Raw genomic sequence first — 115,343 nt, 5'->3', positions numbered from 1 at the left:
AGCGGGATATCCATCCAATCATTTGAGAGCAATTCAAGTAGTAAGAAAACGGCAAATCACAAAATTAGGAGAGTTGAAATCATGCTGAATATCGGAGATAGCGTACTACATAAGAAAACCGGACGCTCAGGCAAGGTTTTTGGCTATGGCTATCAGATGGTTAATAGCACATACTTACCAACACTTATTGTCAGAGTAGTTGAAGCTGCAAGTTTAAGCCAGAAGAGTTTTGTAGAAGATTTGTCTTCGTCATGGATTCTGAAGGAAGAAGCTTCTCGGCTCTCGGCAAAGACTGCACGATAGAGCCTAGCACTGCTGCATTTGTGCTTTGAGCGATCGCTCAAAACAAAACTCGGTCAGTTTCTGACCGAGTTTTGTATTTTTGTCAAATATTTAGTTGTGAAAAAACCACTAATCCCATTTAACGTTATTCGGCAAAATCGCGTTGTCGAGAGCCGCATCCTTCAAGTTAGCATTTATCAAGTTAGCCTCTCTCAAATTGGCACTACTTAAGTCTGCTTTCTGGAGATCGGCGCTATTTGCAAATACACCCGTTAAATTAGCTTTTTCCAGATTAGCCTGCGTTAGATCGGCACCTTCTAAGTTGGCATTCGCTAGGTTAGCTCCCTGCAAGTTTGCCCCTCTCAAATCAGCCCCAGTGAGATGGGCACTTACAAGATTGGCTCCTTTCAAGTCGCAGTTCTGACATTGCTTAGTTTCGATTAATCGTCTGACATGAGCGGGATTTTCGGCTCGGACGGGAGCAACTAAGCCTAAGGGAAGCAGAATCGCTGCGGCTGCTAAAAATTTTAGTTTCATATTTACTCCAATAATTTAAGTTTTTTATTTACGTTCTGGTATAATTTTAAACCTATGTTTTTTTGAGAAACATCCTACGATAGGGGGGAATCTTTCGGGTAAATACCCACCTAAAGTAATAAAAAGATTTTTGAAGTGAGTAGCGGCTAAGAGCAGCATCCCCAGAGCGATCGCTCCTGCGGATCGAGTGTTGGCGTGCAAGGATTGCGGGGTGAAATTATCGCGTCGCTTGACATTTGCGCTTTTAGCGACCAGAAAGTGTAAATGCGATCGCCTTTAAAGCAGGGGTTCCCCCGCCGTACTAAACTGGAGGTTACAGTTTTTAGCATTCTGAACTTGACTGAGTTAGCTGTGCGGAAAATAGTTATTGCCGGTAATTGGAAAATGTACAAAACTCAGACCGAGAGTCTGGAGTTTTTGCAAGGATTCATGTCTCACCTAGAAGAAACCCCAGACGAGCGGGAAGTAGTCCTAGCGGCTCCTTTCACTGCTTTAAGCATCATGTCTAAAAATCTGCACGGTAGCCGCGTGCAGCTGGGTGCCCAAAACATCCACTGGGAAGAAATGGGAGCCTACACAGGTGAAATTGCCGGACCCATGCTGACAGAAATTGGGGTGCGTTTCGTAATTGTGGGTCATAGCGAACGGCGTCAATACTTTGGCGAAACCGATGAAACTGTGAACTTACGGCTGAAAGCAGCGCAACGCTATGGTTTAACGCCCATCCTCTGCGTCGGCGAAACCAAGCAACAACGCGATGCAGGTGAAACAGAATCCCTGATTTCTACCCAACTGAAAAAAGGCTTGGTTGACGTTGATCAAGAGAACCTGGTTATTGCCTACGAACCTATTTGGGCAATTGGTACTGGCGACACCTGCGAGTCAAAAGAAGCAAATCGGGTGATTGGCTTGATTCGCACTCAATTGACAAATCCAAATGTCTCGATTCAGTACGGTGGCTCGGTCAAGCCCAATAATATTGATGAAATCATGGCGCAGCCAGAAATCGATGGGGCTTTGGTCGGGGGAGCCAGTCTGGAGGCTGCCAGTTTTGCCCGAATTGTCAACTTTCAATAAAGGATAAGGATGTTAGCGAAGCGGCGCTTTCTTCGCCGGATGACGGATGAATCAATCCAAAATCCAAAATAGCTTGACCCTGCGGGGTCAAACTTTTGACTGGGGACAGCGCACTTATTTAATGGGTGTGTTGAATGTGACGCCTGATAGTTTTAGTGACGGCGGAGACTTTAACACGCTAGGAGACGCCTTGGCTCAGGCTAAGCATCTTGTGGCAGCCGGAGCCAATATCCTCGATGTGGGGGGACAATCAACCCGCCCCGGAGCCGCCCAAATCTCTCTGGAAGAGGAATTGGCTCGGGTGCTACCAGTCGTGCAAGCCCTCCGAAAGGGTGCAGAAGGAAGGATCGAGGATGACTCCGATTCTGCGGGGGGAGTCATAGAATCTGCTCAGCACAGCAATCCCTTATCCCACCCTCCGGGATACATCCCTCATCCTTCTGAGGTTCCGATTTCCGTGGATACAACGCGGGCATCTGTAGCACGGGCAGCAATTGCGGCGGGGGCTGATATCGTCAATGATATTTCCGGCGGTACTTTCGACCCGGAGATGTTTGCTGTGGTGGCAGAGTTGGGAGTCCCCATTGTGTTGATGCACATCCGAGGGACGCCAGCTACCATGCAGCAGATGACGAATTATCAGGACTTGATGGGGGAAATCTCCGAGTTTTTGTCAAGTCAAATTGAGCAAGCGATCGCAACTGGCATCGATCGCTCGAAGATTATCATCGATCCCGGCATTGGCTTTGCCAAAACTTACGAGCAAAGCTTGGAAATTTTGCAACGCCTACCGATGTTGCATTCTTTGGGCGTTCCTTTGTTAGTGGGACCATCCCGGAAAAGTTTTATCGGGCGGATTTTAAATCAACCCGATCCCAAAGCCAGAGTGTGGGGAACGGCGGCGGCTTGTTGCGGAGCGATCGCGGGAGGTGCTGATATCCTCCGAGTTCACGATGTCCAACCTATGCACGACGTTTGTCGCGTCGCGGATGCCATTTTCAGAAAACAAAAATAGAAAAGCTAAGAGCGATCGCTGTCTTGAAATGCCTTAAAAAGTGATGTTTTTAATTTCAAATCAGATCGACTCTTAAAACTCTTTTCATTTTTGTTTTTAACTTTTTACCTTTTAAGTTCCCGATCCATTGCCATTAGAGCCATTGGGAGGTTCAGGAGTAGACATTAAATCAGTCATGGCTTCTGATAAAGCTTTCGGGTCCATAAATACCACTTTGGAGTTAGGACTGGCACTCAATTTCTGATTGGCATCGACATATCTTTGAGCAACAAGAAACTGCAATACTTCTCTACTTAAAGGTTGTGACTGCAAAGCTTGGCTCAGAATTTCTATCGACTTCACAGTTCCCTCCGCTTCCAAGATGGAAGCGCGTTTCTTACTTTCCGCTGCCCGTTCCAGCTCCAGAGACTCCAAGACAGTTTTTGCGGGCGTAATGTCTCGTACCTCGACGCGAGTCACCTTAACTCCCCACGCAGCCGTCGCTTCATCCAACTGCTGTAACAAAGTCTGATTAATTTCGGTTCTGGAAGAATACGTTTGCTCCAGTTCCATTTGACCAATCGCAGAGCGTAGCGTCGTTAAAACTAAGTTTTCGATTGCCTGCTCAATATCTTCAACGGCGTAGTAGGCTTTTTCCAAATCCAGAATCTGCCAGTACACCACTGCATCAACTTTCAGCGAAACGTTGTCTTTGGTAATTGCCTGTTGAGGGTCAATGTTCAAAAACTTCTCGCGGCTGGTTTCCTCCACCACAATTGAGTCAACAAAGGGAACGATAAAGTTGAGACCGGGCGCGAGTCTTCGATTGTACTGACCCAAGCGCTCTACTAAAGCTTGATTTCCTTCGTTGATAATTTTCACAGAACCCACTGTATAGCCGATAATCACTAAGGCGAGGGGGGCAAGAATCGTGATGGGGTCCATAAGGCGCTCTCTCCTGAAGAGGCTACTGTCAAAAGTAGCGATTAGCTTAATGCTAACTTTTAATTAGTCACAGCTTGACTTTGATTAAATCAGGATTTTTATCCAAAACTCGGAGCCTTGCCTTAGTTTTGAGAAACATTTCATTGGGATGCCCGCCTTTCTAGGGCAGTGGTGGCAAAGCCAGCCACGAAGTAACGCTTGGGGGTAGTTGCGTATTCAGGCGCAGCGCCAGTTCTGGGGTAGAGAGAGATTGGGCGTAGGCGGGTGTTAAAAAGGGTTCGTAAGTTGAGGCGGCTGGAGTCAGCTGTTTGACAAATGCCAAGGTGACGCCTTTAAGCAACTGACGCAGGGGAGCCGCTACTTCACCAGTGCGTTCGTTGACGAGGGTTGTTTGAGTGAGCTGTTCGCCTTGGCTACCAGGAGCAAAATCGCTAATGCTTAAGTGAGTTCCGCCAATTGCTGTGAGGAGATATTTAGGGCTGGGTAGCTGGCTAAAAGGTCGTAGTTGATGGTTCAGCGATGGAGTGAGGGGATCGCTGGTGCCAGTCAAGATTAAGGTGGGAGTGCTAACTTTGCCAAGACCTTTTTTGCCAAATAAGTCTCCCACGACGGGGTTAAGAGCGATCGCTTGCACCACGCGCCGATCCCGCAAGCTCAAACGTTGATTGGGCAGATCCGCTGCTGCACACTGCAACCAATCGCCCCCCGATTTCCCTAGAGGATTGCGATTTTTGCAAAATTGTCGCAACTCATCCAGATTCAGTTCGCCTCCTGCTAACGCTAAAGCCGTGTAGCCACCCAAGGAATGACCAATCACGCTCACTTTCTCAGTATTCAGTTTCCCCTGAAGGGAACCTGGTAGCTGGTTTAGCCGAGCTAGCTCATCAAGCAAAAAGCTAATATCTTTGGGCATGGCGACAAATTCGGACGCCGGTAACAAAGGCACTAAACCGGGTACTCCCACAGAGTTGCTGCCAAAATGCCCGCCAAAGATTTGGTTGGCATTGCTGCCCGGATGTTCGATGGCGGCGACGGTGATGCCGTGAGAAGCTAGGTGACGGGCTACATAAGCCAGGAAGGAGCGATCGGCTCCAAAGCCGTGGGAGAGGACGACGAGGGGATTTTGAGAATTTTGGTAAGCGGGCTTCTCGTTTGTGTTTGCCCAGTAAAGATCGACGACGATCTTGCGATCGCTGGTGTATGTCCCCAGAATCGGCTCTTGGCGTCGCCAGTCGTGAAAAGTCAGGGTCTGCTGCTGTACTGTTTCGGAACCCGCTTGGGCGGGGTTAAAAGCGGGACGGAATTTTCCTTTGGTGACGGTCAGTTCCCGCTCCAGTAGAGGGCTTAAAGCTCCGCTTTGCCAGTAGGGGGCGTTGAATTCTAGGGCGATCGCGATCGCTGAAGAGGCGTCTATGGTAATTGTGTCGGCTGGATAGGACTGCAAAAAGCTGATAACGCTTAAGCCGTTGGCTTGCCGCAAGGCTAGAGTTAGACCTGCTTGCAGTTGTTCTACCGTACTATTCGGGAGCGCCAATCCCAGCTTCTTGATTAATTCTTCTCCAACGGGCGATCGCAACACGTCTTTCACCACTTTGTCTCCCAAATTCGGATCTAGGTGCAAGCGACGGTTGAGGATGTCTCGAAATTCTGAGCTGAGCAATGCCTTGTAAGGCTTGAGACTTGCAGGAACTTCCCCCGTTTTGGCAAAATCCTCTAAATCTTCGATCGCGACCGATTGCTGAAACGGTCCCAAGCGCAGCGTTACCCGTTCTGCTGCTAAGACGGGTGCCCCAATTGACAAAAGTGCGATCGCGTTGCTTAAAGAAGTTAGCGTAACGCCCCATAATAAGCTTTGAGCAAGTAAGCGCGTCCGTCTGATCTGCCTTGCCGTTTCTGAAAATGACGGCGTTTGCGTTCTTGAAAGGGACTTTCGGAAACCCTTGCCCCGAAACCAGTCCAGCTTTAACTTCATCATTTCCATTCACCCCGTTTGAGTGCAGCAGCGCCGTAATGTAGAAGCAATTCGATTGTGGTTGTTCCCATTCTTAAAAAGCTCTGCACTTGTGCGATCGCTTTTATAGAAACTGGATAGTCAGTGCTGTTAGCACAGCAAAGCCAAGCACGGACTCAGCGAACATAAGAATGCGCCCCTGCCCCGAAGCTCGCTTAATTGCGACTATAGGTGCGGCTATAGGAAGGATACGCGGGAGAAGTATACCCTTTAATGCCATTGGCGACGATACCCAAGACTGTGCCACCAGAAATTTTTAGTCCATCTAATGCTTTCATCAGCATGGAACGGTCTGTTTGATCGATCCCCACAACTAAAATAGTGCCATCTGTATTCGCTGCCAAGATGTTGCTGTCTGCTAAACCAACTAGGGGTGGTGAGTCGTAGATCACTAAGTCGAAACGGGCTTGAAATTGCTCGATCAGATACTGCATTTTATCTGACGAAAGCAGTTTGATCGGGTCTGAAGAGTTGTGACCCGATGTTAAGACAAACAGGTTGTTGTCTTCTGGCGATCGCTGAATGGCATCATTCAGACTCAAATCCGTAGCGATGATATCGCTGAGTCCGCGCACGTTCGGTAAGCTTAAGCGAGTATGCAGACTCGGACGCCGCAAATCGGCGTCTATCAATAATACCCGCTGACCAATTGCCGCTGCGGCTTTCGCCAAGTGAATGGCAACCGTTGATTTTCCATCTCCCGGTGTTGCGGAACTGATTGCCAAAGAGGTAATCGGCGTCCCGGAACTGAGCAAGCGAATATTGGTATAGAGAGAACGGAAGGCTTCCAAAAATGGCGAATCGGTGTATACATTTAGCTTCTTGCGACCATTGCCATTTGCTTTATTGTCACCCAGCAGTTGATTTAAACCGGCAACATCCGCTGCGGTAGAGAGTTTGCTGGGTTTCTTGGGTGGTTTCTTGAGTTCCTTGGCAAAAGGAATCACTCCCAAAATCGGCAGTTTCGTTTCCCCTTTGACATCTTCGGGGGTGTGGAAGACTGTATTGAGAGCCTCGATAAGAAAACCCAATCCGATACCCAAAAGCGCACTCAAAACGATCGCGATCGCTAACTGTTTTTTCGTTTGTTTCGTCGCTACTGATATCAGGTTGCCATCTTCATCGCGCCGTAGCTGAGGCTCTTCAATCAGTTCCCAAGGCACTTCCTGCTGGGCAGCATCTAAGTTCAAGGCTTCTCGTTTGCCTAAAAATTGCTTGAGGTTATCGGTTGCAACTAATAATTTTCGCTGTATATCGGCGTGCTGGCGGGCTACCGCAGGTAATTCTTGCAGTTGTGCTTTGATTTTCCTTTCAGTTTTCAGAATTGTTTGGTAGCGCTCCTGTATTCCTTGGATTCTTCCCTCCAATTTTTTGAGAAGCCCTTGGGCTTGTTCGCTCAGCAACCGTTGCAAATTTTCCCGCTTTTCCTTAAGAACCAGAATCGGTGGGCTATCGTCCCGAAATTGGGGGGATTGTGCCGCAATAGTACTATCTAGAGTTTGAATCTGCGCTAGCAAGGTTTCGTAGGTTTTTGCATCAGTAGACAAAATTGCGGTAGAGTTCCCTTCTTGCAACTGTTTTTGCATACTGGCATATTGCGCTTGCGCGTCAGCGAGTTCCGCTTGGGTATCCGATCTTTGTCTTTCAAGCGTCAAAGCCTGCTCGTATAGCAAGGAATCTGCTTGTTCCGGATCGCTGACATTATACTGCTGCCGCAGTTTTTGGAGTTGTGCTTGCAGCGTATCAACTTGCCCCTGTAACTGAGGTAGCTGCTGATTGATAAAGTCAATTCCCTGCTTGAGGCTTGACAGGCGCTCTTGGCGGCTGTAGTTCAGATAATTTTTATAAAGACTATTCAATACAAACTGAATTTTTTGCTGGTCTTCATCCCGGTAACTAACTTCTAAAATTTTGGTGCCGTATTGAACTCCATCTTTTTCATAATTGACTCGAAAAATTAAGAGTTTCGTCATCAAGGAGTTATATGTTATCTCCGGATATTTTTTTTGCAATTCCTTGATGACTGGCAACATCAATTTCGTACTTTGCAAAACTCGAATTTGCGTCTCGTAATCCAATAAACTAGATTTTTCTACTTCGATTTTTTGGATATCTGCATTGTTCGTTTGAGACGATAAAAATTGCTTCGCCAATCTATCTTCAGCAGTCACGGGTTCCACCAAAAGCCGAAAAGCTCCTTCGTATTCTGGAGCAATCTGCTTTGAGGTAAAGACAATCATGCTTCCTGACATGACAGTTAATATAATTGTTACCCCTGCCATAACTGGGAGTCGGCGGCGCACAACCCCTAATAGCCATGCCAAGTCCAGCTTCTGTTCATCACTGTCGTCAGAGGGTCGAGTCAGGTGCCCTGGCAAGGACTGAGTCAACTTGCTATTGCTAGTGCGCTTATTAAAGAACGGCTGTGAATTGTGTTCGGTATCCATTTACCTATTAGATAGAAGTAGATAGAACAAAAAAAGCTAACTACGGTTTAAGAAAACGTTTATAGATACACCCTGAATATATGCTTACCTAGTCATCGTCTCCCAAAATTCCAAATAAATTAAAAATGTTGAAGAATGTGAAAACCTTTTCGATCGGTTCTAAGAATGTTCGCACACTGTCAGAAGTTTTGGCGCTTCCAGAACGGCTGACGACAATAATGTCGTTATTGCGGACGAGTGGATTATTTGTCTCATTGATTCCTTGGGTTAAATCAATATTGACTTTACTCTTTGACACTGTACCGTCAGGGTTGAGGCGAATTAAATCAACCGCCTTTCGATTCGCTCTAGCATCATTGAATCCTCCCGCAGTCAGCAATGCTTGATTCAAGGTTGTGTTTGGCGCAACCTGCACCACTCCTGGACTTTTCACTTCTCCGACCACACTTACCTTAATAGTACCGGGAGAAAAGCTAGTGGTCGCTAATTCAGAAATTTCTGCCGGGTTAACTGCTGATGCAGTGGGAATGAAAATGGTATCTCCATCTTGCAAAAGCGTATCTTGACTGAAATCCCCAGCCTGCAAGAGTTGCCAAAGATTCAGATCGATGATTTGTTCTGTCCCTGCTTTGGTGAGTCGCCGCAGCTGGATACGGCGAATATCTGCCAAGGGCTTAATCCCCCCAGCCAAATCGATTGCCCGCGTTACAGTTGGCAGCCCCAGGGTTCTTTGCTCTAGTGTTGTCTTTCCTCCAATCACAACATAAGTACCAGGACGGTTGACTTCTCCTACGACTGCAACACTGCGGGGTTCCTCTAAAGGAGGTGAAAAACGAGTCGTGGCAATTTGGCGTACTTCGTCTAAGTTAATGGTGCTGGTTGTGGGAATAAAGACAGTGTCTCCATCCCGCAAATTTAAATCTTGCCTGCTGTCGCCGGTTTGTATCAGATCCCAAAGATTCAGATTGATTACTTGCTCGGAACCGGATGCTAGCTTGCGACGCACCTGAACCTTACGAATATCAGCCGTCAGCGTAATTCCCTGTGCCAGCTCAATTGCCTGGGTTACGGTGGGATATTGGAACCCAGGCACGCTCCCGACTCCAGCTATCAGGGGAATTGTGAAGCCCCCTGGGCGAGTCACCTCTCCTCCCACCCGAACATTGATAGGGCGAGGAGACAGAACGCTAATAGTGATGATGGGTCGTTTGAGGAAGCGAAAGTATGCAGATGAAATGGCATTCGTCGCTTGTGGCACGGTTAGCCCCTGAACCGATAGGGTTCCAATCAAGGGTAGGGATAAGGAGCCATCTGCGAGAACTTGGTACTCGCCGCTATATTGGGGAACCTCGAAGATATCAAGGCGGATGCGATCGCCTCCACCCAATGTATAGGCTATATCCGGTCGAGCAGGATTAGTATTCGCTTGTGCAAGAATTGTAGGTTTCTGAAAACGCGGTACAGTCCCCTGCGTAGGATTGGGGCAAGCAAAGGCAAATGTTGCCACTAAGGTTATCCCGGCAGAAGTTCGAGTGAGTTGTCTATAAAAACCTAGATCGACCATACATAACCTACTTGTTTTATATTTTTAAATTTAAGCTGTGTGAGTAGAAACCTGCCACTCTAAATAGTATTTATTTATCCTCATTTTATAGGTAAATCTCTTAAACCTATTTATAGTAAGCTTTTTGAAGTTACTAGTTTTTAGTTTGTATCTTTAAAAAAATTAAATACTCGTAAATATACGGAAATTCATTATTCTTCTCTGGTTTAATCAGTCGCTATACTCATATAGGGTCAGCTTCGCGTTATTTCTTGTCTAAGAATATTAAACATGAGTACTCTCGCTTCAAACCCTCTATTGTTAATAATCGCTGCCACCAGTGCGATTATTTATATCTTATTATTGTTTAACTTTGCTGGTAGAAGTCAAGCAACCTCTAAAACATTAGAAAAGATTTTTATTGGTTTAATAATCTTTGCGATCGCAGGAGTTACTTTAACCGGATTTGATAAAATCCATCCTAGAGCTTTATATCTACAGGGAAAAAAGCTTTATTCGACGATTTTTCAAATCGGCATTTACGCCACCTTTATATTTATTATTTACTCGCGATTCTTGCAAAACATTAAAGATTCAGTTTTTGTTATTTCTAGGCTTCTCATTAATAATGTTTATTTTTGCGGATTACTCTTTTTATTAATTCTATCTGCGGCTTGGTCAGGAACTCCAACTTATACACTCAAAGCTAGTATAGTTTTTTTAGGCACAACTGCTTTTTGTGTTTACGTTGGTAAGCAGTATAAATGGAAAGAACTATTTGATTTATTGCTTACTATCAACAAAATCATACTTTTACTAAGTGTATTTTATGCTTTGTTCAGACCGTCAATTGGAGTAACGTCTAAAGGCTGGCAAGGAATTTTACCCCACGGAAATGCTTTTGGATTCTTGATGGGTCTAACAGCTGTCATGTGTTATATACAGTCAGTTCGCAAACCAAAAACTAAATGGCAATCTCTGGGTTTTGCTGCTTTATCTATTTTTGCTTTACAACGCTCAAACAGCGGAATGGGGAAAGTTCTGTTGGTTCTACTGATAAGCGTGTTAATCGTTATCCGCTTTATCAAAAACTTGCCTCCACGATTAGCTTTTGCCTGCATAATCTTTTTTATGGCTATCGCCATGTGTTTGTGTATTGTAATTACCCAAAATGCCGAATTTATTATTGTAGATACACTGAATAAAGATTTGACATTAACCGGACGCACAGACTTCTGGCCTTTAGTAATCAACCACATTAAACAACATCCATTGCTGGGATATGGATACCAAGGATTTTGGCAGTCTTGGCGAGGAGCAGCCGATCCAGCGGCTGACATCATCGTGGTAAAAACCCAATTTAAGCCAGAGCATTCTCATAATGGTTTTTTAGACCTAGCTGTAGACTTGGGATTCGTAGGATTAGGGTTCTTTTGCCTTTCTTTCTTAACAAATATTGCTTTAGCAGTTCAGTATATGAAGCGTACCCAAGAACCTGAATTAGTCATGCCCCTGCTACTGATTACCTGGGCAGTTCTGACAAATATTACTGAAACTGGATTGATATCAATTACCTATGCTTGGCTGTTTTATGTTATAGCAACAGTTCGATTATGCCTGGACGCTACAGGAAACAGTTCTCAAGAGAATTCCAGCGCTTAAGAACTGGTTTGCCGGTCTTGAGGGGTGCCTAACCAAGCAGGCGATCGCTAGAAGGGTTAGAGGCTCGGTAAGCGATCGCTTTAATTAAGGATGAGTTTCAGCCAAATATGTTAAGCCGTGTTGCAATAACATTCAACACTTTTTCGGGATATTTACCTAGGAAAACTTTCTCGCTATCTAATTTCCGGATATTTACGTAGGAAAATTTTCTCGATATCTAATAATATACGTTTAAAAGTGAACTAAAACAATCAGTTCCTAAAGGATTTAATTTATGGACACCCCTAAAGATTATTACGAAACTAACGGATACTATGTCTTTAGAAATCTCATTCCTGAAAATTTGATTAATAATATTTTAAAAGAGTATAACTCCAATATCCTTTCATCTAACTCTCCTTTCTTTAGACAATCAACGAATAAATGGGAAACCAATACAATTACTCCCAATGGATATTCTGAAGAATCTTTTAGAGATGTTCACGATTACCCAGATTATCCAGGATTTACTGAGGCAGCTAAAGAAATTTTCTGTTTACAGCAGGTTAGGGAAGCACTGACTGAACTGACGGGTAGTAAGGAGCATAACCTCATGCAAACTATGTTCTTTGATATGAACACGGCTACCCCTGCCCATCAAGATTGGTACTATTTAGATTCCATGCCAAATGGTCATTTGCTGGCTGGATGGTTTGCTCTGGAGGACATCCACGAAGAAGCGGGTCGATTTTATGTTTTACCAACATCCCATCTCGTTGACTTTGAGTTAACAGATGATGAAAAACTATCTAATCGGTTTTACTTGGAAAAGTTGAAGGAGTACATCAATGCTCACAAGAGTAATATCCAAGCTCCTGCCTTGAAAAAAGGAGATGTCTTGTTCTGGAATTCTAGAACGATTCACGGTTCCTTGGAAACACTTAATCCTCAATATTCTCGCAAATCTCTCACCGCTCATTATTTACCAGCAATATATGAATTCGGTAGCCGCAATGCAGAATCTCCGACTGCTGTAGATTATGCCACGTACAAAGGAATGAAGTATCGTTTGATTCCTGCAATGTACAAAAACTATTCAGCGGCAGCAAAACTGAAAACAGATTTATTGCAGTATTTGTGGGAGCAACCGAAACTAATGCGAACCGCAAAATTTGTGAGAAAAGTTTTGCAAGGTGCTAAAGGTAAATAATCGATTCCGTTCTGTTCATCGCAAAAACAAATAGGGTTCTGTAGGACGACCTAGTTCTCGAACCCTATCTTTATCCCTTCATAAATTGCCCAATTCTGATGTTAGACAAGCTGAGTCTGGTCAATCAAAAGCTTAGCCCTGGTCTACGCAAGGTGTTCAGCAACATCGCGTGGCTGTTCGCTGACAAAATCCTCCAAATGGGCTTAAGCCTAATTGTAGGGATATGGGTGGCTCGCTATCTAGGGCCGGAACAGTTTGGCTTATTTAATTATGCGATCGCATTTGTAGCCCTGTTAGGGCCAATTGCCAACCTGGGGCTTGATAGCATCGTAGTACGCGACATTGTGCGCGATCTATCTACCAAGAATGAAACCCTTGGAACTTCCCTCGCACTAAAACTTATTGGCGGTGCTGTAACAACTTTGTTAGCGGTTGGCGCAATTTCCTTACTACAGCCTCAGGACTCTTTAACTCATTGGCTGGTAGGAATTATCGCTGCTGGAACCATTTTTCAAGCTTTCGAGACGATCGATCTTTGGTTCCGCTCGCAAGTTAAATCTAAATATACAGTTGTTGTTAAAAATTGCGCCTATTTGCTTGTCTGTGCTGTCAGAATTGTCTTAATTCAAATTAAAGCTCCTCTCATTGCATTCGCCTGGGCAAGATGTGGAGAGCTTGCCTTAGCTGCTGTGGGCTTGGTAATAATTTATCAAAATAGTGGGGAGGATATAAAAGCATGGCGTAGCAGTCTCCCTCAGGCAAAGAACTTAATCAAAGAAAGTTGGCCCTTGATTGTGTCGGGAATCGCCATTTATATTTATTCCACTATCGATCAGGTCATGCTGGGTTCCTTCTCTGCCCAAGAACTGAAGTTCGATCCTAAATATGAATTAGGCATTTATGCTGCTGCTGTGAAGATATCGCAGATATTTGATTTCATTCCCTCTATCATGCAAATATCTTTTTTCCCAAAACTCACTGAAGCGAAGGCTCAAGGAGAGATTGAATATTTCAAAAAATTTCAGGCTTACTTTGATTTAACCTTAATTTTGTGGTTGATAATCGCAATTCCAGTTTCACTGCTTTCCACTTACATTGTTCATTTCTTGTACGGAGATAAGTATGCAGCTTCAGCAATAATATTATCAATCTATGTTTGGTCACAGTTTGGTAGCGGTTTTGGTCTTGCGAGAAATGCGTTTATTATGATTGAAGGAAAAGCCAAAAATGAATTACTTTTAACCTTTATAGGGGCAGTCGTAAATATAGTTCTAAATTTACATCTAATTCCTAAATATGGGGCGGTTGGAGCCACTATAGCAACTTTGATTACTTATTTCATTGTCACTGTAGTTCTCAACTTTATAATTCCCGATTTAAAGCCAATCAGTAAGTTTATTTTACGTTCTTGCAATTTATATAAGGCTGCTACAAGAATTAAAGGAATCGTGCAATGATTGAAATAAAACCAAGCATTCAGCACAAATCCACCTGTCCCCACAGCGGTACACTGCTGAAGCCTCAAGGTATTCTTTGGCAGGGAATGCATATTTGCGTAAAATCTAAGTGCGACTCCTGTAATATAGAAATTATTGAAGATTTAGAAGTTGGTCATGCTGTCACTTTTCCTTATCAAATTGATTTAGCAAAAAGCGACGTTTTTGGAAATGAATCCTGTAAGTATTGGTTAGGTGAAAAACTTCTTTACTCTCTGCAAAACCCCCAATCTGAAGAGATTGCGATATCTAAGGAGGTTTTTAAGCAGCATCAACGTGTCATTATCTTAAACTGTATTGATTATCTTTATGGGCATAGTTTGTTAAAGCTGCTTAATGTCCAAAGATATTTAAATAATTACCCAGATTGCGGCTTAATTGTCATCGTCCCAAAGTTCTTGAGATGGATGGTTCCAGAGGGCGTTACAGAAATTTGGACGGTAAATATCCCTTTACAGCAAGGGCAATGCTACTATCCGAAGTTTGACCAATTTATCTCTGAGGAATCCAAGCGTTTTGATAAAATTTACGTAAGTAAGGCATATTCTCATCCGAGTCAGTTTGATATTAGTAAATTTACGCGGGTTCCCACTCATAGCTTTGATAAAGATTCAAACCAAATAACCTTTATTTGGCGCGACGATCGGATTTGGTGTAATCCGCTTCTCTTCAAAACTTTGAGGAAATTAAAGATGGTTGATATTGCCCTCAAGCTTCAGAATGAAAGGGTGCAAAAACTATTTTTAAAGATTCGCTCTAAAGTTCCTTTAGCAAAGTTTGCGATCGCTGGTTTGGGGAGGAAAACTCAGTTTCCCGACTGGATTGAAGATTTGCGGGTAAACAAGTTTAATTCAGACACTGAGAGGCAAATGTGCCAAGTTTATTCCCAAAGCCGCTTGGTCATTGGTGTACATGGTTCTAATATGCTGTTACCTTCTGGTCATGCTGGCATGACTCTCGATCTGATGCCAGAGGATCGGTGGGGAAACGTGGCGCAAGATATCCTCTATCAAGAGACAGAGCCTCGATTGGCTGCTTTTCGATATCGCTATGTTTCGCTTCAGACTCCTTTAGATGAAATAGGAGCGATCGCTTCCAGTATGCTCCTACATTACTCCGAATATAAACAGAATATGACTGCTGATAAGTGACCATGAAAACTCCCGTTGCTTTGTTAATCTTTAAACGACCTGAGACTACAGCCAAGGTTTTTGAGGTAATTCGTCAGGCAAAACCGCCGAAGCTTTTAGTAGTTGCTGATGGCCCTCGTAGCGATCAACCAGGTGAAGCAGAAAAGTGCGCTGCTGCTCGTGCAATTATTGACACTGTAGATTGGGATTGCGAAATTCTAAAAAATTATTCAGATGTAAATTTAGGCTGCGGTTTACGTCCAGCGACAGGTATTAATTGGATATTTGAACAAGTAGAAGAAGCCATCCTTTTCGAGGATGATTGTTTACCTCACCCAACTTTCTTTCAGTTTTGCGAGGAGTTATTAGAAAAATATCGCGATGATGAAAGGGTAATGAGTATCGCCGGAACCAATCTTTTAGGCGAACGGAAGTTACCTGGACAAAGTTATTATTTTTCTTGTTTTGGTGGAAATTGGGGTTGGGCATCTTGGCGCAGAGCCTGGAAATATTTTGATTACGACATTAAGCAATGGCCTGAAATTTTAGAGAATCGGTTCCTAGAAAATTACTTAAGAGTACCAAAATATTATTTGTTTTGGCAAAAAATATTTCAGGATGTCTACCAAAACAAAAATCGATCCTGCTGGGATTATCAATGGCTGCTAGCTTGTTGGCTTCAACATGGATTAAAGATAGTGCCTGAAGTTAATTTGATTACAAATATTGGTTTCGGAGCTAATGCAACTCACACTTTTTCTACTGAAAATCCATTAGGTAAAATGGGAATACAAGAAATTAGCTTTCCTTTAAAACACCCTCCTTTTATGATTCGGGATGTAGAAGCGGACTCCTTGTTTCAAGAAAACTTTTTTGACAATAGAAGCCTGTTTACTAAAATTAAAAATAAATTCCAAAAAAGTTTTGTTTAAGGAGTAATTACTAGATGAACCCTTTCTCCAAAATTAAATCTAAAATCAATGCTAACTTAACCAAAAAAAAGTGTGTAATTGGCAAGAATTCAAGTGTTTTAGACCACAATTCACTGATAAGCCACGATCGCAATAAAAATAGTATTATTCTGGGCGAAAATACTCACATTGAAGGTCAATTAATGACTTTTCCCGGAGGAAAAATAAAAATAGGCAATTTCTGTTATTTAGCCCAAGGCTCTAGAATTTGGTCAGACACTTTAATTGAAATAAAAGATAGAACAATTATTGCTCATAATGTAAATATATTCGACAATCAAACTCATCCACTCGCTCCGGTAGCGCGTCATCAACAATTTGTTCACATTATCCAAAAAGGTTTTCCTAAAGACTTAAACCTAAATGGAAAACCAGTCATTATTGAAGAGGATGTTTGGATTGCTTGTAACTCAATTATTTTAAGAGGGGTGACGATTGGAAAATGCTCAATTATCGGTGCTGGCTCAGTCGTTACTAAAGATGTCCCTGCTTGGACGATTGTTGCGGGGAATCCAGCCCAGATTATTGGCAAAGTTCCTGAAGGTGAACGGAAGATTTTAAATAGCAAAGAAGTAGTAAGCGATCGCGGGTAAAAATCAATGAAGCGCTTTATAGTATCTAAACTAACAGACGCTCAAATAGACAGGATTAAATGGCTAGGAGGTAACTTAAAAGCCCATTTTAGTAAAAGGCAAAATGTAGGTAAAAACTCTTATATCGATCCATCGGTTCATGTACTAGGGTGGGGTAATGTAAAAATTGGTCAAAATTCAGTTATCGGTTCGGAAACAGTAATTGTCATTAACAAACGAGAAAAAGAAAAAATTTCTGTCATTGTTGGTGATAACTGTTTTATCGGTCGCAGAAACTTTTATAGTGCTGGAGCTTTAATAAAAGTCGGTGACTACAGTTTAATTGGTAATGACTGTAAACTGTTAGGAAGTGGGCACGAATACACTTCCCCATTTATTCCTTATCACACTGCTTTAACAACTACTGATGGAGTAATAGACATCGGCACAAATTGCTGGCTAGGTGTAGACGTGACTATTTTGAAAGGCGTCCAAGTAGGATACGGCTCAGTCATTGGGGCTTGCACCGTAGTAAATTGTAATATTCCTCCATTCAGCGTGGTGGTAGGAAATCCATGTCGAATCATTAAAAGATTTGATATGCGATCGCAAGAGTGGGTAAGAGCTAAAGATTATTCTGAAGATTGCGATCAATATCTTCCTGGTGAAGATGAATATTTAGCAATATTAAAAAAAGATTTTCCCGCTACTAGAATGCCAACAATCGCCGTTAGCAAATTGTTCGGAGATTTAGACTGACAAAGTAGAGAGATGAGATAAATAGATAATTTTACAAACAAATCAAAAATCTTTATATGAAAACTGTTCTAATTACAGGTGTAACAGGGTTTATTGGACGATATGTTGCTCGTCAGTTTACAGAAAATGGATGGAGCGTTATAGGGGTGGGAAATCGTCCTCCAGAAAATGCGCCTAGACAAGATTTGTTTCGCTATGAACAATTAAATTTGCCTTCTACCGAGCTAGCAAAAATTGTTCAAGAGTTGCAACCGGAAGTTTGTATTCACTGTGCTGGAAGAGCCTCAGTAGAGCTTTCAATTAGCGACCCTTCAGCAGATTTCAGCAACAGTGTCGCCGTCACTTTCAACCTTTTAGATACATTACGTCTATATGCTCCGAACTGTCGTTTAATTTATCTTTCTAGTGCTGCTGTCTACGGAAATCCCGAAGCCTTACCCATTCGGGAAAATCAAAGCTTGAAGCCAATTTCTCCCTATGGCTTTCATAAGCTGATGTCTGAGCAACTTTGCGCTGAGTTTTTTCAAGTTTATAACTTACCCACTGCTATAGTACGTATTTTTTCGGGTTATGGCCCAGGACTGAGGCGACAAGTTCTTTGGGATATGTGCCAAAAAGCGTTGACACACTCCACGCTGAAGTTACGAGGTACTGGCAACGAAAGCCGTGATTTTATTCATGGTAGAGACGTAGCAAGGGCACTTCATATTCTTGTTGAAAAAGCTAATTTTAAAGCCGAGGTTTATAATCTTGCGAATGGTATCGAAACAACAATCAAAGAATTAGCAGCATTAGTGTTAACCAAACTAGGGGAAGATATTCCAGTTGAATTTGATAATAGTACTCCTGTCGGAACTCCGATAAACTGGCAAGCCGATATGAGCAAACTTGCCCATATTGGATTTACCCCTGAAGTAACGATAGAAAGGGGTGTAAACGTCTATGTTCAATGGTGTCGAGCTGAGATTTTAGGATGGTAAAAAATTTACATATTTGTCTCAACATGGTGGGTGGCTCTGGCTGGCTAGGGGGCGTGCTATATATTCAGAATTTAGCCCGCGCGATCGCTACTTTACCAGAAACAGAAAAAGCGAATATCAAGCTAACAATCGCTGTTCACGATAAAGATATAAATTTAATAGAACCAGCCCGGGGTTACGTTAACCAAATTTATGCTACTTCCAAGTGGCAGCGTGCCTATCTAAAAATGTGTAATTTTTTAGCTGAGCGTATCTCTTTCATTCCTCTGGAACTACTAAATCCTCAAAAAATAAATTTTCTTTACCCGGCGATAGCAGGAACCCGCTCACCTTATCAGTGGGGAGGTTGGATTCCTGACTTTCAACACTATCACTTACCCAACCTTTTCTCTCCGGAAGAAATCGCTCAACGTAATCGAGATCAGCAACAAATTGCTCACGCTGCTCCTATTATTGTCCTCAGTAGCAATATGGCACAAGAAGACTTTAAACATCTTTATCCGGAAGCAGCTTCTCGAAGTGTTGTAATGAATTTTGTAAGCTGTCCCGCACCTGAATGGTTTGAGTTAGATCCCAAACTAACGCAAGAAAGTTATCAACTTCCAGATAAATTTTTCCTGATCAGCAATCAATTTTGGAAACATAAAGATCATGCTGTGGTAATTGAAGCTTTGGGGCTACTGAAACAACAGGGGCTTACACCTACCGTTGTTTGTACTGGAAGTGCTACTGATTATCGTAATCCTGATTATTACAATTACCTCTTAACAAGAATTGAGGAATTAGGAATTAGCGAACAAGTACGTCTTTTAGGATTAATTCCTCGTGTAGACCAAATTCAGCTCATGAGGAGGTCTTTAGCTGTAATTCAGCCTTCTTTATTTGAAGGTTGGAGTACGGTTGTAGAGGACGCACGTTCTCTTGGTAAACCCATGTTACTTTCTGACTTTCCTGTTCACCTGGAGCAGAATCCTCCTGATTCTTACTTTTTTGAGCGTAGTAATGCGGAACAACTAGCAGCACTGATTGATAAAAGTTTCACTACATTAACACCAGGACCAGATGTAGAAAAAGAAAGTTTAGCTAAACAGGATAATGTTGAACAAATCAAAGGATACGGTAGGCGTTTTTTAGAGATAGTACGCAGTGTTGTATAACCAACAAAATTTTATCTAGGGATTTTTTAGATGTTGAAACGCTCAGAGAAATACTTACATTACGTACTCTTTGATACGCTCAAAGAAAAGAATGTTATTCCTCCAGCCTTTTTCTGGATAGCTGTAGCTACTTTGTATGCAGTAGCGAATGCGCCGAAGAATAGGATAATCATGGCGTTTCAAGCAATTTTCAATCGCCTGCCTCAAGATTGGGTTTCTACAACTGTTCAAGCAATCGAAAGTCGTTTCAGCCAAGGGGTAATTTCTCCAGAAATCCTAGCCAAAACTGCTCCGCAGCAACTAGCTGAGATTACTACTAATTACGGCATAATCCCTATCAAAGGATTTCTCTTTTTTATCGCAACTTTAGTTATTGCATACCCAATTTTAATATCGGTTATTAAGCCGCGCCATTCACTATTTCAGTTTGGGTTTAAAAGAAGAGCGATCGCGTCTCTAACCATCTTTGCAATTATATCTTTACTCATCGTCCCTTTTCGCTATCCTTTAGGTCCAGGGGTGATGGGTTTAGAGTATGCCATTAGGAGTTTAGAGCCTTTTAGTCAAAATGCTGACTGGTATTATCGACGCTTGTTTATGCTAGCGATCGCTAACTTTATCCATATGAGTGGACCATTCCTATATTACATTTTTTCTCTGGCTTGTACCTATCTTTTAATCTTCTTGACTTTAACCTTTATCGAGTCCAAAATCTTCGGTTCAAAGGAGACTGATGAGGGGCAACAAGAAATTGAATCCAAATCGATAAATTATCAAAAACTTGGTTTATATTACCTTTCAATTGCAACCAGTAGTTATTTAATTTTTAATTGTCAATTTCCGGGCTATGTCGATCAGTTATTTTTTAGCCTGCTATTACTTCCAGCTTGTATCCCTATGACTCGGCAGGGAAGACTCGCAACCCTTGCTTTTGCCTTAGCCACACATGAAGCCAGTGCTTTTGTCTTTATCCCAATTGTTATTTTCTGTTTTCCCAGAAGAGAAGTATTAACCGCTTTATCCTTAGTCCCCATTTATTGTTTTATTTGGTTTGCTGGCAGTGGATTTTCTCTGGATAGTCCAGTAAAGGCACACTTGATACTGGAGAATAAGACGGCATTGCAGTACTTAGCTGAAAATCCAATGTTGGGGTTAGCAGGGTTCTTTTTCTCCTACAAGCTATTGTGGATTATTATCCTGTATATCTTGTGGATACTTTGGCGTCAGGGCGAGACACTTTTGGTAAGTGCGATCGCTAGTATAATTGCATTCCCTATTTCTACAATGTTTTTGATTGTGGATACTAGCAGAAATGTAGGCTATGGTTTTTTTGGAATGTTAATCGCTTTTGCTATCCTGATCCGGGAAGAAAAAGTCTTTACGGGGCATTTTATATTATTTTATCTGGTCATTGTAAATATTATTATTCCTTCATACTATGTAGGTTTAAACACGGGTTTTCAGACTTATATGGGTCTGTATCATCTTATCCCTCTTTTCCCCTCCACTTATGTTCCATAAACATAAAATTTTAGGGTGAGCATTGCCCACCCTACTAATTCAACTATTATTTAATACATTCCATAAATAGGGATTCTGGGCGTTCTTCTCGTTCTGCAATCCCTGGTATTTTACTGTCTCGGTAGTGGCCTCTAACCACTTCCCGAAATCCAGTATCCAAGAGAATTTTTCGCAACGAATTTTCGTTATAGTGCCAGTGGTGGCGATTTTTTTCTAACGTCTGCGTTGCTTCTAAAAATTCTGTCAAAAATACTTCAGGACAGCTAGGATTGTAGCTCTTTATTAATTGATCGAGGTCTGGAACTGCAACCCGAAATATTCCACCTGGCTTCAGAACTCGATAAACTTCAGAGATACAATTTAAAGCGCCTTCCAAGTATAAATGCTCAAGTACATGAGATGTATATGCTGCATCAACACTATTATCAGACCAGGGAAATTTTTTAGTCAGATCCAGATATGTAAGCTGACGAAAAATTCCTTTTTGATGCTCGTCATATCGTTCTCGATCGAGCTTCCCTACTTTATACATGAGATCAGGTAAAAAGGGGATTTTTGAAACCCAGATATGAGGAGTAATATCTGTATTGATCCAGCCAGAAAAAATGCGGTCGAAAGAGCCTAAATTTAATTTCATTGCCTCAGACATATTGTTAACCTCAGAAAGTGAATTAAGCCGCTATAAACTAGCTTAATAAAAACCAATATCAAGAATATTGAAAATATTCTTTAATTTTAGAAAAGGTAAGCTTAGGGCTTGCTAAATTGTAGAATATAGGTTGACCAAAAAAAGTAATTACGTTGATACATTGTTCATGCTTCTAATTTTAGTATTCCCAAGTTCAGGAATAATATAGCTATTATGACAACTAACATTTATTTTAATAATGTGAGGCGCTGATGGAAAATACTAGCATAGCTGTTCTTATCACTTGCTATAACCGCAAGCAAAAGACTTTAGCAAGTCTAGAGGCACTTTTCAACCAGGTACTCCCAACTAACGTTAATCTTTGGGTCTATCTTGTAGATGACGGCAGTACTGACGGTACAGCAGCAGCCGTCAACCAACATTATCCTCAAGTAAAGATTATCCAGGGAGATGGAAATTTATTCTGGAATGGAGGAATGCGAGTGGCATTTTCTGAAGCCATTAAGCACCCTCATGATTATCATCTCTGGCTGAATGATGACACGCTAATTTACCCAGAAGCTTTAAGTAATTTGCTGACAACCTCTCATTTTTTAGCCTCGCAAGGAAATGCAGCAGCCATTGTAACCGGGGCGACTTGCGATCCGGAGACGAATACGGTTTCTTATGGCGGCGTTGTGAAAAGTACGTGGTGGCATCCCTTCAAATTTCGCTGGCTAGAACCGAGCCAAAAAGCTATACGATGTGACACCATGCATGGAAATTGTGTATTGATTCCTAAAGAGATATTCCAAGCAATCGGAAACTTAGATCCTGACTTTAAGCATTATGCGGGAGACTTCGATTATGGGTTACGCGCGAGACGAAAAGGATATACGGTTTGGCTAGCTCCAGGCTACATCGGAACCTGTTCCGGAAACCCTCTGTACGCAAACTGGATGGATTCTAATTTGCCGATTCGCGAACGATGGCAAAAGGCAGAACAACCTAAAAATTTTACATTTCAAGAAAGGAAGTTATTTGCTCAGCGCCATGCTGGAATTTTATGGCCTATTTATTGGTTGCTGCCCTACAGAAAATTGCTTTTCTCAAGCTTTAGCAAACGGGGACAGGTGGGAACATGAAAATTAGAAATTCTGACGATACAGAATTAAAAGTAGACGATCTCCGCATTGCTATTGCGATCCCCTCAGTCGAATTTGGCTCTTACTGGCGACCTGTTTTGTACGAACTTACGAAAATCTGTAAGAATACAATTTTTTATACTGGCTGTCTTTGGCCGAAATTCGATGCTGATGCTCCAGGAGCTTCCGCGGTTAAACTTGTAGGAAAATTTAAATTTGTAGAGGCAACTCAAGTATCGGGTGGCTATGGTCGCGGTTTTATGGTAGCTTCCCCAAAGATTGTGAATGAGTTACTTGAGTTTAAACCTCATGTTGTTTTTGTCAGCGCTTTTTCTATATGGACTGTTTTAGCACTGCTTTTCAAACCCTTGGGAGGTTGGAAAGTTGTAATCATTTATGATGGCAGTTCGCCGAATACAAATTTTGAAGATTCTAAACTTCGTACCTTTTCGCGTCGTTTAATGGTTAAATTTACAGATGCTTTTATTGCTAATAGTAACGATGGCAAAAAGTATCTTTATAAGGTAATTGGAGCTGAGGAAAGGAGAATTTTTACAAAAACTTATCTGGTGCCTGAACCCCAAGCTTTGCGGGAACGTCTTGAAGCTGCAAAACCTAGTGAACTAAAGCTAAAGCGTCCGGTTTTTCTATTTGTCGGGCAAGTGATTTCTAGAAAAGGAATAAAGTCGTTGTTGGAGGCATGTTCTCTTCTTACAAGTCAGGGATATTCTGATTATTCGCTGGTAATTATTGGGGATGGAGCGCAACGTGAGGAATTGGAAGTTTTTGTTAAAAACAATAATCTAACAGAGCGTGTGACCTGGACAGGATGGTTAGATTACGGGCAACTAGGGGCATATTTTCAGGATGCCGATGTCTTTGTTTTTCCTACCTTTGAAGATGTATGGGGAATGGTGGTGCTAGAGGCGATGGTATTTGGCAAACCCATATTGTGTTCTAAAGGTGCAGGCGCTTATGAAATGGTGATAGAAGGAGAAAATGGGTATTTGTTTGAATCGCAAAACCCAGAAGAAATTGCTGAAGGAATGCGCCGTTTTATAGATAATCCAGAGCTTGCTGCCTCAATGGGAGAAAAATCAAAGCAGTTGATCGGGCAGTACACTCCAGAGGCAGCAGCCAAATCGATGGCAGAAGTAGCAATGAATGTTTTACAAAAAATTCAAATAAATGCCGAATGATATTGAATTGAGACAGCACTTCTAAAATTGCGTTTCTCAGCTTAGGCTGGAAACCATAAAAATAATTTTGGGTAAATGGGTAATTTTGAAAGTGGGTGGGAACTATAGATAGAGAAAACGGCTAATTTTATAAAAGGTAAAAGCCTATGAAAATCCTTCTATCTGCATACGCTTGTGAGCCTGGGTGTGGCTCTGAGGAAGGGGTAGGCTGGAATACAGTTCGGCAAGTAGCAAATCATCACGAAGTTTGGGTGTTAACTCGAATTGGTTATCGTGCAGCAATTGAAGCCGAGCTAGCTTGTCACCCGGTTCCCAATTTACACTTTATTTATTTCGATCCATTTAATTGGACGGAAGATTGGCGGAATAAACAAGGGTTAGTGCAACTTCATTACTACCTTTGGCAAATACAAGCTTATTTTCTGGCAAGGCGGCTGCATCGGGAGATTGGCTTTGACTTGGTGCGTCATGTCACTTATGTGAAACACTGGTCTCCTAGCTTTTTAGCCCTATTGCCAGTCCCCTTCATTTGGGGGCCTGTCGGAGGCGCTGAATCGGCTCCAAAAGCTTTCTGGAAAGATTTTAGTCGGCGTGGCAAGGTTTACGAATTGCTGCGAAACTTCGCTCAATCGGTGGGTGAGCAAGATCCGTTTGTGCGACTGACGGCAAAGCGAAGTTGTGTAGGATTAGCAACCACTGAGGAGACAGCAGAACGCTTGCGATCGCTTGGAGTAAAAAATGTCCAAATCGCTTCGCAAGTGGGTTTATCTAAGGAAGAAATTAGTCAATTGGCGCACCATATTGTGCCTGATGATAGTCCCATACGGTTTACTACCGTGGGTCGGCTCATCCACTGGAAAGGAGTCCATCTGGGGATTCGAGCTTTTGCTTTGGCTCAAATTCCCCAAGCAGAATACTGGATTGTGGGAGATGGACGGGAACGGCAACAATTGGAAGCGATCGCTCACTCACTGGGAGTGGCGGATAAAGTTCGCTTCTGGGGCGCTTTACCGCGCCAGGAAACCCTATCTAAAATCGGGCATTGCCACGTCCTCGTTCATCCCAGCCTGCACGAATCTGGGGGATTTGTCTGCGCGGAAATGATGGCGGCGGGGCGTCCAGTCATTTGCTTGGATCTGGGAGGGCCAGCGGTACAGGTAACGGAGGAAACTGGGATTAAAGTGGCTGCGATAAATCCCGAACAAGTCGCACGCGACGTAGCTGCTGCGATGACTCGTTTAGCGGAAGATCCAGCGTTACGGGTGCGAATGGGACAAGCGGGACAAAAGCGGGTGAAGGAAGTCTTTGATTGGGATCTCAAGGAAAGGCTTTTGCTCGATTTGTATGAAAAAAGGCTATCTCAGTCCGCTATCGTCCCTTCACTTGCTAAAGGCTTGACGGATCAAGGGTGAATGCAGGCGTCGATGAGTTCTTCGATGCCATTGATAGGCAAGATGGGTGAACCCAACTCAGTGGCGAGTTGTTCCACAGTCATGTCATCCAGGAAGCAAGAATCGCCATGTTTTAGCATGACTGAGGGGAGGAGAATGCGATCGCCCAAATCTCTTCCCTTTAGTTTCAGCAAATCTTGACCCGTTAACAAGCCAGTGACGCTAATCTCTTGTCCCCAGTATTCGCTACGCAACGCCGCCAGATTTACTTGCAGTCCTTGCACTTGATTCAGACGTTGCAAGATAGGCTCAAAGGCTTTTTCCACTGCATTCCCCACCACCCAAGTTAATTTTTGGGATGTTTTTAAACGTCGCGGCAATTTTTTCGCGGCAACCTGCTGAAATTCCTTGAGAAATTGGCGAATCGAACCAACCCCATTGCCAATTTGAGGATAGTCTTCGTAGTCTGATTCTGGCGGTAATTCTTGCCCAGCAATTAAAAACCACTCGTCGGCTAACCAGGCAAAAGTCGATCCCATCTGGTTGCGGAATTTCTCCTGGAGTGCCTGGACTTGCAAAATCACTTCAGCGGCTTTCTGGGGCGTCACTGGGGTTAGTTCGTCTTCGGTTGGACGGAAACGTGTCAAACCAACCGGAACCACTGCCACAGAGGCGACAGCCGGGATATCTCCCTGGTGAAAAGAGGCTAAATCCCTCAGGGTAGTCTCTAGGCGATCGCCATCGTTAATGCCAGGACAGAGAACAACCTGGGCATGGATTTGCAGACGCCGTTCTTGAAACCACCGCAGTTGCTGCAAAATCTCAGCGGCGCGGGGATTTTTTAACAGGCGGCTGCGGACTTCTGGTTCGGTAGCATGGATGGAAACATAGAGGGGAGAGAGGCGCATCTGCTCAATCCTGTCCCATTCCCTCTGGGTGAGATTGGTCAGGGTTAAGTATGAGCCATAGAGAAAGCTGAGGCGGTAGTCGTCATCTTTGAGATAAAGCGATCGCCTTTTACCGGGAGGCTGTTGATCGATGAAGCAAAAAGGACAGCGGTTATTACACTGAATTAAGCCATCAAATAGGGCAGTTTCAAATTCCAACCCCAAGTCATCGTCGTAGTCTTTCTCAATTTCCACCGAGTGGCTTTTGCCAGCAGTATCTAAAACTTCCAGTTCCAGCACTTCATCCGCACACAAAAACTGGTAGTCGATGAGGTCGCGAGGGCGCATCCCGTTGATGGAAACAATTGCATCTCCCGGTTCAAACCCGACTTCGGCGGCAATGGAGTCGGGGAGGACTTGGGTAATTAAGGCTGGACGAATAGAAATCTCGCTCATAAAACTAGGAGGAAACGAACCGCTTCAGGCACGGAGGGAGGAGAAGAAAAAGTAATTAAATATTAGGGATTAGTTTGACGAAGATCGCGCCCAAGATAGCTATTCCAAATGCTAACCGATACCAAATAAATACCCACGTACTCTGGGTTTGCAGGAAGCGCAGCAGCCACGCGATCGCGAGATAGGAAAATACTCCAGCTGAGATGACTCCTGCCAGCAAAGGCAGCAGTCCACCATCTCCTAGTCCTGTTTCTAAAACACCTTTTAATTCCACTAACCCTGCCAGGGTAATTGCTGGGATTCCTAATAAAAAAGAAAACCGGGCAGCGGTTGCCCGTTCTAAATTCATAAATAGTCCAGCAGTCAGGGTGGATCCGGAGCGAGAAACGCCGGGAATTAACGCCAAAGCCTGAGCCAATCCCATCAAAATGCCATCTTGAAGTGTTAATTGCTCAAAGTTACGCTTTTTCTTGCCAATGCGCTCGGCAATTCCCAATAATAAAGCCATGAAAATAGAGGCAATGGCGATCGCTGCCATACTCCGTAACGGGGAGTTGTCAAAGTCGGGAATAAACTTTTTGATCAGCAGTCCAAAAAAGAGGATGGGTAAGGTTCCCAAAACGATTCCCAGTGCCATACGGAAGTCGTTGGATTCGTAATTCTTGTGAGCGATCGCCTTGAATGCACCCGTTGTAATTTGCGTCAAATCCCCCCAGAAATACCACAGCACTGCGGCAATACTGCCCAGCTGAATCACGGCGGTAAAGGCGACTCCTGGATCGCCCCATCCTAGCGCCACCGGCACCACCTTCAAATGCGCCGTACTGCTAATGGGCAGAAACTCAGTCAACCCTTGCACCATGCCTAGAACCACCGCTTGAAAGATATTCATCTGAGGTGTGGTTGCGGCAACGGGTGCCACGTCTTGCGCCCTTACCATCGCTTCTAAGGGGAAGGTCAACACAGTGCTGGCAGCACCGACACGAAGAATCGCCAATTTTTTACGTTTTGATACAGCCATGAAATCCTCTAATAAGCAGCATTCCAGACAAGTCAGCCTTTCTTCTTTCTTCTTTGCGAGTCACCGGCAGAGGCATCTTGCGCCACTACACATAACACAGGCATTACATAAGACGAGCAATTTTTAGAAAATCTCCGACTCTCAACGCCGAGTTTCTCCCAACTTCCCATTCATTTTCTGCCACCCTACTCCGAAAAGCCACTTGTATTGCTCAATAAAACTCAGCTAAGATTTCTATATCCCCCCCTAGGGCATTTTTCCTGTGATATCGTAAAAGATGTAAACTAAAGTAAAGAATATTAACAAAATCTTGTTTAACGATACCTGGTTTTCTAACTCATCTTCTTCTGTTCCTGGTAATCTCCCCCAGCCAAGTAAAACTCTGTTGGGGTTTTTTGATTGGGGAATCGGCACCCGCCAAGCTTGGTTAGTTTTCGCAGCTGCGTCTTTTCTGGTATCCGTGCCAGTGTTTGTGCAAGCCCCTTTAGTGCGGCTGCTACCAGAACTGAGTTTAGTAATGACAGCGGGATGGGTTTGGCTGAGCGTGGTTCTCAGACGGCGTCCTGCGACTCATGTGTGGGGAGATTTGCTGCTGGGATTTAGCTGGAGTTGGTTGGCAGGGTCGATTTATTGGGGCTGGCTGCGCTGGGAACCCACGATCCACTTGCCGGTGGAAGCAATTGGTTTACCGTTTGCCTTATGGTGTTTGACCCGCCGTTGGGGTCTTGTCGGCAACCTATTTTATCTTGGCTCCCTGTTTGGCACGGCAGTAACAGATATATACTTCTACTTAGCTGGTTTGATTCCACACTGGCGAACCGTCATGCAAGTTGCACCAAGCGAGGCATCACTGGTTTTTCAAAGTGCGATCGCTCAAGTCAGCACCCCCTGGGGAACCAGTTGGGCACTCGTGCTTCTCGGAATCCTATTAGGTGTTGGTCTGGTACCATTGCGATCGCGCCAGCTGCATTGGTGGGCGTTTGGTGGAGCCGTTTTGAGTACAATCTTGGTAGACGGTCTGTTTTGGCTGGCTGCTACTATGGCTTAAAAATATCTTGAAAGTGTCCCCTGAAAAATTTATTCATGTCGGGACATCTAGTTACAAAGGTTCCCAAATTACCCATCAAGCTCCAGAAGAAAGCTAAAATTTAACCACTCCATACGATGCGTCGTTGCTTCTCTAGCCTGTGGTGACTTTGCGACCCACTCCTTACTTACTCCTTCGTACCGAGTCCGGCAATCGCTATCTCCCCTTGGTAAGTAGTAACTGCTGGACAGTTGGTCGCAGTGACGACAACAATTTTGTGTTGCCGGATCGTTGGATTTCTCGCAACCATGCAATGTTGCAATGTACTGAAACCGGCGAGTTCTACCTAATTGACCTAGGAAGTCGCAACGGCTCCTTTGTCAATGGCAGACGAGTCAGTATTCCGGTTACTTTACGCAATGGCGATCGCCTTACCTTTGGTCAGACGGATCTAGAGTTTCACTGTCCTACCGCCAACCGCAACAATGAGCCATTACCAAGCGGGGACAAGGATACGCTCACTTCGACTTTGCACGTACGCCGTCTGATGTCAGTCATGGTGGTAGACATCCGCGACTTCACAGTTCTCACCCGGCAACTAGATGAAAAAATATTATCGGCGGTGATTGGTACTTGGTTCCGTCATGCAGGAAATATCATCCGAGAGTATGGCAGCTGGGTTGATAAATATATTGGCGATGCGGTCATGGCGATTTGGTTTCATGGCCCCCAAGGAGTGACCGATGAGGATATGCTCAACATTTGTCAAGCAGTGAGCGCCCTCCATAAAATCACAATGGATTTGAGTAATAAATATCCCGTGCCCTTTCCGCTGCGAATTGGGGCAGGAATTAATACGGGTTTTGCAATGGTTGGGAACACGGGTAGTGGCGATCGCCCCGATTACACCGCGATTGGGGATACGGTGAATGCGGCATTTCGTCTGGAATCTGCCACCAAGCAACTGGGTCTGGATATTGCTGTGGGAGAAACTACTCACGAGTATCTCATCTCTTTGGCAAAACAAGAGACTGGTTTTAAGCAATATATCGTCAATCTCAAGGGCTATGAAGTGCCCACCGTGACCTACGCAGGCTCTTATGCTGACTTAGATAGTTTTTTGCAGGTCAACACGATCAATAAAGACTAAACAGCAATAAACAATTAGCAATTTTGCACAATTAGCTGAACGTGGAAAACTTCCGCAAAGGCTTTCGCTACTTCTTGGCGCACTTGGTGCAAGTCAATTCCGGGTACGAATTGGGCAAGACTGCCAACCGACTTATCGGCAATACCGCAGGGGACAATGCGCTCAAATCCGGTAAGGTCGGGACAAACATTTAAGGCAAAGCCGTGCATAGTAATCCACTTGCTGACCTTAATGCCAATCGCTGCTACCTTACAGCCTTCCAGCCAAACGCCAGTCATTCCAGCAACGCGATCGCCCTTTAACCCGTAAACATCCAGCACCCGAATCAATACCTCTTCTAACTGCCGCAAGTACCAGTGCAAATCTTGCTGGTAATAGCGCAGATTCAGGATTGGGTAACCCACCAGCTGACCCGGACAGTGGTATGTTACCTCACCCCCTCGTTCCACTCGGAAAACCTCCCAGTCGGTCGCTGCGGGATCAAACTTAAGAAATTCTAGACTGGCTCCCTGCCCAAGCGTGTAAACCGGCGGATGCTCTAGCAAAATCAAGGCATCCGCCAAACTAGGATCGTTGATGCGTTCGGAAACCAGCGATCGCTGCCAGTCCCAAGCTGCCGAATAGGGCATCTGCCCCCGATTGTATAACCGGAGTTGGCGCAGTTGCTCCGAGGCTTTCCCAGCAGACCCTTCAGACTTACTTAAAATCATGGCAAAAATCAACAGTAATTTGACTTATATTTTTTGCATAATTAATCTGCTGGAATCAAGAAATGTCAAAAGATGCAAAGGATTCTGAAGAGAAGTCAAAGGCATAAGTTCTCTAGAATACAAAGTGCTAGTGTTGAAGTTATAACCTCAAGTGTTGAGGGAGGATACCTCTTCAAAATAACCCCAAAGATAGACTTGGAGATCGCAACCAAGCTGGGGAATGTACATTAGTTAAATAGCACCTTAGGAAACCTAAACAAGAACATCGGCAGTTGCTTATTTGCGATAGGGCTGCTGACAACCCCTCTAGCTGAGGGACTGCCAGCAAGAACATCCTAGCAACAGTGTGAAATCGGGAAAAATTTGCTACTGCTCAAAGTTTTGGCTCCGTTCAACGTTTGCTAACACCAAAAAACGGGAACGCGATCGCTACTGAGAAAGCCGCAATTCTGCTGAGCTTTCTAAATTATCACAACGGTACAGCATGGAGTATCCGGTATGAAGCTTGTTATCCACGGCAAAAACATTGAAATTACCGACGCGATTCGTGAGTACGTAAATCAAAAAATTGACAAGGCAGTCAGCCACTTTCAGAGTTTGACGAGCGAAGTAAACGTGCATCTTAGTGTGGCTCGCAATCCCCGGATAAATCCAAAACAAGCCGCTGAGGTGACTATCTTTGCCAACGGTACAGTAATCCGTGCTGAAGAGAGTAGCGAGAGTCTCTACGCGAGCATCGACCTAGTTGCCGATAAAATTGCCCGCAAACTCCGGAAATATAAAGAAAAGCGTCTGGATAAGAAGACCCAGACTCAAATGAAGACTGGCATTGTGGTAGAACAAGAGCCAGTGCCAGAGGATCTCATTGGTTCTCGCACCCCCGAACTCCCCTCAGAAGTGGTGCGTACCAAGTACTTCGCAATGCCGCCAATGACGATGGACGAAGCCTTGGAACAGTTGCAACTGGTGGATCATGACTTCTATATGTTCCGCAATGCCGAAAGCGGTGAGATTAACGTTATTTATGAGCGCAACCACGGTGGTTATGGAGTGATTTTGCCGCGTAATGGGAATGGACATACCCATCACAAAAATGGCAAAACTGACAACCACAGCAGTGGAACGCCAGAAAAGTCAAGCTCTGCAAAGGCATAAACAGAACTGAAGAGCATCTAGATTCTCGTTCCCAGACTCTTAGTGGACTCTAACTTGATCGGGTAGGAGCATTCTTTGTGGATGCCCCTACCTTCCTGATTTCACAGGATCGCCCCACAGGTTGTAGAGAAACTTTTTCTTGCAAATCGCACTCGCCACTACTGTGCTGGTATTGATTCCAATTTAGGTTGCGATCGCTTTCCCAGCCTCATTACGAAACTGAGCGATCGCACCTTGCATTGCTCGTAGTTCATCTTCTGAAATTCTTAAACAATTTGTCTACATAACACTTTGTTGAAACCCTAATTTCTAACGATCAACACAAACAAGAAATTAGATAAACTTAGCGCCGCAGTAGTTTTATCCCTGGGTTTTCTTCGGCAGCCACTTGCAGGTATCTTTCAACTAAGTGCTGCTATCGTTCCCTTCAAAATCAACCAGATGCAGTTGAAACTTCAAAACAACTTCTTTCTCAACTTTTAAAGGAGCTAGTTGGCAATAAGTAGGATCGTCGTTGCGATGAGTGGGTCAACATGACCAAACCTATATTAAGCCAGAGGATGAGAAGGATAAACAAGTATTAACCTGAGACAAGCGGGTTGTACAAAAAACAGGTTGGTAGAGAAAAAGGAAGGTAAAGTCATTATGCATGAGGTATCAGAGGAACACGCGAAGGCCGCAGAGGAACACGCGAAGGTCTCAGAGGGACATGGGAAGTTAATCGAGGAGGTAGGAAAGACTCTAAAGGAGCGTGGAAAGAGCGCCCAAGAGCATGGAAAGTTGATAGAAGAGTACGGAAAGGCCACACAGCAGCATGCGAAGGCATCGCAGCAGCACGCGAAGGCATCGCAGCAGCATGATGGAAACTCAACAGAGGAATTCGTGAAAGCTGCACAGGAACACTCCAAGGCAACAGAAAAACATACCAAAGCAGTCAAGGAGTTCCTCCAGGTAGCACAGGAGTTCGTCCAGGTAGCACAGGAGCAGGTAGAGACATCCAAGAAATTGTTGGACAAACGATAACTTGATTTGGATATCTATATGCCTTACGAGCGCGATCGCATCAGCTGTTTCAACTCTCGCCAAACTGGCGAGAGTTGTCCAAAATCCGATTGTTTATTCGTGAAGATTCCGTAGCTAGGGCTGAATAATAAAGCTAAAACAAATAATCCTGATGCAACTAATACAATCGCTGGGCCGGAAGGCAAATTTTGGTAATAACTGAGGTACATCCCGCTGATGCTGGAAATAATGCCAATCCCCGCCCCAACTATCATCACATTGTGCAGCCGCTTCACTAATAGATAGGCGGTTGCTCCTGGTGTAATTAACAGCGATAGCACTAGGATGACACCCACAGCTTTCATGCTGGCAACAATGGTTAAGGCAATCAGCAGCATTAAGCCAAAATTGAGCAAGTTAGTAGGCAATCCCGCTGCCTGCGCTCCCAATGGATCGAAGGTATAAAATAATAATTCTTTGTACAGTAGGACGACCACCAATAGGACAATTGCGGCAATGATCGCAGTGTCGCGGACTTCTTCAACGGTAACACCCAAGATATTGCCAAATAAGAAGTGATTGAGGTCAATTTTGTTATCTTTTTGGATCGTGGTAATTAAGGTGACGCCGAGGGCAAAAAAGGCAGAGAAAACAATACCCATTGCGGCATCTTCTTTAATTGGCGATCGCGTTCTGATCCAAGCGATCGCCATCGTACTCAAAACCCCGGCAATAAATGCCCCGACAAAGATATTGGCACCTACCATAAACGCGATCGCTAACCCTGGCAAAACCGAGTGGCTGATGGCATCTCCCAACAATGCCAGCCGTTGCACCATCAGATAGCTACCGACAACAGCGCACAGCAAGCCGACGAGAATGGCAATAATCAGCGATCGCTGCATGAAGCCGTACTGCAACGGCTCAATCAACGCTTCTAACATAAAAATTTAGAGGATTCTAACCGCTCCAAGGACACAAAGTTTAAGAGGGAGTGAGAAGTGATTTCTTTAATTTAAAACTCACTCCGGGCGGATTGATGAAATATATTTCTGGGCGGATAGATAATGAGATAAAGACCGCCTCTACGCAGCTGCTTCTGTAAAGAACATCACCTGCCCGCCATAGGCACGATACAGGTTTTCCTGACTCAGCACCTCGTGGCGCGAACCAGAGGCAATTAACTCAGTATTCAATAAAATTAAGTCATCAAAGTGGGTGATAGATGCCCCTAAGTCGTGATTGACAACGAGAACCGTTTTTCCAGCGTCGGCAAGGTCGCGGAAAATGTCAAAAATAATTGCTTGGGTTTTCTGATCGATCCCGGCAAACGGTTCATCAAAGCAGAAAACCTCTGCTTCTTGGGCTAAAGCCCGCGCTAAAAATACCCGCTGCTGCTGTCCTCCGGAGAGTTGTCCAATCGGGCGATCGCGATAATTGCTCATTCCCACCCGATCCAAAGCCTCTGCTGCCACCCGTCGGCTTACCGTAGAGAAGCGACGAAACCAGCCAGTTTTCTTGACACGCCCCATCATTACAGCATCCCAAACAGTCGCCGGATAAGTCCAGTCAATTTGCGATCGCTGCGGCACATACGCCACCCTTTCCCGTTGCTCCATCAAAGGTCTATCGCCATACAGCACCGTGCCACCCGTCACGGGAATCAATCCCAACATCGCCTTCATCAAGGTACTTTTTCCCGCACCATTGGGGCCAATAATCCCTGTCAAACGTCCCGGTGCCACTACACAACTGACATTCCGTAGCGCCTCTACCGTGCGGTACTGCACTCCCACCTGACTGATTTTAATTGCTGTAGAGGCCTCTAGTGAGGCGGCTGGCAGATGGCAAACCATTTTTGCCCAATCGGTATCAGGGGAGAAGGTGGCAGTATTCATAGGGTGGTTTTATCTTGCTTTCTTTTTAGATTACTCTAATAATGAAAAGAATATGAAAACATCTATAAAGAGAAATAATCTAAAAGATAGGTGAAATTGATGGTACAGCGCTCTAGGCTCTCCCAAAAGGTAAAAGAAAGTAATTTTTGCCTTTCCCAGGCAAAATCGGGGAATCCTCTGACTCTGGTTTCTAGCCTTTGCCTAGGAATTCTCTTGCCTTTTGCCTTATCCAGCTGTAGCCAGCCTTCCTCAAATCGTGCAAATCCAATTGCAAATGGCAAACCTAATGTAGTTGCCACTAGCACTATCATTGAAGACTTGGCTGCGGAGGTTGCAGGAGACGAAATTCAGATCCAAGGCATTCTTAAACCGGGAACCGATCCCCACGTTTATGAACCTGTGCCTCAAGATAGTCAGGCTTTAGAGAAAGCTAACCTGATTCTATATAACGGCTATAACCTAGAACCAGGGCTGATTAAACTGATGAACGCAACCGGCGGCAAGATTCGCAAAGTTGCTGTAGGGGAAGTTGTGAAGTCTTTGCAACTGGATAAAGGCAGAGGAGAAGTGGTGCCAGATCCTCATGTTTGGGGCGATGTTGATAACGTCATTCCAATGGTTGATGCCATTCGTGACGCCTTGATTGAGCTATCACCCGAAGACAGGGAGAAATTTACTCAGAATGCGGCGCAGCTAACGGGTGAATTAAAACAACTTGATAGTTGGATTACCCAGGAAATTAAAACGATTCCAGAAAATAAGCGCAAATTAGTAACAAGCCACGACGCTTTTCAATATTATGCTCGTGCCTATAGCATTCCCGTTGCTGGCACTTTGATTGGCATCAGTACGGAAGAACAACCTAGTGCCCAAACAGTAAAGCGATTAGTAGAATCTGTGAAGGCGGCAACTGTACCGGCGATTTTTGCAGAAACCACCATTAACCCAGCTTTGATTAAGACTGTAGCAGAGGAATCTAGGGTGAAATTAGCTCCGCGCCAACTCTATTCTGACTCGATTGGTGCTGCTGGTAGCGATGGAGATTCTTACATTAAGATGATGGTTGCGAATACCCGCACTATTGTGGAAGCTTTAGGTGGGAAATTTACACCATTTGAGGCAGCAAAGACCCCGAAAAAATAAGCTGTTTAGATGAACGACCGTTAATTAAGATAAAGAGCGATTCGCTTTCCTATCTCCACCTGCATTAAACTGAAGCTAGAGTAGGTTACACAAAGCGATCGCTCTAAAACTTAGAATTAAAACTTAACTGTCTGATATCGGAAAAAAATTTTGGAATTTTTTTAACTGAGCTAAATATTACTAGATATATTCTTTGTACACCAAAATTCACTCCTAATTTATCAAAGATTCTTCATCAGCAAAATTCCCTGTAGTTTGAGATTTTTTGATAGGGAAAGAGTTAACAAGCATATTTAAACCTATTCCGGCAAAAAGACCACCCATCCCTAATAAAAAAATAGCTGCAAACCAAAGCGACCAAAAAGAGTTTATCTCTGCTTCGTTCGGACTATTAGGATTATAAATGATTGGAACAGATTGCCCAACTTGATATCCGGGTGGATTACTTCCCATATTGGATTCAACCTTTACGATCTCTCCATTTGGTGTCTGAAATTGGAATAAAGGGAAATAAATATGTGATTTTCTAGATGCTTGAAGTTTCAAATCAATGACAGTACCTGTAGTGGAGGACGAGTTTTTAATAAAATCTTGCGTTTGATGGTAATTTACAAAACTACCAAGTAGCATACCCGCTCCAACTACAAAAAATATGCTACCCATTGCCATTAATCCTTGCTTATCAGACATTTTAAACTTATTCTCCTTTTCCTAAAAATTTTTGAACTAAGTTTGCGACAGCTTAACTATCTAATTGCTCTCACTATCTTCTGGCTGGGAGTGTCAACCCCTCATCAGGTAAGGAAAGAACAACTGTCTATTTGGATGACCTGTACGATTAAAGCTACAGACTAGCCTGTGAAGATTCCGCGATCTTTTGTTTAATTTTTCTTAAATATCTGATAAAACTTAACAATAGGTGAGGTGAGCGAGAGGAGAAGCAATGGCTGTTACTCAGCCAAATATTGATATTGCTCCATTGATCGATCATGCGCTGCTAAATCCAACGGCTACTCCAGAGCAGGTTAAGCAGTGGTGTGAAGAAGCTGAAAGGTTTCAGTTCGCGGCAGTGTGCGTCTATCCGGCATACGTGCGGCAAGCGGCTGAGCTTCTCAAAGGCAGGCGGCCCAAAGTCTGTACAGTCATCGGTTTTCCCTCTGGAGCGACGACATCGGCGGTTAAGCTCTACGAAGCCCAAGAAGCCGTCGAAAATGGGGCGGTGGAATTGGATGTTGTCATCAACCAGGGTTGGCTGAAAATTGGGAAGACTGAGGAACTACACCGGGAAATTGCAGAAATTTGTGAAACGGGTCAAACTGTCAAGGCAATTTTGGAAACCACCCGCCTGACAGATGCAGAGAAACGACTGGCAGCGGAAATATGTATGGATGCAGGAGTGGCATTTTTAAAAACCAGCACTGGTTTGTTTGGGGGTGCCACAGTAGCGGATATCCAACTTTTGAAAGAAGTCGCACGAGAACGGGTCGGAATTAAAGCATCGGGGGGAATCCGTACCCCGGAGCAAGCCTTGGAGTTAATCATGGCAGGAGCGACGCGGTTAGGCACGTCGCACGGCCCCGATCTGATTCGTCAGCGCGATACGCTGGAGAAGGAGGGAAAGGGGAATTGGTAATGAGTAATCGGGAATGAGTCTGCTAACTCTTGACCCATTACCTCTTGATCAATTACCCATCACCTCTTGACCAATTACCCCACGTCATGAGTCGAACTTACAAAGCAACCGGAATCAATCTAAAGAGTATGGCGCTGGGCGAGTCTGACCGGCTGCTAACGATTTTGACGCCTGAATTTGGTTTGATTCGGGCTGTAGCACCGGGGGCACGCAAGCACCACTCGAAGCTAGGCGGTAGGAGTGCTTTGTTTGTAGTGAATGAGCTACTGATTGCCAAAGGGCGATCGCTCGATAAAATTACTCAGGCAGAAACGCTAGAATCTTTCCCCGGCTTAAGTCAGGATCTCCAAAAACTGACAGCCAGCCAATACTTGGCGGAAGTGGTTCTTTGTCAAGCGTTGAGAGATCAGCCGCAAATGGAATTGTATGAGCTGCTCAACGAACATCTGCATCGGTTAGAGCGGTTGCCTGCCAACAGCGCGGCTCTGGTTTTAGCTCACTTAGCCCACGGAGTGTTTCACCTGATGGCTTTGGCTGGCGTTGCGCCGCAGGTTCAACATTGTTGTGTCTCGCGGCATCCCCTGATGCCGGAATTTACCGATCCAGACTGGCGAGTTGGGTTTAGTACTGCTGCCGGTGGAACGGTGAGCTTACCAGCATTAGAACGGTTGCAAGCCGAAGCACGATCGCGCACGTCTGGTAGTACAGCAAAAGGCATGGCAGTAAAGGAGAAATTCTCGCCTACAGCCATCGGCTTTTCATCTCAAGGTCAAAGCACAATGCCAGAGGAAGCCAGTGGGAACTACCAAACAGTTGTTCATCCACAAACGCCCTTGATGCTGAACACCAAACTGAACGCCATCGAGCTGGCGCTGCTACAGCAGCTGGCTCAGCCAGAGCTACCCCAGAACGGAAAAAGCAATGAAAAATTAACTCATCCGACATCCCTAACCCCTCATCCTTCCGAAGACTCCGCTTGGGTTTCAGTAGAGCAACTGTTACGTCAGTACGTCCAGTATCACTTTGGTCGGTCAATTCGCTCTGCTGCTTTGATGGATGCTTGTTTCTCGTCCCAGCTGAATTTATCCTGAACCATGATGCAACGGTATGATTCCGATCTACAAGCTCGAATGTCCCTAAGTCAGTCTAGACAGAGGATTGAGGACGGCGAACGGTGGACTGAGGAAGGAAAATTTCCTCGCTCTTCCGGACTCAGCGTTCCCGCTTCCGAGCGCCCCCACCCTGCTTTTACTGGATCGTCAACACCTACCACATCACGCCCCTTGTCTGACGAGCGCTTAACACCCCCTGAAACTTCTGAATGGGAAGAGGTTCGCCCTGCGATTTCTTTTCCCCACTCCCCGGTGGACGATGCTGTAACCCCAGAGATAGATACAGAAACGGACGCTCCCTCAAATGGAGGGTTGAACCACAGCGCCTCACCGTCCAATCTGGTTGTCAATGAGGAAGTAAAGAATGAGGAAGTAGAGGAGGACGCACAAGGATTTTTGCCGGTTCTAAAAAACCGGAATTTCCTGGCGCTATGGGGGGGACAAGTTTTCTCACAGATAGCGGACAAAGTGTATCTGGTGCTGGTGATTGCATTGATTGCCACTCACTTTCAAGCACCCGATCAGACAATCAGCGTGTGGGTATCGGCGATCATGATGGCTTTTACGATTCCCGCCATACTGTTTGGTTCCGTGGCGGGTGTGTATGTCGATCGGTGGCCTAAGAAGGCAGTGCTAGTGGCAACGAACCTGCTGCGGGGTGTACTGGTTTTAGCAGTGCCACCGCTGCTGTGGATCTCGCATGGCTGGTTAACTCTTGGAGGGTTGCCGGTGGGATTCTGCATCCTGCTGGGATTAACGTTTCTGATTTCTACACTGACGCAGTTTTTTGCTCCTGCCGAGCAGTCAGTGATTCCGCTAGTTGTGGGACGCCATCATCTGCTTTCAGCGAACTCGCTGTACACGATGACAATGATGGCTTCAGTGATCGTGGGATTTGCCGTGGGAGAGCCGTTACTCGGAATTGCCGACACCTTGGTGGGACGCTTGGGTGGGGGAGCGGACATTGGCAAAGAATTGGTGGTGGGTGGCAGTTATGCGATCGCGGGATTGCTGTTGATGATCCTCCGCACAGGGGAAAAAACGAACGCTCCCGAACACGAATCACCCCATGTTTGGGAAGACCTGCGCGACGGACTGCGTTACCTAAACGAACAAAGCCGCGTTCGCAATGCCCTGATCCAACTGGTAATTTTATTTTCAGTTTTTGCGGCGCTGTCGGTTCTAGCTGTGCGGATGGCAGAAGTTATTCCTGGTTTGAAATCCTCTCAGTTCGGTTTTTTACTCGCAGCTGGTGGGGTTGGCATGGTTGGGGGGGCAACGGTGCTAGGACACTTTGGGCAGCGGTTCTCCCATACTCGGCTCAGCCTCTATGGTTCTATCGGAACGGCAGCCTCTTTGGTTGGTCTGGGATTGTTTACGAAGCAGCTATTGCTGGCATTCCTGTTGACAACGCTTTTGGGCTTTTTTGGGTCGCTGGTGGCTATCCCGATGCAGACAACCATCCAAGCCGAAACTCCCGACCAAATGCGAGGGAAAGTCTTTGGGCTACAAAACAACGTCATTAATATTGCTCTCAGCTTGCCTTTAGCCTTAGCAGGCGTTGCAGAGACGATTTTAGGGTTACAGGCAGTATTTCTCGGTTTAGCAGCGATCGCGATCGCAGGAGGACTCTTAACCTGGTATATTTCCGGTACAGGAAAAGAAAAGTGATGAGTTTTGAATGACGAGTTTTGAATGATTAACTCATAACTCAAAACTCAAAACTAAAAACTCAAAACTCTTAGAAAATGCACATAGCCTGGCTCGGAAAAAAATCACCCTTTTGCGGCAATGTCACCTACAGTCGAGAAGTTACGAATGCGTTGTTAGACCAGGGCCATCGAGTTAGCTTTCTCCACTTTGCCCAAGACGAAGAATCTGACCTCCAGGCTTGGCCTGGATGTGAAGAAGTGTCTCTACCTTTCCTGTACAAGTCCCAGGTTTATACGATTCCCACCCTGAGATCGAGAAAGGTTTTGACGCAATCGCTTGAAGAGCTAAAGCCAGACCTGGTGCATGCCTCGCTCACTTTATCACCCCTAGATTTCCTACTGCCGGAAATCTGCGAAGAACTGAATTTACCCCTGGTTTCCACCTTCCATACCCCTTTTGACGGGAAGCGACGAAATCTCAAATCAGGGACTCAGCTTTTGACTTATCAGCTGTATGCACCTTTCCTGGCGTATTACGACCGAACGGTTATCTTTTCTCAAGTTCAGCGGGATTTACTCGCACGATTGGGAGTGGCAGCATCAAAGGTAGCTGTGATTCCGAATGGCGTTGATGTCCAGAAGTATTGTCCAGGGCCTTCTAACATCAAATCTGAATTAAACGCTAAGCGCCTCTTTGTCTACCAGGGTCGAATTGCTACCGAAAAAAATGTGGAAGCAATGCTCCGAGCCTGGAAAGAGTCAGAAATGGGGCCAGAGTGTAAATTATTAATTGTCGGCGACGGGCCGATGAAGCCCTCTTTAGAGCCTTTTTACGACTCAGAATACGGAATCATCTGGTGGGGAACCGAACCGGATGAGCAACGGCGAATCGAAATTTTGCGGGGAGCTGATGTGTTTATTCTGCCTTCTCTGGTGGAAGGACTTTCACTTTCCCTACTAGAAGCAATGGCTTGTGGCGTCGCCTGTGTAGCAACTGATGCTGGTGCTGATGGTGAAGTTTTGGAGGGGAATCCCTTAGAGGGAGACGCTGGGATAATTCTCAGAACTCAAGGGGTTGCGGGGCAGTTGCGAACTCTACTGCCTGTGTTACGAGGCAACCCGGAGTTTACGCAGCGACTGGGACAAAAAGCGATCGCAAGGGTTTTAGAGCGATATACCCTCAGCCGCAACATCGAGCAACTAGTAAAACTTTATACTGAGTTGCTACAGGAACGCCGAGTCCAGTTGAGTGATTGGCGTTATCCAGGGAGAACGAAAATCAGCTAGTCATCCTCCTCAAGGAGTAATCGCGTATTGTTTTATTCGCCAATACTCTACGCTTAAGCTGGCTTTGGGTGGCATTGGGCAAAGGCCATCCCAGTCGCGTTGGCTGCTGGTAGATCCGCTTGAGGGTGTTGATGTCTCTCGAAGAAATTTGGGGAGGATTACGCACCTGAGAAAAATACAGGGCATCTGTTTCTAAAGGACTGTGCCCCCAGATACCTAGTGCGTGCCCTAGTTCGTGACGGGCAGCGGATTGAATATAGTCGCTGGTTTGAGTTGGACTCAGTTGGATCGTAAATCGATGGGATAGTACAGATGGCGTGCCCGTCGCTGGGTTGAGGTAGAATTCATAGCGGGTTTCAGCAGAACGAGCGCGAGGCAGGTGAAATTCCCCGGTGCGGCGGTTAAAGGATGGCTTGAGGGGAGGAAGCGATCGCACGATCTTGATATCAGCTATCTCTGACTGCTCGACCACTTGGATGGGCAAATAAACGCGCCATTCCTGCACAGCTTTTAACACAGCACTTGCCCACTGTTGGCTGGCGGTGGAAGTTTCTGGCATCTCTACGAACACCTTAACCGGAAACTGCGACCAAACCAGATAGCCAACGGGGGTAGGCTTCACTTGAGAGAAGTAATCACCACTGTTGCTGGTATCTTGCCATTGCAACAGTGTCGGTGGTAAGACGTGCGCTTGGAGTGTCGGTAAGGAGGTTGCTGATAGCTGGCGTGACACTTCAGATGCCCAACCATCACCCGCATCCACCACCCGAAAATGGGCTAAAACCGCCAATAAGCAAGTAGCGATCGCGATCCCCACCCGAATGAATCGTTTTGAGTTTTGAAAAGAGTTTGGATACCACAGGCGGTTCTGTAGGCTTCGCTTAAGAGTTTGAAAGTTTGAAGGTTTCGCCTTTTCAACTTTCCCAGTTTTCTCCTTTTTCCACTCAAAAATCATCATTTATCGTACATCACGATTTGATGCTATTGCCATAACCGATCCATACTCAAAATTACCGACAAACCCAGAAAGATGACAGTGAATATCCAGGTTACTCGGTTCAGCGCTGTTTCTGCACTTCTAGTGCTGGTAAACAATTGAGCCTGTCCGCCAATCCCCCCAATTCCGTCTCCTTTAGGACTATGTAGCAGCACTAAAACAATCAGAATTGCGGAAGAAACCGCCCATATAATTTGCAGGATGCTATATAGATTCATAGTTGGTTGTTCGGTGTCAGTTTTTAAGAATCGTGAATTGCGGATCGTTAAGAGCTAACCGCTAAGCATCAGCAAGATGCAATGATTCATTAGCTATTAGCTCCTAGAACTTTACAGAGAAACTCGCACGGGTGTGCGATTGGCGCGGACATCAAATTCCAGAGGAACCAGCATCGAACGACCTGTCATCTCTACTGGCTGTGGCAGCTTTAAGATTTCCAGAATCGTCGGTGCAATGTCCGACAAACGTCCATCACTTCGCAAAGTCACTTCAGTCCCATAGCCGGGAATTTTTAACCCTTCCCCTTCCACCAGGATAAAGGGCACAGGGTTCGTTGTGTGAGCCGTCCAAGGGTTGCCTTCTTTATCCTGCATATATTCAGCGTTCCCGTGGTCGGCAATGATGATCGCCGTGCCACCCGCCTTATTGATGCTTTCTAGAAGGCGTCCCAAACATCGGTCTACCGTTTCCAGGGCTTGAATTGTTGGTTCCATCTGACCTGTATGCCCCACCATGTCTGGGTTGGCGTAGTTGATGACCATGAAGGAGTAAATGCGTTTTTCAACGGCAGCGATCGCTACATCCGTCGCCGCTGCTGCTGACATCTCCGGTGCTTGGTCATAGGTTGGAACCATTGGACTCGGTACCAGTTCCCGATCCTCCCCTTCAAAAGGCTGTTCCCGACCGCCGTTGAAGAAATAAGTAACGTGGGCGTATTTCTCGGTTTCAGCAGTCCGAAACTGGCGCAGTCCCCGATTGGCAATCACTTCTCCCAGGATGTTACTCAAGTTCTGGGGTTCAAAAGCCACCAAAACTGGTAAATTCGGTTCGTACTGAGTAAAAGTAACAAAGCTCAGCGGCTCGATATGCTGTCGTTCAAACCTCTTAAAGCCGGGAGACACGAAGGCTTGGGTAAGTTGTCTGGATCTATCGGGTCGGAAGTTAAAGAAAATCACACCATCCCCCGCTTCTATAGCTCCAGGAGCAATTCGGGTTGGGATAATAAATTCATCTGTGACATTTTCAGCATAGGAAGCCTGCAAAACTTCTTGCGCCGAGCGACCATCTCCCAAGCCATCCTGAGTCATCACATCGTAGGCGCGTTTCACCCGATCCCACCGCTGGTCTCGATCCATTGCGTAGTAGCGACCGCTGAGGGTGACAATGCGCCCGACCCCAATCTGGTCAATGTGGTCTTGAATCTTCTGAATTGCCTCTATCCCCTCGTGGGGATAGGTATCGCGTCCATCTGCGATCGCGTGGATACAAACTGAGGGAATCTCTTGCGCTTTCGCTAAATCCAGTAATCCTAGAAGATGCGCCAGATGAGAATGCACCCCACCTTCGGAACAAAGCCCAACTAGGTGAAGCTTACCACCCCGGCTCTTGACTTCCTGACAGACTTGCACCAGTGCAGGATTGCTCAGTAAACTACCGTCTTCCACGGCGTCTGAGATCCGAACTAATTCTTGCGGTACAACCCGACCAGCACCAATGTTGAGATGGCCTACTTCTGAGTTACCCATCTGACCTTCTGGCAACCCTACAGCCTTGCCGGAGGTGTAAATGAGTGTGTGGGGATAGACTGCCCAGAGGCTATCCATCACAGGTGTGTTAGCGGCGGCTATGGCGTTTCCATCGGTTTCTTCGCGGTAGCCCCAGCCGTCTAGAATGACTAGCACCACGGGAGAGACAGGTGCTTGCGCCATACTCAATTGCCCTTTGTTTTCAGTAATTTCTCCGTCATGATATCATCGCCCTTTGTACTCGCAGTGTTATTTTTAGCAGCTTGTGTTAGCTTTTTTAGTTTTTTTTGCCAGAGACAGCACAGCAATTCTCTCTAGATCGGATGACTATTTTATTACAGGGTTCTGAAGACAGTCCTGGTAGGAAGCGATCGCTAAAAGTATGTAAGGGAGCGCTACTCCCTTGATGACAACCGCTTGACGCACCTGCAAGATCAGTAGGCGTCAAGCTTACACATCGCCTAGTCTGCCACGATGCGTTGGTCTTCCCCGGTTGTTGTGTCTGTTAAACCATCTAACCCGCACTAGCAAACAAGTCTAATAAGGTACAGGCTTTGCAAGCAGGCTTTTTGGCTTTAAGAACAGATCGACCGTGATATGTCAAGAAAACGAAACAATTCCCGATTCTTGCTGGAGCGCAGAGTGGTTTCTAACTCAGCGGGATCTGCCAAGAGCGATCGCATTGAGAAACCAGCGATACAGTTCTGCGGTAACTTGGATGCCTAGCTCGTCGGTGCCTTGAGCCGCCATAGTTACAGCCAGCAGCAGATGCACAGGCGGTTCGTAATTGAGATGACAAGGAAAGTCTGCATAAAGCGGCTTCCAAGGCTCCGAGATTTCTAAGGCTTGTTGCTAGTTGTTCGCCAGCTCGAGGAAAGTGGGCACGATTTCCTCCCGCGATGGAAACTTAGTCTTTTTATTATAACTTGCATCTACCTAAAGTAAGACTTTTGGAAACTTGGAAAGCCCACCCTAAGCGCCGTACCTTTTTAGCTCTCAAGAACGCAATAAGCAAGGGTTGAAACCTATCTTTATTGCCAAAGGAACGTCAGCAGTGGTGAGACTACTGCTGACGTTCCTTTGCGACGATTCTTTACGTTCTCTGCATTTAAAAAACGACTTCTAGACTTTATTTACGTTTGCTAGATTCCTTAGCAGCTTTTGCAGCTTTCTTAGCAGCTTTATCAGCAGCGATCGCCTCTAATCTTGCCTGCTCTTTTTCTTCAGCAATTTTGTCTAGATAGTAATGGTAATCTCCTCGATATAGGCGGAATTCGCCGTCACGGATCTCGACAATTTTATTGGCAACTTTGGAAATAAAATATCGGTCGTGGGAGACTAAAATTACCGTACCTTCGTAGTTTTGGATTGCCTCTTCCAACATTTCTTTAGCCGGAATATCCAAGTGGTTAGTAGGCTCGTCCAAAATCATTAAATTAACTGGGCGCAAAAGCATTTTTGCTAACGCCAGACGAGCTTTTTCACCTCCGCTCAGAGCCTCAACTTTTTTAAATACGGTGTCACCGCTGAACAAGAAGCGTCCTAGAAGTGTGCGAACCTCCTCATTTTTCCACTCAGGAACTTCATCATGGATAGTTTCCATGACAGTTCTAGACAGATCCAATGCTTCCGCCTGATTTTGCTCAAAGTAGCCAGGAATCACGTTGTGAGCGCCTAATTGAACTGAACCTTCAGTAGGTTGTTCCATGCCCATAATTAGACGCAACAAGGTTGATTTTCCAGCCCCGTTCGGACCGAGAAAGGCAATGCGATCGCCTCGTTCCATTAGTAGATTCGCATCTAAAAATAGAATTTTTTCGTCGTAAGTATGTACCAAATTCTGAATTTCTACCACCTCGCGACCACTGCGGGGAGCGTCAGGAAAGCGGAAGCGCAGGGTTCTTAATCCCCCAGTCGGCGCTTCAATCCGTTCGATTTTTTCTAGTTGTTTCTCACGGCTTTTCGCTTGGGTGCTGCGGGTAGCACTAGCACGGAAACGATCAACAAAGACTTGCTGCTTTTCTAGTTCTTTTTGCTGGCGTTCGTAGGCGCTGAGTTGGGCTTCTTGGTTTTCTGCTTTTTGTTGTAAATAAGCCGAGTAGTTGCCTAAGTAGGTGGTAGAAACGCCGCGTTCTGTTTCTACAATTTGGGTGCAAAGACGGTCGAGAAATTCTCGGTCGTGCGATACTATCACGATTGGAGTCTTCAGCCCTTTGAGATAGGTTTCCAACCACTCAATGGTTTCTAGATCCAGGTGGTTCGTTGGTTCATCCAGTAGTAATAAATCTGGTTTTTGGAGTAAGATTTTGCCCAAACTCATCCGCATTTGCCAGCCACCGCTGAAAGCACTAACGAGGCGATCGCCATCTTCTGGCGCAAACCCCATTTCTGGCAACATCTTCTCAATCCGCGCGTCTAACCCGTAGCCATCCAACGCTTCAAACTGCCGCTGTAGCCGATCCAATTTGTGGATCAGGCGGTCTAATTCCTCTGGATTCGCAGTTTCCATTTCTCTCGGCACCTGCGCCAGAGCGTGCTGTACTTCGTTGGCTTCTTTGAAAACTGTCCAAAGTTCTTCTCGCACAGTGCGCGTCGGATCTACCTCAAATTCTTGAGTCAGATAGGCAATGTGCAAATTTGCAGGACGAATCACTTCCCCAGCAGTGGGTTCCATCTCCCCCGCAATAATTTTGAGCTGAGTCGATTTTCCTGCACCGTTAACGCCGACTAAGCCAATGCGATCGCCCGGTTTGACTTCCCAGTTGACATCCTTGAGAACTTCGCCGGTGGGATAAATTTTACTGATATGTTCAAGTCGTAACATCAAGAGTCTCCAAGGATGCTGGGGGAATGAGCGAATTAGTTGACGGATGTCCGTTGGTATTGCCAGTAAGTCCGTCAGGCGATCGCGAGAGTCCAGTTTATCTTAACAAAATTTAATTCTAAAATCGGAGTTTGCAACTGTTGGGAGGCAAGTTGAAAATCCAACAACGCGATCGCCTTTCTCTAGGTGTACTGAGTGGAAAGCTGATTTTAGATTACATAAGTCCTTCTTCTCGTCTATGACTTCAGGCGCTTTTGTTATCAGCCGTTCACAGCAAATAACAACTACTGGTATTCCTTGATTCAGGAAAGTAATTAAAGATTGGTAAATCTTCTCCAGCCTCAAATTTCCCAAATAATCAGTTGTATTTAATTTTTCCCGCACGCTTACTCACATTAGCGATCGCCTCTGGGAGGTGGCCCATCCCGCACTTCAATCAGCTCTTCAATAGATTTCCCTACGATTCGTGCAATTGGCCCTAGCTGATTATCGTTAATTTCTTTTCCTAGAAAAATTTCTTTCAGCTCTTTCCAAGACAATCGATAAGAGTCGCAGAATCGGGCAAATTCTTTATCACTAATATCAAGTTCATCTTGTCTATCCCTTAACAGCAAAGCGACCGCCGCCGATCCATATTTAGGACGCTCGGTACTTACAATATATCTTTTCATTAAAAGATCGACTCTACTCGTATCGCCCCCTGCCTCAGTTATCAAGTCAAAACAAGCCATTTTGAGAGCTTTGCGTAGCCGTTCATCTTCATTGAGAAAGTCAACGATTCGGAGTGCATATTCTGGTTTTATAAATCCAACGACTGCTCCCTTATAGTAGATTGGAGAATAGGGATCGTTTGGATCGTAATTCCAATCCGAAGCTTGATTATTGTTTGGCATCTCGGCACCTCTGGTCAACGCTATTTATACAAGCCTTTAGAACGGTTTTTTTAAGGAATTTACAAGAGTCTATTTTTACATTGATTTACTTAAACATAGAGTTAGAGAACCTTGACTTAATAGTGTTATTAATAATACATGAGGAATTATTGATATCTCTCTAATAAGAATAAAATACAAGAAAAAAAGGCATTTGGACAGTTTGATTTATCCTAGTCTCACTTCCAATCCACAGAGATAGAGGAAAAGTTAGCTCTTTTTTAGGTAAGGGCGATCGCTATTCCAATTTTCGAGCAACACAGCAGGGTCTAACCGTTCCTTAGCTAATTTTGCCAGAATTTCAGCCTGCGGATAGTGATATAGGAGGCAAAACCGCTGATGTTGAAGCGATCGCGTCTAAGAGCAGGTTTGTTAATTTTCCAGTATTCGCTGGCAGGCTGAGTTTCCCTGATTTTGGGCAATTTACTAGAGATGATCTGGATAAAAATAAAAACCCAGCCGTTTATACGTCGGCTGGGTTCAGGATGGCAAAAACGCGATTAATCGCGTCTGTCGATACATTTAGCGCTCATCTTAATTAAGCGACTCAGCGTTGGTAGTGGAAGCGGCTAATTCTGCCAAGCGTTCTTGCTGATCTTGAGAAATACAAGCCTGAATAATATGTTCTAGGTCGCCTTGCAGAACTGGGTTAAGGCTGTAATTCTGACCCAGGCGATGGTCGGTGACGCGGTTATCTTTGTAATTGTAAGTACGAATTTTTTCCGAACGGGAGCCAGTACCTACCTGAGAACGCCGCATGGAGGTCACAGCTTCCTGCTGTTCGCGCAGCTTCATTTCGTAAAGCTTGGCACGGAGGATTTGCATCGCGCGTTCTTTGTTTTGCAACTGCGATCGCTCTTCCGTACAGAAAATCCGAATCCCCGTCGGCTTGTGGAACAAGTCGGCAGCAGTTTCTACCTTGTTCACATTTTGACCGCCAGCACCGCCAGAGCGAGCTGTACTCATTTCAATATCCTTCGGGTCAATGTGTATCTCTACATCATCCACCTCTGGCATCACCGCCACTGTTGCCGTTGAGGTGTGAACCCTCCCTCCAGCTTCCGTCACTGGCACTCGTTGTACCCGATGAACGCCTGCTTCAAATTTCAGTTGGCTGTAAACGTTGTCGCCTTGGATTTCCAAGATGGCTTCTTTAAAACCACCCGACTCTGCCCGCGACTCGCTGAGTAACTTAATCTTCCAGTTTTGAGTTTGGGCATAGTACGAGTACATCCGCACCAAATCTCCAGCCCAGATACTCGCCTCATCTCCACCTGTACCCGCGCGAATTTCCAACATGATGTTTTTGTCATCATTAGGATCGCGGGGCAAAAGTAAAATCTTGAGGCGTGTTTCCAAATGCTCAAGCTTGCTTTCCAGTTCTTCCACTTCCAAGGCTGCCATTTCCTGCAACTCAGGATCGCTGGCAGATTCCTTCTGTACCAGTTTTGCTCCTACCAAGTTTTGCTGAGTGGTTTTCCAGCTTTCATAGGTATTAACAACGTCCTCCAATGAGGAACGAGCTTTTGCCACCCGTTGATACTCATCTGGATTGGAGGCGGTATCTGGATCTGCCAGTCGGCGAGTTAACTCATTAAAGGTTTGCTCAACGGAATTTAATTTTTCCAGCAGGTATGTTTCAGCCATAGGAAATGCGATCGCTCCACAAAAACAGCAGGAAAGCTTATCATCAATAACTTCGACCCAACAGGCGGGTCTCGCTACGAGCAAGCCGACCCGCTACTTTTTGCCTTGGGAACCCGAATCATCACCTTGGGGTTGGGTAGTTTCCAACATTCCATATTTCCGCATGAAGCGCTCTACCCGACCTTCGGTGTCAATAATTTTCTGGGTTCCAGTGTAAAAGGGGTGGTTCCCCGACCAAACATCAACGTGAAGTTCTGGCTGTGTTGAGCCAACGGTCATTACCACTTCTCCGTTGCAGTAAACTTTTGCTTCTGGATACCACTCTGGATGAATTCCTTGTCTTGCCATGATTACTCCTCGACTGGGTAATGTCCCTATATAATTCTAGCTTTCCAGCATCAGCGAGTGCGAGGCAGACCTCGCACCTACCATCGATAACCAACTCAAATGCGATCGCTTTTTTATCGCTTCGAGTACTGCGGAGCCTTCCGGGCTTTGTGCAAGCCGTATTTCTTCCGCTCTTTCGCTCTGGGATCGCGGGTTAAGTAGCCTTCGCTTTTCAGCGGTTGGCGATTGTCCGGGTCGAGTTGGCACAAGGCTCTCGCTACTCCCAAACGAATCGAATCAGCTTGCCCCGTTAATCCACCACCGTGGGCTTTCACCAGAATGTCATACTCATTTTCCAGACCCAGAGTTTCCAGGGGGGCTTTTGCCGCTGACATATAAGCCGGTTGGTAATTGAAATAATTGTCGCCCGGTCGGTCATTGACAATCATTTGACCGCTTCCGGGAACCAGGCGAACTCTTGCTACGGACGACTTCCGGCGACCTGTTCCCCAATAAACGACTCGACCACTTTGTTCTACTGCTTGCATTAATTTTCTCCTCCTGGAATTGTTTGAATTTTGAGTTCCTGGGGCTGTTGAGATTCATGGGGATGGGATGGTCCCGGATAAACTTTCAGCTTGGTGAACAGTTGTTTCCCTAGAGAACTCTTGGGCAACATCCCGCGCACGGCGTGTTCGATAATCCGCTCTGGGATACGGCCCTGTAGCTTAGCAAAGGTTTCCGTCTTCATTCCGCCCGGACGTCCAGAATGTTTCCGGTAGAGCTTTTGAGTGCGTTTTTTTCCGGTGACTACCACTTTTTCGGCATTGACGACGATCACGAAATCGCCGGTATCCAGATGGGGAGTAAAGGTAGGCTTGTTTTTGCCTCTGAGAATCATGGCAATTTCACTCGCCAGACGACCCAGCCGCTGCTCTGCGGCATCAACGACGTACCAATTGCGTTCGATGGAATCTTGAGATGGGATGGGGGTTTTGTTCATGGTTCTTTTTATACGCTTCAAGGGGTGAGTCAAAAGTTGGTAAGTTGGAGCTTTGAATGTTGAAGAACCTTGTAACCTTCAACCTTCTCATCTTCAAGCTTTCAACTTAGGCAATATTCGGCGGTGACAGTCGGCAAGACCAACTTAGGCTGGGTGTCAAACCAGACTTCCGGGGGAAAGGGAAACTCTGGGTAGCCAACTCGCAACAGGCACAAGCCTTTAGCGGGCGCAGAGTACTTTACTTCGTGACGACGCTGGTTTACCCACAACTCGGTGAAGCTTTCTGGCGATCGCTCTCCCTTTCCTACCTGCACCAGTAATCCCACCAGCAGCCGCACCATGCCATACAAAAATCCGTTGGCTTGAATCTCAATATGAATAAATGAGCCGTCTCGGTAGCACTCTGCCGCCTGCACATCCACCCAGGAATGCGATCGCGCCGAATTTGCCCTGTGAAAAGCAGCCAAATGATGGCTACCTATCAAAGGGGTTAAAGCTGCCTGGATGAGAGATTCATCTAGCGGTGCATAATAATAATGCCAACTGAAGGGCTGCACAAACAAGTTTGGCTTGGGATCTGTATAGAGCGTGTATCGATACCGACGCCAGCTCGCAGAAAACCGAGCGTGCCAATTTGAACCTACAGCCGCTGAGGCTCGAATCAGAATATCATCGGGCAGATGAGAATTAAGAATCGCAGCCCATTTCTCAGCCGGAATGGGACCCGTAGCCTCAAAGTGTGCCACTTGTGCTGCTGCATGCACACCGCTATCAGTGCGCCCCGCACCGTGTAGAGTAACAGGTCGTTCCTGCACCTTAGACAGAACTGTTTCAATCTCTTCCTGCACGGTGCGCCCATTAGGTTGTCGCTGCCAGCCATGAAAATGAGTGCCCAGGTATTGGATTACCAGGGCAACTCGCTGGGTTGATAATGGCATGGCTTGTAACATGATGAGCTTTGAGTAGTGAGTAGTGAGTTTTGAATTCTCTCAGTCCTCAGTCCTCACGTTAAACCAGCTCGATGATTGCCATTTCAGCATTATCACCCCGACGTGGCACAGTTCGCAGGATACGGGTGTATCCCCCGTTGCGTTCGCCGTAACGGCTAGCGGCTTGCTCAAACAGGGCATGAACCAACTGTTTGTCATAAATGTAGCCCATGGCTTGCCTGCGGGCTGCCAGAGAGCCGTCCTTTGCCAGAGTAATCATTTTTTCCACTTCCGGGCGCAGCGCCTTAGCACGCGTCTTTGTGGTTGTGATTCGGCCCTGACGGATCAATTCGGTTGTCAGCGCCCTTAACAGCGCTCGACGCTGGTCGGCAGGCTTACCTAGTTTTGGAATACGACGACAGTGACGCATAACGATTTTGAATTGCTAATTGGGAATTGGTAACTGCTAATGGGTACTCGGTGAAGAAGTAATGGGTAATCGGTAATTAATTCTACCTATTACCATTACTCTTTACTTCAAGTTGTTTTCGCAGCCTTTTCGTGAGGCAGGGTAATTCCTAGTCGCCGCTGTAAGGCTTCGATGACTTCTTCTGCCGACTTTTGACCAAAGTTTTTAATCTCTAGTAGATCCTCTTGGCTGTAATCCAGCAAGTCAGCTACAGAGTTAATTTGCGCTCGCTTGAGACAGTTGTATGCCCTCACCGAAAGCTGCAATTCTTCGATTGGGATCTGGCTGGTAGGATCTTCATCATCGGCATAGTCTACCGTCATCGGATCGAGGGTGATATCTTTCAGGGGATTGAACAAATCCACCAGAATACTTGCCGCTTGAGAAAGTGCCTCTTGGGGACTGAGGCTGCCATTCGTCCAGATTTCAAGGATTAGTCGGTCTCTTTCCAGAGAACCGTCAATCCGGGCATCTTCAATGCTGTAGTTAACTTTATGCACGGGCATAAACACAGCGTCAATCTGGAGGAAGTCTAAAGCAGCAGTGTCATCTCGTCCCCGGTCTACGGCGCGATATCCCTTTCCTCGTTCGATGCGGAATTCCATTTCCAACCTAGCGTCGTCTGCTAGGGTAGCAACGTATTGATTAGGATCGACCACCTCAACTTCAGAGGGTAAATCAAATCGTCCGGCTGTCACCGTTGCTGGGCCTGTGACAGTTAATCGAGCAATTTGGGGATGGGAGGAGTGACTTTTGAGTACAATGTCCTTCATGTTCAGCAGAATTTCTAGGACATCCTCCCGAACTCCCTCAACTGTGGCAAACTCATGATTAACCCCAGCAATCCGAACAGCTGTCACGGCTGTCCCTTCTAAATTAGACAGTAGAACCCGCCTCAGTGCATTGCCGACGGTGGTACCTTGACCCCGTTCTAGAGGCTCCAGGACAAATTTGCTATATTGGCTCCGATTATTCTCAGTTTTGGACTCTACACACTCAATTTGAAACTGCGCCACGGAGTGACCTCCCTTCTTCATAAAACCCCTGGAAAGAACGCTAGAAGCTCTTCCCTAGCATTGCCCCTACTGTCTCAATGCCAATTTAGCAGTTAGCTGTTTGCCACTTGCTGCTAATTACGAATTGCTTTGACAGCGATCGCTGTCAAAGCAATTCTAGACTCGACGTCGCTTGGGCGGACGGCAGCCATTGTGGGGGATTGGCGTCACATCTCGAATTAAGGTAATTTCTAGCCCCGCCCCTTGCAGCGCTCGAATCGCGGTTTCTCGACCAGCTCCTGGACCGCTAACCATGACTTCAATCTGACGCATCCCCTGATCGGTCGCCCGGCGAGCCGCGCTTTCAGCTGCGGTTTGCGCTGCAAAAGGAGTTCCTTTTTTTGCTCCTTTAAAGCCACTTGAGCCAGCTGAAGCCCAGGAGAGGACGTCCCCATTCGTGTCAGAAATCGTGACAATCGTGTTGTTAAAAGTAGACTGGATGAAGGCTACGCCATTAGGTACGTTGCGTTTTTGTTTTTTCGGACCTGTTTTTTTTGTTGGTTGTCGCGCCATGTGGATCTAGTTGACAGTAGTTATAATGGGTTGGCTGAATTGGTTGGTCAATTTTGCTTTTAGCAAACGAACGAAATCCAAGCCTCTGCTTTTAGCTTTTCAGCTAGCAGAAGAAGGTTATTTCGGCCCTGGTGCCTTTCTCTTGCCTGCGACTGTGAGACGTCTACCGCGACGGGTTCGCGCATTTGTACGGGTTCGTTGACCCCGAACTGGCAAGCCCATTCGATGACGCCGACCCCGGTAGGTGCCAATGTCAATCAGGCGCTTGATGTTCATCGCCTCCCAGCGTCTGAGATCCCCTTCAATTTGATAGTTGCTTTCCACTGCTTCGCGCAGAGCAGCAACGTCGGAATCACTTAAGTCTTTTACTCTTGTGTCTGGATTAACTTTGGATGCTGCCAAAATTTCTTTGGAGCGCGAGAGTCCAATTCCATAAATGTAAGTCAGACCAATTTCTACGCGTTTATCGCGAGGAAGGTCTACCCCAGCAATCCGTGCCACGCTTGTTGTCTCCCTAGTCTTGCTTTTAGTGCTATAAACTTGTCCTGAGGATCGGGTTGAGTTAACCTTGGCGTTGCTTGTGTTTTGGGTTAGAACAAATCACCATGACTCGACCGCGCCGCCGAATGACGCGGCATTTTTCACAAATTTTTCGGACTGATGCTCGAACTTTCATGCCTATTTTGGCTACATTGCAAGCTCTACATTATATCACTTTTTAAGTGTATTTAAAAGTTCATCTAATTGATGAAGTTTTTCATAACACAAGCTTTTAAAAACGAGCGAGTCGCTTTTTTTGGCAACTACTTTTTGTTGCGTAGCCGGTAAGTTATTCTGCCTTTGGTTAGGTCGTATGGGGTGAGTTCCACTTTGACGCGATCGCCCGGTAGAATTTTGATGTAATTCCGGCGGATTTTCCCAGAAATATGGGCTAATACATTAAACCCATTGTCTAAATCGACGCGAAACATTGCATTAGGCAGGGATTCTGTTACCGTGCCTTCCATTTCAATTAAATCTTGTTTAGCCAAGTTATCCTTTTCCTCAATTCTTCAGCTTGCCTACTGTCATTCACAGCTCATTCCCCTGACTGACAGTCAAGGTCTTATTAACATATTTTATCAAAAATTTACTTCATCAGGTTGGGGGTCAGTCCCAGCCGCCAGTCGGAAAGTAGATTGGCAACGAACTGACCCCTGACATTGGGAGATCGCACCCGCTCCTGTCAAGAATGAACAACTTGTTTGAGTGCGGAAGTAACTTCCTCTAGAGAGCGATCGCCATCAATTGAAACCAACTGTTGGCGCTGCTTGTAGAAATCAATTAGCGGAGCCGTTTGGTTGCGATAAACTTCCAAACGATGACGAATGACTTCTTCTGTATCATCCGTTCGTCCTTGCTTGCGACCTCGTTCCAGCATCCGATCTACCAAAACTTCGTCCGCAACTTCCAGATTGAGAACGTAATCGGAGACTTGGTCTAATTTTTGCAACAATTCATCCAGAAAAGTCGCCTGAGAGACGTTACGGGGGAAACCATCTAAAATCCAACCGGATTGGGCATCTGTTTGGGTCAAGCGATCGCGCACCAAATCCAATATCAAAGCATCGGGAACCAACTCACCTCGATCCATATAGGACTTCGCCTTCAAACCGAGTTCAGTTCCAGCCGCCTTGGCATTTCTCAAGATATCACCCGTGGAAACATGAGGAATTTCCAGCTCTTGAGCGAGGATATGTGCCTGAGTTCCCTTCCCCGCTCCTGGCGGCCCCAAAAAAATCAATCGCGTCACTACTGCTTCACCATTCCTTCATAGCGCTGGGAAATGACATAGGTTTGGATTTGCTTTGCTGTATCAATTGCCACGCCCACCAAAATCAGCAAAGAAGTAGCTCCCAGCCCTTGAAAAGTTGTAATGCCGGTGGCTCTTTCTACAATTGTGGGCACAATTGCCACTAATCCCAAAAAGATAGCGCCTAAGAAAGTTAGCCGATTCAAAACTCCTTCCACGTAATCGCTAGTAGCCCGACCTGGACGGATGCCAGGTATGCTGGCTCCCATCTTTTTCAAGTTCTGTGATAAATCCACAGGATTTACAATCAAAGATGCGTAAAAGTAGCTGAAAAACAGAATCAAGATCAGATAAACAACCTCATAAACTCCGGGCGTCTGACTATTGGGATTTAGAGCATTCGCAACTTGATTGAGAACTTGATGTATTTGACTCAAGACCGGATTATTGCCCGTATTTTGAGTCATCTGAGCTAGGAAACCTGGGAAAATTAGAACGGAAGAGGCAAAAATGATCGGCATAACTCCACCCTGGTTCAGCCGCAAAGGCAGGTAGCTCGTCCTTTCCCGGTAGAGTCGTTTACCTACCTGTCGGCGTGCCGAAATAATCGGAATCCGCCTGGTTCCCTCCTGGACAAACACAATTCCCAAGATCATGACTAGGAAAACTAGCAGCAGAATGATCACGGGTCCCACATTGCGATTGTCAACCTGGGCATAATTAATAGTTTGCCCAAGCGATTTAGGTAGAACTGCAACAATATTGATGAAAATCAACAAAGAAGCACCGTTACCAACCCCTCGCTCCGTAATCAGCTCTGACACCCACATAACAAACATTGAACCAGCGGTTAGAGCAAGTGCAGTCTCCGCGATAAACAGGGGTCCCCGAACGTTTGTTGCATAGCGTTCAAGCCATACCGCAATGAAGCTAGTTTGAATCAAAGCCCCTCCCAGCGCTACATAGCGAGTAATCTGAGAGATTTTTCGCCTTCCAGCTTCTCCTTCATCCTTCTGCAATTTTTCCAAAGAAGGAATGGCAGCTGTTAGTAATTGGATAATGATGGAGGCATTGATATAGGGCAAAATCCCTAGAGCAAAAATTCCCAAGGCGGTAATTCCGCCCCCAGAGAAGATGTCCAGAAATCCAATTAATTGGTTATTTTGAATATCTTGAGCAAACCTAGCCCGGTCAATTCCCGGTACTGGCAAAAAGATGCCAATGCGAACTAAAATCAGCAAGCCGATGGTGAGAAGCAGCCGACCTCTAAGACCGGCTGCTTGAGCCATCTGTGCAAAGGTTTCCTGAGCAGTTGGGCTTTTGTCTCGACTAACGACCATGTAAGGAATACCTCAACTATGAGCAAGAGACGCTGGCATGCAATATGCTTAACCCTTATGGGCACGGGCAGCAACAACTTCACAACTGCCACCAGCGGCTTCAATCTTGCTGCGAGCCGAGCCAGTGAAAGCTGCTGCTTTTACGTTCAGAGCCACATTCAGTTCACCGTCACCGAGGATTTTCAGAGAACCATGATTTGCTGTGAGAATGCCAGACTCCATCAATGAGTCTAGAGTCACTTCCGTGTTAGCAGGGAGTGATGCCAGCTTACTTACGTTGATCGTAGTGTATTGCTTACGATTAATGACCGTAAAGTGCTTTAACTTAGGCAGACGACGGTACAGTGGCATTTGTCCGCCTTCAAATCCGGGTCGTGTGCCCCGCCCCGATCTCGATTTTTGACCGCGCATCCCAAAGCCACCACTGGCACCTTGACCAGCTGCTATGCCTCGTCCAATGCGTCGGCGGCGCTTCTTTGAGCCTTTTTTAGGAACTGCATCTTCTAATCTCATTCGCTTGACCTAGAGAATTGACGACTTATTTTTTTAGGGAAGCTATTAGCTGTTAGTGTTTTGTTGTTTGTCCAAGATATTAAAGTTGCCTTTAAACTGAGAGTCACTAATAGCTAATCGCTGATGGCTAAATTTAGGCGTAGAGATTTTCGATAGGAATCCCGCGTTCTTCAGCCACTTCAGAAAATGTACGCAAGGTGGAAAGAGCATTCACGGCGGCTCTAGCATTGTTCAAAGGGTTATTAGAACCCAGCTGCTTTGCCAAGATGTTCCGCACACCTGCTAACTCGAGCACAGTACGTACAGCACCACCGGCAATAACACCCGTTCCTGGGGCTGCGGGTCGCATCATCACTTGGGCACCACCTCCGGCTCCGTTAATAGGATGGGGGATAGAATTTGCCTTGGTCAAGGGGATGTCAATTAAGTGTTTTTTGCCATCGGCAACGCCTTTACGAACAGCTCCAATTACATCACTTGCTTTGCCAACGCCGACGCCAACTTGACCACGCTCATTGCCAATGACAACGATCGCGCGGAAGCTGAGTTTTTTACCGCCTTTGACGACCTTACTAACACGACGGATCTGGATCACCCGTTCTTGAAAGGTGATTTCTTTTTCCCGACGCGCAGAACTTTTCCGACGCTCTTTTGCCATAGTTTTATCCTGAACCTTGAGAGTGAAAGTAAAAACTAAAAATGTAAAAAGGCAAAAGAAAGAGAAATCAAAGGTAGAAATATAGAGATAAAAACTTCTTTCTTTTTACTTTTGCCTTTTGCATGCTTGTCTTTAGAAATCCAACCCAGCTTCGCGAGCAGCGTCTGCTAGGGCTTTGATTCGACCGTGATAAAGGTTGCCGCCTCGGTCAAAGACAACCCTTGAAATGCCTTGAGCGATCGCTCGCTGAGCAATTAACTTGCCTACCTCAACAGAGGCGGCACAGGAAGCTCCTGTTGTTAACTGTGATTTTAGATCCGGTTCCAAAGTTGAGGCACAGGCAAGAGTACGTTGTTGAGTGTCGTCAATTACCTGGACATAAATGTGCTGATTGGATCGAAAGACAGCTAACCGAGGACGCTCACTACTGCCATTTACCTTACGCCGCACCCGGTGATGCCGACGTTGAATTAGTTCTTTACGAGTTAGCTTCATCTTTACTTCTTACCTGCCTTTCCAGCTTTACGTCTTACGACTTCACCCGCATAGCGAATGCCTTTACCCTTGTAAACTTCCGGTGGACGGACAGCACGGATTCGAGCAGCGATATTTCCTACGATTTCTTTATCAATGCCGCTTACAACTACATTTGTGTTGTTTTCTACGGCCATTTGAACACCGTCGGGAGGTTCAATCTGAACTGGATGACTGTAACCCACGCTCAGAATCAGATTGCGACCTTGAACTGCCGCACGATAACCGACTCCCTGGATTTCTAGACGACGCTGAAATCCTTGGGAAACTCCATCGACCATGTTGGCAATCAGAGTACGAGAAAGACCGTGGCGTTGACGAGCTGCGCGAGATTCATCCCGCCGCTTGACTAAGATCGTTTCTCCCTCCTGCTCTATACTCACCTCAGATGGTAGAACCCTGGATAGTTCTCCTTTAGGCCCTTTCACTGCAACATGTTGCCCTTCGATCGAGACTTGTACCTTAGCAGGAATATTAATAGGGCGTTTGCCAATACGAGACATGACTTAATCCTCCTAATCAATTAGCCGTTAGCCGTTAGCTGTTAGCTGTTAGCTTTTGGTCTATCGGTGAGTCCGAAAGTCTGTGCTTTTCTAGGTTTTTGAAACCTACCAGCCAATCGAGCTAATAGCTAATAACTAATAGCTATTAGCTTATCTACCAGATGTAGCAAAGCACTTCTCCACCTACACCCTGACGCCGTGCTTCCCGGTCAGTCATAATGCCGCTGGAGGTAGAAATGATCGCAATTCCGATACCGCCCAGCACGCGGGGTAGTTCTTTGCGGTTAGAGTAGACCCGCAGACCAGGTTTGCTGACCCGCTTTAAGGTATTAATAATCGGTTGACGGTTTTTGCCTTTGTACTTTAGAGAAATTAGCAAGTGTTGCTTAATCCCTTCGCCAACTTCTTCAAATTCAGCAATAAAGCCTTCCTCCCTGAGGACTTTGGCAATACTGCGAGTCATCTTTGTCGCTGGTATTTCTGTTGTTTGGTGCCGCGCCAGATTCGCATTCCGAATGCGAGTCAGCATATCTGAAATTGTGTCGTTTGCCGCCATTATTCCCTCCTTATTTTGACTGCCTCATTGATCCCGGAAAGGCATTCCCATTTCTTTTAGCAAGGCGCGGCCTTCTTCGTCGGTATTTGCTGTAGTAATAATGGAAATGTCCATGCCCCGAATTTGGTCGATGCTGTCGTATTCGATTTCTGGAAATATCAGCTGTTCTCTAATGCCTAGGCTGTAATTTCCCCGACCATCAAAGCTCTTGGGACTAATGCCGCGAAAGTCCCGAATCCGTGGCAAGGACAGGTTAATTAATCGGTCGAGAAAGGCATACATCCGATCCGCCCGCAGAGTCACCATCACGCCGACTGGCATCCCTTGGCGAAGTTTAAATCCAGCGATCGCCTTTTTCGCCCGCGTCACTACTGGTTTTTGACCCGTAATTTTGGCAATTTCAGCAAGGGAAGATTCCAACGCTTTAGCGTTGGTAGAAGCCTCACCTAGACCTCGATTAACCGTAACCTTTATGACTTTGGGTACCTGATGGGTATTCGTGTAATTAAACTGAGTCATCAGTTTAGGAACGATCGTATCTTGGTACAGCGTTTTCAGTTTTTGTGTCATTGTTTTTTCCTTAATATCCCTGGGCTTGGTCAGGGAAAATAGCAGTTAGTAATTAGCAATATGCTGTAACTAACAACTATTTAGTCAATAATTTCACCCGTTTTTTTGAGCATCCGCACTTTGCGTCCTTCTTCATTCAAGGTGTAGCAAATGCGGCTGGCAATCTTTTGTTGAGCCGAGTAAAGCATCACGTTAGAGCTATGGATTGGTGCCTCTACTGTCACGATTTGACCGGATTCACCTTCTTGCTGAGGTTTAACGTGCTTGGTTTTAATGTTGATGCCTTTGACAATTACTCGACTTTCTTGGGGAAGCGTCCGCAAAATTTCACCAACCTTGCCTTTATCACGACCGGCAATCACTTGTACTGTGTCGCCTTTTTTGACATGCATTTTATAGCGCTGGGGAAGCTTCGTCCCGTTTCTTTTAGACTGTTTTTTTGCGGCCATTAGAGCACCTCCGGAGCTAGAGAAACAATTTTGGTGAAGTTTTTGTCGCGCAGCTCGCGTGCAACTGGCCCAAAAACGCGCGTCCCTCTAGGGTTGCCATCTGCGTTGATGATGACGGCGGCGTTATCATCGAAGCGAATACTCATACCGCTGTCCCGGCGCATATTTTTTCGGGTACGGACAATCACGGCTCGCACAACATCCGACTTTTTAACCGCCATATTGGGAATGGCATCTTTGACGACCGCAATGATTACGTCGCCAACACCGGCATAGCGTCGGCCACTGGCACCTAAGACGCGGATGCACATCAATTTACGAGCGCCGCTGTTGTCGGCGACATTAAGGTAAGATTGGGGCTGAATCATAGTTCTTAGCTTCGGATGCGTAAGTTTTGAATAATAGTTTTGAGCTGTAAGTTTTAAGTTTTAGCAAAAGAAAGAACGTAAGAAGTTTGATTTTTATTCCCGACATTCTTTCGTTAGATTTCCGCTTAAAACTTGTTACTGACGGGTTTACCTCATTAAATATCGGTGTCAAATCGAAATTTTCGATGAACCCGCCTTTACAAACTCAAAACTCATAACTTTACTTATTGAACCTCACGGTTGAGAATTTCAGCGACTGCCCATCGTTTGGTGCGGCTTAGAGGCCGTGTTTCGGAAATCCGGACGCGATCGCCTACCTTGCACTGATTTTCTTCGTCGTGAGCTTTGTAACGCTTTGTACGCACTACAATTTTTCCGTACTTAGGGTGCGGTGAGCGGTTCTCGACAGCAACCACTACGGTCTTTTGCATCTTGTCGCTGACGACCAAGCCAACTCGTTCTTTAACTGCCATTGGGGTCTACTCCTCGGATGTTGCATCTGGTTGTGGCTTTTGAGCCTTTGCAGCCCGTTGCCGCTCCCCTTCTACAGTTAGGAGCTGACCTAAACGATGCTTCGTATGCTTGAACTGGTGTAACTTTTCCAAGCGTCGGGTTGCCTGTTGCAGCCGTAAATCAAACAGCTGACGCTTGACAGCTAAAATTTCTTCAGCCAGTTCTCGATCGCCTAAATTTCTGGCTTCTTCTATCTTGGGCAGAGCCATAACTCACACAGTCCCTTCTTCTTCACGAGTGATGAACTTCGTCTTAATTGGCAACTTGTGGGAAGCTAGACGCATCGCCTCCCTGGCGGTTTCTTCAGGAACCCCAGCAATCTCAAACAAGATCCGGCCTGGCTTCACGACAGCTACCCAAAATTCTGGCGAACCTTTACCAGAACCCATACGGGTTTCAGCAGGGCGCATTGTAACTGGTTTATCGGGGAAGATCCGAATCCAGATTTTTCCACCCCGACGGATGTAGCGGGTCATGGCTCGGCGGCTGGCTTCAATTTGACGGGAGGTAATCCAAGAAGGTTCTGTGGATTGGAGGCCAAAGTCACCGAAGTTTAGGCTACTGCCGCGAGTTGCCAAACCGTTCATCCGCCCGCGCTGCTGTTTGCGAAATTTTGTTCTTCTGGGACTTAACATGACTTGGTAAGGGGTAATTGATAATTGGTAATTAGTAATTGGTAACTGGTAATTGGGCGTTTTCTTTTTGATTACCCATTACCGATTACCGATTACCTATCAACCTATTCATTAGAGCGGTCTTCAAATTGCTGGCGACGACGCTGTTGACGACGTCTAGGCTGAGCGTTGTTAGGAGCCGGAATTTCTTCCTGACCAGGAATCACTTCACCTTTGAAGATCCAAACTTTAACGCCAAGAATGCCGTAAATAGTTTTGGCAGTGCGGTAAGCGTAGTCAATGTTGGCTCGAAGAGTATGCAGAGGAACTCTGCCTTCCCTTGTCCACTCGGTTCGGGCAATTTCCGCCCCGTTTAACCGTCCGCTGACTTGTACTTTAATTCCCTGGACTTCAGCTCGTTGGGCACGTTGAATCGCTTGACGCACGACGCGCCGGAAGGAAACTCGTCGCTCTAACTGTTGAGCAATATACTCAGCAATCAGTCCGGCGTCGGCATCTACCCGTGCTACTTCGATCACGTTGATCCGAATTTGACGATTGCCACCGCCTAAAGCTTCTTGAAGATCGCCGCGTAATACTTCAATTCCAGTACCACCGCGACCTACCACAACACCCGGTCGAGCTGTGTGGATTTCTAAGTCAATTTGATCGGCTTTGCGCTCAATCCGTACTTGGGAGATACCAGCGTTACTGAGTTTTTTCTCTACGACCTGCCGAATAGTGTGGTCTTCTTGCAGGAGTTCTGGGTAGCGCTTAGCATCCGCAAACCAACGGGAGCGATGTTCTTGGGTAATCCCCAGCCGAAAACCAATTGGATGAATTTTCTGTCCCACGAATGCGTCCTCTTAAATCAGCTAATTGCTAATTGCTAATTGTTCAAAAGCTTGTTTCTGACAACTAGCGCTTAGCCAAAGTAGTGTTATTCATCTGCCGCTGCTTGTGCAACAGCTACAGTGATATGACACGTTGGTTTACGAATTTGATATGCACGACCTTGAGCGCGGGGTCGGAAGCGCTTCAAGGTTGAGCCTTGGTCAGCATAAGCCTTAGAAACCACTAATCTCGCGGGATCTAAACCGGCGTTATGTTCGGCATTGGCGGCTGCTGAGCGCAGTACCTTGCGGACGGGATCGCAAGCCCGATAGGGCATAAATTCCAGAACGATCAGTGCTTCCCGATAGGAGCGTCCCCGAATTTGGTCGAGAACCCGGCGCACCTTGTGGGGAGACATCCGGATGTATCGCGCGATCGCTTTCACTTCTTCTGTAGTATCAACTGCCATAGATTTCTCCCTTTTAATAATTTTGAATTTGGAATTCTGAATAATCTCAAAACCCAAACTTCAAAATTACCTCTTTGCCTTGGAATCTTTCGAGTGTCCCCGGAAGGTGCGAGTTGGAGCGAATTCTCCCAACTTATGCCCTACCATTTGCTCGGTGACGTAAACTGGCACGTGAGTCCGCCCGTTATGAACCGCAATGGTGTGACCTACCATTTGCGGTAATACAGTTGAAGCACGAGACCAAGTTTTAATAACCTGCTTATCGCCCCTAGCATTCAAATTTTCAATCTTTTTCAACAAATGGTCCGCAACAAAAGGACCTTTTTTAAGAGAACGACCCATAGTTCAAATAACCCCAATTACTTTTGGATTTTTGGATCTTGGATTTTGGATTTTGGACGTATTGCTAATCTAAAATCCAAAATCTAAAATCCTAGGACTCCCGACCGCCCCGACCTCGCTTGGAAGATTTGCGACGACGCCGGACAATTAATTTATTGCTTGGCTTGTTCCGCTTACGGGTCTTAGCACCTAAAGTTGGCTTACCCCAAGGTGTGACTGGTCCACTTCTACCAATTGGTGCCCGTCCCTCACCACCACCATGTGGGTGATCGACTGGGTTCATGACACTGCCTCTTACCTTTGGACGGCGTCCCTTCCAGCGATTACGACCAGCTTTACCAGCACTCAAGTTGCGATGCTCAACATTGCCGACTTGTCCGATGGTAGCGTAGCACTCGCGGCGGATCATGCGGACTTCACCGGAGGGTAGCTTGATGGTGACATAGTCACCTTCTTTAGCGACTACTTGTGCAGTGGCACCAGCAGCGCGAACAATTTGCCCGCCCCGTCCAGCAGTCAGTTCTACGTTGTGAACGGCAGTTCCTAACGGAATTTTGCTTAATGGTAATGCGTTGCCAATTTCAATTGGGGCGTCTGGGCCAGCAGTGATAACTGTACCGACGGTTAAGCCGACTGGGTGAAGAATATACCGCTTTTCGCCATCCTGGTAATAAACCAGGGCAATCCGGGCATTGCGATTTGGATCGTACTCAATGGTTGCCACTTTTGCCGGGATATTACGCTTATCGCGGCGAAAATCGATTTCCCGATAGAGTTGTTTATGACCACCACCTCGACGGCGGCTAGTAATCACCCCACGATTGTTTCGACCTTTGGGGCGGTGCTTTGTGTAGGTTAGTGACTTTTCCGGCTCACTCCGCGTAACTTCGGCAAAGTCCGAAATGGTCACTTGACGAGTACTGGGAGTATAAGGCCGATAAGAACGGATGCCCATAACTTAAAAAAGAGGTTTGAAGGTTGAAGTTTGAAGACGCTTGTAGGGCGGCTTTCCGTTGAGGTGGTTGAAATTAGTTAAAATTTAAAATTTCAACTTTTCAACTTTCCAACTTATTAAACTTCTGGGAAGAGGGTGATGGTTTCTCCGCTTGCCAGAGTTACAATTGCTCGCTTGTACTGAGGCTTAAACCCTGCAAATTTGCCGACGCGGCGCTTTTTGCGCGGTAGGCGAAGGGTATTCACACTCACAACCTTTACTTTAAACAGGTCTTCAATTGCTGCTTTAATTTCTGGCTTAGTCGCTTTGGGAACAACTTCAAAGACATACTTGTTCTGCTCCATCAGCAGAGTTGCCTTTTCAGTTACGATCGGTCGATACACCAGATCCGCAAGTTCGCGGGGGTTATACTGACTCACTGTAAACCTCCTGAATTTTGGCAAGGGCGGATGGCGTTGTCACGATTTTGTCAGCTGCCAACAGGTCAAAGATATTCAATTGGGTGGCAGGGATGATCTTCATTTTGGCAACGTTCCGGGCTGACAAATAAACGTTTTCTTCCCGTTCAGCTAGGATCAGCAGGACTTTAGAATCTGGTTGGACGCCCCAACGTGCGATCGCTTCTACCAATTCTTTAGTCTTAGGCCGAGGCAACTTGTCAGCAAATTCCTCCACCACAATCATGTCTTCAGCTCGGCTAAAGAAGGCGGTTCTCAGTGCTAAACGCCGTTCCTTCCGGTTCATCTTTGTATCATAGTCTCTTGGCTTGGGACCAAAGATGACACCGCCGCCTCGCCACAGTGGTGAACGAATCGACCCAGCACGAGCGCGACCCGTCCCTTTTTGACGCCAAGGCTTACGACCTCCCCCCCTAACTTCCGCGCGGGTTTTGGTGCTGGCTGTGCCTTGACGAGCATTCGCCTGTTGCCTTACTAAGGCTCGGTGGACAATATGAGCCGCATTCTCTTCTTTAGCAACTTTTAATTCTAGAGTTGCCTGTCCGACCTCTTCCCCGTTCCAGTTTCGTACTACACAGTTAACCATATCCGTTGTCCTTTGTTCGTTGCTAATTGCTAATTGCTAATTGAAGATTGCTAAGTATCAAAAGCTCTTAGCGATTAGCCAGCCTGACCTTAGAAAATGACTACTTTCGACCTACTTTCTTGGCAGGAACAATATTAACCAGCGCCCCTGGCTTACCAGGAACCGCTCCCTTGATCAGTAGTAAATTGCGTTCTGCGTCTACCCGCACTACTGTCAATTTGCGAATGGTAACGCGCGTACCACCTAGACGACCTGCCATCCGCTTACCGGGATAAACACGCCCCGGTGTGGTTCCAGGGCCGATCGAACCAGGTAGACGGTGGTTTTTGGAACCGTGGGACATAGGCCCTCGCTTAAAATTATGGCGTTTTTGATAACCGGCGAAGCCTTTTCCGATGCTTGTGCCGATTACATCCACAATTTGACCCGCAGTAAAAATATCTGGTTTGAGTTCTTGCCCTAGTTCAAACTCTCCCACATTCTCAAAGCGATACTCTCGCAGTTTTTTCAAGGGAGGAGCGCTTGATTTTGCCAAGTGACCCAATTCAGGCTTGTTCAAACTCTTGGGTTTGACTTCTTTATAACCAAGCTGGACGGCAGTATAGCCATCTGTTGCTTTGGTTTTAATTTGCGTAACGGTGCATGGCCCTGCTTGAATGACCGTCACAGGAATTGCTTTTCCTGTTTCGTCAAATATTTGGGTCATGCCGAGTTTGGTGCCGAGGATACCAACAGACACGGCTTTCTGGTCTCTCCTTTTTACACAGTACAAAGAGGCGGGATTACGAGTACTTCGTAAATCCGCTTGCTCCAACAAACGTTGTTATCAAACCAGCCAGCTGGGGCGCATCCTCGGATTGAGAGAGGCAAGCTTTCAAGTCAGCCTAATTTAGGCTTTTTCTTTAGCTGGGATGAAGCTATTCGACGGTCGGGTAAGCGCTAGAAGCGCGTTGCCTATATTCGCGGGGACTTAGGTGGCAAGCCATCCAGTATCCGAGAAAGCGAAAGGGCTTTTTCCGGCTGAAAAGGGTTCTTCTCAAGAAACCTTCTAGATCGTCGCTAATCCTGAAATCGATGTCTCTGTTGCTTTACGCTCGCTGGGGGCACTAACCTCTTGTGAGAAAGACTCAATAGTTTTTCACTCGGAAGGCGTGCTGTCCCTGGACTCGATTTCAACTTCAGCGGCAATAGCTGCTCGAATTTTGATCACAATCGTTAACTATAAACGATTTGTTACAAGTTGTCTAGCAATTGTGCCAAAAAAATTTAGCGGTCTGCTGGATCGCCTGCCTCGCTTGTCGTGCAACTCCAGATCCAGAAGACAACTGTCCAGTTAACGGCTTACGGATAGATAAGGAAGAAGGCGATCGCATACCAACGACCCGCACTTAGGTCGGTTATAGCATTTCACAATGTGTTTGCACAGTCTTTGTAAACACAGTATTACAACTCCAGCAACATCTTCCCTACAGTTAAATGGACTACAAGAGATTGCAGATAGAAGCAAGCTGGCTTTCAAGCATAGATTCAGCCGTTTAACGTTACCTGTTTGAGCTTTTTTTTCCGACCTGCGGTATTAAAGCGCAATAAGGGATTACCAGTACATGATTTTTGGGATTAGGTCGATTGCGATTCCATCTTCACGAGAAGCCTATTCACTTATTTTCAGTAGATGTTGAGTCAAAATAAGTCAAATCTTTACAGCTCTACGTAGCGATCGCATCTCCACAAAAAGCGCGATCGCCCAAACAGTTTAACCTCGATTGTCTGTAAGCCTATGTTCAAACGAGGCTCAAAACTCAACACTGTCTGGAAAAAGTACAACCTTACTTAAATTTTCAAAGCTTTTGTTGCACATTGCTTTTTGCTTAAAGTTGATAGGTTCCTCAACGCCCAACTATAATAAATTGCCAGCAGCAATTAACAAAACTTAAAGCTGGGTAGAACATAAAAATATGGCACTGATCACCATCGGCAATCAATTCGTCAAAGACTTGGAAAAGTCAGGTGCTTTAGGAACGTATGTACCCTTAGAAGGAGGGTTTGAAGGGCGTTACCAGCGGCGGTTGCGTGCAGCTGGCTATACCACTTTAAGCCTATCAGCACGGGGACTCGGCGACGTAGCAACGTATTTAACTGGTGTACACGGCGTTCGTCCCGCGCATTTGGGCAAGAAAGACATTCGTGTTTACTACGTGCCACCTATCGTGACCTATCAGTTGGAACAACTACCTCCCAAATCGAAGGGACTGGTGCTGTGGATAATTGAAGGACACGTATTGTCTCGTGAGGAAGTGGAATATTTAACCACCTTGCCAAGTATAGAGCCACGCCTAAAGATTGCTGTAGAAATGGGAGGCGATCGCGCTTTCCGCTGGACACCACTTAAAAACGCGATCGCTGCTGCTTAAACCCGCGTCAGTCAATCCAATCTTAGGGTCGCACCAATGCTTGGGTGTAGCTCTAAGTCATGTCGAGCTAAAACGAGCTGGAACGTCTGAATAGTCAAGCTTTATGACCTACAGACGTTTTAGCTCAGCTAGAGGATTTTGATACCTTTAAAGAAGTAAGCAAATAAGGCAAACTCTTATGGTAGAAAACCGCGACTATACATTAATTATTGACAAAAGCGGCAGTATGTCGATGACAGACCAGCCAGGCGGGAAAAGCCGCTGGGTCATGATGCAGGAGTCTACTCTCGCTTTAGCCAGTAAATGTGAAGAATTTGATCCGGATGGCATCACTATCTATCTATTTTCCGGTCGATTCAAACGCTATGACAATGTAAACGCCAGTAAAGTCGCACAAATTTTCCGCGAAAACGAACCGTCTGGACGCACTGACTTAGCGGCAGTCCTTCTAGATGCGACGAATAACTACTTCCAGCGTAAAGCAGCAGGACAAACCAAGCCCAATGGAGATACCATTTTGGTCGTCACAGATGGGGAACCGGATGACCGGAAAGCGGTAATGAAGGTAATTATTGAAGCGTCGCGCCGTATGGATCGGGATGAAGAACTCGCGATTTCCTTTATCCAAGTTGGCACAGACGCGCAGGCAACAAAATTTCTGAAAGTGCTGGATGATGAACTGCAAAGTGCTGGAGCGAAGTTTGATATCTGCGACACGGTGACGATGGATGACATGGAGGACATGACCCTGACGGAAGTGTTGATCAATGCCATTATTGACTAAGTTCAAAGTCTAATTTGGGATTTGGGATTTTGATCGTGAAGAGAAATCTAAAATCTCTCTAGAGGCGTCCGAATTTATGGAATCAATCGATGACATACTCGCGGCAGTCAAGGCTGAGTATGAGACAAAAGATAAACCAAAAGAACTGCAAAAACCACCACAACTGAAAGAAGAACCAGTCAAACCGCAACCAGCGAACTTCTTACAAAATCATTCTGCGAACCTCCCGCTTGCTGCAAACGCAATTCCGGAATTGCCCCGGCAAAAATGGCAAAACGAGCCGATTAGCTCATCTGAAGACATTGTTCTGGCTCAAATTAGGGCTGAGTTTGAAGAACAAGAACGTACAGAACAGCTAAAAAAACAGCAACAACTCAGAGAAGAACAACTCAAACAGGAGCAACTAAGGCAGAAACAACGGGAAGTATTCAAAAACCAAGCGCGAGAATGGCTGAAAAATTTAAAGCCACTTTCAGAAGAAGGTCTTTGGTTTGAAGAGTTTGCCGATGCATATCCCTCTAAACTTGAGGCGGCGATTGATTATTTGCAAGCCTTGCGGGAGACTAAGCCGTAGAAGCCAGCAGCGATCACCAGACAAATATTTACGCCCCTCTCTGCTGTAGAAATTTTTATATTTCTTTTATCTAATCCAACTAGATAGTCACAGCAGGTGGGCTACGCTAGATTGGGAAATCTTGACAAACACTGGAGGTTATCTTTGGTGGAAGGAGGATCTGTGGCAGAAGACCGTGACTATACATTAATCATCGATAAAAGCGGGAGTATGTCTACCCCAGAGCCACCGAGCGGTAGAAGCCGTTGGGAAACCGCAGAGGAATCTACTCTGGCGTTGGCGAGAAAATGTGAAAAGTTCGATCCCGATGGGATTACGCTTTACCTATTTTCCGGTCGGTTTAAGCGATTTGATAATGTGACTTCTAGCAAGGTAGCGCAGATATTCCAAGAAAACGATCCCTCTGGCACTACGAATCTTGCCGATGTCTTGAAAAACGCCACCGACAACTACTTTGAGCGGAAGGCGGCTGGTCAGACTAAGCCAAATGGCGAGACAATTCTAGTGATTACAGATGGTGAACCCGATGACCGCAAAGCCGTGATGCGGGTGATTATTGAAGCCTCTCGCCGAATGGATAGAGATGAAGAATTAGCCATCTCCTTTATTCAAGTGGGTTCGGATCAAACGGCGAGTCGGTTTCTGAAAGCCTTGGATGATGATTTGCAAGGTGCCGGGGCAAAGTTTGATATTTGCGACACTGTAACGCTGGATGACATGGAGGGCATGACTTTACAGGAAGTGTTGCTCAACGCCATTAACGACTAGGTGCTGTCTGTTTATTTTGGATTTTGGATTCCATATCTGAAATCCAAAATTTTGCTTGCCAGTATTTAATCGCAATTTTGTTGCGGAATCAGCAGCAAGTCATTCAATCTAAAAAAATAATGGGGAGATTAGCTAATGAGCGCAGAAGATCGGGATTATACGTTAATTATTGACAAAAGCGGCAGTATGTCTACGCCAGACCAGCCGGGAGGCAGAAGCCGCTGGGATGCGGCACAAGAGTCTACCTTGGCGTTGGCGCGAAAATGCGAACAGTTTGACCCGGATGGGATCACAGTTTACTTATTTTCCAGCCGATTTAAACGCTATGAGAATGTGAATTCCAGTAAAGTCGCACAAATTTTTCAAGAAAACGACCCGGCTGGCACAACTAATTTGGCAGGTGTATTACAAGATGCGATCGCTGCCTACTTTCAGCGGAAAGCAGCCGGTCAGACTAAGGTGGGTGGTGAAACCATTTTGGTGGTCACAGATGGTGAACCCGATGACCGAAAAGGCGTGATGCGGGCGATTATTGAGGCGTCCCGACAGATGGAACGCGATGAAGAACTGGCGATTTCGATGATTCAAGTAGGGTCAGACGCTACAGCAGCTCGGTTTTTAAAGGCGTTGGATGATGACTTACAAGGTGCAGGGGCAAAGTTTGATATCTGCGACACGATAACGCTGGATGACATGGCAGATATGACCTTGGCGGAAGTGCTGCTCAATGCGATCGCTGACTAAAAGCAAACTTCTGATGCTTACGGTTTCTATGAAAGGGGGAGTGGTGAAAACTCCCCTAATTTTTGCTACTTGGATCTCCCCATTTATCCGGGAACGCACTAGCATATAAGGGTGACTGATACCTACTATCCTTTGCGTTCCTTAAGAGAGGGTCACTGGTTTAAGCTCATTTGCGGAGCTAGTTTCCAACACCTCCCTGCCGTCCGAAATCTTGCGTTGGCATATACCCTCGCTGGGGCTGACTGTATCGATGTTGCCGCTGACCCAGCAGTCATTGCTGCGGCGAAAGAAGGTATAAAGGCTGCGACTACCCTTGCCGATGCCGCCCGCGATCGCGGCTATTGCGTAGAAGGTTTGCCGTGGCTGATGGTCAGCCTAAATGATGGGGAAGATCCTCATTTCCGAAAAGCTGAATTTAACTCAACTGAGTGTCCAGCAGATTGCTGGCGACCTTGTGAAAGTATTTGTCCGGCTGATGCGATCGCTTTTGACTTTGGCCAGAACGGTTTTTCAGGGGTGATCGATCAACGTTGTTATGGCTGCGGACGGTGTATTCCCGTATGCCCAAATAATTTAATTTATACTCGTTCTTATGTATCCGCACCGGAAGCGATCGCACCTTTGGTATTTCAAAGCGGCGTAGATGCCTTAGAAATTCACACGCAAGTTGGCAGAGTAGAAGACTTTAAACGACTCTGGAGTGCGATCGCGCCTTGGGTAAATCAGCTCAAGCTTTTAGCCATTAGTTGTCCAGATGGTGAAGCGATGCTTGATTACCTCCGAGCGCTATACGAATTGATGGCACCCCTACCTTGTCCTCTCATCTGGCAAACAGATGGGCGTCCTATGAGTGGCGATATTGGCGATGGCACAACGATAGCTGCTGTAAAGTTAGGTCAAAAAGTTCTAACGGCGGGATTGCCCGGATATGTGCAGTTAGCAGGAGGCACTAATCGCCACACTGTTGGCAAACTTAGGACAATGGGACTGCTCAACAACCACCAAAAGCCAGAAGTCCAAGAGTCAAAAGTCGGAAGGGCATCTCTATCAAGCATCCCTGTAGGGAACCAGGGATCAACGAAAAACCCGCTCCAACCAACTCAAACTTTTCCCGCTCAATCCCCTAATATCGCCGGGATTGCTTATGGCAGCTACGCTCGTGTTTTGTTATCACCCATCTTGGATGAATTAGAAAAAATGAATATAAACGAAGTAGGTGGGAATACCTCCGCGTCAAGTCAAACACCTTTACCTGGACGCTTGGAAGAAAAGCCGGATTTACTCTGGCAAGCTGTTGATCTTGCTCACTCGCTAGTTTCTCAACTCAAAACCTTTTCCCAATAGCCAGTAGAAGCGCGCTTTTAGATATGCCATCGATTAAAAGGTTGGAGGTTAAAAGATTGACCATTTGCAAAAATCGACTTTTCAACGCGATCGCCAACCTGCAACGCTTCCCAGGTAAAGAACAAACATCAGTTATTTAAATCACCAATTGTGGATAAAAACGTCACTGTACAAAGAATGCAGATTACAGACGATCTCCAGAAATTACTGGACGTGTTACCGAATGAAATTCGGCAACCTTTAGAGCAGCATCCGGGACGGGATAAGTTAGTTGAGGTTGTCCTAGACTTGGGGCGTCTTCCAGAGGCTCGGTTTGCTAAACAGGCAGAGTATCTCTCCGAAACGCCAGTGTCGAAAGAACAACTGAATTATTGTGTAGACCGGGTAGGAAATTTTGGTGGGGATAACCGAGCAGGACTAGAGCGAACTCTGCACCGGATTAGCGCTATCCGCAACCGAAGCGGCGAGATCATTGGTCTTACCTTGAGGGTAGGTCGAGCCGTGTTTGGCACCATCGGCATGATTCGCGACCTAGTAGAAACAGGTCAATCGATTCTGATGCTGGGGCGTCCCGGTGTTGGCAAAACAACAGCACTGCGGGAAATCGCCAGAGTTTTAGCCGACGATTTACAGAAACGAGTTGTCATTATCGACACCTCCAACGAAATCGCTGGGGATGGTGACGTTCCTCATCCAGCAATTGGTAGAGCTAGACGGATGCAAGTCGCCCGTCCCGAACTCCAGCATCAAGTCATGATTGAGGCAGTGGAAAACCATATGCCAGAAGTCATCGTCATTGATGAAATTGGCACAGAACTAGAAGCCTTGGCAGCTCGAACGATTGCTGAACGAGGTGTTCAACTGGTGGGTACAGCTCACGGAAATCGGATTGAAAATCTGATTAAAAATCCAACGTTATCTGACTTAGTGGGTGGCATTCAGGCCGTAACTCTGGGAGATGACGAAGCCAGACGCCGGGGTAGCCAAAAGACGGTATTGGAACGCAAAGCCCCGCCAACCTTTGAAATTGCTGTTGAAATGCTAGAACGGCAGCGCTGGGTGGTACATGAAAGTGTTGCCGATACCGTTGACACCCTGCTGCGGGGGCGTCAGCCGGGTTATCAAGTTAGGACAACCAGCGAGACTGGGGAAGTTACGATTACCCATGAGACCCCCCAAGCACCGTCACTCATGCGACCAGCGATGAGCGGAGGTAGCCGTATATCCTCCACCCACGACGCCCCAGCGCGACCAATGGGCTGGCGGGCTTCTGGGCAAATGACTCCATTACCAATGCAGTCAGAATCAACGCGAGGCATGAGGGCAGAACCGCAAAACCTATTAGCTAGAGGAGAAGAATCTGCCTCTACTTCATTGCCTGTCTCTTCTAACCTTGCACCTTCTTTTGAGCAGATGCTGGATCAATCTTGGCATCAACCTCAGGCGATCGGAAATGAAACCTTTGTGGGGCCAAATGGCGAAGAGTTGCCATTGCACGTTTATCCTTATGGGGTGAGCAGCCAACAATTAGAGCAAGTCATTCGGGTGCTGAATTTGCCCATCTTGCTGACGAAGGATATGGATAGCGCGGATGCAGTTTTGGCGATTCGGTCGCACGTAAAAAACCATTCCAAGCTACGACATATTGCCAAAGCCCGTCAGGTTCCCATCCATGCAATTAAGGCAAGTACCATTCCCCAGATTACCCGCGCCCTAAGGCGTCTGCTGGATATGGATGACTCTCAGGTTCTAGATGTCCCCGAACTCAGCTTATTTACTAGTAGCGGTAGTGAAGACGAGATTGAGGCTCTCGAAGAAGCCCGCCTTGCCGTGGAGCAAATCGTGATTCCCAAAGGACAGCCGGTGGAACTCCTGCCGCGTTCTTCTAAAGTTCGTAAAATGCAACACGAACTCGTCGAACACTATCGCCTCAACTCTGACAGTTTTGGGGAAGAACCGAATCGACGGCTGCGAATTTATCCCGCCTAGTCGAAAAAGCTGTGGATCTATATGGGGCGTTGCACAGTAGAAAGATGATTATCTGGCGCAAAGACGAGGTAGCGCGGAGTTTAAAAGAAAATCATCGCATGATTGTGCAACACCCTATATGGGTTTCGAGGAGGTAAAGATGTCGAAAAAGCTAAAACACTTTCCCGGCACGCTTTCCATAAGAGGGGGAGAAGCTGGCTAGGAGAGCCACACTGTTTAACTGGTAAGCGTTCAAGAAGCCTTTTCTATGCGTCAATTTCCAAAAATCCATACTGAGTCTTCACCATTTATCCACTGATAAAGAAGGATTTAAGAGAAATTTCCTAAAAATGGTTGACAATTCCCTAGTAGGAACTGCTACTATAACGAAGGTTGATGCGATGGGGTGTCGCCAAGTGGTAAGGCAGCTGGTTTTGGTCCAGCCATTCCGAGGTTCGAATCCTTGCACCCCAGTTAAATTTTGAAACCTAAGTTTTGAGAAACCTAGTAGAGACGCGATAGCTCGCGTCTCTACTGGTTATTGGGCTTGTTGGGCAAATTGTGCCAAGATAAACCGAAAGATTGCGGCTTTAGAACCATGCGTGCAAGTTACCCAAATATTCTCGCCCTTGACTTTGACGGTGTTATCTGTGACGGGCTAATCGAGTATTTTCAGACAGCTTGGCGCACCTACTGTCAAATTTGGGCACCGCCTAATCTCACACCTCCACATGGTTTGGCTGAAAGTTTCTACCAGCGACGACCGATTATAGAAATCGGTTGGGAAATGCCGGTGGCAATCCGGGCGCTAATATTGGGCATTCCTGACGAAAAGATGTTGCAAGATTGGTCAGGGGTGGCTCAGCAAATCTTGCAAGAAGATAATTTGAATGCGGCTGATATCGGCACGAAGCTCGATCGTATCCGGGATGAGTGGATTGATAGGGATTTAGAGGGTTGGCTAGCCTTACATCGTTTCTATCCAGGTGTTGTTGAAAAAATGCATCGGATGGAATCGGAGAAGGCATCGCTTCCAGATACACCCATCCAAACGTACATCGTCACTACCAAAGAGGGACGCTTTGTCCGCCAGTTGTTGCAGCAACAGGGTATCCAACTACCCGATCGATGCATTATTGGGAAAGAAAATCGGCGTCCTAAGTACGAAATTTTGCGCGAACTCAGTAGCGATTCGTCGGTTCACCTTTGGTTTGTGGAAGATCGCTTGAAAACTCTGCAAACTGTGCAACAGCAACCAGACCTCAATGATATCAAGCTGTTTCTTGCCGATTGGGGTTACAATACTGCTGCTCAACGAGAGTCGGTCGCGTATCAGGAACGAATTCAGCTTTTATCTCTGTCTCAGTTTGCTCAAGATTTTTCGGCTTGGACTTAGATGAGAAAAGGGAACCCAAGGTTAGAGGGATGGAGAAGTATCAAGTGTAAATTATAAATTCATCCCGATCGCCTTGATGTTTCATGCTTTAAGCTGAGAACTGATAGGCGAAAAGCGGATAGCTGACTATGCTTGACCTAACCAAACTCGCGCGGCAAATGCAGGGGATTAGTCAACACCTGACGGTAGAGGCTGCTGCCAGTCGCCAACGCTTGGAACGCGCCCAGCACTTACTGACACTGGCTCAAAAGTCTCAGGCAGATTTGGTACATCTGCAAGAAAAGTGGCGCGATCGCTTGGGGTTTGCAGCAGCCGCACCCATTGAGTCCCTAAGCACTGCCATTGACCTTCCTACCCCTCCGGCTGTCCATACGATTATTGCTACAGACGGGTCTCAGATTGCTCCGAGTCACCATGAAATTGCCTACTGCTATCTGATTAACGTGGGTCGGGTGGTGCTGCATTATGGACAAAGCTTGTACCCGCTCTTAGATAGCCTACCAGAAGTCTTTTATCGCTCGGAAGACCTATATATTTCCCGCCAGTGGGGAATTCGCCCTGAGGAATGGATGGGCTATCGACGCACGGCTTCGGAGGCGTCTGTGTTGGCAGAATTGGCTGCTAGCTGGATTAACCGACCTTCACAAGTCACGTCAAGACAGGGAAACGGAAACAGAAAATCGGAAATTTCATCTTCAATTCCCGATCCCAAATCCCCAATCCCTGCCCTAGCAATGGTAGATGGATCGCTAATTTATTGGTTTCTAGAGCAGTTACCGGGGGAAGCCCGCGACCATATTTTGCCTCCAATTCTGGAAGCCTGGGATGTTCTACGCGATACGGGGATTCCAATTATGGGCTACCTGAGTGCTTCTCGCAGCAGCGAAGCACTGAACTTCCTGCGTCTGCCAGCCTGCCCGCATCCAGTTCCCGACTGCATGACTCATTGTCCTGGTCAGTTTGACCGGGCACCCTGCCAGGTTTTCGATCCCTTGCGGGATACTGCCCTCTGGGCGTCTCAATTGCAGCCCGGTCAACGCAGTCCTCTATGGCGCAGTTCTGCACGGATTCTGGAGTTGTACGGTGCCCATCAAATCTACTTCTGCTACGTCCATGTCGGGACTGAAATTGCTCGTGTAGAAGTTCCCGCGTGGGTGGCAGAGAATCCAGAGAAGCTGGATGTTTCGCTCAGCTTGATGTTGGCTCAGGTGCAGAAGGGTTATGGCTATCCGGTGGCGCTTGCAGAGGCACACAATCAGGCAGTCGTGCGAGGGGGCGATCGCGCTCGTTTCTTTGCCTTACTCGAACAACAAATGATTAAGGCTGGTTTGAGAAATGTCGGGACTTCCTATAAAGAAGCCAGGAAGCGCGGTAGTATCGCCTGATAGCATCTCTCAGAAGGATGTTGGCTCGTCTGCCAGGGTCTCAATTAATAAATTCATCTGCTGTTGCCGCTCTTGCAGAAAGATTTCACATTGGCGCAAGTATTCTACCGCAGCGGTAAATTCTTCAAAAACGTCGGCAAGTTCTAGTTTCCCGGCTTCAATTTGCCGAATGATGCCTTCAACTTTGGCAACCGTCGCTTCGTAGTTCCAATCTTTCGGAAATTGGGTATTGATGCGGCGATCGCTTGAGCCGTCGGTGGTGCTGGTGGGTTTGCTCATAAAAAATCCCCGTATCGCGTGAAATAGCTACTCCTTGCTATTTATAATTTCACTAATTTTGACTTTAATTTGTCCTGTGCCCAGCTGAACTTGTAGTTCCTGTCCGAGTGCCAGTCCTTCTGTGGAACGCGCGATCGCACCATCTTGTTGTCGGACTACTGCATAACCTCGTTTCAGAACGCTTTCCGGGTCAAGCGTGGCTAGCTTTTGTCGGAGCATCTGACAGTGTTGGTTTGCCTGCGCGAAATGCCGCGCCGTTCCTTGTAACAGTTGTTGACGTTTCCAAGCGATCGCTTGCTTTTCTTGGTGAATTTGTCGGTCTAACGGAATCCGGCGCAAGCGGCTTCGCACTCGTTGCAATTGTTCTTGAGCATTTTCCATGTGTTGATTTACGGCTTCAGTCAAGGCGAGGACACGTTCCTGGTGTTCTGCGTAAAGACTTGCCAGTTCTGGAACCACTTGTTCGGCGGCGGCGGTGGGAGTGTGAGCATAAGCATCGGCAACTAAGTCAGCCAAAGATTCATCTCGCTGATGACCAATGCCAGTAATCACGGGAATCGAACAATTTGCGATCGCTCGCACTACCCGTTCATCATTGAAGCAAGCTAGCTCCTCAACCGCACCACCCCCGCGCGACAAAATTAGGACTTCAGCGCGACCATCCCGTTCCACTCGCTCAATCGCCGAAACAATCAATGCCGGGGCTTGTTCTCCTTGGACTAATGCCGGTGAAAACAGAACTTGCAAACCCGGATAACGTTGCTTGAGCGTGCGTTGAATATCTCCCCAGGCAGCAGCTTGCGGCGACGTGACAACAGCGATGGTTTGGGGATGAGTGGGGAGCGATCGCTTGCGTTCTGGATCGAACAATCCTTCTGCCTCCAACCGATTTCGCAGCTGGCGATAGCGCAATGCCTGTAACCCCTCTCCCGCTGGTAGCGCCTGCCAGACAATCAACTGGTACTGTCCTCGCTGGGGATAAACTCGGATACTGCCCAAAACAATCAACTGCTCTCCTTGCACCGGCAGCTGCATCAGCTTATTTAGCTGACTGTTCCATATCACACAACTCATTGCCGCCTTAGCATCCGGATCTTGCAGGGTGAAGAATAGTCCACTGCGATACTGAGAGGCGCTGGAGACTTCACCGGTCACCCAGACTTGCTGTAGTTGTTCATCCTGCTCTAACAGCAGTTGCAAATAAGACGTTAACCCAGCCACCGATACAGCTGTATCTGGAACCAGCTGATTGGAAAGATAATAGTTCATCGCCGAAAGATAAGGAAAATATAGGAATTGAGGCATCAGGAAACGCGGAGGATGCTCAAATAAGCCTAGATCAAGCCATTTACAGTTTCTGTCTCTAGATTAGCGAGACTCGGCTGCATTCGTTGACTTTTGACAAAACTGACGTGACCAAAGTGGCGATCGCAAATCCCACTTGTTGCTTAAAACAGGCTAGACGTTTATTGACCGATTTTCTCTCTCAGTGTTGGGTAAAACTAGAACATTTGAACTACAATAGAGATTCCTATCGCGAGCCTTGCCAGGGGGTTCCCCCATCCGTGTAAAGCTTGATGTAAGGGCACTTGCGGCTCTCATTTGTTGCTAAAAGTGATATAATAAAATATCTGAAACTAAAATTTGTCGCTATTTGGGACAATTTTAAGTTTCGGTGCCAATCGTTGAAGTAACCCTAGTTAGTGGAAATTTCCTACTCACTTACAAAGCCAAAAACTTGGTAAACCTGAGTGGGCAAATGGCTAAAACCAGCATTCATTTTGTATCAAAAGGCGGTGGATTCCATCGTTTCTGCCTGTGGAGGCTGTAAGGATGTCTTGTTAGACATTTCTACTATCAGAACCAGCCATCGAAGCAGGAAACTCCAGTCCGCGAGGCGGAGAAGCCCACACAAAAGCAACTTTTGCTAAGTGTGAAAAAAATATCACCACACCTGATTCTGTTCTTGAGGCATTAATGGCTATCCAAATCACGAACAATCCCGACAAGGACAAAGCCCTGAGCCTAGTGCTAAACCAAATTGAGCGCAGCTTTGGCAAGGGAGCAATTATGCGCCTAGGAGATGCCACCCGCATGAAGGTGGAAACAATTTCCACTGGAGCGCTGACCCTGGATTTAGCTTTGGGCGGTGGCTTGCCGAAGGGACGGGTGATTGAAATATATGGCCCGGAAAGTTCTGGTAAGACAACCCTCGCTTTGCACGCGATCGCTGAAGTGCAAAAATTAGGAGGAGTCGCTGCTTTTGTTGATGCTGAACACGCTCTAGATCCTGCTTACGCAGCCGTACTGGGCGTTGATATAGACAATCTTTTGGTTTCTCAACCCGACACCGGAGAAGCTGCCTTAGAAATTGTCGACCAGCTAGTTCGCTCTGCGGCAGTGGATATCGTGGTCATTGACTCGGTAGCTGCTTTGGTGCCTCGCGCTGAAATTGAAGGCGAAATGGGCGATTCCCACATGGGTTTGCAAGCCCGTTTGATGAGTCAAGCTCTTCGCAAAATTACCGGGAACATCGGTAAATCTGGTTGTACGGTCGTTTTCCTCAACCAGCTGCGACAAAAGATTGGCGTCACCTACGGCAACCCAGAAACAACCACTGGTGGTAATGCCTTAAAGTTTTACGCTTCAGTACGCTTGGATATTCGTCGGATTCAAACGCTGAAAAAAGGCAACGAAGAGTTTGGTAACCGAGCTAAAGTTAAAGTTGCCAAAAATAAAGTCGCCCCGCCCTTCCGCGTCGCAGAGTTTGACATTATCTTTGGCAAGGGAATCTCGACATTAGGGTGTATGGTTGACCTGGCAGAACAAACTGGGGTCATTACCCGTAAAGGAGCTTGGTATAGCTACAACGGTGATAACATTGCCCAAGGCCGGGATAACAGCATTAAGTACCTGGAAGAAAACTCTGAATTAATTCAAGAAATTGAGCAAAAGGTACGTCAAAAGCTAGAGATGGGGGCAGTTGTTCCTGCCAACTCTGTCACGCGAGTTGACGCCGAAGACGAAGAGTTAGAGGAAGAACTTTTAGACGACTAAAAGCGCTGTAGGGTAGGCGAGTCTACCCTATAAATCGTTTTTTGGGAAGCTTAGGGCTACTTTTACACATAAAAAAACCCGTTTTCTTATTGGAAACGGGTTTTTCGTATAAATTCTTATAAAGTTTAGTTTTGTGTGCCTGGATCGGAAATTCGTCTACTGAAAAAACGGTCTAAAATTTCTGATTGCTGAGTCGGAGTTAGCTGAGGGTCTACAGGAGATTCCAAAACTGGGACTAATGGATCTCTAATGGCAGAGGGGCCAGAGAGGAAATGTAGAGTCTCTTTTTGGCACTCGGTGTTGGGAGGCTGAACTGTTGTAGGAGAGGTAGGTGTTTCTACTTCTGTAACCGGAAGCGATTGCTCTGCATTTGTCAGGGCATTAATTTCTGCCATTAGGGTTGAAGAGACATTATCCACCATGCAGATAGTATTGCCCAGGAAAAAGGAGAAAGCCAGACCACCTAGACGAATGCGATCGCCGTCCTTGAGAAGAACACGTTTGTATACGGGTTCGCCATTAACGAAAGTCCCATTTGTACTATTCAGGTCAACCAGATAAAACCCCTGATCGTCGATATATCGAATCGCTGCATGATTGCGAGACAAACGTCTATCCGGAATCGGTAGGGCAGCTTGACGCGCCCGCCCCAGTGTCCAAATTCGCTGCGGCTGAAACAACATTTGCGTTTTAGCATCTATTAAATTTGTGACTAGATAGACTTGCTGCTCCTGCGCTACGCCTTGGATATATCGAGGTGCAATGCCACTAAGAAATTTATTGCCGCTATCTTCTAGCTTCAGAATCTCATCTAGTAAACCACGATGATGCTCATAGAGCTTAAGGAATACCTGATATAGACCCAAGCGTTGTTCTAGTTCCATGTGTTGGGATGACACTTAATCTTAGGTGAGGCTCAGCCGATGAAGTAACGCAGAACCTTATCGGCTTTCAACAAGGGAAGCCAAAGACTGCAAGAATGTCGTTAAGCCAAATAACTGAATCTAGCCTATTTTACTCGCAAGTTCTCAGGGTGCGAAATACTCACCAGATCCCTTCTTTCAAGCTTAGATTGTCTTACCCCTTCGAGGAATCCGCAAGATTACTGGAAACGATCAGCTTTATGGCTTACGTTGGGATTTTTGTTCTAGGCGAAACAGCCAAACCATCAAAGCAACTACGCCAATTTGTAGTGCTAAGTTAGGCACGGCTGAGGCAATTTCCCGACCGGAGGCTAACTTGGCAAGAAAGACCATCCCTCCGATAAAGCCAGAAGCGCCGCACGCCACATAAACAAATTGCCTAAGACCTTTGTAGGGAGTAGCAAGTTCAGCTTTTAGTTGTGCATACTGTTCAGCACTGACTTTCCGAGTGCCTTTGATGTTGCGGGTGCGATTTTTTAATTTTGGGTCTACCATCCGTCTCGATCCCCACCGACTTTAGATCCATCTTGGCATGATGGTGGTCGGCAGCAGCGGCGGCTGGTGCTATAAATTTGAACGCGATCGCATTTCTTCCAGAAATTGGGTGCAACAGTTTCTATCTAAACCTGCTACGATAGTAAATCGGCAGTGCCGGTGTAGCTCAGTGGTAGAGCATTCGATTCGTAATCGAACGGTCGGCGGTTCAAATCCGCCCATCGGCTTGAATCAAATAATGACAGCAACAAAAGGCAAGGACTTGTAAAGGTCGCCCCACATGCGAATGGATTTGCGTTTGGTTGCAAGAGAGCAGGAACGGAATCAGCCTGAGCAAGGTGTTTAAAGAGGACGTCTCAGCCTCTGGTTGAACGTTCCATATCGGCAGCTATCATCCTAACTGGTTGATTTAATAACTAGACAATAATGACGTTAAATATCAATCTGCTGCCTCATCACCGTGCTAAAACGCTGCGGGAATCTGGGAAACAATATTATGTGGATGCTAAGGGCGATCGCTTTCCTAGCGTCTCCACTATCCTCAACGCCACCAAACCGCAAGAAGATCGAGAAGCACTCTTCAACTGGCGCAACCGAGTTGGAGCAGAGGAAGCCAACCGAATTTCTGGTGCTGCTAGCCGTCGCGGTACGTCCACTCACAAGCACATTCAGCGCTATCTACTGGGGGAAAATGTCGCCTGTCCAGACGCGGCTAAACCTTACTGGGATAGCATAGAGCCGGTGTTGCAAGACATTCACGAGGTAAGGCTCGTGGAAGGTTCTGTCTTCCACTACGATTTGAGTTATGCGGGTCGAGTGGATTGCGTTGCGAGTTATAAGGGCATTCCCTGCGTCTGTGACTGGAAAACCGCTGATAAGCCGAAAGGGTCAGTTGAACGCCTCCGTGATAGCCCGCTTCAGTTAGCGGCTTATATGGGCGCGGTTAATAAATTTTACCAAGAGTATGGTATCCATCTGCGTCATGCCTTGCTGGTTGTAGCGGTTCCGGAAATGCCTGCTGAGGTGTTCTGGTTTGAACCAGATAATATGATGATTTACTGGCAGCAGTGGGAGCGCAGAGTTGGGGAATTTTGGCAGCGTAGAGGAACAATGACGCCTTCAAGCATCTAATTCTCCTTGAGATAATGCCATCCCTGCTAGCTCTTAAATCACTACGGACTGAATGCACGCACAGTCGCGATCGCCAACTACCCTGGAATCATCAGCAGTCCGGATAAAACACTTGAAATGAAAAGAAGCTCTAAAGTTTTAGCAGGGCTAATCGGTGTCTATGCCGGTGATGCGTTGGGTTTTCCAGTCAAATTTATTACCAAATCGATCGGTGAAGTCACCTGTAACAGAGATGATAGGTTCTGGAACTTATAATCAACCTGCTGGCACTTGGTCAGATGATAGCTCCCTTATCTTCTGCTTCGCAAAATCATGATGGATTTTCTCCGAATGTAACAGCTAACTATTTCTATCGTTGGTTGAACTGAGATTTCTGGACTCCCCACAGCGAAGTTTTTGACATTGGCAGCTCTTCTCATACCGAAGCGGTACTAAAAGCGGTGAATTTAAGTGACGATACGGATACCACTGCTGCCGTTACTGGTGGCTTAGCGGGAATTTATTACAGTATTGAAAATATTTTAGAAGAATGGATCGAGCAAATTGCTAGGATTGAAGACATCCTTGATTTAGCAACACGTCTGGAAGCAGCTATCTACAGGTAATTTCTCACATTATCTGAAATCCACTGAAGGTAGGGTGGAGAGCCAGCTAAGATTGGCAAAGCAATAATTTCTGGTACTTCATAAGAGTGCAACTCTCGAATCTTGGCTTCGAGGGCGGGGAAGTGCGCTAAATCTGTTTTAATGATTAGCTGCCATTCCTCTTCTGAGTTAACCTTACCTTGCCAAGTATAGACAGAATGCACTGGCATTAAGTTAACGCAAGCCGCTAGCTGGGATGCAACTAAATTTTGCGCGATCGCTTCTGCCTCTTGTCGCGAAGACGCCGTTACGAACACTACAGCGTAACGAGTTGTACCAGAATCGCGATCCATAACCTGTAATTTAGTCCACAAAAAATCCCAAATCTATCAGAAATTATCAGTTAGCTTTCTCCCAACTACCCAACCATTGCTCTAACTGGTTGTTCAAAAGGTGTCACACTACCACTAACAGTTGCTTCTGAGTATGAGTTTTGGTGTTCTGATGGCAGCACAGCGCCATTCATTTGAGCATCTTCCAAGTTAGTTCCTACCAGCTTTGCCTCACTCAAATCGGCTTCACTCAAGTTTGCTCTACTCAGAATCGTCCAGCTTAAGTCTGCCCCTTCCAAAGACGCCTTTGCCAGGTTTGCTCCCCGCAGATCTGCTCCTTTCAGATTGGCCCTACGCAGTGTCGCTTGGCTGAGATCTACTGCGCTTAGGTTAGCGCCTTCCAGGTTAGCGCCACTCAGTCTGGCATCATTAAGGTTGGCTCCCTCTAAATCGACTCCGCCCAGGTCTAATCCTTTTAAAAAAGCTCTTCTGAAGTTAACACCATTTAAGGAAGCGCCATACAATTTCGCGCCTGTGAGTCTCGCTTCGCACAAATTAGCCCAACTAAGGTTAACGCCACTGAGATTTGCTTCCCGCAGATTAATCCTTTGCATATTTGCTCCACAGAGATTAGCACCCCAAAGGTTAGCTACTCGAAGATTAGCACTGCTGAGATTTGCACCGCTCAGTTTGGCTCCAGGCAATTTTGACTTCACTAGAAACGCTCCACTGAGGTTCGCTTTCGTCAAGTCTGCTTCTACCAGTTTGCCTTCACTCAGTTTGATAAAACTTAGATCGGCCCAGTTTAGACAAGCACCCGTTAAGTCTGACTTTGTTAGGAAAGCTCGACTCAGATTAGCTCCTCTCAGGTTAGCGCCCGTGAGATTGACCCCAATGAGCGTCACTCCCCTCAAGTCACTTCCGTTAAGATCGATCCCGGCAAAGTCTCTTTGTCCGTCTTCATAAAGCTTAAGTAAATGGCTTACTTCCATAGCGCGATCGCTCCCTAGTTTATATAAACTGTTGAAGAGACTTGAAACGAATCTTACCTGGCTAAATAGCCGCATTTTCTGCGGCTTTTTTTATAACAGAATCTTTCTTCATTCCAGTTTTTATCTGTTATTTGCCGACGCCTTAATCAATATTTTACTTCTCTAGATTACCCTCCTTATAAGGTTCAAGTAGATGATGTAACAAATATTTTTTTATATTTTCTTAAAACTCAATAATTAAGTAATTTTTCTAATAACAATCCTCTACAAAACCTATTTTCCGTAAAAATACGGTGGTCAGTTTATCTATAAATTCCTCTAATTTTTATAGACAGGTGAAGTGTTATTCAACAATCAACATAGTTTTCTAGCGAAGATTCATCCATGACAGAGATTACTCTGCTTGGGTGTGTGGGAAGACTGCCATACATCCTACACAAGCATCCGTTTCTCAAAACCTATTTTAAACAAAGACACAAAACTTCGCGTTTCTTGCTGATTTCTCAATTGTCTTAAATCGCTGAAGAGCTAGCGTTTAGGCTTGCAAATTTACTTGAATTCGCAGAACGCCACTACTACCATCCATCCGATTATCATCTTTCAGTTGCTGCTGTTGGCGTAAAGACGTTGCGCGAACAAGTAAAGTATAATTTCCCGGCTGCTGGGGCATCCACAAATAACGCCAGAGCGTCCACTCATGGGCAGATGGCGGTTGATTCTGCTCGGCATTCTGCCAAATCTTACCATCGTTGGTACTTACCTCAATGGCTGTAATCGGACTAGATTTGTCCAAGGCAACACCAGCAATCAAAATGCCGCTTTCCCAACCTATTTCACCCGTGCGCCCCAAATGCACCCGATGCTGCCTGTTCCAAACGCGAGTGTTTTGTACTTGGCGCATCAGCGCATGAGTAGGAATTTCTGCGGTATTAGACCAGCCCTGACGTTCCCAAAAACCTCGCTTCTGGCTGCTGACAGCTTCAATCTCGACTAGCCATTTGGGTTGCTTCTGACCAAAGTGACCGGGAATAATGATGCGTAAAGGATAGCCATGCGACTGATTGAGAGCTTCGCCATTCATCTGGTGAACCAGTCGCACTTCTTGTCTCATGACTTCTGCAACTGGCAATGTTGTTTCGTAGGAATCAGCTCCGTGCAGCCTAAATTCTATCGCCTCTGATTTAACACCAGCTTGCTCTAGAAAAGGTAGCAAAGGGGTACCCGTCCACTGAGCGTTTCCAATCAGGTTGCCGCCAGTGGGATTGCCGATGCATTCCATTGTCAAATAGAAATTTTCCTGCGGCGCTGCCATGATGTCTTGAAAAGTCAGCGTCAGCGGCTGGGCAACAGCACCCGTCACCTTTAACCGCCAGTTGTCCAGGTTAATCCTAGGCGGCAAGGCGTAAGATTGCACATAAAATTCGCTCAATGGCGTGAGCAGGTGTTTTGGCAGTTTTGAGTCTGGCTTGAGCAGGTCAAGCAAAAACAGCGGCTCTACGGACCCTGTTAACTGGCAGCCTGGGAGCAAGCTAGCCGCAATCAGCCCGCCGGATGTTTGTAGCAGCTGTTTGAGAACTTGACGGCGTTTCACCACTGCCTCTTATAACGAATAAACTTGACCATCAATCAGCAAGCGAGTAATTCCTTTAGCTTGCAGTTGCGAACAAGTTTTCTGAAGCATCCTGCCATCTGGAACTTTAATCACTCGTTGGGTGCGGTTCGAGAACCTACGAGCTACCCGATGGTTATCGAAAACTGGTAGTGTTCTCTGTTGAACTTCTTGGGCAGGAATTTGTCCAAGATCGCTGAACTCTCGCAGGGGTCTGGCGATTAATTCTGCTGCTCGGTCTACAACTAAGTAGCAGGTTTTAGGAAGCACCGCGTTAGATAGCGGTAAGACTTGAACGCTAGCACGGTTTTGTCGCTTAAAGGTTCCTGCTGGAATCGGACTTTCTAGAGTTGGCGTATCATCCCAGTCGTCTTCGTCTTGGAGGTCTTCTAAATCGTCGTCGTCATCCTCGTCGTCCTCGTCCTCGTCGTCTTCTAAATCCGTCAGGTCTTCCCCCAGCATCTCTTCTATGACACTGGCTTCTGCACTGTAATTGTTATCAAGTAGATCGGGGTTGTTACTTGGTGCGGCATCCACAGCCAGCTGAAAAAGTGGCAGAGAAGAATTGATCCCAGGGAAAATTTCGGAAGGAATGTTTTCTTGCTCTTGTGCCCTCTCTTCCTCTGTAGAGACTGAGGAGCGCCTGCGACGCCTCCGTGGGGCGGTAGGGCTTGCCTCTAATGATTCCTCACTATCACTATCTGCAAAAGATTCTTGAGTGTGGGGAAAGGATTCTTCGCTCTTTACCGATGCGGTCAGCGATGTTTCTACTGGCTCGTCGTCAGCTTCAGTGGCAGGTTCGGAAATTGAATGGGAGCGATTGGTTCGCTTTTGCTGGATTAGGGCTTCATATTCTGGCTCTGATAGACGACTTTTTAAAAGACGGCTAATCGTTGAATTACTGACATCATAACGACTAGCCAGGGTTGAGGTTGTCTCTCCTGGCTGTCGATACAGGTTGAGGATGTCGCGCTTATCTAATTCGGAGAGTTTTCTCACACTCATGCTACTTCCTAAGCACGTTTGCGTCCGCTACGACGGGAACGACTGGATGTATCAAATTCCAGGACAGCGCCAATGGCAAACAGGACGCCGCTGAAGACCCAAAATACTTCCAATAGTCCTCCGCTTTGATAATCATCACCAATGAATTTATCGGCGTATTTCAGCCACATATCAGCAACGTAGTATGAAAAAGCTGCCCCAGCAATCATCCGCCAAGACTGAGAAAAACGACCCCCCCAAAAGGCTAGCAATACGGTCGAGGCAACGATCAACAGAAAGATATCGCTAACAACGTAAAAAATGTTCAAAAAGGTTCCTAATGGCTCTAGAAACTTTTCTACTGATAGAACCCAGGCTGGAGCCTGATTCTCTCCAGTAGGAGCAGAGGGTTTTGCTTGTGCTGTTTTCACCACAGTAGCGGTTTTATTGACTGCTTGTGCTTTGGTGGCAGCGATCGCTTTCTTGGGTGAAGTCGCCTTCGCTATCTGTGTTGTTCCCTGTGTTGTTCCTACGGGTAAAGGTGGGGTTGCAGCGGATGCATTATTCGGGGAGGCAACCTGTAACCAGACTGCCAAGGCAATTCCGGCAACTGCGATCGCTGCAACGGTTGCCCACTGCCAAACTTCTAGATTCAGTCGCCGTGAGATGACAGCTAAAATCATTCCCCAGGCAAGAAATAAATAGGCAGGGACAAAAAACAAATCCCCAGGTGACACAATGGGTTCTTGGTGTAAAACCAGTTCCCAGTAGCAAAACAACAGGTTCCCGAGAAAATAGCACAACATCCCCAGTCCAAATCCCAGCCAGACGTTACGTCCGCTAACAATCTGGGGACTGCGCCAGTTTCTAAAACACAGCACTGCTGCGCCTAGGTAAGCTACCTCTTCAAAAATGTAAGTTCCAATCGAGTACCAAAGCGGACGCTCCTCTCCGGGCGCAGAAATGCTAAACAGCAGAAAATACAGTAGCGCTAGCACACCCCAGATTATTCCCGCAACGATTACTGTCTGTACGCTCAGAAGGGATTGTAAACCGGATACTTTTTCCGATGACTTTTCTAAAGAACTGCTCATAGTTTTTCAAAACAAGGATGCACGCAAGGTTTAATCGCAAATGCAATTCAATTAATAATCTGCTAACAAATCTCCTTTAAGAAGCGCAAGTGTCTCATCTTAATGCAAGCTTTGGCATATTTCCCAAACATTTTTTAGATTAGCGCCACAGCTTACCTAGGGGAGATTGATTTAGCCACTCCAGGAACTGAGACCGCTCTCCTGGTTGCATATCTTGTAATGTATCCTTTACTCCTTGGGCAAAGTGGGTATTGCCGAAATATTCCTTACCCAAGCGATGCAGTTCTTGTAACAAGGTGATCAGATGATGTTCCTCCCAAGGGGGAATTTGGAGGCTACTCAAAGGGTCCATTGTTAGCAAGTTTTTCACAGCTTCCGGCCCATCCGCACTGGGAAAGTGCCACTGACGGAAGACATCGCTAAGGTCTTTTTGAAATAATCCGGCTTGTCTGTTTCCTAATAGGTCTTCAACGTCTATGTAAACCGCCTGGAGCAACAAAAGGCAAGCTTGGGCGAGAGGGACAATTTTGACGTCACTACTAGCCTCCGCAGCCAGCTGATCTAGACGAATTTTGCCCCAGACGCTATACCGATCTGGCTCTTCCAGCAAAACGCAGGCTTTGCCACGGTTATCGGTAAGGTCTCGCCAAAAGGCTCTGGCTTCTTCTGCTTGATTAGCTGCAAATACACTGATCAAGCGAAAGGTTTGCCCCTGATAAGTGAGAATCGGGATCTGTTGCTCCCGCTTGGGGTGCTGAATGCTAGAAATTTCAACATCCTGCCGTTTCAGAATAAACATGACACTGGCAAATGACTCCTGACTTGGCCGGGGGCGTGGTGCGGCTAAAAAGCGATCGCCACGAAACTATATAAGGGCGCGATCCAGCCCTGGTGCTGGGATAAAATCGGACAACGCCGCGAGAGCGTCCGCGTAGCGCCTATCGCCTTGACTAATACACTATCGTATCCAAACGTCTGGGTATGTTGGTTTCTAGTTTACATTGAGCTTAAAGCTGCTTGAGCGATATATTTGGAAAGCTTTGGCTTTCTGGGTTGCTTTGCAGCACTCGGCACAGATACAATCTACGACAGAGCCAAGTTTGGCGATCCATTTTCATGTGGGTGCGTAACTCAGGTGGATAGAGTAGCTGCCTTCTAAGCAGTTTGTCGGGGGTTCGAGTCCCTCCGCACCCGTTTTAACTCAATAAAAATCCTTATTTTCAAAAATTGGGTAATAAAGGTGCATAAGGCAGGGAAAACGCATCTAAAATGCTGGATGTCTCTCCCCGTAGGAATTTTATCAGTTGCTCAGCCTTAAACCTAAATGCTTGAACCCCTTGTCGAGTAGGTATTTCACAGATAAGATGCGTTTGTCTTGGGGCGCAAGGCAACAACACCAGCGTAGTTATCATCATAAGGTTTATAGCTCGTGACCTGTTCTTAATACCGCCACAACCAAGTTAATTTTTGGCTATAAAGCACGATCGATTAGAATCAGCCAGCTCTTTTAGGGTTAGCGACACTCTACACGAGTTTTTTTAGTATTTTTGTCAAAGCTCGATTAGAGAAATTGCGAGTCATCTATTGCTTTAGGAGCCCCTTATATTTTTGGAACCTAAGAATTATGTAAATAGGTGATAAATTGTCATTCTTGCTTGTAGGAATCTGAATTCATCAATACTGCCACAGGATTCTGCAATGTATGACGTGTATTTAGCTACTGACAAATCAAGCCGCTCATTGCTTATAGGCGATTTAATCATCCTATCTTTAGCTGCTAAAGTTTTTCATCTATAGCACCTCTAGACTCTTTAAAAGCGGTCAGAAAATAAGTTATCAGTTGCATATCTCTAGTTAGAGAGCTATGCGTGTACTCTCATGAAGAAGATACTTCCTGGATATCTAAAAGATTGGGTAGAATCTCCAGAAACATGACTTCTGAAGTAAGCTCATCCGAATAAAACTTTGATTAAGTTATTTGCTGAAAAAGCCCGTGACGAGGATTGAACTCGTGACCTCACCCTTACCAAGGGTGTGCTCTACCACTGAGCCACACGGGCAGTTTTATAAGTTATAAACGTTAAATTTTGAGTCGGTTACCTTAATTAAAGAATAACTCAAAACTTATGGCTTAGAACTTTTGTTGCGTGGTGGGCCGAGCTGGATTTGAACCAGCGTAGGCATAGCCAGCGGATTTACAGTCCGCCCCCATTAACCACTCGGGCATCGACCCATTTGTTCCACGATTAATAATCGTAGCACAAGGTTTGGGAAATGCAAAAGTTTTTTTGAAAATTGATTTTATAGCTGTGGAAAAAGTGACGGACAGTGCAAGTAGCAGGATGAGAGCGGGAATCTACATCGCTTACTCCTACATTGATCCCTGTCTTCTGAATCAGCCACCAGAGCGCGTGGCATTTCTCGTAGCGATCGCTCGACTGGGAAAGTCACTTTCATCGTAAATTTCGCCAACCAGCTCCTCCAGAATGTCTTCCAGCGTGATCAACCCCACCGTGCCCCCATACTCATCGACGACGATGGCAATGTGGAGGCGTTGTTGCAACATATCCTTCAGTAGATTGGCGGCTCGTTTAGTGTCCGGCACGTATACTGGCGGGTCCATCGCCTCTGTCACCAAGCCATTATCAATCCCTTCTTTTTTCAAAAACCTCAGCTGCTGGAGCGCTCGCTTCAGGTGAACAACGCCGACAATTTGATCCTTAGACTCCTCCTGCACGGGAATACGGGAATATCCTGTCTCCAGACACAGATTCACAAACTCCTGCAACGTCGCTTCATGAGAGATTGTCCTCATGTCAATCCGTGGCTTAACCAGATCGCGGGTGCTGAGACTGTCTAGCATCAAGGCTTTGTTCAGCAGCTGGTGTTTGTGTAAATCCAGATGCCCCTTGCCTCCCAAAATTTCAATCATCAGATGGAGGTCTCTTAAAGACTCTCCCTCTTGAACAACACCCCCCTGAAACAGGCGAATTACCCGCTGAGTAATTTGCTCAAATAAATAAATGAGCGGGCCGAGAACGATAGATAGCAAGTAAATCGGGCGAACGGCAAACTTAAAAACTGGCATGACATTGTTGATTGCCAGAGATTTAGGGGTAACTTCTCCAAAAATCAGCACTAGAAAAGTAACAACAGCAGTAGCAATTCCCAATCCTGCATTCCCTAACCAGAGGGCAAATAAGTTACTGGTCAGAATTGCTGAAAAATTATTAACTAGATTGTTACCGACTAGAAGGGTAGTGATAAACCGACCCCGATTTTCTAAGACCAGCGCAAACATCCGGCGCGGGTCTCCTTGCTCTTGAATCAGCGCCCTGAGTTTAAGGTTGTCGAGGGCTGTAATCGCCGTTTCCGAGCCGGAGAAAAAAGCAGAAAGCAAAAGCATCAATCCCAGCACCGCGATATCGAGCCAAACACTTCCTAAAAGGGGACCCAGATCGGAAGTAACTAGAATATATGACTGAACGGGTAAAACAATCACGGGAAGCTGTAAAAGGCAAAAGTTAAAAAGCAAAAGGAAAAAGAAAGATTTTTCACTTTTGCCTTTTTCCTTTTAACTTTAGAGTAGCTCACCTGTTTCTTGTAGGGAGTGCAAACGTCGGTAAATTCCTTTGCGGTGCAGTAGTTCAGCATGGCTGCCGACTTCTACAATTTGACCTTGATCGAGAACTACAATTTTGTCTGCTTCCCGGATGGTACTAAGTCTGTGAGCAATGATAATGGTGGTGCGGGTGCCAAGGATGCTACGCATTGCTAACTGAATTGAGCGCTCAGATTCGTAGTCGAGGCTAGAAGTTGCTTCATCAAAGATGAGGATATCTGGATCGACCAAGAGTGCCCTAGCAATTCCCAAGCGCTGTCGTTGTCCCCCAGACAGGCGCATTCCCCGCTCTCCAACAACGGTGTAGTACCCTTGCGGCAGATGCTCAATGACTTCGTCTACTCTGGCAATGCGGCAAGCTTCCTGAACCTGTTCAACCGTAGCTTTGGGGTTGCCATAGGTAAGGTTTTCAAGCAACGTCCCGTTGAAAATATCTACTTCCTGGTGAACAATTGCCAGACGCCGCCGATAGCCAGTGACATCCAAAGTGCGAATGTCTTGACCATCCATTAAAATCTGACCTTGATGGGGTTCAAAATACCGGAACAGAAGCTTGACTAAGGTAGACTTACCCGACCCCGAACGCCCCACCAGCGCTACAGTTTGATAAGGTTCGATGAGTAGGTTAATGTTTTCTAAAACTGGGCGATCGCTGTCATAGCCAAAGCTCAGATGGGAAAATTCGACTTTGCCGGTAAATTGATAGGACAATTCAGAACCCCGAGAATCCTGAGTTCCTCCTTCTGCCGTCTGCGTTCTGGTTTGAGACAGAATGACCGCATCTACGCCTACAGGTAGGTGCATGAACTCGTGGAACCGGAGCATGGAGGCATAGCGACGAGCAAATATCTCAGCGAGGTTGCTAATAGGTTCTAGCTCCGAGTAGGCCATGCTGGAGATGGTCAACGTAGTAACGAAGTGTCCTAGTGAAATCTTTCCCTGTAAGGTGGCGTTGAGGGTCAAACCAAGTACTAGAAAGACACAAAACTGGATGATCGTCCTTTGGGAAGTAGCTAGGATGACGTAACCTCTATGAATGCGGTAGTCAACAACTTTGAACTCCCGCTCTAGGCGCTGTCGTTGACGCTCCAGTTCTCTCTGTTCGGTGGCAAAGGCTTTGACGGTTTTAATGTTGGTAATAATTTCCGAAGTACGACTTTCGGTATTTTCCTGATATCGATCCAGTTTCTGTTCGCGATCGCTCAGTTGCTTGAGGTCTTTGAGGGTGAAGCTGAGGATGAAGATGAAGGAAATTAGGAAAATTACGGCAATTCGCCACTCAATTAGCCAGATCATCGCAAAGATACCCAGCACCCGAACGAGTTTGGGAATCAACTGTCCGGCGACTTCAGGATAAGTCCAGGTGTGATTAGCGAGTCCTCTAGCAACTCGTCCGGCGATTCGTCCGGGGTTGTTTTCTTCGTAAAATTCTAGCGGTAGAGTGACGATTTTTTCGAGGACTTTTATGCTGTGGTCTCGACGCGATCGCAAGGCTGTATCCCAGTGAAACCAGATGCCGAGCCAAGGCTGAATGGGCGCTCTAACGACGGTGACTAACAAGATTAATCCCATTAGCACTGAGAGGGAAAGGAATCGATTTGCCGGTAAGTTGCTAACTTCAGCGATGAGAGCGATCGCATTTTGCAATCCCCGATCCAGCGGTTGACCGGACAGTACGTTGAGAATCTGCCCAATTGTGTAAGGAACTACCAGATCGATGATTTCAAAGAGACTAGATGCCGCAATACTTAAAAGCGCGACGATTCGATATTTTCGGTAATAACCGAGGATATCCCGAATGCTTGCCATAATTCTTTCTTGATGAAAAATAGCCAATAAAAAATTCCAGAGTCAGGCTCAAAAAGCGACTCTAGAAAAACTTGTATCTTGCATTCAGCAACTCCATATCGCGGCTACACGTACCAAACCCATCTCCGTGGGTTTGAAAACATTTCACTTGTCTTTAGTCAAGCAAAAGGTTGGTGTAGTCCTATGCAGCCTGAGGCAAAAGATACGCGAAAGACATTTTGGGTTGAATAACAAAGTGACTCCCGAACAAGGAAGTTTTACAGGAGCTTTGAGATAACCTATCGATTGAACTTATGGCTTCATCAGCATCGGTAGTGGCCTCGGTTTAGTAGCGAGTTACATAGCGTAGGCTGAGTGAAGTGCCCACCAAACAAGAAAAGCAATACCACCCAAAACCAACACAGATGAGATAGCGATCGCTTTTGGGCTATCAGCTCCCTCGAACTTCATAATTCCACGGTTCAAGTCTGACATAAGGCTGCGATCCTCCTTGATTCGGAGCTAGACAACAATTTGTAAACATATCTTAACCCATGACTAGGTTAGCGGCTGAGGGAGGACTCGTCTATCACCCGAATGGGTCATAAATGGGTTGGGTTAAGATGGGAGCGACTTTTAAGACTGCAAAACTGAAGTGCTGCAAGATTTAAGCTAGATCGGGTCACGATCTATGTACATAGGGGATTATCCGTGAAAATTGTGCTGATTGTTTTGGCAGTTGTTGTAGGGTTGGTACTGGCGGTAGAGGTGGGATTGCGGCTGCTATTTGGCTTTGGAAATCCCTTGATTTATATTGCCGATGAACAGATTGGATATTTATTAGCGCCAAATCAGCGGACTCGCAGGTTTGGCAATCTGATAGAAATTAATCAGTATTCAATGCGAAGCCCAAAAATCACGGAAACTCGCCCTGAATCTACGCTGCGGGTGCTGCTGTTGGGAGATTCCATTGCGAATGGTGGCTGGTGGACAGATCAGGCTGAGACGCTTTCAGCCATGATGACTCAACAGTTGCAATCCTCTATTGAGGGTAAAACTTTTAAGCAAATAGAAGTTCTCAACGCTTCAGCGAACTCTTGGTGTCCGCGCAATGAATTAGCGTACTTAAAGCAGTTTGGTACGTTCGATGCTCAGGTAGTCGTGTTGCTGATTAATACTGACGATCTGTTCGGGACTGCGCCGACTTCAATCCCCGTAGGGCGCGATCGCAATTACCCCGACCAAAAACCGCCCCTAGCGCTTGTAGAGGCATTCAGCCGCTATTTGTTAAAGGCACCGCCAGTACCAGAGATGAAAGCAGTGAACGCGGAATCAGGCGATCGCGTTGGGTTTAATCTAAACGCCATTCAAGAAATCCAGACAATCGCAGAGCAAAAAGGTGCCCGCTTCTTGCTCGCAATGACGCCCCTAAAGAGGGAATTGGGCGAACCGGGTTCCCGGGATTATGAACTAAAAGCGCGAGTGCGCCTCATCGACTTAACCCAAAACCAGCACATTGCCTACATAGATTTTCTACCCATTTTCAACTCAAAAGAGCAGCCAGAGAACCTCTACCGAGATCATATTCATCTCAGCCCTCAAGGGAATCAGCTGGTTAATAAAGAAATTGGGCGATCGCTCAGTCAATTAAACATGCGAAATTAAAAATTAAAAATTGCGGAATTTTTACTTTGGTAGTGGTAAAACATAGTGTTAATTAGTAGTAGAACCTTTGTGAAGCAAAGGTTCTACTACTAATTATCGCTACTTCTACAACACACCTTCCATTTTTAATTTTTAATTTTTAATTTTTAATTCTTTAGAAGGAAACAGCTACAGCCGGAGAACTCAGACACCGACAATCCCAGTCTGGTTGCTGCCAAACCTGACCATCGAGAGCCATCTGATCGATCAAACTCGCCAGACGCAAAGCTTTAAGCGCCTGTTCGCCGCCTACAGAAGGTTGATTCCCACCGCGCACGCAGTTAACAAAATGCTCTAACTCCGCGTGAAGCGGCTCAATATTACTGGTGTAGACTTTCTCAATTAACCCATCCTGTCGGTAAAGCACCTGACCATAATCTGTCATATAATTTGCAGTCGTTTGCCGGTGAATCAGAATTTCATTGTTGAGAAAATCTGCCTCAGTTAGAGAATTTTTACAATGGGCAGCAATGCGACGAATTTTGCGGTGTGTCACCTTACTGGCTGTTAGCGTGGCGACAATTCCGTTGGCAAAGCCTAGGGTAGCAGTCACGTAATCTAAATAGCCGGAATCAGAGGCACGACTACCACTAGCGGTCAATTTGACTACCGGCGCAGCGGATAGTTCTAGCAACAGGTCAATATCATGGATCATCAGATCCAAGACGACAGAGACATCGTTAGCCCGTTGCGAGTAAGGACTCATGCGATGAGCCTCTAGGGCAAGCAATTCTTCTGTTTTCAGAACTTTGCTGAGTTCTTGAAAAGCCGGGTTAAACCGCTCAATATGTCCTACTTGGAGAATCGAGTGCGATTCGGCTGCGGCATTGACGAGGGATTCAGCCTCGGCAATACTGGCGGCAATTGGCTTTTCAATCAAGACATGAATCCCTGCTTGCAGGCAAGTCATGCCAACCTCATGATGCAGCCTTGTCGGAACGGCAATGCAGACAGCGTCTACATAGGGGATTAAGTCATGATAGTTTTCAAAAAAGCGAGCGCGATACTTACTCGCAGTATCCAAACCCCGCTCAACATTAATATCTGATACACCAACCAGTTCCACATCTTTAAGCAGACTCAGAACGCGGGTGTGATGCTGTCCCATATTACCGACCCCAATCACGCCAACGCGGATCGGTTGCGGCTGGTTACGCTGCTGATGAGCGTCTGGCTGTCTTGCTGGCATGCTATCTTGCACTCCTGTATGCTCCTCCACCACTAGGATTAAATCAATTGGCAACGTTTAGTCGCCTGAGACGATCCAGATGGTATCATAGTGCCTTCTTTTGTGAAGAATTTCAAAGCTGTGTCTAACTTTCTCAAATTCGTGAGATTTATCTTATCTTCCATTTTGTTGAGGTTTGTAAATTAGTAACTGGTAAATGTGTCACTTTCTCTCCCGTCCATTTGGTGAGGACTGAGGGCTGAGGACTGAGGGCTGAGGACTGAGAGTTGAGGACTGAGGGCTGAGGAATTTAGTAGCCAGTAAGCGGTCAATTATCAAGACGTGATGGTGGGAAACATCTGAAAGTTGGCAGAAGTAAAAATCTGGGGATGAGGGGGCTGGGACGTGAAAGCGGTTGTTTTGTTGTCTGGGGGGCTAGATTCTTCGACGGTACTGTATCAAGCAAAGGTTGATGGCTGTGAGTGTTATGCCATCTCATTCGATTACCAGCAGCGACACCAGCGAGAGTTAGAGTCTGCGACAACGATCGCTCGCCTCGCTGGTATACGAGAACATCAGGTAGTGGCGTTTGATTTGCGTCGCTGGGGCGGTTCTGCGCTCACGGACAGTGCCATTAACGTACCAGAAGGGCGATCGCTTGATGAAATGGATCAAAGTATCCCCGTGACCTATGTCCCCGCCCGAAATACCATCTTTTTGAGCTTTGCCCTCGCTTATGCAGAAACCATCAATGCCCAGCGGGTTTATATTGGCGTTAATGCTTTAGATTATTCCGGCTATCCCGATTGTCGTCCCGATTATATCCAGGCAATGCAGGAAGTCTTTCGACTGGGAACAAAACAGGGACGAGAGGGACAGCCAATTAGCATCATGACGCCCCTGATAGACCTGAAAAAAACGGAAATCATTCAGATGGGGAATCGGCTAGGCGTTCCTTGGGAGCAAACTTGGTCTTGCTATACCGGGAGCGAAGTGGCTTGTGGCGTCTGTGATTCCTGCCAGTTGCGTCTAGCTGCTTTTGCTGAGCTAGGATTACAAGATCCCCTTCCTTATGCAGCGAAGAGTCACTAAAGTTGGGGATATTCCTGCCGTAAACGAGAGGCAAGTGAAAATCTAAACGCGATCATTCAAAATTTCTGCTGGATCCTGATTCCTGATTCGTTATTTCTGATTTCTTGGTGTCATCCGCTGCAACCTTGGCATCTGAGACATTTGAATCTGAGCCATCTGAATCTGACATATTTGAGACATCAGACCCGTTAGTTTCATTGCTAGCAACTGTCGCCTCTCGTCGGTGAATGCGAATTTGGTGCAGGCGAGGACCCTCGGCGGAAACGATAGTCAGCTCAAGGTTGTCAAAGCGCAAGGTTTCACCTTGGGTAGGAATTCTCTGATAGTGGTAAAGCACGAAGCCGCCCAAGGTTTGGTATTTATCAATCAAGGGCAAGTTGAGATCGAGAAATTCGTTGACTTCTTCCAAATTCATCTGTGCTTGTACCAGAAAAGTTTGCTCATCCAAAATTTGCACAGCTAACTCTTCTTTATCCTCAGCTTTTGGCTCGTAGCCGATAATTTCAGCAATCAAATCCTCAATTGTTACTAACCCCGCGGTGCCGCCAAATTCATCCACAACGATCGCCATTGCCAGGTGACTTCGCTGCATCATCGGCAAAAGTTCGCTTAAAGGCTGTCCTTCCGGCACAAATCGAGCGGGTCGAATCCAAGGCTGAATTGGTGTATCTAAAGTTAGTTCGCCTTTGGCTAGAGGTTCAGCTAACTCTTTGAAGTAGATAATGCCGCGAATATCGTCAAGGGATTCTCCTGTGACGGGATAGCGGGAGTGACCCGTGGTAGTAATTTCATCTAGAAAGATTTGAAAAGTGGCTTCACAGGGAATAGAGGCAATGCTGGTGCGGGGAACCATGACTTCTTCCGCCAACACCTCACCAAACTCAAACACGTTGTTGAGCAACTCTCGTTCTTCAGCTTCCAGTCCCGTAGATTCGCGCTCTGTGGTGATAATCATTTGCAATTCTTCGGGGGTAACGCGCGTATACCAGCCTTGTCCAGTGTACTGAATGCCTACCAGCCGCAAGAGTAAGCGTGTCGATTGGTTGAGAATCCAGATGAATGGGTTGAAAAAGCGGGCGATCGCTCTGATTGGCAGTCCCAAAAACCTTGCCATCTGTTCTGAGTAAAGCAGTGCCACTGATTTCGGGGATAGTTCACCCAAAACAATTTGTAGATAGGCAATCAGGAAGAAAGCAACTGGCACCGAAAGGGAATGAGCGATCGCTGCTTTGACCTCCCAAGATAAAGGTAAGTGCGCGATTGAAGCAGACACGAGGATTGCCATTGTACTCTCACCAATCCAGCCGAGAGCCAAACTAGACAGAGTAATCCCCAGTTGAGTAGTAGAAAGCAGGCGCTCTATGCTGCCTTGCAAGTTCTGAACCGTTTTTGCTTGAATATCGCCCGCTTCGACTAGTTGATTGATACGCGATCTCCGCACCGAAACTATCGAAAACTCAGCGATGACAAAAAAACCATTAATCGCAATCAGTAGTAGCACCGATAATAATCGCAGCAAAACGTCTTGCGCGGTGAGCCTAGGAAAAGCATTCACCGTCAAGATCGCCAACACGGGGGTATCCATCCGTAACCAGGGTATTGGGTATTGGGTAATGGGCAACGAATTGTCGGTAATCGGTCGTCGGTAATAAGTAGTGGGTAGAATCCTCTACCCCCTGTACGGTCATCATACAGAGACAGCTCCTATTACCGACCACTTAACACCTAACGCCTACTTCACCACTGGAATTCCAGACATTTTCAGCTGGAGTTTTTGATCTGGATAATCTGTCAGAGTCAATGAAAGCTGCTTAGCGTCTTCCAGTAAAGCCGTGGGAATACTCACCGTCCCCGAAAAGCTTTGCCCATTCGGTGGCAATTCTCCTGGCAGCCCTTCAGTCACAGCACTTAAAGCTCGACCTTGGTCGTCCGTTACATTTAAGAAGCTATACAGAAACCGTACAGCATTCCCTCCTTCATTCTTCAGGCTCACATTCAGCAACAAAGAACCTCCTTGCTGACGCGCTGAGCCTATCTCCAGCTTCACGCCCTTGTCCTGACTGGTAATCGGGAAATTTTGCTGTTTACTGTCCTGCTCAGAGGTTTCCTCAGGAGTGTTAGGCTTGCTGTCGCTTGTGGTTTCCGCTTCCTTCTGTTCAGGCTTAATAACAGGTTTAGCCTTGCCGCTCATTTGTGCTTTGACACTTGCCAGGATATCAACCTCGCGCAAAATTGCTACTCCTTCTTTACCAGGAGTTGCCCGCTTAGTCCCAGCTAATTTATTGGTAGGGCGCACATCCGGCTGCGTTACTCCTTTAAGGGCTTCATGACCTACAGTAAACCCCCACATCGCACTTACAAAGCCAGCGCCTAACATCATAGCAAGCAAAATTAACGTAAGTGCGACAGTTGAATTTAGTTTCATTGGTTGCTCAAGCTACAAAAATTGCCGCGACACCGATCAACTGCTATACATAGCTTACGACTGACAGCAGTGGAACCTATGATAGCGAATTGGTTAATGTCACGCTGCTAATTCATCTCTATTTTAGAAAACAGCGCTTATAATTTATTATCAGGAATCATACTACGCATCCGCTTTCGAGTGGACTTAGCGTGCATAATTGTATAAAATAACAATCCAGCCAGCAATCTTGGCAACGAAATCAATCACGCGCCCTTGGCCGATTGGGGAGGCAGCGAACTCATAATTCGCCTTCAGACTGGTTCGATTCCGGTAGGGCGCATTCCTATAAATTCGGTATTCTTTGAGTAAATTTCCTAGAATTGCTCTATGGGGAAGTGCAATCCGCTCAGGATAAATGCAGTTTACTAGCGGCTCGCGCTCATCAAGAACCTAATTAATTTAAGTATCTCGGTAATTTAATTTGCTCAGAAATTTCAGCAAAACCTCTGAGAAACCAAAGGTTATCAAATGCTGGAACGCAACTGAACAAAGTAAGTTGTAACCTCTATTTCAGTTCAAAAAATAGAGTCTATAAAAAACAAGCCCCTATTACTTTGTTTAAATCTTGAACTTTAAAAACAGTAGAAGGAAGAAAGACAAGCAAAGATTGTTTGTCTTTTCTTCTTTTCTGATTTAAGGCTGTGGGGGATTCTCAAACACGAACTCGCTGCCTGTTACGGGTCTACCAGTACCAGTAACGTTTACATTGATAGCTGGACTTTGCAGAATTGAACTGTTGAAAGGATTCGGGAGATCGGGAGTGCGAATAATAAAGTCACTGGAAGTTTGCTGCCAGAGTAGTTCCCGGTAAAGATTATCTACTGTCTTAGCGTCTCGCTCGATTTCGTTTTCTGGAAAGCTAGGGCCAATAATGAAATTCAGCTCCCGTCGGTAAGATTGGTTGCCGAAAAAGTCTCCAGAGGTTTCACTGATAGCTCGATTAAACAAGTCTGGAATCGAGTTAAAAGTTCCTGACTGGGAGTTAGAGAGTGTTGGCTGAGCGATCGCGCTAGAGGCAATGACAGTCGTAGCGGCACTGAGAACCAATACACTTATGAAATTAGTCAAGCGCATTCCCATCTCGTCCCTCAACTTTGGCTGAATACTATTCTTCAGTTTAAGTTTAGGATGATTGTTGGTCAAATTGTAATATGTCTACTCTTTTTCTCTCCTAGTGATGACCCACGAAATCCAATCCCAGACTGATTTAACTGGCTCTTATGCTACTGCCGATCTCACAACGCTACGCCAGCAACTGCTAGATTTATTTTGCCATGTGGCTTATAAAGAGGGAGATTTTGTACTGTCTTCGGGGCAGCGCAGTTCTTACTACATTAATGGCAAGCCAGTCACACTGCATCCCCAAGGAGCTTTGGCAACGGGTCGGATTCTATTATCGTTGTTGCCGATGGATACCCAGGCAGTGGCTGGATTGACACTGGGAGCCGATCCGATTGTAACGGCGGTGAGTGTAGTTTCTGCTTATGAAAATCGACCGTTACCGGCGCTAATTATTCGCAAAGAAGCAAAGGGACACGGCACACAAGCTTATATAGAAGGCCCGATTCTCCCTACAGGTGCGAAAGTGGTCGTTTTGGAAGATGTTGTCACGACAGGGCAATCTGCCATGAAAGCCGTTGAGCGGCTGCGAGATGCCGGATACAGCGTTGATGAAGTGATTTCGCTAGTAGACAGGCAGCAGGGGGGAGCGGAGTTTTATCAGTCAGTTGGGCTAAAATTTCAGGCAGTATTCTCGATTCCAGAGATTCAGGAGCGATCGCGTCAACTCAGATAAGGTTTTTCAACGCAAAGGAAGCAAAGGTTTTCGCAAAGTAACGCAAAGTAATTATGCTCTGCGTTACTTTGCGTTTAAAAGAACTAGCTTTGGGTTACTGGTTCTTTCGCCAAAAACTTCTCTAGTTCTGTCAAAGCATCGGCATCCACTTTTGTCTGCATTGGGCAGAATTTGGGGCCGCACATCGAGCAGAATTCAGCAGTTTTGTAAATATCTGCTGGCAGAGTTTCGTCGTGATATTCTTTGGCGCGTTCGGGGTCGAGGGACAATTCAAACTGGCGGTTCCAGTCGAAGTTGTAACGAGCTTTAGAGAGTTCGTCATCTCTGTCCCTTGCCCCTGGACGATGCCGCGCGATATCGGCAGCATGAGCTGCAATCTTGTAGGCGATTAATCCATTCCGCACGTCTTCAGCATCCGGCAATCCCAAGTGTTCCTTGGGTGTCACATAACAAAGCATCGCCGTACCGTACCAACCAGCCATTGCTGCGCCAATCGCGGAGGTGATGTGGTCGTAACCGGGGGCAATGTCTGTGACCAACGGCCCCAGCACGTAGAAGGGCGCTTCTGAACACTCTTCCATCTGCTTTTTGACATTAAACTCGATTTGATCCATTGGGACGTGTCCTGGCCCTTCCACCATTACCTGCACGTCATGTTCCCAGGCTTTGCGGGTCAATTGTCCTAAAGTTTTGAGTTCGGCTAATTGAGCGGCATCTGAGGCGTCATGCTGACAACCGGGACGTAGGGAATCTCCCAGACTGAAGGAAACATCGTATTTTTTGAAAATTTCGATGATGTCTTGGAAGTGGGTATAAAGCGGATTTTGCTTGTGATGATGCAACATCCAGCGTGCGAGAATGCCGCCGCCGCGAGAAACAATCCCGGTGATGCGATCGCGCACTAATGGCAAATGCTCAATTAATATCCCGGCGTGGATAGTTTGATAATCTACCCCCTGCTGCGCGTGTTTCTCAATGATGTGAAGAAAGTCATCGGCGGTGAGGTTTTCAATCGTTCCGTGGACGCTTTCTAAGGCTTGGTAAACTGGCACGGTGCCAATGGGAACCGGCGAGGCGTTGATAATTGCCGTGCGAATCTGATCCAGATTACCTCCGCCAGTGGACAAGTCCATGACGGTATCAGCGCCGTACTTGACTGCCAGCTTTAGCTTATCGACTTCTTCATCCAGATTGGAAGAGTTGGGAGAAGCGCCGATATTGGCGTTCACCTTACACTTCGAGGCGATACCAATCGCCATCGGTTCTAGGTTGGTGTGGTTGATGTTGGCAGGGATAATCATTCGTCCTCGCGCCACTTCATCCCGAATCAGCTCAACTGGGAGCTTTTCCCGCTGTGCTACATACTGCATTTCTTCAGTAATCACACCTTGACGGGCGTAGTGCATTTGAGAGACGTTGCTCTGTCCACGCCGCTTAGCGATCCATTCAGTCCGCATATTGAATTCCTCAATTAACAGCTTCCCTCCGCCGGTATTAGCCGGACTCAGGTTCTAAGGGTGTAATCTCAGCCTGTGAATCCAGGCACCCCTAGCTTGATTGACAATATTACCACCAAGCTCCGGTTAGGGCTGGAAGGTTCCAAAAACTTGATATTTTGCATCACTCTGTGAGGTGGCTACAGAGCGATCGCGTTTGAGTCAAGTCAAATTTGGAGTATGCACAGCGATCGCCCTTCTCTATCTCTTCCCCTATCCACAAGTTAGAGATTTTGGGAACTGAGATCGCGTCCCCTTCTTCACCAACTACACTTCATCAGGATTAACCCCCATCTGGCGTAAGCGTTCCGCTAATCTTTCAGCACGTTGTTGTTCTTCGTTTAACAGGGATGATAATAAAAGCGATCGCTCATTGCCAAGGAGCATTTATAAAGGCAGATTATAAGGAAAACTAACTTTTAAAAACTAACAAATAAAAAGAGCGGGTCAAATATTTGACCCGCTCTTTTTGGTGGAGTAAATTGTAATTGAGAACATTTCTTAAGTCTTCGCGGATGGGTCGGGAAAGTACCGACGCCCAATTGCTCTGACATGACTTTCTTGCTCCTCGCCGAATCATCAAGCCTTATGCAGTTTCCAACCAGTCATAGATTTGATCTAACTGCTCCAACGTTACTAAACCGTATTGCCATAGAATCATTGGCAATGGACCGGGATCTTGTTCCCGACGCCGCAAAGCGATCGCAATCGATGCCTTAGATATTGCTAAATCTTCTTGAAGAAAACGGAGAAATCGAGAAAAATTCGTAGGTGCCATGATGGCTTTTACCCCCTTTGTTGAATCTATTTTGTAATTTAAACCTTGGTTTGTTGAGTAACGGTAGTCAGTATTTTATCTGTCCACCTTTACTCGACTCCTTTTATACTATTTTGCCGCTACTCACTGTAACGCTAGTGTTTCAGATCACCAGCCTGGTGTGACAATTACGGCAGCCGGTATGGGTATTAACAGAAGAATGCTCATACTAGATTCAGGACTTTAGGCATCCCTTCCGGGCTGACCTAGAGAATAAGACTAAAAACTTAGGCTCACTCCCTTTTTTCTGAAATCTTAGCCGACTGTTGCTAGTGAACTTTGCTTAATATTTTCTTTAGCAATTCACTGAAATCCCTCTGTATTAGGAGAGATTTGCTTGCCTAGAGCGTCTATGCCTCTCACCTCACACCAAATTCCAGGCAAAGCACTCTCATTCTTGGAAGAACCATGTCTCTGGAAGCGAGAATCTAGGTTTAAGCGTAACAATAATTGAAATTTGCAGTCTTAAACTCTCTCTTGGGAAAGAGTAGCTTATTTTTGCGACAAATAGGTTAAAAGAACGAGTAAATTTTTAAATCGTTTCGATAAGGACTATAAAAGACAGCCAGAAAGTCGGTCTGTCTTAGTATTGAGTTACTGAATGGTCACGCGATCGCCTGCCTTCAAACCAAGTTCCGCAGCGCGTCCTCCCCGGAGTTCAATCACCTGGTTAACGGGTGTATTGGGACCATAGGTGGGGCAAAGACTGGTTTTACAGGGAGGGACATCGGCAACGATCTCTTTCACCACTCCATCTAGCATAAAAACCATATCCAGGGGGATGAGGGTATTCTTCATCCAGAAATTGATCGGTTGCGGTGGATTGAAAAGAAAGAGCATCCCGCGATCGTCCGCCAAAGATGTTCTGTACATTAACCCCATTTGCTGTTGTTGGGGTGTCCGCGCTACTTCCAGCTGAATCACCTGACCTGCCATCGTTGCCTTGGCTGAAATTGGCAAAGTTTGACCCATCTTATTCTGTGCGGGTGATGCTTCCGGTGATGACTGCGCTTGTTGTGCAGGGGTCGTCGGTGCTGATGTCGGTGCTGATACTGGCGACGCCTGCTGCAATGGTTGCGCGGGTCCCCTACCCTGAGAGGAGGTTGATGGCACCGATGCCGAACATCCCATCAGCAAAACTGCCAGCATCATGACGACTAAACTTGCCTGCTTTTTCATATTGCGATCGCTTTTGGCAGATGTGCCTAAGCGCTGCTCTCTCCAGTCCAAATTCATCCTTAATCCTTGATATTTACGCCCAAAACTCAAAACCTAAGCTTCCCGCAAAACGTATCCGACACCTCGCACTGTCTGAATCAGGCGCTTCTCGCCCTCTTCTTCGATTTTGAGACGCAAATAACGGATATACACCTCAATCACATTCGACTCTCCCATAAAGTCGTATCCCCAAACATTTTCTAGAATCTGTTCGCGGGTTAAAACCTCACGGGGATGCGACATCATATATTTTAGAAGTTCAAATTCCTTCATTGTCAGGTCAATTACTCGCCCATTCCGCATCGCTCTGCGAGTAGACAAGTCTAAAACCAGTTCGCCAAACCGTAACTGTTCGCTAGCACCCGCTTCCGGCTGTAAGTAGAGGCGCACCAGTTGCAAAAAAGCGTCTGTGCGATAGGGTTTGAGGAAGTAGTCATCGGCACCCGAATTTAGACAAGCAACTCGATCTTCTACAGTATCGCGAGCCATCAACAGCAGCACTGGCACGCGAGAACCGGCATTCCTCAGTTGGTTGCACAATTTCAGTCCAGAATCTCCTGTTAGCACTCGATCTACGACGACTAAAGCTGGCTGAAGTTCGCAAGCTTGATGAAAACCACTGGTGGTGTCTGGTGCAACCACAGTTGTATATCCAGCCTCTCGCAAATCCATGCTGACACGTTGGACAAGAATTTCGTCGGTTTCGACAAGTAAAACACAGGGAGTGCGGTCAAAAGTAACAGGAGACATAGGCTACATTGGGGCGCTGTTGCTGCGTTGTTATCTCAGTTTAACTACACTGGCAAGCGTTAGCTGCTTCCTTCAATGTAGGTAAGTATTCATGCTTAGTATAAAACACAGGATAGGGAGAGCGAGGGGCAAGTAGCGATCGCCTAAATAAGTTGCCAGACCTAAAATTCCCCTAATTCCCCGATAACTTGAGGAGAATCGGAAAAATCTTCCTTGAAAACAGGGATTTAAGGGGAAAACGATGGTCAGGGTAAATAACGACAGGAAACCCCCTCCTAGATGCAAAGTTAGCATAATTTAATTTTCACAAAAACTCTTGTTTTTACTAATAAAAAAAGCAGTTTAATCAGGAGCGATCGCTTTCTTCATCAATTCTTTATAAAAGTCTACTCAGGCTTTCTTCAACCTGACTGGAAGACGCGATCTTTCCCCTTCCTCGGAGCCGGGATTTTGCAAATTTTGTCTAAGTCTTGCCTTAAATAAATGCAAAGCAGGTTTCAGACTGATGGCTTAGCTTTGCTCAATTAAACTACTAATCTCGGTTAAAATAGATTCTGACTTCTTGAGGAAATGACTGCTATGGAACAAAAGACGTCGTTACAGTCTTGCACTTTCATAGTTTTAGTTACTTCCGAAAACGAGAAAGTCTGCAAAATAGATTAAGCTGATCGTTCAAAGCCTAACGCAACTACCTATTCCTAAAGACGCCGCCATCTATGACCAGCCCCTTCTTGACTCGCCTCCACAGTCCTGAACGTCCTGTCATCGTCTTCGATGGCGCAATGGGAACTAACCTCCAAACACAAAACCTCACCGCCGCCGACTTCGGAGGGCCAGAATACGAAGGTTGTAACGAGTATCTGGTACACACCAAACCAGAAGCGGTAGAGAAGGTGCATCGGGACTTTTTGGCAGTCGGTGCCGATGTGATTGAAACAGATACTTTTGGCGGTGCCTCGATTGTACTGGCAGAGTACGACCTGGCGGATCAAGCCTACTATTTAAATAAGAAGGCGGCGGAACTGGCGAAGCGCGTGGCGGCGGAATTTTCGACCCCAGAGAAACCCCGGTTTGTAGCGGGTTCGATAGGGCCAACGACCAAGCTGCCAACGCTGGGACATATTGACTTTGACACACTGCAAGCTTCCTTTGAAGAGCAAGCTGAGGCGCTTTACGACGGCGGCGTCGATTTATTTCTTGTCGAGACTTGTCAGGATGTGCTGCAAATCAAGGCAGCACTGAATGCGGTTGAGGAAGTCTTTCAGCGCAAGGGAGAACGACGCCCGTTGATGGTGTCGGTGACGATGGAAGTGATGGGTACAATGCTCGTCGGTTCTGAGATTAGCGCCGTAGTGACGATTTTGGAACGTTACCCGATTGATATTCTCGGACTGAACTGTGCCACGGGGCCAGATCGGATGGCTGAGCATATCAAGTATCTTTGCCAGCACTCCCCGTTTGTGGTTTCCTGCGTTCCTAACGCTGGCTTACCCGAAAACATTGGCGGTCATGCTCACTATAAGCTGACGCCGATGGAATTGCGGATGGCGCTGATGCACTTTGTAGAAGATTGGGGCGTGCAGATAATTGGCGGCTGTTGCGGCACGCGCCCTGAGCATATTCAACAATTAGCAGAAATTGGCAAAACTCTGAAGCCAAAAGAGCGCCACTTTAGTTATGAGCCTGCGGCAGCGTCAATTTACAGCGCCCAGCCTTACGAGCAGGATAATTCATTCCTGATTGTGGGCGAGCGGTTGAATGCGAGTGGTTCTAAGAAGTGCCGCGACTTGCTGAATGGAGAAGATTGGGATGGGTTAGTGTCTTTAGCAAAGTCGCAGGTGCGGGAAGGCGCGCACATCCTCGATGTCAACGTGGATTATGTCGGGCGCGATGGCGTTCGGGATATGCATGAATTGGTGTCACGGCTAGTAACAAATGTCACAATACCCTTGATGCTCGACTCCACAGAATGGGAAAAGATGGAGGCGGGTTTAAAGGTTTCCGGAGGCAAGTGCCTGCTGAATTCGACTAACTATGAAGATGGAGAGGAGCGCTTCTTCAAGGTGTTGGAGTTGGCGAAGAAGTACGGTGCAGGCGTTGTAATTGGGACGATTGATGAGGAGGGGATGGCACGGACGGCTGAGAAAAAGTTTGCGATCGCACAACGTGCCTATCGTGCTGCTGTCGAACATGGCATTCCCGCCCACGAAATATTTTTTGACACCCTTGCCCTGCCGATTTCTACGGGTATCGAAGAAGACCGAGCGAATGGAAAAGCGACCATTGAATCCATCCGCCGCATTCGAGAGGAACTTCCCGGTTGCCACGTTATCTTGGGGGTTTCTAACGTTTCCTTTGGTTTAAACCCAGCGGCGCGAGTCGTGTTGAATTCCATGTTTCTGCACGAAGCGATGGCGGTGGGGATGGATGCAGCAATTGTCAGCGCCAGTAAAATTCTGCCCCTAGCGAAAATTGAGCCAGAGCATCAAGAAGTCTGCCGCAAGTTAATCTACGATGAGCGGCAATTTGATGGGGACATCTGCACCTACGATCCGCTGGGAGAATTGACAACGCTATTTGAAGGGAAAACAACGAAACGCGATCGCTCTGGTGATGAAAATCTCCCTGTAGAAGAACGTCTAAAGCGTCACATTATCGACGGCGAACGCATCGGCCTAGAGGAACAACTCACCAAAGCTTTAGAGAAATATGCGCCTCTGCATATCATTAACACCTTCTTGCTAGATGGCATGAAAGTAGTAGGCGAGTTGTTTGGTTCCGGACAAATGCAGTTGCCTTTCGTATTGCAATCGGCGGAAACCATGAAAGCAGCAGTGGCATATTTAGAGCCATTCATGGAAAAGAAAGATGCTGGAAATAATGCCAAAGGAACTGTAGTAATTGCCACCGTGAAAGGAGATGTCCACGACATCGGTAAAAACTTGGTGGATATCATCTTGTCAAACAATGGTTACAAGGTGGTTAATATTGGCATCAAACAGCCTGTTGATAACATTGTTGATGCTTTTGAGCAGCACAAAGCTGATTGTATTGCAATGAGCGGCTTGCTGGTAAAATCAACCGCTTTTATGAAAGAAAACTTGGAGGTTTTCAACCAAAAAGGAATTACCGTCCCCGTAATTTTAGGCGGTGCAGCGCTAACTCCTAAATTTGTCCATGAAGATTGCCAAAACACTTACAAGGGTAAGGTGATTTACGGCAAAGATGCTTTTTCAGATCTGCATTTTATGGATAAATTAATGCCTGCAAAATCTTCTGGAAATTGGGATGATTTGCAGGGATTTTTGGATGAAGTTGAGGAAAATGGTCATGCGCCTATTTTAGAGGAGGCGTCTCGTGTGCCATTAGAAAATAGCACTCAAGAAGCTCAACCTGTAGAAGTAGATACGCGGCGTTCTGAGGCTGTGGCAATTGAAATTGAGCGTCCAACTCCGCCTTTCTGGGGGACGAAATTATTACAGCCTGAAGATATCCCGTTAGAGGAAGTGTTTGAGTACCTGGATATGCAGGCTTTGATTGCTGGACAGTGGCAATTCCGCAAGCCGAAGGAACAGTCTCGTGAGGAGTACAATCAGTTTTTAGAGGATAAGGTTTACCCAATTTTGAAGGAATGGAAACAACGGGTTGTAGAGGATAATTTGCTACATCCGCAAGTTGTTTACGGGTATTTTCCGTGTCAGGCTGAGGGAAATTCGCTACATTTGTACGATCCGGAGTTTATAAACCGCAGAGGCGCAGAGGAAGAGAAAAGAGAGGTTGTGGCAACGTTCAATTTTCCTCGTCAGAAGTCTATGCGCCGTTTGTGTATTTCTGATTTCTTTGCACCTGTGGAGTCGGGACAGGTTGATGTATTTGCGATGCAAGCGGTGACTGTGGGGGATATTGCGACGGAGTTCGCGCAGAAGTTGTTTTCAAATAATCAATACAGCGATTATTTGTATTTCCACGGCTTGGCGGTGCAAACAGCGGAGGCTGTGGCGGAGTGGCTTCATGCCAGAATCCGACGGGAGTTAGGCTTGGCTGCATCGGAACCGGATAATATTCGGGATATTCTGGCGCAGCGTTATCAGGGGAGTCGGTATAGTTTTGGATATCCGGCTTGTCCGAATATTCAGGATCAGTATAAGTTGTTGGAGTTACTGGGAAGCGATCGCATCAACCTTCACATGGATGAAAGCGAACAACTGTATCCCGAACAATCTACGACTGCGATTATCGCCTATCACCCCGCAGCTAAATACTTTAGCGCTTAAACAGTAAGGTGTAGGGTGGGCAACGCTCACCTTACATATCATTAATTATTCCAAAACAAATTAATTGGGCTGTCAAGATTATCTGCAATTACCCAGACTTGTTAAAACAGATAATCGAGGATCGTGTTGTGCTAGATTGCGATCGCGCAGCGTCTCAGTACGAAAATTGCTTAAAAATAATATCCAACGAACGGAAAATGAATCCAGGCATTTGTAGGTAAATATCAGTTATCTACAGAGGAGGTTCTGCATCGCTTTAAAAACGCTCGGATTTAACCCTGACCCGATAGGGAGTTTGCAGAGTAAATTGGATAATTTCCGATGCTGTACCGGCTGTGCAAACCAGACAGCTTAAAAGGAGTCAAGTTTACACAATTTACAACTTTGAACATTAGAACCCTTCTTTTTTAGGGAGTCTAAATTTGTACAACTTATACCATTTAAGATTTTGAATGTTGGATTGCGGAAGCCTTGCCTATAGGCAGTTTTAATTCTTCAAATTTTGCATTCATAAGCCTGAATGGTATTACGTATGCGCTCCTTTAACCTGCTTTTTAGGAAGGTCGAACAAAGTTGTATCTTGCGCGAATTTGTTAATTGATGATTATTTTCAGCAATTTCTTGAGTATCTTGCTTTCTTCAATAGAAACACAGACACCAATAACATGAAAGAACCAATTCTTGACCCAATTCAAGCTGTACCAAGCTGTTGTCCGCCAGTTCCAGAGTCAATAATGACGGCAAATCGCTACGAACTCAGCGACATCAAAATGCAGATTCATGGAGAGCTACCAGATGATTTGCAGGGTCACGTCTTTATCGTTGCGCCAGTAGGCTCTGTCAACTCCGGAGATGCTCCAGATGCTGACGGAACTTCCCTCTTGGCTGGCGATGGGATGATTTATCGGCTTGACTTCGATCGCCAAGGCGAAGTGGGGTTGAAAACACGGCTGGTTAAGCCGCCATGTTACTACGCTGATAAAGCAACCCGACCTGGAAGCGAGTATGTCAAGTATCAATTTCGCAATCATGGCATTTCGCGATTTTCTCTTTCTCTTGGCTTCCGCAACGAGTTGAATACAGCTTTTCTGCCCATTAAATTTCGAGACGATGCCAACGAGCGTCTGCTAGTAACCTATGATGCTGGTCGTCCCTACGAAATTGATACCGAAACGCTGGAGGTTGTAACTCCGATTGGAGCCAATACAGAGTGGCAATCCGAAACTTCCTTGAAGTTTCCCTTTCCACCCGTTTTGAGTACCGCACATCCGGTTTTTGACCCTGAAAAAAGCGAAATGTTTACGGTCAATTACGGCAAATCAGTAGCGAATATTCTCCAAACCATCCCTTTAATTTACGATCTGGATGAACTTCCAGAACAAATCGAGGAACTCCTCAAAGAACTTGCCCGGTTTATCGAAGCGCAAAACTTTGTGCAAGATTTTCTCAAGACATTCTCTACCATCTCTCAAAATCTCTTGGAATTTTATATGAGGTTGCTTGAGAGAACTACCAACATAGAATTTAAAGATTTCGTCTATTTGATCCGTTGGGATGGTGTAAATAACTTAGAGCGCTGGAAGCTGGTATTACCAGATAGAACCCCCGTCAAGATTAAGCAAACTATCCATCAGATTGGGTTGACAGAAGATTATCTGGTGCTGATGGACACAGCCTTCACGACTGGGGTAGAGCAGTTGCTCAGTAACCCTATCCCCAAAAGTAAGGCGACCAAAAGACTCATCAGAGACTTACTTACACTTCGAGAGTTAGCTGATTCTGTCGTGTACATCGTGCGCCGCGCTGACTTGAAAGCGGGACAGCGCCCAGCGTGCAGTCAGCAAGAAGTTGAAGTTGTCGCACGACGGGTTGTGATTCCCCTGGAAGCGGCTCATTTTCTGTTGGATTATGCGAATCCAGATGGAAACATTACCCTCCACGCATCTCATATTTGTGCTTGGGATGTATCTGAATGGCTCCGCGAGTATGATGTCTCTGCCTACAATCCTAAGATTTCTGTCCCGTCTCGCCTGTGTGGGATGCAACACGATGAGATGGACATCAGCCGGATGGGACGCTATGTAATTGATGGAGAAAGCGGTCAAATTTTGGAGTCGAAGGTAATTTCCGATGCTGAGTGTACCTGGGGCGTAGGACTCTATGCTTATCGCAGTCTCTTGCCTGATGGCAAGCCTCCGAAACATCTGGATAATCTTTACTGGATCTCTTTTGGGCTATGGAAGCAGTTGCTGACGCAGTTTGTCTTCGACCTGTACAAAGACTATAAGTACCGGGTAGTACCGCGGACGGAGATGCTTCGCCTTGCAGAGGCTGGTATACCCGCTTCTTTGTTCCGGTTAAACACGTCGTCGAAGGAGTCGCTGAAGATTGGCGATCGCTATCAGTTCCCTGCTGGCTATATTGTCAGTTCGCCGCAGTTTATGCCACGCCGCAACGGCGAAGAGAGTTCAGAAGACAGTTCAACTGATGGTTACATTGTTTGCACCGTTTTCACGCCAGACGGCAACGAAATTTGGATTTTCGATGCTCAAAATCTGGAGGATGGTCCCCGGTGTAGATTGAGCCATCCTTCACTGAAGTTTAGCTTGACGATTCACACAGCGTGGTTGGAAAAAATCGCCCCCCGCACAGCCACGTACAACATCCCTGTGCGTCAGGATTACAAGAACTTAGTGAAGCAAAAGTCTCAAGAAATCCAGGACCTATTTGAAACTGAGGTATATCCCCATTTTGAGCCAACTCCGCGATCTGCCTGTTGAGTGAAGCCCAGGATACGCATCACTGTGTATCGGAAAATCTTTTAAGGTAGTAACTTCTCATACAGACGCGATACGTCGCGTCTGTATCTATCTTGGGATAGATTTTTGATATATAAGATTAACAGTGAGGTATTTTTTTGTTTAAAAGCAGTTTTGCAAATACCATTTCACTGTATGTCTGCAATAGCGCTCTCTAGTGCTTCTACAGCGGCTCGTAAGGGCGGCGATTCGGGAACAGCCGAATCATCGCAGCATCCGAAGCGCGCATCCGCGCCGCTAGGCGATCGCGAGCGTAGATGTAGCATTGAAAAAATGAATTAGTAGAAATTTTAGATTTCTTTGACTTTTTAAACAAGAAGGGTAAAAGTGATGGTCTTAATATCAGGATACGAAATTACAAATAAAATCTACGAAGGCACAAGAACTGTTGTTTATCAAGGAAAAAGGCATCAGGATAAAAAATCGCTTGTATTCAAATTAATTAAAAATAATTATCCAAGTCCAAAAGATATTGCCAGGATAAAAAATGAATATGAAATTATTAAAGCTTTAAATGCTAAGGGAGTTGTGAAAACCCTAGGGCTTGAGAATCATAAGAATGGATTTGCGCTAGTTTTAGAAGATTCTGGTGGAGAATCGCTTGATAAAGTTATTGCCGAAAAACCTATAAATTTTAAAATTGTTCTTAAGATAGCAGTTCAGATTTCGGAAATTCTTGGAGAACTTCATTCTCACAATATTCTTCATAAAGATATTAAGCCACACAATATCATTTTCAATCAAGAAACGGAAGAAGTTAACATTATTGATTTTAGCATTGCATCCCGTCTATCTCTAGAGAACCAAACAATCAGCAGTCCCAATTTGATTGAAGGCACGCTTGCCTATATGTCACCAGAGCAAACGGGTCGGATGAATCGTTCTATTGACTACCGTACCGACTTTTATTCTTTGGGTGTGACTCTTTATGAAATGCTCGTGGGGAAACTGCCATTTGAAACAACCGACGCGATGGAATTAGTTCACTGTCATATTGCCAAACAACCAATCCCTCCTCATGTGTTGGTGCCAGAAATTCCTATCCCTGTTTCTGAGATCGTGATGAAGTTACTTACCAAGACAGCTGAAGACAGATACCAAAGCGCTGCTGGTCTAAAATTTGACCTCGAAAATTGTTTAATTCAGCTTGAAACAACAGGAGAAATTGAAGATTTTATCTGCGGTCAGCGCGATCGCGCCAGCCTTCTGCTAATC

114 protein-coding genes, 6 tRNA genes, 2 pseudogenes and 1 riboswitch (2 of these 123 only partly in view) are annotated in these 115,343 nt (G+C 46.2%); of the genes and pseudogenes, 48 read left to right on the top strand and 74 right to left on the bottom strand.

Annotated features, from left to right (window positions below; translation table 11 throughout):
- On the top strand, window positions 1-303 hold the 3' portion of the coding sequence (locus NC997_RS02815) for a hypothetical protein (RefSeq protein ID WP_242031478.1). Its footprint begins 63 nt before the window's first position; only the last 303 of its 366 coding nucleotides appear in the window; its start codon lies off the left edge, out of view; it ends in the stop codon at window positions 301-303.
- 108 nt (window positions 304-411) lie between these two features.
- Here the strand turns inward: NC997_RS02815 and NC997_RS02810 are convergent, their stop codons facing one another.
- Together NC997_RS02810 and NC997_RS02805 are read right to left on the bottom strand one after the other, a co-directional pair.
- Window positions 412-819 carry a pentapeptide repeat-containing protein gene (locus NC997_RS02810; RefSeq protein ID WP_190411830.1) on the bottom strand — a complete coding sequence of 136 codons (408 nt, stop codon included), beginning with the start codon at window positions 817-819 and terminating at the stop codon, window positions 412-414.
- Between the two features lie 146 nt (window positions 820-965).
- Window positions 966-1,148, bottom strand: coding sequence for a hypothetical protein (locus NC997_RS02805; RefSeq protein WP_190411831.1), 183 nt, complete (start codon window positions 1,146-1,148; stop codon window positions 966-968).
- Between the two features lie 22 nt (window positions 1,149-1,170).
- Between NC997_RS02805 and tpiA the strand changes: the two genes are divergently transcribed.
- Together tpiA and folP are read left to right on the top strand one after the other, a co-directional pair.
- Window positions 1,171-1,896, top strand: coding sequence for a triose-phosphate isomerase (gene tpiA / locus NC997_RS02800; protein WP_190431850.1), 726 nt, complete (start codon window positions 1,171-1,173; stop codon window positions 1,894-1,896).
- A 46-nt stretch (window positions 1,897-1,942) separates the two neighbouring features.
- Window positions 1,943-2,911, top strand: coding sequence for a dihydropteroate synthase (folP, locus tag NC997_RS02795; protein WP_190529515.1), 969 nt, complete (start codon window positions 1,943-1,945; stop codon window positions 2,909-2,911).
- A 111-nt stretch (window positions 2,912-3,022) separates the two neighbouring features.
- On the opposite strand, the gene NC997_RS02790 is transcribed toward folP, so the two are convergent.
- The 4 genes from NC997_RS02790 to NC997_RS02775 form a co-directional block, all read right to left on the bottom strand.
- Window positions 3,023-3,835: a stomatin-like protein gene (locus tag NC997_RS02790; RefSeq protein WP_190429171.1), complete on the bottom strand. Its 813-nt coding sequence runs from the start codon at window positions 3,833-3,835 to the stop codon at window positions 3,023-3,025.
- A gap of 160 nt (window positions 3,836-3,995) precedes the next feature.
- On the bottom strand, window positions 3,996-5,810 hold the full coding sequence (locus NC997_RS02785; protein ID WP_242031477.1) for an alpha/beta hydrolase: 1,815 nt from the start codon (window positions 5,808-5,810) through the stop codon (window positions 3,996-3,998).
- Window positions 5,811-6,001: 191 nt separating this feature from the next.
- Entirely contained in the window at window positions 6,002-8,293 is a 2,292-nt protein-coding gene (locus NC997_RS02780) for a polysaccharide biosynthesis tyrosine autokinase (RefSeq protein ID WP_190529513.1), read from the bottom strand.
- Between the two features lie 88 nt (window positions 8,294-8,381).
- Window positions 8,382-9,857 carry an SLBB domain-containing protein gene (locus NC997_RS02775; RefSeq protein ID WP_190411836.1) on the bottom strand — a complete coding sequence of 492 codons (1,476 nt, stop codon included), beginning with the start codon at window positions 9,855-9,857 and terminating at the stop codon, window positions 8,382-8,384.
- Between the two features lie 270 nt (window positions 9,858-10,127).
- On the opposite strand from NC997_RS02775, the gene NC997_RS02770 reads away from it, so the two are divergent.
- The 10 genes from NC997_RS02770 (at window position 10,128) to NC997_RS02725 (ending at window position 21,273) form a co-directional block, all read left to right on the top strand.
- Entirely contained in the window at window positions 10,128-11,498 is a 1,371-nt protein-coding gene (locus NC997_RS02770) for an O-antigen ligase family protein (RefSeq protein ID WP_190529511.1), read from the top strand.
- A gap of 274 nt (window positions 11,499-11,772) precedes the next feature.
- The gene (locus tag NC997_RS02765; RefSeq protein WP_190529509.1) at window positions 11,773-12,687 is read left to right on the top strand and encodes a phytanoyl-CoA dioxygenase family protein; all 915 of its coding nucleotides are present in this window, start codon (window positions 11,773-11,775) and stop codon (window positions 12,685-12,687) included.
- Window positions 12,688-12,785: 98 nt separating this feature from the next.
- The gene (locus tag NC997_RS02760; protein WP_190529507.1) at window positions 12,786-14,144 is read left to right on the top strand and encodes a flippase; all 1,359 of its coding nucleotides are present in this window, start codon (window positions 12,786-12,788) and stop codon (window positions 14,142-14,144) included.
- Window positions 14,141-15,334, top strand: a complete 1,194-nt coding sequence (locus tag NC997_RS02755; RefSeq protein ID WP_190529505.1) for a hypothetical protein — start codon at window positions 14,141-14,143, stop codon at window positions 15,332-15,334. Before NC997_RS02760 ends, NC997_RS02755 begins: the two co-directional genes overlap by 4 nt.
- A 2-nt stretch (window positions 15,335-15,336) precedes the next feature.
- Window positions 15,337-16,245 carry a glycosyltransferase family 2 protein gene (locus tag NC997_RS02750; RefSeq protein WP_190529503.1) on the top strand — a complete coding sequence of 303 codons (909 nt, stop codon included), beginning with the start codon at window positions 15,337-15,339 and terminating at the stop codon, window positions 16,243-16,245.
- 14 nt (window positions 16,246-16,259) lie between these two features.
- Entirely contained in the window at window positions 16,260-16,877 is a 618-nt protein-coding gene (locus NC997_RS02745; RefSeq protein WP_190529501.1) for an acyltransferase, read from the top strand.
- A gap of 6 nt (window positions 16,878-16,883) precedes the next feature.
- Window positions 16,884-17,615, top strand: coding sequence for an acyltransferase (locus NC997_RS02740; RefSeq protein WP_190529499.1), 732 nt, complete (start codon window positions 16,884-16,886; stop codon window positions 17,613-17,615).
- A 56-nt stretch (window positions 17,616-17,671) separates the two neighbouring features.
- A complete protein-coding gene (locus tag NC997_RS02735; protein WP_190529497.1) occupies window positions 17,672-18,595 on the top strand; it encodes an NAD-dependent epimerase/dehydratase family protein in 924 nt (307 codons plus the stop codon).
- Window positions 18,589-19,752: a glycosyltransferase family 1 protein gene (locus tag NC997_RS02730; RefSeq protein WP_190411845.1), complete on the top strand. Its 1,164-nt coding sequence runs from the start codon at window positions 18,589-18,591 to the stop codon at window positions 19,750-19,752. The genes NC997_RS02735 and NC997_RS02730 overlap by 7 nt, the downstream gene beginning before the upstream one ends.
- Window positions 19,753-19,782: 30 nt before the next feature.
- Window positions 19,783-21,273, top strand: a complete 1,491-nt coding sequence (locus tag NC997_RS02725) for a hypothetical protein (RefSeq protein WP_190411846.1) — start codon at window positions 19,783-19,785, stop codon at window positions 21,271-21,273.
- Between the two features lie 46 nt (window positions 21,274-21,319).
- On the opposite strand, the gene NC997_RS02720 is transcribed toward NC997_RS02725, so the two are convergent.
- Window positions 21,320-21,910, bottom strand: coding sequence for a methyltransferase domain-containing protein (locus NC997_RS02720; protein ID WP_190411847.1), 591 nt, complete (start codon window positions 21,908-21,910; stop codon window positions 21,320-21,322).
- Window positions 21,911-22,173: 263 nt separating this feature from the next.
- On the opposite strand from NC997_RS02720, the gene NC997_RS02715 reads away from it, so the two are divergent.
- The 3 genes from NC997_RS02715 (at window position 22,174) to NC997_RS02705 (ending at window position 25,657) form a co-directional block, all read left to right on the top strand.
- Window positions 22,174-23,046, top strand: coding sequence for a glycosyltransferase family 2 protein (locus NC997_RS02715; protein ID WP_190411848.1), 873 nt, complete (start codon window positions 22,174-22,176; stop codon window positions 23,044-23,046).
- Window positions 23,043-24,245 carry a glycosyltransferase family 4 protein gene (locus NC997_RS02710; protein WP_190411849.1) on the top strand — a complete coding sequence of 401 codons (1,203 nt, stop codon included), beginning with the start codon at window positions 23,043-23,045 and terminating at the stop codon, window positions 24,243-24,245. The genes NC997_RS02715 and NC997_RS02710 overlap by 4 nt, the downstream gene beginning before the upstream one ends.
- 146 nt (window positions 24,246-24,391) lie before the next feature.
- Window positions 24,392-25,657, top strand: a complete 1,266-nt coding sequence (locus tag NC997_RS02705; protein WP_190529494.1) for a glycosyltransferase family 4 protein — start codon at window positions 24,392-24,394, stop codon at window positions 25,655-25,657.
- Here NC997_RS02705 and NC997_RS02700 read toward each other — a convergent pair.
- Together NC997_RS02700 and NC997_RS02695 are read right to left on the bottom strand one after the other, a co-directional pair.
- A complete protein-coding gene (locus NC997_RS02700; RefSeq protein ID WP_190529492.1) occupies window positions 25,648-26,979 on the bottom strand; it encodes a TIGR03279 family radical SAM protein in 1,332 nt (443 codons plus the stop codon). The two genes, NC997_RS02705 and NC997_RS02700, sit on opposite strands and share 10 nt — an antisense overlap.
- Before the next feature lie 55 nt (window positions 26,980-27,034).
- A complete protein-coding gene (locus NC997_RS02695) occupies window positions 27,035-28,000 on the bottom strand; it encodes an undecaprenyl-diphosphate phosphatase (RefSeq protein WP_190430914.1) in 966 nt (321 codons plus the stop codon).
- Between the two features lie 382 nt (window positions 28,001-28,382).
- On the opposite strand from NC997_RS02695, the gene NC997_RS02690 reads away from it, so the two are divergent.
- Together NC997_RS02690 and NC997_RS02685 are read left to right on the top strand one after the other, a co-directional pair.
- Window positions 28,383-29,048 (top strand): DUF3120 domain-containing protein, encoded by a 666-nt coding sequence (locus tag NC997_RS02690; protein WP_199292376.1) that lies wholly within the window; start codon window positions 28,383-28,385, stop codon window positions 29,046-29,048.
- A 139-nt stretch (window positions 29,049-29,187) separates the two neighbouring features.
- Window positions 29,188-30,177 carry an FHA domain-containing protein gene (locus NC997_RS02685; protein ID WP_190529489.1) on the top strand — a complete coding sequence of 330 codons (990 nt, stop codon included), beginning with the start codon at window positions 29,188-29,190 and terminating at the stop codon, window positions 30,175-30,177.
- A 14-nt stretch (window positions 30,178-30,191) separates the two neighbouring features.
- On the opposite strand, the gene lipB is transcribed toward NC997_RS02685, so the two are convergent.
- Entirely contained in the window at window positions 30,192-30,887 is a 696-nt protein-coding gene (gene lipB, locus NC997_RS02680; protein WP_190529487.1) for a lipoyl(octanoyl) transferase LipB, read from the bottom strand.
- Window positions 30,888-31,385: 498 nt separating this feature from the next.
- On the opposite strand from lipB, the gene raiA reads away from it, so the two are divergent.
- Window positions 31,386-32,042 (top strand): ribosome-associated translation inhibitor RaiA, encoded by a 657-nt coding sequence (gene raiA, locus NC997_RS02675; RefSeq protein WP_190411856.1) that lies wholly within the window; start codon window positions 31,386-31,388, stop codon window positions 32,040-32,042.
- A gap of 615 nt (window positions 32,043-32,657) precedes the next feature.
- Window positions 32,658-33,065 carry a hypothetical protein gene (locus tag NC997_RS02670; RefSeq protein ID WP_190411857.1) on the top strand — a complete coding sequence of 136 codons (408 nt, stop codon included), beginning with the start codon at window positions 32,658-32,660 and terminating at the stop codon, window positions 33,063-33,065.
- A 23-nt stretch (window positions 33,066-33,088) separates the two neighbouring features.
- Here the strand turns inward: NC997_RS02670 and NC997_RS02665 are convergent, their stop codons facing one another.
- Together NC997_RS02665 and NC997_RS02660 are read right to left on the bottom strand one after the other, a co-directional pair.
- Window positions 33,089-33,988, bottom strand: a complete 900-nt coding sequence (locus NC997_RS02665; protein ID WP_190411858.1) for a metal ABC transporter permease — start codon at window positions 33,986-33,988, stop codon at window positions 33,089-33,091.
- 141 nt (window positions 33,989-34,129) lie between these two features.
- Window positions 34,130-34,900: a metal ABC transporter ATP-binding protein gene (locus NC997_RS02660; RefSeq protein WP_242031488.1), complete on the bottom strand. Its 771-nt coding sequence runs from the start codon at window positions 34,898-34,900 to the stop codon at window positions 34,130-34,132.
- Between the two features lie 141 nt (window positions 34,901-35,041).
- Here NC997_RS02660 and NC997_RS02655 point away from each other — a divergent pair, with 141 nt between their 5' ends.
- A complete protein-coding gene (locus tag NC997_RS02655) occupies window positions 35,042-36,085 on the top strand; it encodes a metal ABC transporter substrate-binding protein (RefSeq protein ID WP_190529483.1) in 1,044 nt (347 codons plus the stop codon).
- 213 nt (window positions 36,086-36,298) lie between these two features.
- Here NC997_RS02655 and NC997_RS02650 read toward each other — a convergent pair whose 3' ends face one another.
- Window positions 36,299-36,775 (bottom strand): DUF3592 domain-containing protein, encoded by a 477-nt coding sequence (locus NC997_RS02650; RefSeq protein ID WP_190529481.1) that lies wholly within the window; start codon window positions 36,773-36,775, stop codon window positions 36,299-36,301.
- Window positions 36,776-37,028: 253 nt separating this feature from the next.
- Between NC997_RS02650 and deoC the strand changes: the two genes are divergently transcribed.
- The 4 genes and pseudogenes from deoC to NC997_RS02630 all read left to right on the top strand — a co-directional run bounded on the left by deoC (window position 37,029) and on the right by NC997_RS02630 (window position 41,769).
- Entirely contained in the window at window positions 37,029-37,718 is a 690-nt protein-coding gene (gene deoC, locus NC997_RS02645; protein WP_190411862.1) for a deoxyribose-phosphate aldolase, read from the top strand.
- Between the two features lie 86 nt (window positions 37,719-37,804).
- Window positions 37,805-38,829: pseudogene (recO, locus tag NC997_RS02640) on the top strand (DNA repair protein RecO).
- Complete coding sequence (locus NC997_RS02635) at window positions 38,813-40,501, top strand: MFS transporter (protein WP_242031475.1); 1,689 nt, start codon at window positions 38,813-38,815, stop codon at window positions 40,499-40,501. Before recO ends, NC997_RS02635 begins: the two are co-directional and overlap by 17 nt.
- Window positions 40,502-40,578: 77 nt before the next feature.
- On the top strand, window positions 40,579-41,769 hold the full coding sequence (locus NC997_RS02630) for a glycosyltransferase family 4 protein (RefSeq protein WP_190529477.1): 1,191 nt from the start codon (window positions 40,579-40,581) through the stop codon (window positions 41,767-41,769).
- Here the strand turns inward: NC997_RS02630 and NC997_RS02625 are convergent.
- The 36 genes from NC997_RS02625 to rplC all read right to left on the bottom strand — a co-directional run bounded on the left by NC997_RS02625 (window position 41,762) and on the right by rplC (window position 67,003).
- Window positions 41,762-42,727, bottom strand: a complete 966-nt coding sequence (locus tag NC997_RS02625) for a peptidase (protein WP_190529475.1) — start codon at window positions 42,725-42,727, stop codon at window positions 41,762-41,764. The genes NC997_RS02630 and NC997_RS02625 overlap by 8 nt on opposite strands.
- Window positions 42,728-42,750: 23 nt before the next feature.
- The gene (gene secG, locus NC997_RS02620) at window positions 42,751-42,984 is read right to left on the bottom strand and encodes a preprotein translocase subunit SecG (RefSeq protein WP_190411866.1); all 234 of its coding nucleotides are present in this window, start codon (window positions 42,982-42,984) and stop codon (window positions 42,751-42,753) included.
- Between the two features lie 111 nt (window positions 42,985-43,095).
- Complete coding sequence (gpmI, locus tag NC997_RS02615; RefSeq protein ID WP_190411867.1) at window positions 43,096-44,694, bottom strand: 2,3-bisphosphoglycerate-independent phosphoglycerate mutase; 1,599 nt, start codon at window positions 44,692-44,694, stop codon at window positions 43,096-43,098.
- A gap of 946 nt (window positions 44,695-45,640) precedes the next feature.
- On the bottom strand, window positions 45,641-47,335 hold the full coding sequence (locus NC997_RS02610; RefSeq protein ID WP_190411868.1) for an ABC-F family ATP-binding cassette domain-containing protein: 1,695 nt from the start codon (window positions 47,333-47,335) through the stop codon (window positions 45,641-45,643).
- Window positions 47,336-47,730: 395 nt separating this feature from the next.
- Window positions 47,731-48,228, bottom strand: a complete 498-nt coding sequence (locus tag NC997_RS02605) for a hypothetical protein (protein WP_190529473.1) — start codon at window positions 48,226-48,228, stop codon at window positions 47,731-47,733.
- Between the two features lie 573 nt (window positions 48,229-48,801).
- On the bottom strand, window positions 48,802-49,914 hold the full coding sequence (gene prfA / locus NC997_RS02600; protein WP_190426507.1) for a peptide chain release factor 1: 1,113 nt from the start codon (window positions 49,912-49,914) through the stop codon (window positions 48,802-48,804).
- Between the two features lie 93 nt (window positions 49,915-50,007).
- Complete coding sequence (gene rpmE, locus NC997_RS02595) at window positions 50,008-50,262, bottom strand: 50S ribosomal protein L31 (RefSeq protein ID WP_190529471.1); 255 nt, start codon at window positions 50,260-50,262, stop codon at window positions 50,008-50,010.
- 113 nt (window positions 50,263-50,375) lie between these two features.
- Window positions 50,376-50,789, bottom strand: a complete 414-nt coding sequence (gene rpsI, locus NC997_RS02590; protein ID WP_190411873.1) for a 30S ribosomal protein S9 — start codon at window positions 50,787-50,789, stop codon at window positions 50,376-50,378.
- Window positions 50,789-51,244, bottom strand: a complete 456-nt coding sequence (gene rplM / locus NC997_RS02585; RefSeq protein ID WP_190411874.1) for a 50S ribosomal protein L13 — start codon at window positions 51,242-51,244, stop codon at window positions 50,789-50,791. The genes rpsI and rplM overlap by 1 nt, the downstream gene beginning before the upstream one ends.
- Window positions 51,245-51,345: 101 nt before the next feature.
- Window positions 51,346-52,194: a tRNA pseudouridine(38-40) synthase TruA gene (gene truA, locus NC997_RS02580; RefSeq protein WP_190529469.1), complete on the bottom strand. Its 849-nt coding sequence runs from the start codon at window positions 52,192-52,194 to the stop codon at window positions 51,346-51,348.
- 58 nt (window positions 52,195-52,252) lie between these two features.
- Window positions 52,253-52,603, bottom strand: coding sequence for a 50S ribosomal protein L17 (rplQ, locus tag NC997_RS02575; protein ID WP_190411876.1), 351 nt, complete (start codon window positions 52,601-52,603; stop codon window positions 52,253-52,255).
- 107 nt (window positions 52,604-52,710) lie between these two features.
- A complete protein-coding gene (locus NC997_RS02570) occupies window positions 52,711-53,679 on the bottom strand; it encodes a DNA-directed RNA polymerase subunit alpha (RefSeq protein ID WP_190411877.1) in 969 nt (322 codons plus the stop codon).
- A gap of 135 nt (window positions 53,680-53,814) precedes the next feature.
- Window positions 53,815-54,210, bottom strand: coding sequence for a 30S ribosomal protein S11 (gene rpsK, locus NC997_RS02565; RefSeq protein ID WP_190411878.1), 396 nt, complete (start codon window positions 54,208-54,210; stop codon window positions 53,815-53,817).
- Between the two features lie 117 nt (window positions 54,211-54,327).
- Window positions 54,328-54,711: a 30S ribosomal protein S13 gene (gene rpsM / locus NC997_RS02560; protein WP_190411879.1), complete on the bottom strand. Its 384-nt coding sequence runs from the start codon at window positions 54,709-54,711 to the stop codon at window positions 54,328-54,330.
- A gap of 61 nt (window positions 54,712-54,772) precedes the next feature.
- Window positions 54,773-54,886 (bottom strand): 50S ribosomal protein L36, encoded by a 114-nt coding sequence (rpmJ, locus tag NC997_RS02555; protein WP_071782548.1) that lies wholly within the window; start codon window positions 54,884-54,886, stop codon window positions 54,773-54,775.
- Window positions 54,887-55,013: 127 nt separating this feature from the next.
- Window positions 55,014-55,241 carry a translation initiation factor IF-1 gene (infA, locus tag NC997_RS02550; RefSeq protein ID WP_015203280.1) on the bottom strand — a complete coding sequence of 76 codons (228 nt, stop codon included), beginning with the start codon at window positions 55,239-55,241 and terminating at the stop codon, window positions 55,014-55,016.
- Window positions 55,242-55,435: 194 nt separating this feature from the next.
- Window positions 55,436-56,002: an adenylate kinase gene (locus NC997_RS02545; RefSeq protein ID WP_190431834.1), complete on the bottom strand. Its 567-nt coding sequence runs from the start codon at window positions 56,000-56,002 to the stop codon at window positions 55,436-55,438.
- Window positions 56,002-57,342: a preprotein translocase subunit SecY gene (gene secY / locus NC997_RS02540; protein WP_190411881.1), complete on the bottom strand. Its 1,341-nt coding sequence runs from the start codon at window positions 57,340-57,342 to the stop codon at window positions 56,002-56,004. Before secY ends, NC997_RS02545 begins: the two co-directional genes overlap by 1 nt.
- A gap of 48 nt (window positions 57,343-57,390) precedes the next feature.
- The gene (rplO, locus tag NC997_RS02535; RefSeq protein ID WP_190529467.1) at window positions 57,391-57,855 is read right to left on the bottom strand and encodes a 50S ribosomal protein L15; all 465 of its coding nucleotides are present in this window, start codon (window positions 57,853-57,855) and stop codon (window positions 57,391-57,393) included.
- 133 nt (window positions 57,856-57,988) lie between these two features.
- A complete protein-coding gene (gene rpsE, locus NC997_RS02530; RefSeq protein ID WP_190411883.1) occupies window positions 57,989-58,513 on the bottom strand; it encodes a 30S ribosomal protein S5 in 525 nt (174 codons plus the stop codon).
- A 132-nt stretch (window positions 58,514-58,645) separates the two neighbouring features.
- Window positions 58,646-59,008: a 50S ribosomal protein L18 gene (gene rplR, locus NC997_RS02525; RefSeq protein WP_190411884.1), complete on the bottom strand. Its 363-nt coding sequence runs from the start codon at window positions 59,006-59,008 to the stop codon at window positions 58,646-58,648.
- 2 nt (window positions 59,009-59,010) lie between these two features.
- On the bottom strand, window positions 59,011-59,550 hold the full coding sequence (rplF, locus tag NC997_RS02520; protein ID WP_190411885.1) for a 50S ribosomal protein L6: 540 nt from the start codon (window positions 59,548-59,550) through the stop codon (window positions 59,011-59,013).
- Between the two features lie 154 nt (window positions 59,551-59,704).
- Entirely contained in the window at window positions 59,705-60,106 is a 402-nt protein-coding gene (rpsH, locus tag NC997_RS02515; RefSeq protein WP_190411886.1) for a 30S ribosomal protein S8, read from the bottom strand.
- Between the two features lie 24 nt (window positions 60,107-60,130).
- Window positions 60,131-60,676, bottom strand: coding sequence for a 50S ribosomal protein L5 (rplE, locus tag NC997_RS02510; protein ID WP_190411887.1), 546 nt, complete (start codon window positions 60,674-60,676; stop codon window positions 60,131-60,133).
- An 80-nt stretch (window positions 60,677-60,756) separates the two neighbouring features.
- Complete coding sequence (gene rplX / locus NC997_RS02505) at window positions 60,757-61,125, bottom strand: 50S ribosomal protein L24 (RefSeq protein ID WP_242028859.1); 369 nt, start codon at window positions 61,123-61,125, stop codon at window positions 60,757-60,759.
- A complete protein-coding gene (gene rplN / locus NC997_RS02500; protein ID WP_190411889.1) occupies window positions 61,125-61,493 on the bottom strand; it encodes a 50S ribosomal protein L14 in 369 nt (122 codons plus the stop codon). Before rplN ends, rplX begins: the two co-directional genes overlap by 1 nt.
- A 224-nt stretch (window positions 61,494-61,717) precedes the next feature.
- Window positions 61,718-61,966 carry a 30S ribosomal protein S17 gene (gene rpsQ, locus NC997_RS02495; RefSeq protein ID WP_190411890.1) on the bottom strand — a complete coding sequence of 83 codons (249 nt, stop codon included), beginning with the start codon at window positions 61,964-61,966 and terminating at the stop codon, window positions 61,718-61,720.
- A gap of 6 nt (window positions 61,967-61,972) precedes the next feature.
- Window positions 61,973-62,215 carry a 50S ribosomal protein L29 gene (gene rpmC, locus NC997_RS02490; RefSeq protein ID WP_190411891.1) on the bottom strand — a complete coding sequence of 81 codons (243 nt, stop codon included), beginning with the start codon at window positions 62,213-62,215 and terminating at the stop codon, window positions 61,973-61,975.
- A gap of 3 nt (window positions 62,216-62,218) precedes the next feature.
- Entirely contained in the window at window positions 62,219-62,641 is a 423-nt protein-coding gene (gene rplP, locus NC997_RS02485) for a 50S ribosomal protein L16 (RefSeq protein WP_190411892.1), read from the bottom strand.
- A 104-nt stretch (window positions 62,642-62,745) separates the two neighbouring features.
- Entirely contained in the window at window positions 62,746-63,474 is a 729-nt protein-coding gene (rpsC, locus tag NC997_RS02480; RefSeq protein ID WP_190411893.1) for a 30S ribosomal protein S3, read from the bottom strand.
- Between the two features lie 86 nt (window positions 63,475-63,560).
- Window positions 63,561-63,923: a 50S ribosomal protein L22 gene (gene rplV, locus NC997_RS02475; protein WP_190411894.1), complete on the bottom strand. Its 363-nt coding sequence runs from the start codon at window positions 63,921-63,923 to the stop codon at window positions 63,561-63,563.
- Between the two features lie 66 nt (window positions 63,924-63,989).
- Window positions 63,990-64,265 carry a 30S ribosomal protein S19 gene (gene rpsS, locus NC997_RS02470; protein ID WP_190411895.1) on the bottom strand — a complete coding sequence of 92 codons (276 nt, stop codon included), beginning with the start codon at window positions 64,263-64,265 and terminating at the stop codon, window positions 63,990-63,992.
- 91 nt (window positions 64,266-64,356) lie between these two features.
- Window positions 64,357-65,220, bottom strand: coding sequence for a 50S ribosomal protein L2 (gene rplB / locus NC997_RS02465; protein ID WP_190411896.1), 864 nt, complete (start codon window positions 65,218-65,220; stop codon window positions 64,357-64,359).
- Between the two features lie 116 nt (window positions 65,221-65,336).
- A complete protein-coding gene (locus NC997_RS02460) occupies window positions 65,337-65,639 on the bottom strand; it encodes a 50S ribosomal protein L23 (RefSeq protein WP_190411897.1) in 303 nt (100 codons plus the stop codon).
- Window positions 65,626-66,264: a 50S ribosomal protein L4 gene (gene rplD, locus NC997_RS02455; RefSeq protein ID WP_190411898.1), complete on the bottom strand. Its 639-nt coding sequence runs from the start codon at window positions 66,262-66,264 to the stop codon at window positions 65,626-65,628. The genes NC997_RS02460 and rplD overlap by 14 nt, the downstream gene beginning before the upstream one ends.
- 100 nt (window positions 66,265-66,364) lie before the next feature.
- The gene (rplC, locus tag NC997_RS02450; RefSeq protein WP_190529465.1) at window positions 66,365-67,003 is read right to left on the bottom strand and encodes a 50S ribosomal protein L3; all 639 of its coding nucleotides are present in this window, start codon (window positions 67,001-67,003) and stop codon (window positions 66,365-66,367) included.
- Window positions 67,004-68,219: 1,216 nt separating this feature from the next.
- Here rplC and NC997_RS02445 point away from each other — a divergent pair.
- The 10 genes from NC997_RS02445 (at window position 68,220) to NC997_RS02400 (ending at window position 77,638) form a co-directional block, all read left to right on the top strand.
- On the top strand, window positions 68,220-68,675 hold the full coding sequence (locus NC997_RS02445; protein WP_190411900.1) for an NAD(P)H-quinone oxidoreductase subunit N: 456 nt from the start codon (window positions 68,220-68,222) through the stop codon (window positions 68,673-68,675).
- A 178-nt stretch (window positions 68,676-68,853) separates the two neighbouring features.
- Window positions 68,854-69,459, top strand: coding sequence for a VWA domain-containing protein (locus tag NC997_RS02440; protein ID WP_190411901.1), 606 nt, complete (start codon window positions 68,854-68,856; stop codon window positions 69,457-69,459).
- Window positions 69,460-69,535: 76 nt separating this feature from the next.
- Window positions 69,536-70,033, top strand: a complete 498-nt coding sequence (locus NC997_RS02435; RefSeq protein WP_190428643.1) for a hypothetical protein — start codon at window positions 69,536-69,538, stop codon at window positions 70,031-70,033.
- A gap of 162 nt (window positions 70,034-70,195) precedes the next feature.
- Window positions 70,196-70,801 carry a VWA domain-containing protein gene (locus tag NC997_RS02430; RefSeq protein ID WP_190411903.1) on the top strand — a complete coding sequence of 202 codons (606 nt, stop codon included), beginning with the start codon at window positions 70,196-70,198 and terminating at the stop codon, window positions 70,799-70,801.
- A gap of 135 nt (window positions 70,802-70,936) precedes the next feature.
- Entirely contained in the window at window positions 70,937-71,545 is a 609-nt protein-coding gene (locus NC997_RS02425; RefSeq protein ID WP_190428644.1) for a VWA domain-containing protein, read from the top strand.
- A 111-nt stretch (window positions 71,546-71,656) separates the two neighbouring features.
- A complete protein-coding gene (locus NC997_RS02420; RefSeq protein WP_190529463.1) occupies window positions 71,657-72,889 on the top strand; it encodes a circadian clock protein LdpA in 1,233 nt (410 codons plus the stop codon).
- Between the two features lie 177 nt (window positions 72,890-73,066).
- A complete protein-coding gene (locus NC997_RS02415; protein WP_190428646.1) occupies window positions 73,067-74,878 on the top strand; it encodes a R3H domain-containing nucleic acid-binding protein in 1,812 nt (603 codons plus the stop codon).
- A gap of 381 nt (window positions 74,879-75,259) precedes the next feature.
- Window positions 75,260-75,331: transfer RNA gene (locus tag NC997_RS02410), tRNA-Gln, on the top strand.
- A gap of 124 nt (window positions 75,332-75,455) precedes the next feature.
- Window positions 75,456-76,253, top strand: a complete 798-nt coding sequence (locus NC997_RS02405; protein ID WP_190529461.1) for an HAD family hydrolase — start codon at window positions 75,456-75,458, stop codon at window positions 76,251-76,253.
- Window positions 76,254-76,381: 128 nt separating this feature from the next.
- Complete coding sequence (locus NC997_RS02400) at window positions 76,382-77,638, top strand: DNA double-strand break repair nuclease NurA (protein ID WP_190529459.1); 1,257 nt, start codon at window positions 76,382-76,384, stop codon at window positions 77,636-77,638.
- Window positions 77,639-77,647: 9 nt separating this feature from the next.
- Here the strand turns inward: NC997_RS02400 and xseB are convergent, their stop codons facing one another.
- Window positions 77,648-77,917: an exodeoxyribonuclease VII small subunit gene (gene xseB / locus NC997_RS02395; RefSeq protein ID WP_190529457.1), complete on the bottom strand. Its 270-nt coding sequence runs from the start codon at window positions 77,915-77,917 to the stop codon at window positions 77,648-77,650.
- 27 nt (window positions 77,918-77,944) lie between these two features.
- On the bottom strand, window positions 77,945-79,186 hold the full coding sequence (xseA, locus tag NC997_RS02390; RefSeq protein WP_190529608.1) for an exodeoxyribonuclease VII large subunit: 1,242 nt from the start codon (window positions 79,184-79,186) through the stop codon (window positions 77,945-77,947).
- A 708-nt stretch (window positions 79,187-79,894) separates the two neighbouring features.
- Here xseA and recA point away from each other — a divergent pair.
- Window positions 79,895-80,974, top strand: coding sequence for a recombinase RecA (gene recA, locus NC997_RS02385; RefSeq protein ID WP_190411910.1), 1,080 nt, complete (start codon window positions 79,895-79,897; stop codon window positions 80,972-80,974).
- A gap of 125 nt (window positions 80,975-81,099) precedes the next feature.
- On the opposite strand, the gene NC997_RS02380 is transcribed toward recA, so the two are convergent.
- Window positions 81,100-81,873 carry an FHA domain-containing protein gene (locus tag NC997_RS02380; RefSeq protein WP_339380224.1) on the bottom strand — a complete coding sequence of 258 codons (774 nt, stop codon included), beginning with the start codon at window positions 81,871-81,873 and terminating at the stop codon, window positions 81,100-81,102.
- 222 nt (window positions 81,874-82,095) lie between these two features.
- Window positions 82,096-82,392, bottom strand: coding sequence for a DUF3493 domain-containing protein (locus tag NC997_RS02375; RefSeq protein WP_190430332.1), 297 nt, complete (start codon window positions 82,390-82,392; stop codon window positions 82,096-82,098).
- A 155-nt stretch (window positions 82,393-82,547) separates the two neighbouring features.
- Here NC997_RS02375 and NC997_RS02370 point away from each other — a divergent pair.
- From NC997_RS02370 to NC997_RS02360, 3 genes and pseudogenes are all read left to right on the top strand, one after another.
- Window positions 82,548-82,619, top strand: a tRNA-Thr gene (locus NC997_RS02370).
- A gap of 199 nt (window positions 82,620-82,818) precedes the next feature.
- Window positions 82,819-83,523, top strand: a complete 705-nt coding sequence (locus NC997_RS02365) for a PD-(D/E)XK nuclease family protein (protein WP_190529455.1) — start codon at window positions 82,819-82,821, stop codon at window positions 83,521-83,523.
- A 117-nt stretch (window positions 83,524-83,640) separates the two neighbouring features.
- A pseudogene (locus tag NC997_RS02360) lies at window positions 83,641-84,128 on the top strand (ADP-ribosylglycohydrolase family protein).
- Here the strand turns inward: NC997_RS02360 and cutA are convergent.
- From cutA to NC997_RS02330, 6 genes are all read right to left on the bottom strand, one after another.
- Window positions 84,119-84,460, bottom strand: coding sequence for a divalent-cation tolerance protein CutA (cutA, locus tag NC997_RS02355; protein ID WP_190529453.1), 342 nt, complete (start codon window positions 84,458-84,460; stop codon window positions 84,119-84,121). The pseudogene NC997_RS02360 and the gene cutA sit on opposite strands and share 10 nt — an antisense overlap.
- 65 nt (window positions 84,461-84,525) lie before the next feature.
- Window positions 84,526-85,431, bottom strand: a complete 906-nt coding sequence (locus NC997_RS02350) for a pentapeptide repeat-containing protein (RefSeq protein ID WP_190411915.1) — start codon at window positions 85,429-85,431, stop codon at window positions 84,526-84,528.
- Between the two features lie 535 nt (window positions 85,432-85,966).
- Window positions 85,967-87,022, bottom strand: a complete 1,056-nt coding sequence (locus tag NC997_RS02345; protein ID WP_190529451.1) for a molybdopterin-dependent oxidoreductase — start codon at window positions 87,020-87,022, stop codon at window positions 85,967-85,969.
- A 9-nt stretch (window positions 87,023-87,031) separates the two neighbouring features.
- Complete coding sequence (locus tag NC997_RS02340) at window positions 87,032-88,045, bottom strand: transposase (protein ID WP_190529448.1); 1,014 nt, start codon at window positions 88,043-88,045, stop codon at window positions 87,032-87,034.
- Window positions 88,046-88,053: 8 nt separating this feature from the next.
- Window positions 88,054-89,118: a hypothetical protein gene (locus NC997_RS02335; RefSeq protein ID WP_190529446.1), complete on the bottom strand. Its 1,065-nt coding sequence runs from the start codon at window positions 89,116-89,118 to the stop codon at window positions 88,054-88,056.
- Between the two features lie 139 nt (window positions 89,119-89,257).
- Window positions 89,258-89,917 carry an Npun_F0813 family protein gene (locus tag NC997_RS02330; RefSeq protein ID WP_190411919.1) on the bottom strand — a complete coding sequence of 220 codons (660 nt, stop codon included), beginning with the start codon at window positions 89,915-89,917 and terminating at the stop codon, window positions 89,258-89,260.
- A 321-nt stretch (window positions 89,918-90,238) separates the two neighbouring features.
- Between NC997_RS02330 and NC997_RS02325 the strand changes: the two genes are divergently transcribed.
- Window positions 90,239-90,312: transfer RNA gene (locus NC997_RS02325), tRNA-Arg, on the top strand.
- Between the two features lie 794 nt (window positions 90,313-91,106).
- Here the strand turns inward: NC997_RS02325 and NC997_RS02320 are convergent.
- The 5 genes from NC997_RS02320 to NC997_RS02300 form a co-directional block, all read right to left on the bottom strand.
- Window positions 91,107-91,178 (bottom strand) — tRNA-Thr (locus NC997_RS02320).
- 88 nt (window positions 91,179-91,266) lie between these two features.
- Window positions 91,267-91,351, bottom strand: a tRNA-Tyr gene (locus NC997_RS02315).
- Between the two features lie 162 nt (window positions 91,352-91,513).
- Window positions 91,514-92,620 carry a CNNM domain-containing protein gene (locus NC997_RS02310; protein ID WP_190433199.1) on the bottom strand — a complete coding sequence of 369 codons (1,107 nt, stop codon included), beginning with the start codon at window positions 92,618-92,620 and terminating at the stop codon, window positions 91,514-91,516.
- Window positions 92,621-92,698: 78 nt separating this feature from the next.
- Complete coding sequence (locus NC997_RS02305; protein WP_190529444.1) at window positions 92,699-94,549, bottom strand: ABC transporter ATP-binding protein; 1,851 nt, start codon at window positions 94,547-94,549, stop codon at window positions 92,699-92,701.
- Between the two features lie 336 nt (window positions 94,550-94,885).
- Window positions 94,886-95,023 (bottom strand): hypothetical protein, encoded by a 138-nt coding sequence (locus tag NC997_RS02300; RefSeq protein ID WP_190411922.1) that lies wholly within the window; start codon window positions 95,021-95,023, stop codon window positions 94,886-94,888.
- A gap of 216 nt (window positions 95,024-95,239) precedes the next feature.
- On the opposite strand from NC997_RS02300, the gene NC997_RS02295 reads away from it, so the two are divergent.
- The gene (locus NC997_RS02295; RefSeq protein WP_190529442.1) at window positions 95,240-96,193 is read left to right on the top strand and encodes a GDSL-type esterase/lipase family protein; all 954 of its coding nucleotides are present in this window, start codon (window positions 95,240-95,242) and stop codon (window positions 96,191-96,193) included.
- Between the two features lie 154 nt (window positions 96,194-96,347).
- Here the strand turns inward: NC997_RS02295 and NC997_RS02290 are convergent, their stop codons facing one another.
- A complete protein-coding gene (locus NC997_RS02290) occupies window positions 96,348-97,421 on the bottom strand; it encodes a Gfo/Idh/MocA family oxidoreductase (protein WP_190411946.1) in 1,074 nt (357 codons plus the stop codon).
- A 182-nt stretch (window positions 97,422-97,603) separates the two neighbouring features.
- Window positions 97,604-97,732, bottom strand: a complete 129-nt coding sequence (locus NC997_RS02285; protein WP_348257758.1) for a hypothetical protein — start codon at window positions 97,730-97,732, stop codon at window positions 97,604-97,606.
- 73 nt (window positions 97,733-97,805) lie between these two features.
- Here NC997_RS02285 and queC point away from each other — a divergent pair, with 73 nt between their 5' ends.
- Entirely contained in the window at window positions 97,806-98,492 is a 687-nt protein-coding gene (queC, locus tag NC997_RS02280) for a 7-cyano-7-deazaguanine synthase QueC (RefSeq protein ID WP_190529440.1), read from the top strand.
- A gap of 52 nt (window positions 98,493-98,544) precedes the next feature.
- On the opposite strand, the gene NC997_RS02275 is transcribed toward queC, so the two are convergent.
- The 3 genes from NC997_RS02275 to NC997_RS02265 are packed head-to-tail and all read right to left on the bottom strand — an operon-like array spanning window position 98,545 to window position 100,917.
- Window positions 98,545-100,077: a hemolysin family protein gene (locus tag NC997_RS02275; protein ID WP_190529438.1), complete on the bottom strand. Its 1,533-nt coding sequence runs from the start codon at window positions 100,075-100,077 to the stop codon at window positions 98,545-98,547.
- A complete protein-coding gene (locus tag NC997_RS02270; protein ID WP_190430177.1) occupies window positions 100,031-100,183 on the bottom strand; it encodes a hypothetical protein in 153 nt (50 codons plus the stop codon). The genes NC997_RS02275 and NC997_RS02270 overlap by 47 nt, the downstream gene beginning before the upstream one ends.
- Before the next feature lie 41 nt (window positions 100,184-100,224).
- Window positions 100,225-100,917, bottom strand: a complete 693-nt coding sequence (locus tag NC997_RS02265; RefSeq protein ID WP_190411926.1) for a hypothetical protein — start codon at window positions 100,915-100,917, stop codon at window positions 100,225-100,227.
- 249 nt (window positions 100,918-101,166) lie between these two features.
- Between NC997_RS02265 and NC997_RS02260 the strand changes: the two genes are divergently transcribed.
- Window positions 101,167-101,239 (top strand) — tRNA-Met (locus tag NC997_RS02260).
- Between the two features lie 353 nt (window positions 101,240-101,592).
- Here the strand turns inward: NC997_RS02260 and NC997_RS02255 are convergent.
- Window positions 101,593-102,027, bottom strand: coding sequence for a hypothetical protein (locus tag NC997_RS02255; protein ID WP_190529436.1), 435 nt, complete (start codon window positions 102,025-102,027; stop codon window positions 101,593-101,595).
- Window positions 102,028-102,136: 109 nt separating this feature from the next.
- On the opposite strand from NC997_RS02255, the gene pyrE reads away from it, so the two are divergent.
- Complete coding sequence (pyrE, locus tag NC997_RS02250; protein ID WP_190529434.1) at window positions 102,137-102,754, top strand: orotate phosphoribosyltransferase; 618 nt, start codon at window positions 102,137-102,139, stop codon at window positions 102,752-102,754.
- Between the two features lie 83 nt (window positions 102,755-102,837).
- Here the strand turns inward: pyrE and thiC are convergent, their stop codons facing one another.
- From thiC to nblR, 4 genes are all read right to left on the bottom strand, one after another.
- Entirely contained in the window at window positions 102,838-104,211 is a 1,374-nt protein-coding gene (gene thiC, locus NC997_RS02245) for a phosphomethylpyrimidine synthase (RefSeq protein ID WP_190529432.1), read from the bottom strand.
- A gap of 6 nt (window positions 104,212-104,217) precedes the next feature.
- A riboswitch (TPP riboswitch) is annotated at window positions 104,218-104,314 on the bottom strand.
- A gap of 522 nt (window positions 104,315-104,836) precedes the next feature.
- Window positions 104,837-105,028 (bottom strand): DUF2949 domain-containing protein, encoded by a 192-nt coding sequence (locus NC997_RS02240; protein WP_190411931.1) that lies wholly within the window; start codon window positions 105,026-105,028, stop codon window positions 104,837-104,839.
- A gap of 633 nt (window positions 105,029-105,661) precedes the next feature.
- Window positions 105,662-106,303, bottom strand: coding sequence for a DUF192 domain-containing protein (locus NC997_RS02235; RefSeq protein WP_347276156.1), 642 nt, complete (start codon window positions 106,301-106,303; stop codon window positions 105,662-105,664).
- Window positions 106,304-106,339: 36 nt separating this feature from the next.
- Window positions 106,340-107,035, bottom strand: coding sequence for a response regulator transcription factor NblR (nblR, locus tag NC997_RS02230; RefSeq protein ID WP_190411932.1), 696 nt, complete (start codon window positions 107,033-107,035; stop codon window positions 106,340-106,342).
- Between the two features lie 716 nt (window positions 107,036-107,751).
- On the opposite strand from nblR, the gene metH reads away from it, so the two are divergent.
- From metH to NC997_RS02210, 4 genes are all read left to right on the top strand, one after another.
- The gene (metH, locus tag NC997_RS02225) at window positions 107,752-111,309 is read left to right on the top strand and encodes a methionine synthase (RefSeq protein WP_190529430.1); all 3,558 of its coding nucleotides are present in this window, start codon (window positions 107,752-107,754) and stop codon (window positions 111,307-111,309) included.
- Window positions 111,310-111,974: 665 nt separating this feature from the next.
- Entirely contained in the window at window positions 111,975-114,089 is a 2,115-nt protein-coding gene (locus NC997_RS02220; protein WP_199306272.1) for a carotenoid oxygenase family protein, read from the top strand.
- A gap of 174 nt (window positions 114,090-114,263) precedes the next feature.
- The gene (locus tag NC997_RS02215) at window positions 114,264-114,410 is read left to right on the top strand and encodes a hypothetical protein (protein ID WP_348257757.1); all 147 of its coding nucleotides are present in this window, start codon (window positions 114,264-114,266) and stop codon (window positions 114,408-114,410) included.
- 48 nt (window positions 114,411-114,458) lie between these two features.
- Window positions 114,459-115,343, top strand: partial view of an AAA family ATPase gene (locus NC997_RS02210; RefSeq protein WP_242031486.1) — the beginning only. It continues 4,929 nt past the right edge of the window; 885 of the gene's 5,814 nt are visible here — the first part of the coding sequence; its start codon is at window positions 114,459-114,461; its stop codon lies beyond the right edge, outside the window.

This window comes from Trichocoleus sp. DQ-A2 (genome assembly GCF_039961915.1).
Taxonomy (GTDB): domain Bacteria; phylum Cyanobacteriota; class Cyanobacteriia; order Cyanobacteriales; family FACHB-T130; genus FACHB-T130.
The sequence above is the reverse complement of the archived record's forward strand: the minus strand, read 5'-3'. Positions and strand labels throughout refer to the sequence as shown.

Excerpts from the sequence above, each read along its gene's own strand:
- NC997_RS02735 (WP_190529497.1), top strand. The coding sequence starts at position 17,672 with ATGAAAACTGTTCTAATTACAGGTGTAACAGGGTTTATTGGACGATAT.
- NC997_RS02725 (WP_190411846.1), top strand. The coding sequence starts at position 19,783 with ATGTTGAAACGCTCAGAGAAATACTTACATTACGTACTCTTTGATACG.
- NC997_RS02790 (WP_190429171.1), bottom strand. The coding sequence starts at position 3,835 with ATGGACCCCATCACGATTCTTGCCCCCCTCGCCTTAGTGATTATCGGC.
- rpsK (WP_190411878.1), bottom strand. The coding sequence starts at position 54,210 with ATGGCGCGACAACCAACAAAAAAAACAGGTCCGAAAAAACAAAAACGC.
- NC997_RS02365 (WP_190529455.1), top strand. The coding sequence starts at position 82,819 with ATGACGTTAAATATCAATCTGCTGCCTCATCACCGTGCTAAAACGCTG.
- rpsE (WP_190411883.1), bottom strand. The coding sequence starts at position 58,513 with ATGGCAAAAGAGCGTCGGAAAAGTTCTGCGCGTCGGGAAAAAGAAATC.
- NC997_RS02400 (WP_190529459.1), top strand. The coding sequence starts at position 76,382 with ATGCTTGACCTAACCAAACTCGCGCGGCAAATGCAGGGGATTAGTCAA.
- rplP (WP_190411892.1), bottom strand. The coding sequence starts at position 62,641 with ATGTTAAGTCCCAGAAGAACAAAATTTCGCAAACAGCAGCGCGGGCGG.
- NC997_RS02625 (WP_190529475.1), bottom strand. The coding sequence starts at position 42,727 with ATGATGATTTTTGAGTGGAAAAAGGAGAAAACTGGGAAAGTTGAAAAG.
- NC997_RS02785 (WP_242031477.1), bottom strand. The coding sequence starts at position 5,810 with ATGATGAAGTTAAAGCTGGACTGGTTTCGGGGCAAGGGTTTCCGAAAG.
- xseB (WP_190529457.1), bottom strand. The coding sequence starts at position 77,917 with ATGAGCAAACCCACCAGCACCACCGACGGCTCAAGCGATCGCCGCATC.
- NC997_RS02765 (WP_190529509.1), top strand. The coding sequence starts at position 11,773 with ATGGACACCCCTAAAGATTATTACGAAACTAACGGATACTATGTCTTT.
- NC997_RS02700 (WP_190529492.1), bottom strand. The coding sequence starts at position 26,979 with ATGAGCGAGATTTCTATTCGTCCAGCCTTAATTACCCAAGTCCTCCCC.
- NC997_RS02750 (WP_190529503.1), top strand. The coding sequence starts at position 15,337 with ATGAAAACTCCCGTTGCTTTGTTAATCTTTAAACGACCTGAGACTACA.
- NC997_RS02300 (WP_190411922.1), bottom strand. The coding sequence starts at position 95,023 with ATGTCAGACTTGAACCGTGGAATTATGAAGTTCGAGGGAGCTGATAGC.
- NC997_RS02405 (WP_190529461.1), top strand. The coding sequence starts at position 75,456 with ATGCGTGCAAGTTACCCAAATATTCTCGCCCTTGACTTTGACGGTGTT.
- secY (WP_190411881.1), bottom strand. The coding sequence starts at position 57,342 with ATGGTCGTTAGTCGAGACAAAAGCCCAACTGCTCAGGAAACCTTTGCA.
- lipB (WP_190529487.1), bottom strand. The coding sequence starts at position 30,887 with ATGATTTTAAGTAAGTCTGAAGGGTCTGCTGGGAAAGCCTCGGAGCAA.
- NC997_RS02665 (WP_190411858.1), bottom strand. The coding sequence starts at position 33,988 with ATGTTAGAAGCGTTGATTGAGCCGTTGCAGTACGGCTTCATGCAGCGA.
- rpsH (WP_190411886.1), bottom strand. The coding sequence starts at position 60,106 with ATGGCGGCAAACGACACAATTTCAGATATGCTGACTCGCATTCGGAAT.
- rpsQ (WP_190411890.1), bottom strand. The coding sequence starts at position 61,966 with ATGGCAGTTAAAGAACGAGTTGGCTTGGTCGTCAGCGACAAGATGCAA.
- NC997_RS02810 (WP_190411830.1), bottom strand. The coding sequence starts at position 819 with ATGAAACTAAAATTTTTAGCAGCCGCAGCGATTCTGCTTCCCTTAGGC.
- NC997_RS02435 (WP_190428643.1), top strand. The coding sequence starts at position 69,536 with ATGGAATCAATCGATGACATACTCGCGGCAGTCAAGGCTGAGTATGAG.
- rplN (WP_190411889.1), bottom strand. The coding sequence starts at position 61,493 with ATGATTCAGCCCCAATCTTACCTTAATGTCGCCGACAACAGCGGCGCT.
- NC997_RS02695 (WP_190430914.1), bottom strand. The coding sequence starts at position 28,000 with ATGGCTGTATCAAAACGTAAAAAATTGGCGATTCTTCGTGTCGGTGCT.
- prfA (WP_190426507.1), bottom strand. The coding sequence starts at position 49,914 with ATGGCTGAAACATACCTGCTGGAAAAATTAAATTCCGTTGAGCAAACC.
- NC997_RS02655 (WP_190529483.1), top strand. The coding sequence starts at position 35,042 with ATGGTACAGCGCTCTAGGCTCTCCCAAAAGGTAAAAGAAAGTAATTTT.
- NC997_RS02780 (WP_190529513.1), bottom strand. The coding sequence starts at position 8,293 with ATGGATACCGAACACAATTCACAGCCGTTCTTTAATAAGCGCACTAGC.
- rplD (WP_190411898.1), bottom strand. The coding sequence starts at position 66,264 with ATGGTTAACTGTGTAGTACGAAACTGGAACGGGGAAGAGGTCGGACAG.
- NC997_RS02270 (WP_190430177.1), bottom strand. The coding sequence starts at position 100,183 with ATGATGACCGTACAGGGGGTAGAGGATTCTACCCACTACTTATTACCG.
- NC997_RS02415 (WP_190428646.1), top strand. The coding sequence starts at position 73,067 with ATGCAGATTACAGACGATCTCCAGAAATTACTGGACGTGTTACCGAAT.
- deoC (WP_190411862.1), top strand. The coding sequence starts at position 37,029 with ATGGCTGTTACTCAGCCAAATATTGATATTGCTCCATTGATCGATCAT.
- NC997_RS02605 (WP_190529473.1), bottom strand. The coding sequence starts at position 48,228 with ATGCCAAACAATAATCAAGCTTCGGATTGGAATTACGATCCAAACGAT.
- rpmE (WP_190529471.1), bottom strand. The coding sequence starts at position 50,262 with ATGGCAAGACAAGGAATTCATCCAGAGTGGTATCCAGAAGCAAAAGTT.
- rplO (WP_190529467.1), bottom strand. The coding sequence starts at position 57,855 with ATGAGATTAGAAGATGCAGTTCCTAAAAAAGGCTCAAAGAAGCGCCGC.
- NC997_RS02235 (WP_347276156.1), bottom strand. The coding sequence starts at position 106,303 with ATGAATTTGGACTGGAGAGAGCAGCGCTTAGGCACATCTGCCAAAAGC.
- NC997_RS02660 (WP_242031488.1), bottom strand. The coding sequence starts at position 34,900 with ATGGTTTGCCATCTGCCAGCCGCCTCACTAGAGGCCTCTACAGCAATT.
- NC997_RS02335 (WP_190529446.1), bottom strand. The coding sequence starts at position 89,118 with ATGAGCAGTTCTTTAGAAAAGTCATCGGAAAAAGTATCCGGTTTACAA.
- NC997_RS02265 (WP_190411926.1), bottom strand. The coding sequence starts at position 100,917 with ATGAAACTAAATTCAACTGTCGCACTTACGTTAATTTTGCTTGCTATG.
- recA (WP_190411910.1), top strand. The coding sequence starts at position 79,895 with ATGGCTATCCAAATCACGAACAATCCCGACAAGGACAAAGCCCTGAGC.
- rplB (WP_190411896.1), bottom strand. The coding sequence starts at position 65,220 with ATGGGCATCCGTTCTTATCGGCCTTATACTCCCAGTACTCGTCAAGTG.
- rpsI (WP_190411873.1), bottom strand. The coding sequence starts at position 50,789 with ATGCAAGCAGTAGAACAAAGTGGTCGAGTCGTTTATTGGGGAACAGGT.
- rplX (WP_242028859.1), bottom strand. The coding sequence starts at position 61,125 with ATGGCCGCAAAAAAACAGTCTAAAAGAAACGGGACGAAGCTTCCCCAG.
- rplV (WP_190411894.1), bottom strand. The coding sequence starts at position 63,923 with ATGGCAGTTGATACTACAGAAGAAGTGAAAGCGATCGCGCGATACATC.
- NC997_RS02805 (WP_190411831.1), bottom strand. The coding sequence starts at position 1,148 with ATGCTAAAAACTGTAACCTCCAGTTTAGTACGGCGGGGGAACCCCTGC.
- NC997_RS02650 (WP_190529481.1), bottom strand. The coding sequence starts at position 36,775 with ATGTCTGATAAGCAAGGATTAATGGCAATGGGTAGCATATTTTTTGTA.
- NC997_RS02610 (WP_190411868.1), bottom strand. The coding sequence starts at position 47,335 with ATGTTACGACTTGAACATATCAGTAAAATTTATCCCACCGGCGAAGTT.
- rplF (WP_190411885.1), bottom strand. The coding sequence starts at position 59,550 with ATGTCTCGTATTGGCAAACGCCCTATTAATATTCCTGCTAAGGTACAA.
- NC997_RS02275 (WP_190529438.1), bottom strand. The coding sequence starts at position 100,077 with ATGGATACCCCCGTGTTGGCGATCTTGACGGTGAATGCTTTTCCTAGG.
- NC997_RS02215 (WP_348257757.1), top strand. The coding sequence starts at position 114,264 with ATGTCTGCAATAGCGCTCTCTAGTGCTTCTACAGCGGCTCGTAAGGGC.
- NC997_RS02770 (WP_190529511.1), top strand. The coding sequence starts at position 10,128 with ATGAGTACTCTCGCTTCAAACCCTCTATTGTTAATAATCGCTGCCACC.
- NC997_RS02440 (WP_190411901.1), top strand. The coding sequence starts at position 68,854 with ATGGTAGAAAACCGCGACTATACATTAATTATTGACAAAAGCGGCAGT.
- gpmI (WP_190411867.1), bottom strand. The coding sequence starts at position 44,694 with ATGGCGCAAGCACCTGTCTCTCCCGTGGTGCTAGTCATTCTAGACGGC.
- NC997_RS02635 (WP_242031475.1), top strand. The coding sequence starts at position 38,813 with ATGATGCAACGGTATGATTCCGATCTACAAGCTCGAATGTCCCTAAGT.
- thiC (WP_190529432.1), bottom strand. The coding sequence starts at position 104,211 with ATGCGGACTGAATGGATCGCTAAGCGGCGTGGACAGAGCAACGTCTCT.
- NC997_RS02570 (WP_190411877.1), bottom strand. The coding sequence starts at position 53,679 with ATGAAGAAGGGAGGTCACTCCGTGGCGCAGTTTCAAATTGAGTGTGTA.
- rpmC (WP_190411891.1), bottom strand. The coding sequence starts at position 62,215 with ATGGCTCTGCCCAAGATAGAAGAAGCCAGAAATTTAGGCGATCGAGAA.
- rpmJ (WP_071782548.1), bottom strand. The coding sequence starts at position 54,886 with ATGAAAGTTCGAGCATCAGTCCGAAAAATTTGTGAAAAATGCCGCGTC.
- folP (WP_190529515.1), top strand. The coding sequence starts at position 1,943 with ATGAATCAATCCAAAATCCAAAATAGCTTGACCCTGCGGGGTCAAACT.
- NC997_RS02340 (WP_190529448.1), bottom strand. The coding sequence starts at position 88,045 with ATGAGTGTGAGAAAACTCTCCGAATTAGATAAGCGCGACATCCTCAAC.
- NC997_RS02715 (WP_190411848.1), top strand. The coding sequence starts at position 22,174 with ATGGAAAATACTAGCATAGCTGTTCTTATCACTTGCTATAACCGCAAG.
- NC997_RS02445 (WP_190411900.1), top strand. The coding sequence starts at position 68,220 with ATGGCACTGATCACCATCGGCAATCAATTCGTCAAAGACTTGGAAAAG.
- NC997_RS02220 (WP_199306272.1), top strand. The coding sequence starts at position 111,975 with ATGAAAGAACCAATTCTTGACCCAATTCAAGCTGTACCAAGCTGTTGT.
- NC997_RS02775 (WP_190411836.1), bottom strand. The coding sequence starts at position 9,857 with ATGGTCGATCTAGGTTTTTATAGACAACTCACTCGAACTTCTGCCGGG.
- NC997_RS02740 (WP_190529499.1), top strand. The coding sequence starts at position 16,884 with ATGAAGCGCTTTATAGTATCTAAACTAACAGACGCTCAAATAGACAGG.
- NC997_RS02375 (WP_190430332.1), bottom strand. The coding sequence starts at position 82,392 with ATGGTAGACCCAAAATTAAAAAATCGCACCCGCAACATCAAAGGCACT.
- NC997_RS02730 (WP_190411845.1), top strand. The coding sequence starts at position 18,589 with ATGGTAAAAAATTTACATATTTGTCTCAACATGGTGGGTGGCTCTGGC.
- nblR (WP_190411932.1), bottom strand. The coding sequence starts at position 107,035 with ATGTCTCCTGTTACTTTTGACCGCACTCCCTGTGTTTTACTTGTCGAA.
- metH (WP_190529430.1), top strand. The coding sequence starts at position 107,752 with ATGACCAGCCCCTTCTTGACTCGCCTCCACAGTCCTGAACGTCCTGTC.
- truA (WP_190529469.1), bottom strand. The coding sequence starts at position 52,194 with ATGTTACAAGCCATGCCATTATCAACCCAGCGAGTTGCCCTGGTAATC.
- NC997_RS02720 (WP_190411847.1), bottom strand. The coding sequence starts at position 21,910 with ATGAAATTAAATTTAGGCTCTTTCGACCGCATTTTTTCTGGCTGGATC.
- NC997_RS02330 (WP_190411919.1), bottom strand. The coding sequence starts at position 89,917 with ATGTTTATTCTGAAACGGCAGGATGTTGAAATTTCTAGCATTCAGCAC.
- rplR (WP_190411884.1), bottom strand. The coding sequence starts at position 59,008 with ATGAAGCTAACTCGTAAAGAACTAATTCAACGTCGGCATCACCGGGTG.
- NC997_RS02745 (WP_190529501.1), top strand. The coding sequence starts at position 16,260 with ATGAACCCTTTCTCCAAAATTAAATCTAAAATCAATGCTAACTTAACC.
- NC997_RS02290 (WP_190411946.1), bottom strand. The coding sequence starts at position 97,421 with ATGCCAGCAAGACAGCCAGACGCTCATCAGCAGCGTAACCAGCCGCAA.
- cutA (WP_190529453.1), bottom strand. The coding sequence starts at position 84,460 with ATGGATCGCGATTCTGGTACAACTCGTTACGCTGTAGTGTTCGTAACG.
- NC997_RS02305 (WP_190529444.1), bottom strand. The coding sequence starts at position 94,549 with ATGGCAAGCATTCGGGATATCCTCGGTTATTACCGAAAATATCGAATC.
- rpsS (WP_190411895.1), bottom strand. The coding sequence starts at position 64,265 with ATGGGTCGTTCTCTTAAAAAAGGTCCTTTTGTTGCGGACCATTTGTTG.
- raiA (WP_190411856.1), top strand. The coding sequence starts at position 31,386 with ATGAAGCTTGTTATCCACGGCAAAAACATTGAAATTACCGACGCGATT.
- rplQ (WP_190411876.1), bottom strand. The coding sequence starts at position 52,603 with ATGCGTCACTGTCGTCGTATTCCAAAACTAGGTAAGCCTGCCGACCAG.
- NC997_RS02705 (WP_190529494.1), top strand. The coding sequence starts at position 24,392 with ATGAAAATCCTTCTATCTGCATACGCTTGTGAGCCTGGGTGTGGCTCT.
- NC997_RS02240 (WP_190411931.1), bottom strand. The coding sequence starts at position 105,028 with ATGGCACCTACGAATTTTTCTCGATTTCTCCGTTTTCTTCAAGAAGAT.
- NC997_RS02630 (WP_190529477.1), top strand. The coding sequence starts at position 40,579 with ATGCACATAGCCTGGCTCGGAAAAAAATCACCCTTTTGCGGCAATGTC.
- rplM (WP_190411874.1), bottom strand. The coding sequence starts at position 51,244 with ATGAACAAAACCCCCATCCCATCTCAAGATTCCATCGAACGCAATTGG.
- NC997_RS02350 (WP_190411915.1), bottom strand. The coding sequence starts at position 85,431 with ATGGAAGTAAGCCATTTACTTAAGCTTTATGAAGACGGACAAAGAGAC.
- NC997_RS02755 (WP_190529505.1), top strand. The coding sequence starts at position 14,141 with ATGATTGAAATAAAACCAAGCATTCAGCACAAATCCACCTGTCCCCAC.
- NC997_RS02760 (WP_190529507.1), top strand. The coding sequence starts at position 12,786 with ATGTTAGACAAGCTGAGTCTGGTCAATCAAAAGCTTAGCCCTGGTCTA.
- xseA (WP_190529608.1), bottom strand. The coding sequence starts at position 79,186 with ATGAACTATTATCTTTCCAATCAGCTGGTTCCAGATACAGCTGTATCG.
- NC997_RS02425 (WP_190428644.1), top strand. The coding sequence starts at position 70,937 with ATGAGCGCAGAAGATCGGGATTATACGTTAATTATTGACAAAAGCGGC.
- rplE (WP_190411887.1), bottom strand. The coding sequence starts at position 60,676 with ATGACACAAAAACTGAAAACGCTGTACCAAGATACGATCGTTCCTAAA.
- NC997_RS02710 (WP_190411849.1), top strand. The coding sequence starts at position 23,043 with ATGAAAATTAGAAATTCTGACGATACAGAATTAAAAGTAGACGATCTC.
- secG (WP_190411866.1), bottom strand. The coding sequence starts at position 42,984 with ATGAATCTATATAGCATCCTGCAAATTATATGGGCGGTTTCTTCCGCA.
- pyrE (WP_190529434.1), top strand. The coding sequence starts at position 102,137 with ATGACCCACGAAATCCAATCCCAGACTGATTTAACTGGCTCTTATGCT.